Genomic DNA, 94,059 nt, shown 5'->3' on the forward strand with positions numbered 1-94,059 from the left:
GCATGCGACATACCAGGCGTTTTTCGGGTACATGAGTGACCTCTATTCTTGTTGGTGTTATTGGATCCAATGGTTGATTTTTAAACAGCCTAATGTCAATGGCCGTTCAGAAAAATAGTTAACAAAACAAACTGTCCGATCATCGAACGTAATATTCAGGTCAGCCAAGTAGGCCGGGTACCGGGTACCCGGTTTTCGGGCATCGCATCGATTCAGAGCCGTCCAAGGGCTTTTTCAGGCAGTTTCCATGGATTGAGATTTGGATCCATTTCTGCGAGTTTGCTGTTCAGCTGTTCCCCATAAAAATAATCAAGGGTTTGCGCTGATGAACCATCCTTTCTCCTTTCTGGACGTCGCTGCCGTGAGCAGCCTCCGCTCGCCTGCACCCGCACGTCACCCGCTCGCGTTCTCCACCTTCGATGCGGGAGGTGCGCAATGAGCGATCTCAGGCAGGTCGTCGACCAGGGGCCGATGCGCGGCTTTCAGTGGGTCGCCATTGGGGTGTGCATCGTCCTCAACATGATCGATGGCTTCGATGTGCTGGTAATGGCCTTCACGGCGTCGTCGGTGGCGGCGGAGTGGCAGCTCAGTGGTGCCGAGATCGGCCTGCTGCTCAGTGCCGGTCTGCTTGGCATGGCGGCCGGTTCGCTGTTCATCGCGCCCTGGGCGGATCGTATTGGCCGGCGCCCGCTGATCCTGCTGTGTCTGGTGGTTTCCGGCACCGGTATGCTGCTGTCGTCTCTGAGCCAGACGCCCACTCAGCTGGCGCTGCTGCGCGGCCTAACGGGTCTGGGTATCGGCGGCATTCTGGCCAGCAGCAACGTGATCGCCAGCGAGTACGCCTGCAAGCGCTGGCGTGGTCTGGCGGTCAGCCTGCAGTCCACCGGCTATGCGCTGGGCGCCACCCTCGGCGGCCTGCTGGCGGTATGGTTGCTGTCGCAATGGGGCTGGCGTTCGGTGTTCTTCGCGGGTGGCCTGATGACCTTCGCGGCCATTCCGCTGGTGCTGCTGTGGCTGCCCGAATCCCTGGATTTCCTGCTGTCCAAGCGGCCAGCGAAGGCGCTGGTACGGGTCAACGCGCTGGCGGTTCGCCTGGGGCAGCCGAGCCTTGCAGCACTGCCGCCGTTGCCGGCGGGGGAGCAGGGCAGAGGTGGATCATTCGCACGCCTGTTCGACCCCGAGCAGCGTCGCAGTACCTTCCTTATCTGGCTACTGTTCTTCCTGGTGATGTTCGGCTTCTACTTCATCATGAGCTGGACGCCCAAGCTGCTCACCTCTTCCGGCCTGTCGGTGCAGCAGGGCGTAACGGGGGGTGTATTGCTGAGCATCGGCGGGATCTTCGGTGCGGCGCTGCTCGGCCTGCTGTCGGCACGCTTCTCCCTGGCCCGGGTGCTGGCGTCGTTCATGCTCATCACCGCGGTGATGCTGGTGGTGTTCACCAGCATCGGCTCGTCGTTCACGGCCGCTCTGTGCATGGGGCTGCTGATCGGCCTGTTTTCCAACGGCTGCGTGGCCGGCCTGTACGCGCTCTCGCCGCTGATCTATGGCGCTTCGGTGCGCGCCACCGGGGTGGGTTGGGCCATCGGTATCGGGCGAGGTGGCGCGATCCTGTCGCCGACCGTAGCTGGTTTCATGCTCGATGGCGGTTGGCAGCCTCTGCAGCTGTACACCTGGTTCGCGCTGGTGTTCGTGGCGGCTGCACTCCTGTTGCTGACCCTGCTGCCCGCGCAGAAAGCCGGCGGGTTGAAGCCTGCGCAAGCGTGATCATCGTGCAGCGCGAGGCGCATGCCTCGCGCTACCACTTTTATCACCACACCCTCGCTGGCCCGCCTTGGGCCAGGCTTCTCGGCTTTGGCGATGAAGGGGGCTGGTGATTCCGGCCCTCTCTGCCTCGTTTCATCGGCCGACATGCTGGTGTCAGCCAGAAGCGTGCTGCTCGACCGATCGACAGATGAGCTTGCCGTCCGGCATGCGCAGGGCTGCATCATCGATCGGCGCGACGCGAGACCTGTCTGGTCTCATCCTTCTCCATGAGTGGTGAGCCGTGCCGAGCGGATGGGGTGGCCTGCTTTATTTGAATATAATTATTGTAATTTGATAATTTATTTCTAATAATCGGCGCGCACTTACCTCCCCATAAGGAAATACCCGTATGAATACCCACATCACTGGCCTGGCCCGGAAGCGGTTGCGCTGGGTCGGCATACTCGCCGCCATGCTGGCTTGGGGCATGGGCGCGATCGAGTTCATCAGCTATGTCGCCATCTGGGTCAGTGACAGGAATGGAATGCTCACCGTCATCCTCAGCGCCTTCGCCAATGGGGTATCACCGCTGCTCGATCCTTTCACCGACGCTGGCGAGGTATGGATCAATCCCGGGCTGATGCTCTCACCGCTGAGTGCGGCACTGATCATCGTCCTCGATGCCCTGCCTCAGGTGCTGGTGGCCTACATGCTGTGGCTGACCGGAGTGTTTTTCCTGCGCCTGTCGAGAGGCGAAACCTGGACCGACCGCAACGTACGCATGCTCTGGATCATCGGCGTGCTGTGCATCATTTCTCCGGCCACATTCCCCATCGCATTGACCTTGCAGAGCCTGGCGCTGTCCATCGATCTGCCCGCGGGAGAGCGCATCGTTCACGTTTCGGCAGGCATGTCTTCCTACGCGGCTTCCGAGGTGGTCAAGGGCATACTGCTCTGTTCGTTTTCCACTATCATGCGCGACGCCAAAGTGCTCAGCGACGAGCAGAGCCAATACATATAGAACAATGAAATGACCATTATCATTCGTCTTGACGTTGTCATGGCCAAACGCAAAATTCGCTCGAAGGAGCTCGCCAGCACCCTGGGAATCACCGAGGCGAATCTGTCGTTGCTGAAAAATGGCAAGGTCAAGGGAATGAAGATGGAAACGCTGGCCAAGCTTTGCGCCGCGCTGGATTGCCAGCCCGGTGACCTGCTGGAATATCAGAAAGACTGAGCCGCCTCGAATCACGGCGCCCTGCGATGCCGGGGGCCTGACTCACGAGGCACGGCTCTTCGTCGCGCAATGGCACTTACATGAATCGATACAGACTCTTCGCGCTGCTATGTCTGCTCGCGCTGGTCAGCGGCTGCGCCAGCAAAATGGATGTGGCGATCAATGCGACCCCCGACCCCGATTACCCTTTCGACCGAAATGCCGCGGTACTGGTGACCACCGCCGACGGTGACGATGAAAATGCTCTCAATGCCCGCTACTACCTGCATGACATGGTCAGCGCATTGAAGGGGGAGGGCTTTCGCAATGTCTTCACCGATCGCACCCGTCCATCCGTCGACACGGCGGCGGACCTGACCTTCACCCTCGATGTCGGCAGCAAGCGCACCCGCTACCGCTATACCGCCAACGATTACGGGCAGGTCACGACGCATACCTCGACCGTCTGCCGGGAAGACAGGAAGAGCAAGAAGAAGGACAAACGCCTCATCTGTACCCATACACCGCAAAGCCACTACGGCGTGGTGGGAACTTCGGAGCGCACCGGTCAGACCACCCGTTCGACATTCACCCTGACGGCCTGGGACCGGCACCTGCGGCGAATCGTGTATCGGCTGCGGGTTACGGCCTACAACGAGAACTGCCAGAACGGCAAGGTCGAAGCCTTTCTGGTGCAGCAGGGCCTGCAGTACCTGAATTTCCACGAACGTATCGAGCAGAAGCGAACGGTCGCGTTGCCTGAAGGCCGCGGCTGCTAACACAGGCCCACGGTCTCGGATGAGCGCTGCATCCTGCGCATCATTGGTCACCACGGCCAGCGATGCGCGAGCACCGACTGGCCTGGTGATGATGGACTCCAATCATGCCGCGTCGCGGGTAGTTGGCTCTCGCCGAGGCCCGTCACCAGAGCGCCAGGGTGTAGTCGATGTGCAGGCGGGTCTGGTTCTCGTCGCGAAACGATGCGGCAGCGGGGAAATCATTGCGGTAGATCGAGTGACGTGCCTTGAGCCCGACGCCCTTGAAGGTGCCGCTTTGAATCACGTAGCCCACTTCCAGCTGCAGTTCCCGCTCCTTGAGGTCGCTGCCGCCGAGGGCGACCAGTTCGATGTTGTCGCCACGCAGATAGCGCAAGCGGGTCTTCAGGCCTGGAATGCCGGCAGTGGCGAAGTCGTGATCGTAGATCGCCTGCCAGGTGCGTTCTTTCGGATTGACGAAGTCCGAGCTCATCGCCATTTCGCTGATCACCATCGACTCCGTGCCGGAAATGTAGGGTTTGGAGCTGTCGCCGCTCTGGTGCATGTAGCCCAGCGTGAAACGATGGCCGTCGATGGCGTAGGCGAATTGCGCCGCCAGGTTGCGGTTGTCGACCTTGCCGGCCCTGGCGCTGCCGTCCTCGCCGCTGTCGAAAGCGCGTAGATCGGTGCTCAATACGCCGGGGCCAACGGGCAGCTCGTGCAGCAGACCAAGGTATTCCTGGCGATACAGTTCGGCGACTTCGGTGTGGTAGGCACGCAGTTTCAGGCGTTGACTGACTTGATAGTCGCCCCCGAAAAATACCGCGTGCGAGCTTTCGGCTGTCGGGTTGAAGCGTCGGTTCGGCGAGGCGACCGTCATCGCCTGGTAGTTGCTGGAGTCGCGGCGGTTGATGCGATCGAGATAGCCAGCGTGCAGCGTCAGGTCGTCGACGTCCATGGACTGCAGATACGCGCCGCGAAATGACTGCGGTAGCAGCCTGGCCGGACTGGCGACGATAGAGGGCAGGAACGGCGAGACATCGCCCACTTTCAATACGCTCTTGCCGGCGCGTACCTTGGCCGTAGGCGCCAGGCGTGAATATTCGTCCGCCGCGCGGCCCGTGCTGGCCGATACCGGCAGCAGCTCGGTGCCGCTGCGCTCAGGCGAGGAGTCCAGCTTGACGCCCAGCAGGCCGGTAACATCCAGGCCGAAGCCGATCTCGCCAGGTGTGTAGCCCGATTCCATCTTCAGGATGAAGCCCTGGGCCCATTCGCGGGCCGCGGATTTTGCCCCGTCATCCTTGTAGTCCCGGTCCATGTAGTAGTTGCGTGTGGTCAGCTTGGCGGTGCTTTCTTCGATGAACCCTTGCGCCACGGCGTTGCCAGCCAGTGCCCAGGGGGCCAACAGAATGCCCAGTAGAGGGACGCCGTAGCGCCAGTGGATAGAAGGCGGAGTCGTGGTGGTATTCACCCGATGGGTCTGCATGTCATTGTCCTTTTATTCTTGTTGTTGGCGCGTTGTGGCGGCAGCCTCTCGGAGGGGCCTGTGCCGGTGCAGGAATGCGTGCCTGCTGGGTGGCGAGAATGGAAAGGCAATGACGGGCGGTCAATGTGCGGTGATCGATAATCGAACGTTAAAATTGTTAATTATTTTTAGTTTTAATCGTTTCCCTTGGGTAAGTGGCTGATTCCTATCCGGTAATCGCTCGAAGCAGCATTCAATGAAGATTACTTTCGTTATTCATTATCTTTGTTAATCTTTTCATGGGTCTTCAAACGACTACCCGTCACGGGCGGTAATCGGCCGTTTTCGGGGGCGGATACAACAACAATAAAATCGAGGTTTATCCATGGACACGCCATCGCGTCGCTCGACGCTGACCGTCACGCTGTGTTTCATCGTCGCGCTCATCGAAGGGCTAGATCTGCAGTCGGCAGGTATCGCTGCCGCCGGAATTCGCCAGGCCTTCGAGCTCGATCAGAAAATGATGGGCTGGATGTTCAGTGCCAGCATCATCGGCCTGCTGCCCGGCGCCTTCTTCGGGGGCTGGCTGGCCGATCGCATCGGTCGCAAGCGAGTGTTGATCGGTGCAGTGATCATCTTCGGCATCTTTTCCCTGTGGACGGCCTATGTCGGCAGTGTCAATGCGCTGCTGCTGGCGCGCTTCATGACCGGCCTGGGCCTTGGTGCGGCATTGCCCAACCTGATCGCGCTGTGTGCCGAGGCCGTCGACGAGCGGCGTCGCGGTACGGCCATCAGCATCATGTACTGCGGTGTTCCTCTGGGGGGTGCGATCGCGGCGGTGGTCGGCATGCTCGGTGGTGAAAGCTGGCAGGCGGTGTTCATCGTCGGCGGCGTGGCGCCGTTGCTGGTAGCGCCCCTGCTGATGGTGCTGCTGCCCGAGTCCCGGGATTTCCGTGAGCAGCGCAAGAGTGCGGTGCCGGTTCGCGAATCCACCCTGCACGCGCTGTTCGGCGAGAACCGTGCGGGTGCGACGCTGGCCCTGTGGGTCAGCTACTTCTTCACCCTCACCGTGATGTACATGCTGCTCAACTGGCTGCCTTCGCTGCTGCTCGAACAGGGTTTCAGCAAGTCCCAGGCCGGCACCATCCAGATGCTGTTCAACATCGGCGGCGCTATGGGGTCGCTGCTGGGCGGGGTATTGCTGGACCGTCGTGGTCGCACTGGCGTGGTCCTGTTCGTCTATGGCGGCGTGCTGGCATCCCTGGCCGGCCTGGGGCTGGCCTCGGGCATGCTGGCCATGGCGATCGCCGGGTTCGCCGCCGGGCTGTTCGTCATTGCCGCACAACTGGTGCTCTACGCACTGGCTCCGCCCACCTATCCGACCTCGGTGCGCGCTACCGGTGTTGGCGCTGCGGTGGCCATAGGTCGTCTGGGTTCGGTATCCGGGCCGTTGGCTGCCGGGCAGATCCTGGCAGCAGGTGCCGGTACCGCCGGCGTATTGCTGGCCGCCTCGCCCGGGCTGGTGATCGCCGCGCTGGTGGTGCTCGGCATGAGTCGTCGACGAGCTGCCGATGCGCCCGTGGTTTCGCCGACTTCCCACTGAGAGGGCCGTGCCGATGAAAAGACTGACAGCTGTACTGGCAATCATCCTGAGCCTGGCAGGCGGCCTGGCCTGCGCCGATGTGAATGCACCGCCGCCGATAAAACTCGAACCCCTGGCGCGTTTCACCGTGAATCTGGAGGCGCCGGTCTGGGAACTGGGCGCCGTTGGCCCGCAAGGCCAGCGGCGAATCATCCCGATCACCAGTGGTCATTTCGAGGGGCCCGGTTTCAAGGGCAAGATCCTCGACAACGGCGCGGACTGGCAACTGGTCGACAGCAATGGCCTGGCCATCATCGATACCCGTTACCTCCTGCAGACCGATGATGGCGCGCTGCTCTATCTGCAGACCAAAGGCTATCGCCATGGGCCAGCCGAGGTATTGCGCAAGGTCGCCAGGGGCGAGCCGGTGGATCCGTCGCAGTACTACTTCCGGGTGACCCTGCAGTTCGAAACCAGTGATCCTAATTACAGCTGGCTCAACGGCATGGTCGGCGTAGGCAGTGCCATGCGCCTGCAGAAGGCCGTGGTCTATGACGCCTTTCTGGTGAAGTGAGTGAAAGGCGCGGTGGCCCTATGGTCGCCGCACTTTTCCACAGGCAATAAAAAACCCGCCGAAGCGGGCTTTTACTGACCAATGCCAACATCCTGTCGGCGCGCCATCCTGGCTATGGTCATGTCGTCCATGACCCTGAGCACGTCCTGTGCTGCAGGTATGGGCATAGATTACGGCGCCGCCTGGGTTGTCACCAGAGCCAACCGGCGCACTGTCGTGTAAGCCTTTCGCTATACCGAATGTCATGTGAGGCCTGGTCGACGGTTTCTTCAGAGACGGCGTGCGTCCTGAGGCGCAGTCGATTCGCCTGATTCCGGCGTCTGCGCTCTGTCGTTGCTGCGGGCATCGATGCGCGCCACGCCGTAGGCGCAAAGCGCCAGAACGGCCGGGCACAAGGCGAGTACGGCGAAGCTCTTGACCACCGGCAGGCCGCTGTTGAGGACATAGGCGCCAAGCAACGGGCCGAGGATCGAGCCGATCTTGCCCACCGAGGCGGCCCAGCCTGCGCCGTTGGCGCGGATGGCACTCGGGTAGAAGATCCCCGCGATGCTGGTGATCCCATAATGGCTGCCCTTGACGAAAATCGCCCCGATCAGACTGAGCACGATGAAGGCGTCGCCCTGCAGGCCGCCTATCCCCAGTACCAGCAGGAAGGGCAGTGACAGCAAGGGATAGATCATCACCGCGTAGGGCCCCTTGCTGTCGACGAAACGCATCAGCGCCAGGCCGGCCATGGCGCCGCTGAACGAGGCGAAGGAGCTTACCCACGACGCCGTGCTCCGGTCGAAGCCGGCGTAGGTGTAGACCAGCGGGCTCCACGACGCGAGAAAGTACATGGCCATGGAGCTGACCCCGAAGCCGAGCCAGATCATCGGGGTTATCCACTTCAGTTTGCCGATGAACAACTGGCCGACCCGGAACGAGCGCTGGCCCAGGTCGATTTCGTCGGCGAGCACGTAGCGGTCGTCCATGCGCAGGTCGATGCTGGGATCGAGACGCTTGAGGATGGCTGCGACCTTCTCCGGCTGACGCTGCTTGCTGACCAGAAAGCGCACCGACTCGGGCAGGGTGAACAGCAGCAGTACGCTGGATGCCAGCGTGGCGACCCCGCCCAGCACGAACACACTCTGCCAGCCGAACCGTGGCGCCAGCCAGACGCTCAGTGGGCCGGCCATGGCGCCACCCAGGCTGAAGCCGACCATGATCACGGTGACCACCGTGGAGCGGTAGCGCCTGGGCATGAATTCGATGTTCAGTGCCCAGCACAGGGGCAGCATGGCGCCAAGCGCGAAACCATTGAAAAAGCGCAGGATGAGCAACGACTCGTAGCTGCTGGCCAGAGCGAACAGCAGGGTCAGGAAGCCGAAGCAGAACGTCGAGAGGATGATGGTCGGGCGGCGCCCGATGCGATCCCCGAGATAACCGAAGAAGAAACCGCCGAGCATCATGCCGAACAGGCCGATGGAGAACACGTTGCCCAACTGCAGCTTGTCCAGACCGATGTCATCGGCCATGTAGGACGCGGTATGCGACTGCATCAGCAGATCGAAGCCGTCGAGAAAGGTGATCAGTATCGAGACGGCGATCACCACGTAGTTGAAGCGTGTCAGCTTGCGGCCCTCGATCAGGGCAGCGACGTCGATGGTGCGTGGCATTGTCATTGTCGTTCTCCACAGGCGGCTCGTCCTGCATGAGCAGGGCGAGCCGAATGATCACCAGAGTTTCATGGTGTAGCCGACGATCAGACGATTCTCGTCCAGGTCCTGGGTCAGGCCGTTGCCCGAGCGGAAGGTGACGTTGCGCCAGCGCACATTGACGCCCTTGAGCGGCCCGCTCTGGACGATGTAGCCAATGTCGGTGTCGCGTTCCCACTCACGGCCGTCGCGTACCGCGCCGCTGTGGATATCGCTGCCGGCGACATAGCGGGTCATGAATGACAGGCCGGGAATGCCCATGCCGGCGAAGTCGTACTCGTAGCGCAACTGCCAGGATTTTTCGTTGATCTTGGTGAAGGGGTTGAAGGTCACCAGATTGGCCACGTAGGGGGTACCCGTGTCGATCACCGGGAACACGCTGTCTCCCGATAGACGCTGGAAACCGGCTGCGAAACGCTGGAAGCCGACGCTCAGGGTGAACATGCCGTTGAAGTTGCGGTTGTCTATCTTGCCCGCCTTGCTGGCGCCGATGTCGCGGCTGTCGAAGTAGCGCAGATCGGTTTTCAGGCTCACGTCGTCGCTCAGCGGCAAGGTATGCACCAGACCGGCGAACTGCTGGCGGTAGATATCGTCCAGTTCGCCATGGTGATAGCGCAGGGTCAGGTTCTTGTTCAGTTGATAGTCGCCGCCGAGCATGTCCAGATGCGAGCTGCTTTGCCCGGCATAGCTGACGTCATCGTTTCCCGATGAGTCGCGGCCATTGGCGTGGGTCAGGCGACCGGCGGTGAAGGTCAGCTTGTCGATTTCCCGAGAGGTGAGCAGGGCGCCGGTGAAGGTCGATGGCAGCAGGCGGGTGTCGCTGTAGTAAGCCAGCGGCAGCACCGGCATCAGGGTGCCGATGCGCAGTTCGCTGTCCGACAGGCGCATCTTGCCGGTCAGGCCCAGCTCGCTGTAATCGTCGACCGGCTCCTGGCTGCTCGGCCCGAATGGCAGCAATCCGGTGCCGCGCCGTTCGCGGCTGGAGTCGAGCTTGATGCCCAGTTCGGCGAGGGCGTCGACGCCAAAGCCGATGCGCCCCTCGCTATAACCGGAGTTGAATTCGGCGATGAAACCCTGGGTCCATTCTTCGGCCTTGGACTGGGCGGTAGCGCTTTGCCGGAAATCACGGTTCAGGTAGAAGTTGCGGGTAGTCACGCTGGCCGTGCTGTCTTCGATGAAGTCGGCGTTGGCCGCAAGCGTGGTCGCTAGCAGCGTGGCGGTGGCAAGGCACGAGGCTGGGCGTGAAAGCGTCATGTTCCTGATCATTGTTGTTGGTCTCCAGGACATTCATAGGGGACGAATCGCGGGCGTGAGCGCCCCCGGCCGCGCAATCGGGCGCGGTTGGGAGGGCGGTGGCGGGTTGCTGCCGGGTAAGGCCGGCGTCAGCTCAGGTCTGTGAAGCTGCCGACAGCGGGGGAGCGGGTGGTTCCTTGTCGACGATGCGCCCGACGATGAATGCGCACAGCGCCAGTACAGCGGGGCAGATGGCCAGAATCAGGAAGCTCTTGACCACCGGCAGGCCACTATTGAGGACGTAGGCACCCAGCAGCGGGCCAAGGATCGAGCCGATCTTGGCGATCGATGTGGCCCAGCCAGCACCATTGGCGCGGATGGCGCTGGGGTAGAAGATCCCGGCGATGCTGAGGATGCCGTAATGGCTACCCTTGACGAACACCGCACCGACCAAGCTGAGAATCAGGAAGGCGCTGCCCTGCATGCCGGTGATGCCGAGAACCAGCAGGAACGGCAGGGCCAGTAACGGATAGATCATCACCGCGTAGGGGCCGCGGGTATCGACGAAGCGCATCATCGCCAGGCCCGCCATGGCGCCGGCGAACGAGGCGATCGAACTGACCCACGACGCGGTGGCCCGGTCGAAGCCGGCGTAGGTGTAGACCAGCGGGCTCCACGAGGCGAGGAAGTACATGGCCATGGAACTGGCTGAGTAGCCTATCCAGATCATCGGCGTGATCCACTTCAGTTTGCCGATGAACAGCTGGCTGACGCGAAAATTCCTGGTGCCCACGTCGATCTCGTCAAGTAGCACGAAGCGGTCATCGGGGCGCACGTCGAAACCGGGATCCAGGCGTTTGAGAATATGCGCGATCTTTTCCGGCTCGCGACGCTTGGTGGTCAGGAAACGTACCGACTCGGGCAGGGTGAACAGTAGCAACGCGCTGGCCAGCAGCGTCAGCAGGCCGCCGAAGATGAACACGCCCTGCCAGCCAATGTGCGGTGCCAGCCACACGGTCAGCGGGCCTGCCATGGCGCTGCCGAGGCTGAAGCCGACCATGATGATGGTCACTACCGTCGAGCGGTAGCGCTTGGGCACGAACTCGATGTTCAGCGCCCAGCACAGTGGCAGCATCGCGCCCAGGGCGAAACCGTTGCAGAAGCGCAGCACCATCAGTGACTCGTAGCTGTTGGCCAGGGCGAACAGCAGGGTCAGAACGCCGAAGGAAACGGTGGAAAAGATGATGGTCGGGCGGCGGCCGATACGGTCCCCCAGGTAACCGAAGAAGAACCCGCCGAGCATCATGCCGAACAGGCCGACGGAGAAGATCTCGCCAAGCTGGATCTTGTTCAGGCCGACTTCGTCGGCGATGTAGGAGGCGGTGTGCGACAGCACCAGCAGGTCGAAACCGTCGAGAAAGGTGATCAGCACCGATACCGCGATCACCACGTAATTGAAGCGTGTCAGCTTGCGGCCCTCGATCAGGGCGGCGACATCGATTGTGCGTGGTTGTGACATTGTTGTTCTCCACAGCGCTACGATTTTCTTGTTTTAAGGCCCGGCAGCCAGGCCGCCGGGCGTCAGCCGTTACTGCAGGTTGAAACTCAGGCGTTCGCCAAGGGCGGCCGCCGCAACGTCAGCGACCCTGCCCTGTGAGCCCGCCAGGTCAAGGGCATGCGCGGCCGCGGCGCCCATGGCGATGCAGGGCCCCATGACCCGTATGCTCGACAACGCAGCCGCATCGGCGTCCACGCAGCGTCCGGCGACCACCAGGTTGTCGCTGCCTTCCGGCAGCAGGCTGCGCAGCGGCACACTGTGCACATGATCATCGGCGAAGGGCTCCCACTGGTAGCCTTTTGCATCGCCGTGCAGCTCCACCGGCCATGAGGTCAGTGCGACCGCATCGGCAAAGCGCGTCGCCGTCCGTACCTCGTCGGTGGTCAGATGGTGCTGGCCGACTATCCAGCGGGTCTGGCGGATGCCTGGCAGGGCGTAGGCACGAACCCGTGCCTGGCCATACACCTCGGGGTACTCGGTCTTCAGGAAGGCGATCACCTTGTCCACCTGCTGGCGTCCCTCGATGGCCACGTGGGACGCGGCGACGGGGTCCAGGGGCGTCTCGATATGGGTCATGTTGAAGGCTGCGGTGCCGCGTCCGGGGAACTGGAAGAACAGGCCGTCGTCACGCTCGATGCCATAGTCCCTGGCTCGGGTCTTGACTCGCTCGGTGAACGCTTCGCGGCTCGGCAGGTGGGTTTCGTCGATGTGCTCCATGACGAACATCTGCGTGCCGTAGATCGGCGTGTCGGGTTCGCGGCAGGCGAAGCCGGCATTCCAGGTCAGCGCGGCATCGCCACTGGCATCGATGAAGCCGTCTGCATCGACGTGCACATCGCCATAGCGGGTGGCCAGCTGTACCTGGCAGACCCGATTGCCTTCACGCACCACATCGCGCAGCACCGCACCGAGTACCACGGTGATGCCGGCGTCGAGGATCTGCTGGCCGATCCAGCGGCCCAGGGCCACTTCGTCGTAGTAGACGACGGTGGTCAGCGGGCCGACCTTGTGGTGCAGGTCACCGCTGGCACCGAGGTCCTGCAGGATGCCGTCGGCGATGCCGTGGGTCAGCTGTCGGCGGTTCGGGCCGTTCGAGAACAGCCCGCAGAAGGTGCCGATGATCGAGCCGACAGCCTGGCCGCCAAGCATCGGCAGGGCGTCGAACAGCACCACACGCTTGCCCAGGCGGGCCGCTTCGAGGGCGGCCGATACACCGGAAATACCGGCACCGGCGATGCAGATGTCGGCCTTCAGGCGCTGGGCCTGAGGGGCGTTGTCACGGCGAACCGTGCGAATGATATGAGCCATGGATATCTACTCTTGCGCTGAAAGAAGTGCGGCCGAGCCCGTCACCTGGCCAGTGCAGGTGGTGACAAGGGCTGACGGGTGGGGTGGCGGCGGAGCTTCAGGGCTCCGGGCTGGCACCTTGTGGTGCCTGGGGTGTTCGCTGGGGACTGCGCTGGCGCGGGGTGACCTGCACGGTACCGGCGTCGGCATCTACCCGTACCCAGTCGCCGGTGCGGATGCGCCACAGGGGGTCGTCGTCGAATTCGGTCAGTGCCGGTGCGTGTACCACCACGGCGCCGAGGGCCATCTTCGCGGTCATCTCGTTGAACAGCATGGCGCCTGGGGCCACCCCGGCGAGGCGTGCGATATGGAACTGCGACGACCACCCCGAGGAGCCTTTGGCGCCGGGGAACACCAGTACCTTGCCGGCGAAGCTGATACCCCTGAGTTCATGGCGGGTCTCGATCACGGTGCCGCTGCGCGGGTCGATGCCACCCCAGCCGGATATGCGATCACGGGTTACCAGGGCCTCGCCCTCGAAGACCCCGCCGACCACCCTGCGGCCCTTGAGCGTGAAGGAATCGGTCATTGCAGCACTCCTCTCCAGCGGCCTTCGATGGCTGCCTGTACACAGTCGGCCGTGCTGCCGAACCAGGCTTCGATGCCCATGATCGCCGGCAGGTAGTGGGCCTGTTTGGCCGAGTCCACTGCCGCCACTCGGGTACCTTTGGGGATCACCTTGCCGATGGCCGAGCAGGTGTCGGTCATCAGGTGGCCGCCAGCCGCTTCGATGATGCGCGTGTAGCCGGCCTGATCGGCGAGGTGCTTGATCGACGCCGCCGTGAATATCCACAGCTCGGTGTTGGCGCTCAGACGCTGGCCTTCGAGCAACTGGCAGACCTCCCAGATCTGTTCCAGGCTGTAGTGCGGGCAGCCGAGCATGACGAAATCCACCTCGGCGTTGCGCGCGGTGATGTTGACCTGCTCGTAGGCCCAGCGCCGCTCCGCCTCGCCGAAGTGCAGCACGGACCCGATCTGGCTGGTGCCGAAGGCTTCCTCGCGGGTGCGGGCTTCCGGGGTGACGCCGACCAAGTGATACATCTCCACTCCGCCGCTGGAAGCGGCCGCCGCGCCGAAGTGCTTGAGCCGTGCCAGATTGGGCTGGTGGCTCAGGCCCTCGATCACCGGGATACGGTCCTGCACCTGTTCGCCGACCCAGTAGCCGAGCAGGCCCCAGTCGGCAGTGCTGCTGACGTCGATGTCGAGCTGGATCAGGTGGTTGCCACGGCGGTTGTCATCGATATGCAGGCCCCAGTAGGGAATCTTGCCGGTGAGCATGGCCGCCCCGGTGCTTTCTCGGCCCTCGGCGTTGGTGCGCGCGCCGAGCACCGAGTTGATGTAGATCACCGCCGAGGATTCCATCCAGGCGCAGTGCTCGCCCTTCACCGGCACGTTGCCGACCTGATAGGGCGTGCAGGTGTTGAGTGGCTGCACGCCCAGGCCGCTGCTATAGGCCTGGCCCCGTTCGTAGATGCGTACCACATCCTCGCCGACGCCTTGCCGGGCCGCCTGTCTGGGGTCGATGCCCTGCTGCAGGTGGCTGCTGAATACCTTGACCCTGGGTATCTGCACGACCTGCACACTATCCAGATTGAACTCGCTGAACACCGCATCCATGCCGCCGTGACGGTCGCCGTACTGACGCAGGAAGGGCGTCGTGGCGCCGATGGTGCCGGCGACGTTGTGGGTATCCACCAGGCACTCGGCACCCAGGGCTTCGCCGTAGCGCACCAGCAGGTCCATGGCCTTGCTCACCGCCGGACCTTCGGCGCCGTCGAGCATGGCTTTTTCATCGTCGCGCAGTCTCATTGTCCGCCCTCCCGGCGATCGCTGATATCCACAGGCTTGATCAGCACGGCGCCATGTTCCATGCCCTTGACCGCGCCCCGATAGATATCCAGCCAGCCGCCGCCGAACTGCGCCGGCTGGGCCTGCCAGCGTTCGCCGCGGGCCTGCAGCTCGGCGGGTTCGATCCGTGCGTCGAGGCGGTTGTCATCCAGATCGATGTCGATGATGTCGCCATCGATCACCAGTGCCAGGGGGCCGCCGACGGCCGATTCCGGAGCCACTTCGGCCACTACCAGGCCCTTGCAGACCAGGCCGGAGAGGTGCCCGTCGGTAAGCATCGCCACCTTGTCACCGAGACCAGCGCCATCGATGGCGAACACCACCCGTGATGCGCCGCCCCCCATGGCCGGGCCGCCGCGTACTCCGGCACCGCGCATCACCACCACATGGCCGGGCTGGATGCGCCCGTCCTGCAATGCCGCGATGGCATCGGCAGCGCGTTCGAAACAGATGGCCGGACCACTGAAACGCCGCATCTTGCTCGGGTCGATGCCGTATTTGACGATACCGGCCTGGGGCGCGATGTTGCCGCGCAGCATGACGATCGCCGGCTGGGTGGCGAACGGTCGCTGCAGTGGCCGGATAACCTGATCGTCGGCGACGGTCACCTCTCTCAGGTTGTCGCTCAGGGTCTTTCCGGTGACGGTCAAGGCGTTGCCATGCAGCAGCGGCTCGAGGCGCTTGAGCAAGGCGCGGCCACCACCAGCCGCCTCCATCTGTTCGATACTGTGCTCGCCCATGGGCCTCACGCCGACCAGCACCGGTACCCGGTTGCCCAGTTCGCGGAACAGGCCGTAGATGTCGACATCGATGCCTCCCTCCGCGGCCACTGCCTGCAGGTGCTTGATGCAATTCACCGAGCCGCCGGCGGCCAGCACCACGCTGACCGCATTGGCGAAGGCGCCTGGGCTGAGAATGTCGCGCGGCTTGAGGTCCTCTTCGACCATGGCCACGATGCGCTGCCCGGCCTGGCGCACGAAGTCGAACATCTGCGGGCTGTTGGCGGCGATCGGCGAACTGCCCGGCAGAGCCATGCCCAGTGCTTCGCAGACCAGATGCATGGAGTTGGCGGTGCCCATGCCCGAACACACGCCCGGGCCCTTGATGGCATTGCGCGCCATGCCCACCAGTTCCTCCACCGGCAGTTTGCCGGTGACCGCGTGCATGGAACCGATGAAGACGTCTTCGATATCGACGTGGCGGCCGTTGTATTCACCGCTGGGCTGGTAGCCGCAAACCACCACCAGTGTCGGGATGTTCAGGCGAGCGGCGGCCATCAACTGACCGGGCACCGTCTTGTCGCAAGAGGCCAGGCAGATCATGCCGTCGAGCTGGGCACCTTCGACCGCCACCTCGATGTCATTGGTGATCAGATCGCGGGCGGCCAGCATGTAGGCGCCGCCAGCGCCGGCACCGGTGATGAAGTCGCTCGGTGCAGCGGTACGAATCTCGAAGGGCAGGGCGCCCGCGTCGCGGATCGATCGCTTGATCTCGGCGGCGATGCCATCCAGATGGCTGAAGCAGATGGCCAGGTTGGACGAGGAGTTGACGATGGCGATCTTCGGCTTCTCCAGTTCGCTCTCGTCGATCCCCAGGGCCCGCCACTGGGCGGCGCGTACTGCCCACAGATAGGAGCCATAGGGAAAGTTGCTGCGTAGCTTTCTGGGCATTGTGTGCTCCATTTTTTCTTATTGTTGACCGCCAGGCCGTGGTTCACGGGTGTCTTGTGGCGAGTCTAGGGGCGGGCCTAGAATCCGCAAACCTAATTTCGCTTATATGTGAAATCCAAAATATGGATATCAAAGACGTCGACCTCAACCTGCTGAAGATCTTCGATGCCCTGCGCCGCAAGCAGAGCGTGACCCAGGCCGGAGATCTCATGGGGCTCAGCCAGCCGGCCATGAGCTTCGCTCTGTCCAAGCTGCGTATCCTGTTCGACGACCCCCTGTTCGTGCGCACGTCACGGGGCATGCAGCCCACGGCAAGGGCTCTGCAGATCGCCGAGCCGGTGCAGCGCATCCTCGAACTGGTGAGCAGCGAGGTGCTGCCTTCTTCGGGCTTCGTTGCCGAGCATTCCGAGCGCAAGCTGGTGCTGTGCATGTCCGACATCGGCGAAATGGTGTTCCTGCCACGCCTGATGCGGGTGCTCGACGAACGTGCGCCGGGGCTGCGCATCCGGACCCTGGCGCTGTCCTCCGAGCAACTGGAGGAGGGGCTGGACGCTGGCGACGTGGACGCGGCCATCGGCTACTTCCCGCGTCTGCTCAACTCATCGATTCGCAACCGCGCGTTGTACAGCCACAGCTTCGTGTGCATCGTTCGTGAGGATCATCCGCAGATCGGCGAGCGTTTGAGTGCCGAGCAGTATCAGGCTGCCGATCACGTTGCGGTGCAGGCCGACGGCCGTGGCATGGGCGTGCTGGATCGCGAGCTGGCCATGCGTGGGGTGACCCGGCGAGTGCGCTTCAGCCTGCCGCGTTTCATGGGCGTGCCGTTTCTGGTGGCCGAGTCCGACATGATCGCCACGGTGCCCCTGGCCGTGGGTCGACGGTTCGCCGAGATCGCCCGAGTACGCCTGGTGGCGCTGCCCTGGGACATCACCGGCTACGACATCCACCTGCACTGGCACACCCGCTTTCATCACGATCCGGCCAACCGCTGGTTACGCGAAACCCTGGCCGACCTGCTGGCTGACTTCCCGGCACGGAGTCCGCTGCAGCGATTTGATGATCTTGATTAATAGTTAATTGACATAACTATTTTTCAGGGCTAGCTTCTGCTCATCGACAACAGACAACAAGAGAGCAATTCGATGAGCAAGTACGAAGGCCGCTGGCAAACCGTCAAGGTCGATGTCGAAGAAGGCATCGCCTGGGTCACCCTCAATCGTCCTGAAAAACGCAACGCCATGAGCCCGACCCTCAATCGCGAGATGGTCGAGATTCTCGAGGTGCTGGAACAGGATGCCGAGGCTCGCGTGCTGGTGCTTACCGGTGCCGGCGAGTCCTGGACCGCGGGCATGGACCTCAAGGAATACTTCCGCGAAGTGGACGCTGGCCCGGAAATCCTTCAGGAGAAGATCCGTCGCGAAGCCTCGCAATGGCAATGGCGCCTGCTGCGCTTTTACGCCAAGCCGACCATCGCCATGGTCAATGGCTGGTGCTTCGGAGGCGGTTTCAGCCCGCTGGTGGCCTGTGACCTGGCGATCTGCGCCGACGAAGCCACCTTCGGTCTGTCGGAGATCAACTGGGGCATCCCGCCGGGCAATCTGGTGAGCAAGGCGATGGCCGACACCGTGGGCCATCGTCAGTCGCTGTACTACATCATGACCGGCAAGACCTTCGGTGGTCAGAAAGCCGCCGAGATGGGGCTGGTCAACGAGAGCGTGCCTCTGGCGCAACTGCGTGAAACCACCCTGGAGCTGGCGCGCAACCTGCTGGAGAAGAACCCGGTGGTGCTGCGCGCGGCCAAGCATGGCTTCAAGCGCTGCCGCGAGCTGACCTGGGAGCAGAACGAAGATTACCTGTACGCCAAGCTCGATCAGTCGCGTCTGCTCGACGAGGAGGGTGGCCGCGAGCAGGGCATGAAGCAGTTCCTCGACGACAAGAGCATCAAGCCCGGCCTGCAGGCCTACAAGCGCTGATCGCTGTGCCTTGCTTCAGGTGGCGCTGGCGACAGCGCCGCAGTGTTGCCGACACAGGCAGCTCCCGATAAAGACAATAAGAGGAATCATCATGCTGGACGTGCCCCTGCTGATCGGCGGCCAATCGTGCCCCGCCGGTGATGGACGAACCTTCGAGCGCCGCAACCCGGTGACCGGTGGCGTGGTTTCGCGTGTCGCTGCCGCCACGCTGGAGGATGCCGACGCGGCGGTTGCCGCGGCCCAGGCTGCCTTTCCCGCCTGGGCTGCGCTGGCCCCCAACGAGCGGCGTACACGCCTGCTCAAGGCGGCCGAGCAGATGCAGGCACGGGCCGGCGAGTTCATCGCCGCCGCCGGGGAAACCGGGGCGATGGCCAACTGGTACGGTTTCAACGTGCACCTGGCGTCCAACATGCTGCGCGAGGCGGCGTCGCTGACCACGCAGATCAACGGCGAGGTGATTCCCTCCGACGTCCCCGGCAGTTTCGCCATGGCCTTGCGGCAACCCTGTGGCGTGGTGCTTGGCATCGCGCCCTGGAACGCGCCGGTGATTCTCGCCACCCGCGCCATCGCCATGCCGCTGGCTTGCGGCAATACCGTGGTGCTCAAGGCATCCGAGCTGAGCCCGGCGGTGCATCGGCTGATCGGCCAGGTGCTGCAGGATGCCGGCCTGGGTGATGGCGTGGTCAACGTGATCAGCAACGCGCCGGCCGATGCCGCGGCGATCGTCGAGCGGCTGATCGCCAACCCGGCGGTGCGACGGGTCAACTTCACCGGCTCGACCAAGGTCGGGCGCATCGTCGGTGAGCTCTCGGCACGTCACCTCAAGCCGGCACTGCTGGAGCTCGGTGGCAAGGCTCCCTTGCTGGTGCTCGATGACGCCGATCTGGATGCCGCCGTCGACGCCGCGGCGTTCGGTGCCTACTTCAACCAGGGGCAGATCTGCATGTCCACCGAACGGCTGCTGGTGGATGCCCGGGTTGCCGATGCCTTCGTGGCCAAGCTGGCCGAGAAGATCGCCACCTTGCGGGCCGGTGACCCGGCCGACAGCGCTTCGGTGCTGGGTTCGCTGGTCGACGTGTCGGCAGGCGAGCGTATCAAGGCATTGGTCGACGATGCCGTCAGCAAGGGCGCGCGCCTGGTCGCGGGCGGTCAGGTCGAAGGCAGCATCATGCAGGCCACGCTGCTCGACGGGGTGACCCCGGCGATGCGTCTGTATGCCGAAGAGTCCTTTGGCCCGGTTGCCGTGGTGCTACGCGGTGACGGCGACGAGGATCTGCTGCGCCTGGCCAACGACTCCGAGTTCGGGCTGTCGGCGGCGATCTTCAGCCGTGACACCAGCCGAGCGCTGGCGCTGGCGCAGCGCGTCGAGTCGGGCATCTGCCATATCAATGGGCCGACCGTGCACGACGAGGCGCAAATGCCCTTCGGTGGCGTCAAGTCCAGCGGCTACGGCAGCTTCGGCGGCAGATCGGCGATCGAGCAGTTCACCCAACTGCGCTGGGTCACCCTGCAGAACGGCCCGCGGCACTATCCCATTTAGCCGCGGCCGGTCCAATACCGTACCTGCCTGGCTGCGTCTGCCTGCCGTCCTTTCAGCGGGGCGGCGGCGCGACAGAAGAAAACAAGAACAACAGTGGCGGACCGATCCGCCCGAATGGAGAAACGCAAGGTGAACTCCGATATCAGACCGCGTTATCGCCAGGTTTCCATCGGCCATCCGGCCGTGGAAGTCAGTGAGCGCAAGGGCATTCTCCACATGCGTTCGCTGGAGCCGTTGGCGCCGCTACCCGAGCGCCTGCTCGATCGTCTGCTGCACTGGGCCGAGGTGCGCCCGCAGCAGACCTTCCTGGCCGTGCGCGACAGTGCGGGTGCCTGGCAGCACACCAGCTATGCACAGATGCTCGGCCAGGTGCGCGCCATCGCGCAAAGCCTGCTGGGCTTCGGCCTGAGCGCCGAACGGCCGCTGGCGATCCTCTCCGGCAATGGCCTGGAACATCTGCAGATCGCCCTCGGCGCGATGTACGCGGGCATCCCCTATTGCCCGGTATCGCCGGCCTACTCGCTGCTCTCCCAGGACTACGCCAAGCTGCGCCACGTCTGCGATCTGCTGCGCCCCGGGCTGGTGTTCATCGCCGATAGCCAGCCGTTCCAGCGCGCCATCGAAGCGGTGATCCCAGGCGATGTGCCGGTGATTGCCGTACGCGGTGAAGTCCACGGCCGGCATTGCCTCCGCTTCGCCAGCCTGCTGGAACAGCCAGGTGGTGCCGAAGCCGAGGCGGCATTCGCGGCCACCGGGCCGGACAGCATCGCCAAGTTTCTCTTCACCTCCGGTTCGACCAAGCTGCCCAAGGCGGTGGTCACCACCCAGCGCATGCTCTGCGCCAATCAGCAGATGCTCCTGCAGACCTTTCCGGTGTTCGGCGAAGAGCCACCGATACTGGTCGACTGGCTACCCTGGAACCACACCTTCGGTGGCAGCCATAACCTGGGTATCGTGCTCTACAACGGCGGCACCTTCTACCTCGACGAAGGCAAGCCCACGCCCCAGGGCATGGCCGAAACCCTGCGCAACCTGCGAGAGATTTCGCCCACTGCCTACCTCACCGTACCCAAGGGCTGGGAAGAGCTGGTCAGTGCACTGGAACAGGACGCCGCCCTGCGCGAGACCTTCTTCGCCCGCATCAAACTGTTCTTCTTCGCCGCTGCCGGGCTGTCGCAGAGTGTCTGGGACCGCCTCGATCGGGTCGCCGAGCAGCACTGTGGCGAACGTATCCGCATGATGGCCGGGCTGGGCATGACCGAGGCCGCGCCGTCCTGCACCTTCACCACCGGACCGCTGTCCATGGCCGGCTACATCGGCCTGCCGGCGCCGGGCTGTGAAGTGCGTCTGGTACCGGCTGACGGCAAGCTGGAAGGTCGTTTCCGCGGGCCGCACATCATGCCCGGCTACTGGCGTGCTCCGCAGCAGAGCGAGGAGGTGTTCGACGAGGAAGGGTTCTACTGTTCCGGTGACGCCCTCAAGCTGGCCGATCCGGCAGATCCGCAGCTCGGCCTGATGTTCGACGGGCGTATCGCCGAAGACTTCAAGCTGTCTTCCGGGGTGTTCGTCAGCGTCGGCCCGTTGCGTAACCGCGCGGTGCTCGAAGGCTCGCCCTACGTGCAGGACGTGGTGGTCGCCGCGCCGGATCGCGAATGCCTGGGGCTGCTGGTGTTCCCGCGCCTGCACGAGTGCCGGCAGCTGGCCGGGCTGGATGCCGCTGCCAGCGATGCCGAGGTGCTGGCCAGTGCCGGGGTGCGCGACTGGTTCGCCGGCTGGCTGCAGCGTCTCAACCGTGAAGCGACCGGTAATGCCACGCGTCTGGAGTGGCTCGCGCTGATGGACCAGGCGCCTTCCATCGACCGTGGCGAGATCACCGACAAGGGCTCGCTCAACCAACGTGCCGTATTGCAGTGGCGTGCCGATAAGGTCGAAGCGCTGTATCGCGGGCAGGACGATTCGATCCTGCGGGCCGAGACGGGTTCGTGAACGGCGGGCAGTTCACCGGCTTCGACGATGTCGCGATCATCGAGGCGGTGCGCACGCCCTGGGTCGACCTCAATGGGGCGCTGGCCCAGGTCTCGCCCATCGATCTGGGCATCAAGGTCGGGCGCGCCGTGCTGGCACGAGCAGGTCTCGAGCCAGGCGCGGTAGACAGCGTGCTGGCCGGCTGCATGGCCCAGGCCAGTTTCGACGCCTACCTGCTGCCAAGGCATGTCGGGCTCTACAGTGGCGTGCCACGACAGGTGCCCGCTCTGGCCGTGCAGCGGATCTGCGGCACCGGCCTGGAGCTGTTGCGCCAGGCCGGCACGCAGTTGCGTGACGGCGTGCAACTGGCACTGTGCGTGGGCGCCGAGTCCATGTCGCGCAACCCCATCGTCGCCTATGCACACCGCGCAGGGTTTCGCCTTGGCGCAGCGGTGGAGTTCAAGGATTTCCTCTGGGAGGCCCTTTACGACCCGGCCCCGGGCGTGGACATGATCGCCACCGCAGAACGCCTGGCCCATGACTATGGCATCAGCCGCGAGCAGGTGGATGCCTATGCGCTGAGCAGTCACCAGCGAGCCCTGCAGGCTCGCGACGGTGGCTGGCTGGCCGAAGAGATCGTCGCCGTCGGCAATGAGCGCTTTGAACTGGATGGCTATCAGACGCGCGGCATTCAACTGCCCAGGCGGGTTGCCGACGTGGCGCAGGATAGTCATCCACGGCCTACCGATGCCGAGGCGCTGGCCCGCTTGAACGCCATTCATCCCAACGGTGTGCAGACCGCTGGCAACAGCTGCGCGGTGGTCGATGGCGCGGCGGCGGCCCTGGTCGGCCGCGCGTGCGACTGCACGCGCTCGCCTCTGGCGCTGCTGCGCGCTGCCAGCGTGATCGGCGTGGCGCCGGAGAGCATGGGCATCGGCCCCGCGCCCGCCATCCAGCTATTGCTGAAGCGCAGCGGCCTGAGGCTCGATGAGATCGGTATGCTGGAAATCAACGAGGCTCAGGGCGCCCAGGTACTAGCGGTCAGTCAGGTGCTGGAGCTGGATCCTTCGCGTCTGAATCAACGCGGCGGCTCCATCGCTCTTGGCCACCCACTGGCCGCTACCGGCCTGCGTTTGGTGATGACCCTGGCACGGCAGTTGCGCGACGCCAATCTACGTTACGGCATCGCCGCTGCCTGCATTGGTGGTGGACAGGGCATGGCGCTGCTGATCGAGAACCCAGGCTATCGGCCTTGAGGTTTCAACCGGTACTTTGCGAGGTGCTTCATGTGGCATTACCAAGCGCCTCTGCGCGATATGCAATTCGTTCTCGAACACTGGCTGCAGGCACCTGCGGCCTGGGCCGAGCTGCCGTCTTTCGCTGACGTCGATCTGCCGTTGGCGCTGCAGGTGCTGGAGGAAGCCGGGCGCTTCAGTTCAGGCGTGCTGGCGCCCCTGAACGGCAGCGGTGATCGTCAGGGTTGCCGCTGGCACGATGGCGAGGTGAGCACGCCCGAGGGATTCGCAGACGCCTACCGCGCATTCGTGGAGGGCGGTTGGCCGGCGCTGGCCTGTGCCCCCGCCCATGGTGGCCAGGGCTTGCCGCAGTTGCTCGACGCAGCGCTGCAGGAAATGCTCTACGCCAGCAACCACGCCTGGGCCATGTACACCGGCATCGCCCATGGTGCCTACCTGTGTCTGCAGGCCCACGCGCCGGAGGGCATCAAGGCACGCTATCTGGAAGCCATCGTATCCGGGCAGGCGCTGCCGACCATGTGCCTGACCGAGCCGCAGGCCGGCAGTGATGTCGGCTTGCTGCGTTGCCGAGCCGAAGCCCATGCGGATGGCAGTTACCGGATCACCGGCAGCAAGCTGTTCATCTCCGGCGGCGAGCACGACCTGACCGACGATATCCTGCATCTGGTGCTGGCCCGGCTGCCGGATGCGTCAGCCGGCAGCCGAGGCATTTCGCTGTTTCTGGTGCCCAAGTACCTGGAGGATGGCCAGCGCAATGCCCTGCGTTGTGACGGCATCGAGCACAAGATGGGCATCAAGGGCAGCGCCACCTGTTCGCTGAATTTCGACGGCGCCCAGGGGTGGTTGATCGGTGAGGCGCATCGCGGGCTGGCGGCGATCTTCGTGATGATGAACTCGGCGCGCCTGCACGTCGGTCTGCAGGGCCTTGGGCATGCCGAGGCCGCCTGGCAGAACGCCGCGGATTACGCCCGTCAGCGTCAGCAGATGCGGGCACCGGCGCGCCCTGCCGGGGTGGCTGCTGCTGGCGCCGACCCGATCCATTACCACCCGGCCATGCGTCTGGCCCTGCTGCGCCTGCGCACGGTCAGCCAGGGTCTGCGGGTCATCGGTTACTGGGGGGCGCATCTGCTGGACCAGGCCGAGCACGCCGTCGCCGAGCCGACGCGCCAGCAGGCTCAGCGCCTGGCGGGTCTGCTGACGCCAGTCATCAAGGCATTCTTCACCGATCAGGGCTTTCACCTGGCCAGCGAGGCGCTGCAGGTCTTCGGTGGTTACGGCTACATCGGCGAGTACGCCGTCGAGCAGACCCTGCGCGATAGCCGTATCGCCATGATCTACGAAGGCAGCAACGAGATTCAGGCCAACGATCTGCTGCTGCGCAAGGTGCTCGCCGATCAGGGCCTGGCCTTCACCGAACTGCTCGCGCTGTTCGACGAGGAGAGTGCCGCTGGCGGTGCGTACGCCGGGCTGTTGAGTGACCTGTGCAGCACGCTGCGCGGGGTCTTGCTACGGATCCGTGAAGGCGTCGAGGGCGACGCTGAATATCCCTACCGGATCGCCGGTGACTTTCTCCATCTGATGGGCTGGGCACTGCTGGCCCATGCCTGGGCGCGTTCGGCACGCCTGGCGCGCACGCTGCTGACGGAGGATGCCGGGTATCAGGAAAAGCTCGATAGCGCGGCGTTCTTCTTCAGCTATCTGTTGCCGGAAATCGACCTGCGTATCGCGCGAATCGAGGCCGCCCGTGCGCCGTTGGCCTTTCTGCACTGAGCCAGGTGCAAGCACCTGCAGCGTGTCGACAGGCAACGCGAGCCTTGCCGCTCGACGCTGCGCTTAGCCATTGACCTTGCGCAGCAGGTGCAGCAATTGCACGCGCTCATCTTCGTCGAGGGCGGCGGTGGCGGCATCGTCGCTGGCCACGGCGACGGCCTTGAGCTGCTCCAGCAGGGTCAGCCCGGCCTTGGTGAGGAACACCCCGTAGGCGCGCTTGTCCTGCACGCCCCTTACGCGCTGCGCCAGGCCGCGGGTTTCCAGCTTGTTGAGCAGAGGCACCAGTTGCGGCGGTTCGATGGCAAGCTGGCGGGCCAGATCCGCCTGCATGAGGCCGGGCTCGTTGTCGATGATCACCATGGCGGTGAATTGTGCAGGGCGCAGGTCATGTTCGGCGAGATTGCCCACCAGATGCTGGAACACTTTCAACTGGGCGCGGCGCAGGGCGTAGCCGACCAGCGTGTCCAGCCAGTTGTCGCTGAGGGCATCGGCCCCGTGCGAGGTGCCTGGAGCGGTATCGATCTGACTGGAGGGGCTGCTCATGGGGGCTCTTCTTCGGTTAAGCGTGTTAAGCATTTTGCATGCTCGTGCTGCAGCTGGCCAGTGGCGCGGTTCTGCACATTCGTTAAGCGCTGCTCAACAAGCTTTAACAACCTTTAACAACACCGCTCGGTCATCCCTCCCTAGTCTTCGAGTCGTTGCAGGAAAGCCCGCTCACTGAGGTGGTTTTCCTGAAACCGGCCATCACCGCTGGTGGTGCCGCCAATTACCCTTAGAACCGTTCGGAGATATCCCATGGCTGAGACTCCTGCAGTAAACAGTGGCAACTCAGACGCCGCCATCGACAAGATGTCCGCAGTATTCGATATGGCGATCGAGAAGTCCGCCAAGATCACCGAGATCACCACGGCCAAGAAAGCCGAGCTCGACGCGACCAAGCAGCGTCCGCAGAACTGACCCGGGCTGCAGGCGGCGCTCGGCGTCGCCTGCAACCTGTGTCTGCGCCGTTATCGGCATCTTTTCCATCGAGTGCGTGGTCGAGCCGTTCTGGCCCGATGCGTCGTTCGATAGTGCAATCCCTGAGCCCAGGCGCGAGCCGCGAACCCGGTGAGTCATATGACTGCGATAGCCTCTAGTTCCGTCCTGCCGAACAGCGGCGACCTGCCCCGTCTGGATGTGACCGCCGGCATCCACCGTGGCGTTTCTCTGCCGCTCGATGAGGCGGTGTACAGCATCGGCAGTGGCGCTGCGGCGAACCTGATGCTGCGTGACGCCGGGGTTGCGGAGCGTCACCTGACCCTGCGCTTCAGTGCCCGCCACGTCGGCGTGGAGGCCACCGGCGGCGACGTACGGGTGATCCGCGGCGGGCGTGAAACCATGATCGCGCGCGGGCACGGCTACCGCGGTCGACTGCCTGTGGATATCCGCGTCGGCGACGCCACCCTGCGTCTCGCCATGCCGCAGCGTGGCACGGCTGCCAACCCCGTGTGGTACGGCAAGGCGCAATGGGCCATCGCCGCGCTGTTCATGTTCATCTGCGCGGGCGCCCTGGCGATGCTGCGCGACTCCCCGATGTACGCCGCGGAACCCGAGTCGCTGCAGCGGCTGACGATCGCCGAGGAGCAGCCAGCGCAAGTGCCCAGGGCCGCGTCATTGCAACTGGCCCGCGCCGATCTGGCCAGCCAGGCCAAGGCCGCCGGGCTGAACAACCTCAAACTGGACGCCAGTGCCGGGCAGTTGCGCGTCAGCGGCACCGTGGAGCCTGGCCAGGAGCAGGACTGGCTGGCCCTGCAGCAGTACTTCGATGGCCGTTACGGGCGCCAATACGTACTGCGCGGTGATGTCAGCGTGCGCGAAAACGCCGCCCGCCCCCGGGTCAATTTTCAGGCCGTGTGGTTCGGCGACAACCCCTACGTGATCAACGCATCAGGTGCGCGCCTGTACCCCGGTGCCCCCCTCGAAGGTGGCTGGAAGCTCGAGCGTATCGAGGATGGCCAGGTGGTGCTGGCGCTCGGTGACGAGCGTTTCGCCCTCACGCTCGGACCTTCGCCAGTGCCTGAGGGCTAGCATGAAGATCGATTCACGCGCCCCGTTAGCTCCAGCGGACGCAGCGTCGGATGTTCGTACGCGTCCGAGCGAGCTGTCCCCCGCATCACCCACGCCGCCACCGGCCGTCCGCCAGCCCAGCCTGCCGCGCACGCCACCTCTGCCATCGGTACAGGATGACCTGCAGGCGCTGGAGCTGGCCGCTGGTGTGGAACCGGGGCTGTTCGCCGGTTCGCGGCCCGCGGAAATTCTCGAGGACATTCTCGAACGCATCCTGCCGACGCTGCCGCTCGACGGCGAAACCAGAACGCTGGCCATGGCCCTCGTCCGTGAAGAGCTCGACACCCGTCAGGCACTGGACCGGCAGCGGGTCGAAACCGAGACGGGGGAATGATGCAGCGCGACGATCATGATGCCGCCAAGCTGTTGCAAGGCCTGGGCGATCTCTATCTGCGGGTTGGTCAGGGGCAGCGCGCGCTGGTGCTGTTGCTGCTGGCCGTGCAACTGAACCCTGACGACCAGGTGTTGCTGGCCCGCCTGGCTGCGGCCTTCACCGCCATCGGCGATGGCGAGCGGGCGCTGCGCACTCTGGATCGCCTGCATGCGCTGCAGGGCGAGTCGGCAGCCTGGCAGCTATTGCGCAGCCGTGCCCTGTGGAGCTGCGGCCAGTACACCGAGGCCCGCGCCTGTTTCACTCGCTACCGGCAACTGCGCCAGGAGCGTGACGCATGATGGCGCGTCTCAGCGCCCTGGCGGGCATGGCCGCGCAACGTACCGAGGTGGTGATCGTCGCCTTCATGATGATGGCCATCGTGATGATGATCATCCCGCTGCCGACCTACCTGGTCGACACCCTGATCGGCATCAGCATCGCCCTCAGCATCCTCGTGCTGATCGTCGCGTTCTACATCAGCAAGCCGCTGGAGCTGTCTGCGCTGCCAGCGCTGATCCTGCTCAGCACCCTGTTCCGGCTGGCTCTGTCGATCAGCACCACGCGGCTGATTCTGCTGCACGGCGATGCCGGGCACATCATCGAAGCCTTCGGCAAATTCGTCATCGCCGGCGAAGTGGTGGTCGGTCTGGTGATCTTCCTGATCATCACCGTGGCGCAGTTCGTGGTGATCACCAAAGGCGCCGAGCGGGTCGCCGAGGTGGCGGCGCGTTTCAGCCTGGATGCCATGCCTGGCAAGCAGATGAGCATCGACAACGACCTGCGCAACGGCGATATCGATGCCGGCGAGGCCCGTCGTCGACGTTCCGATCTGCAGCGCGAGAGCCAGCTGTTCGGCGCCATGGACGGCTCGATGAAGTTCGTCAAAGGCGACGCCATCGCCGGCCTGGTGATTCTCTTCGTCAACCTGATTGGCGGCCTGCTGATCGGCATGCTGTCGCGTGGCATGTCCTTCGCCGAGGCCGGGCACACCTACTCGCTGCTCACCGTGGGCGACGGGCTGATCGCGCAGATCCCGGCCCTGCTGATCGCCGTGGCGGCCGGTACCGTGGTTACCCGGGTCAACAACGAGGCCGAGCAGGCCGACCTGGGTACCGAGATCATCCGCCAGATGGGCAATAGCCAGCGGGCCCTTACGCTCACGGCGCTGATCCTGGCTGCCGTCGCCTTCATCCCTGGCTTCCCGGCGCCGGTTTTTCTCGGCCTGTCGGCGGTGCTGGGGCTGTGCGCCTGGATGCTGATGCGTCGCCAGCGCCGCGAGCAGGAAGCCGAGGCGTGCGCGGCCGAGGTGGTCGAAGCGGCTGCTGTGGAGGTCGAGCCCGAAGGCGAAGCCGAGGCCTCTCCCGCCACCGCCGACTCCCGCGTGCTGCTGTCCATCGGTCCGGGGCTGGCCGAGGTGGTGCCTCTGCAGCCCTTCAAGCAGCGCCTCGAGGTGCTCTGCCACGATCTGCACAACGAGCTGGGCATTGAATTTCCGATGCCGTCGGTGCGGGTCGACATGGCCGCTGCAACGGGCAGCTACCGGGTCGAGCTGGAGGGTGTGCCGGTGGATCAGGGCGACCTGAATCCTGCCCAGGTACTGCTGCGCGACGACCCCGTGCACCTGCAACTGCTCGACATTCAGGGCGAGGAGCGCGCCTCGCCGCTGAGCAGCCGCCCGGGCCTGTGGATCCCTGGCGAGCACCAGGCCGAGCTGAGCGATGCGGGCATCGTCTACCTGCGCCCGGATGAAATTCTTCGCGATGTGATGGCGCGCACCCTGCGCCGCTACGCCGGGGACTTTCTCGGTATCCAGGAAACCCGTCAGTTGCTCGCCCATCTGGAGGAGAGCCATGGCGAACTGGTCAAGGAAGCCCTGCGTGCCGTGCCCCTGCAGCGTGTCGCCGATGCCCTGCGTCGGCTGGTCGCCGAAGGGGTATCGATCCGCAATCGCCGTGCGCTGCTCGAAGCGATGGTCGAGTGGGGCGGCCGCGAAGGTGACGTCGGGCGTTTCAGCGACCACCTGCGTACCGCGCTGGCCCGCCAGATCAGCCATCAGCATGCCGATGAAAAGCGGGTGATCGCCGCCTTCGTGCTGGGCTCGGCCCTCGAGGCTCAGTTGCTGGAGGCGGCGCGCCAGCAAGACACCGGCCGCGGTGAAATCCGTGCCCGGGAGGCCACCCGCGGTCTGCTCAAGGCACTGCGTCAGCAGTGTGCGCAACTCCCCGAACAGATCAAACCGACCCTGGTGGTACACCCCGAGCTACGCCGCCGGATCCTGCGCCTGTGCATTCGTGACGAACTGGAGATGGCCGTGCTGTCCTTTACCGAACTGGCTCCGGAATACAGCCTGCAGGCGATCAAGGTGATCGGCTCACCGGCCACCTCGCGGGCGGAAAGAAACGAGCCCGCACCTGCTGCTCTGGCAGGTGCCACATGATGCGCGGGCTATTGCTGATGCTCTGCTGCATGCCGTTGCTGGCCGTGGCGCAGTCACCGTCAGGAGGCAGCATCGACCTGGCGACGGGGGAGGGGCGCATCATGCGCTTCGCCGAGCCGGTGGATGCGGTGATGGTCGCCGAGCCTGGCGTCGCCGACCTGCAGGTGGTGTCGCCTGGCGTCATCTACCTGTTCGGCAAGCGTGCCGGGCACACCACGCTGGTGGCCCTGGGCAGCGACGAGCGAGAGATCGCCTCGCTGCAGATCAACGTCGGCAGCAATGGTCGACCGATCAGCAGCGCGCTGCGCAGCCGCCATCCGCAAAGCGCTACCGAAGTGAAAGGCGTGGGCAACCGCCTGGCGGCCCGCGGCCAGGTCAGCAGCGTCGGCGAGGCGCTGGACCTCAATGCCATGCTCGACCCTACCGGGCAGGAATGGCAGGGCGCGGTGAATACCGCGACCTACCCGGGGTCGGCGCAGGTGAACATTCGCGTACGCTTCGCCGAAGTGTCCCGCGAAGAGCTGCTGCGTTACGGGGTGAGCTGGAACGCGCTGTTCAACAACGGCACCTTCTCGTTCGGCCTGCTCACCGGAGGCAATCTGGCGGCGGAGGCTGCCGCGGGCGCCTCCAACCTGATCGGCGTAGGCCTGGACAGCGGCAACTTCAATATCGATACCGTGCTTGAGGCGCTGCAGAGCAACGGCGTGCTGGAGATTCTCGCCGAGCCCAACATCACCGCCATGACCGGTGAAACGGCGAGCTTCCTGGCGGGCGGCGAAGTGCCGGTGCCGGTGCCGGTGAACAGCGATCTGGTGGGCGTCGAGTACAAATCCTACGGTGTGTCGCTGCTGTTCAGCCCGACACTATTGCCCAATGACCGTATCGGCCTGCAGGTGCGTCCGGAGGTCAGCAGCCTGATGGGCGGCAGCACGCTGGAGGTGTCCGGGTTCCGCGTGCCGTCGTTCCGTGTGCGCCGCGCCGATACCCGTGTTGAGGTGGGCAGCGGGCAAACCTTCGCCATCGCCGGCCTGTTCCAGCGGGAGAACGCTCAGGATCTGGAGAAAGTCCCGCTGCTCGGTGACATGCCGATCCTCGGCAACCTGTTCCGCTCCAAGCGCTTCCAGCAGAACGAAACCGAGCTGGTGATCCTGATCACGCCCTATCTGGTCGAGCCGGTGCAGACCCAAGCCATGCTCACGCCCCTCGATCGCACCCTCGGGGCACGTGCCGATGCACCGGCGCGCAGCAGCTCCTTCGGGTTCCACGTGCAATGAACGGGGGTATCGCGATGACGCGTCTGAGCGTGCTGTCCACCTGCCTGCTGCTTGGCGCCTGCCAGACGGAACTGCAGGCGCCGAGCTATTCCCACGGCTACCAGACCCTCGTCGACGCCAACGGCCAGACCTTGCTGGTGCCGGATGCCTGCCGTCGCGTCAGTGAGGAGGGTCAGCCGGTCGACGAGCGTGAGATGCTGCCACTGCCGCCTGGCTGCGCCAACAACGCCAATCTGCTGCAGATGGTCGAGCGCCGCGGTGATCTGCTGCGCGGCAGACAGACGGGGCCGACGCTGGCCGCGCCGGTGGGCCGGGCAGCTCAGTCGTATCTGGAAGGCTTCGAAACCGACGAGAAGCGCCGTCGCCGACAGGAGCAGGCGGCGCAGAGCGATACCGGGGGTGGGCAATGAGCCAGGCGATCACGCGGTCGCCACTTTTATCTCCCAGCGCTCAGCCCCAGGGCCCGTGCCCGTTCGGCGGGGTCACTGATGGCAGCGATGCGCCGGGCTTCGGCGATCAGCGCCTGGCGCTTGGCCGCGCTGGTGTCGTCGAGCTGCACGCTGGCCGGTTTGCCACGCTCGCCAGCCAGCACCTGGACCAGCAGCGCGTTGCGCTGATGGCGCAACTGAGCGGTTGGCGCGCGATCGATGCCGTCGATCTCGCGCAGCGCACTGGCACTGTCACCATTGAGGGCATAGGCCAGCGCCAGGTTGCTGCGCGCATCGAGATCGCCGGGAGCCAGCTTGCGCGCGGTGGCGAAGGCACGCTGCATGGCGGCGATATTGCCCAGTTGCGCTTCGGCGGCACCCAGGCGGGCGAAGGCCTGGGCATCGTTGGGCAATTGCTCGGCGGCACTGGCGAGCAGGGGCTGGGCGCGCTCCGGGTAACCCAGGCGCAGCTGCGCGGTGCCCAGGCCGAGCAGGCCCACTGGGTTGTCCGGCTCCAGCGCGACGGCTTTCTGGTACGCCTCTTCAGCACCCCGGGTATTGCCGCTGTCCAGCCGCGCGCGGCCCAGTCGCTGCCAGGCCTCGAAACCGGCGCCGGGTCGTTCGGCGGCACGCTGATACAGCGTTGCGGCGGTACCACGGTCACCACGCGCCTCGACGTCATTGGCCAATTTCATCAGGCGTTGGTAGGCGTCATCGCTCGCTGGCGCGGACGGATTGCTGGGCGCGTTGCTGCTGCAGGCGCCCAGCAGGGCGAAGCTGGCGAGCAGCACGAAGTGGCGGGGGGAAATCGACGGCAAAGGCGCTGCTCCTGGGTTGATCCGGCACGTGCTGGGCATTCTATAGAGCCATCTTCGGCGGGGTATGTGAAGCGGCTGCGAAATCTTGTGATTGTTGCCGGCCGGCGGTTGTTTCATCGCCCTGCCTGCGCCGATAGTGGCTCCGTCAGGCGCGGCCTGGCGCTGTCGCTGCTGTTGCTGGCGGGCAGTGCGGGGCTGGCGCGCGCCGAGGCGATGCCGCAGTGGTACGAGCAGTCCTATGCCTACGTGGTGATCAATCAGGATCTGCGCAGTGCGCTGGAGGCCTTCGGGCGCAACCTCGGTCTGCCGATGGCGATTTCCAACCGGGTCAAGGGGCGTGCACAGAGCAACCTGCGTGCTTCCAGCGCTGGCGAGTTTCTCGACGCGCTGTGTGGCAACAGCGGCCTGACCTGGTTCTTCGACGGCAACATGCTGCACGTGAACAGTGAGGAAGAGATCGAGATTCGCCAGTTCGAACCCAGCGGTTTTCAGCTCGACGAGTTGCAGAGCTCCCTGGACGAGCTGGGCGTGGCAGGCAAGCACCTGTCTCTGCGCAGCAGTTTTCACGGTGACGGCATGCTGATTTCCGGGCCGCCGCCCTACATGGCGCTGGTTCAGCAACGTATCGATCAGCTGCAGAGCCCGGTGGTGGCGGAGCCCGAGGTGGTTCGCGAGCGGGGGGTGCGGGTGTTTCGCGGTAGTGCCGGCATCCAGGTGGTCAAGGGTGCGGACCAATAGCAGGTAGCTTTTCAACATCCAGGTGAAAGGAGAGATTCCATGGCAGTCAGCTCGGTAGATGGCAACACCGCGGTAGAGAACACCCCCGAGGCCGAATTCGACCAGGCGTTGGAAAACGCCCAGGCCGAGGACGAACTCACCAACGACATGATCACCCAGGCGGTCATCCTCGGTGGTCAGTTCATCGTCATGCCGCGGGCTCAGGAGATCCTCAAGGAAGCCACCGCGGACGACGAAGAATAATCACGGGGATCGGCCATGACAGTCAGCGCAGCAGTCGCCACAGCGGCCCCCTCGGCCGCTGGTCAGGATGTCGCCCAGGTCTCGCAGAACCTGTTCGAGCACATGGCCAACCAGGCCAAGGGCATGCCGCAGGGCGCCAGCCCGAACCAGATTGGTGAGAACCTGATGGAGCGCCTCAACGGTTTCATCGACCGCTCACGGGGTTTCTCCGACGCAGCGGCAGTGGAGCGCACGCCCTACGTCAGCAGCTCGCCGGTGGACAAGGGCGCTGGTGTCGAGCCGGGCAAGGTCAACGAACAGCAGATCGACCGGCTGGTCGGCTCCCTCAGCCGGGTCTTCGATTACTCCATCGAAACCCAGATGGTGGTGCGTGGCGCCACGCAGATTTCCGGCTCTGCCAACACCCTGCTAAGGGGCCAGTGACCATGCGCGGGCATCCCTTTCGGCTGGTCGCGCTATTGCTGTTGACGCTGCTGTTGCAGGCCTGTGACGGCATGGTGCTGTACAGCAACCTGGGCGAGCGTGAAGCCAACAGCATGGTCGCTGCCCTACTGCGTGAGGGCATCGCCGCCCAGCGCCAGGTGCAGGAGGATGGCCGCATCACCGTCAGCGTGCCCCAGGAGCGGCTCTCCGATGCCGTGGCCCTGCTCGACGAGGCCGGCCTGCCGCAGCAGCAATTTTCCAACATGGGCGAGGTGTTCAAGAACAACGGCCTGGTGTCCTCACCGGTGCAGGAGCGGGCGCAGATGGTTTACGCCCTCAGCGAGGAGTTGTCGCACACCGTGTCGCAGATCGATGGCGTGCTGTCGGCGCGCGTGCACGTGGTGCTGCCCGACAACGACCTGCTCAAGCGGGTGATCTCGCCGTCTTCGGCATCGGTGCTGATCCGCTATGAGCCGGATACCGATGTCGATCAGTTGATTCCGCAAATCAAGACCCTGGTTGCCAACAGCATTTCCGGGCTGAACTACGACGGCGTTTCGGTCACCGCGATCAAGGCGGCGATGCGCAATCTGCGTGACGATGCCCGGCCGCCGCTGAGTTCCTTCCTGGGCATCTGGATGCTCGATGAAAGCGTGTCGCGGGCGCGCACCCTGTTCTTCGCCGGGCTGCTCCTGGTGCTCGGCATGGCCGGGGCCATCGCCTGGTACCTGTGGCGCGAGCGCCAGGGTCAGGGTACCTACGTACTGAGGGAAAGCGAGTGAGCCAGGCGTTGCGCGACGCCTGGCGCGCGCTGCTGGCTCGACCGATGCAGTTCGTCGCCGAGGACTGCCTGGAGGCCGCGCTGCTTGGCGCGGTGTCCCGCGAGCGGGTGACCGATCTGGCCACACAGCCGCGCTTCGAGAGGCGCATTGGCGGCTTGCTCGCGTCCTATTACGGGCTCGAGCCACTGGCGAGCGTCGGCCAGATCGCCGATGACGACCTGCCGGTGGTACTGCTGTCCCGGCAGCGGTTCGCCCGTCTCGCCCCGATCTGTGGCGCCTGCCAGCATGCCGCCTCTCTGGCGCGGGAAATTCGCGGTCCGCTGGTGCAGACGTTGCGCGAGCAGCTTGGTGACGATGCCTACGACCTGGCCGTGAGCTGGCGCGAGCCGCCAGTCGGCAAGCCGGCGATCCTCGCGGGCGATGCGCTGCTCGCCGCCATCGACCAGGATGGTCAGCGCGGCGTGGATGCCTGGCTGGGCGCCCAGCCGGTCCCGCTGCAGGCCTGGCTGCGCCTGCGCTTCGGGCTGGCTGCGCCGCTGTCGACAGGCAGCGCCGATGACATCCAGCGGGTACGCCAGGTGGCCGGTGCCCTGACCTCCCGCGAAGAGCGGGGTGCGGCATGAGTGGCCTGCCAAGCAAACCGGGCCAGCGCATTCTGCGTGGCGAACAGGCCGCGCAATGGATCGACGGCTACGCCTTTCTGCAGGCGGCCCGCGACGAAGCCACAAGAACCCACGACGACATGCAGCGACTGCGCGATCAGGCGCGAGACGAGGGCCTGGCGGCCGGGCGTGCCGAGGGGCAACGCGAGGCTGCGGAGCTGCTTGCGCGCACGGCGCTGCAGGTCGATGACTACCTGGCCGGGCTGGAAGCGCAGATGACCGATCTGGCCCTGGGTATCGCCCGCCAGGTGATCGGTGAACTGGATGACGGCACGCGTCTGGCACTGTGCACGCGCCGGGCATTGTCGGCGTTCCGTGAGGGGCAGCGGCTGCGTCTGCACGTCCGCCCCGATCAGCTCGACGCGGTGCGCGGGCAACTGGCCGATCTCGGCGAGCGTCTGCAGGTGGAGGCGGCTGATGGCCTCGCCGCTGGCCATGCTCGTCTGAGCAGCCCCCAGGCCAGTGTCGAGCTGGATTTGCATACCCAGCTGCAGGGAGTGCGCCAGGCGCTGTTGCCCGGCGTGCTGGAGGGCGGTGCATGAATGCGCCCCTGAACGACCTGTTGCCAACCCTTAGCGCCCGCCTGGACGATGCCCAACCGCGGCCGTTGCGCGGGCGAATCCGCAGTATCCGCGGCACCCTGATCCAGGCCAGCGTACCGGACGTCGGCATCGGCGAACTGTGCCGTCTCAGCGATCCCGCCAGTGGCCGCGTGCTGACTGCCGAGGTGGTGGGGTTCGAAGGCGATGAGGCGATTCTCTCGCCGGTCGGTTCTCTGGAAGGCCTGTCGACCCGAACCGAAATCGTCGCCACGGGCGAGAACCAGAGCGTGCTGGTGGGCGACGCGCTGCTTGGCCGGGTGATCGGGCCGCTGGGCGACTGCCTCGATGGCGGCCCGCCAGCCAGTGGCCTGGTGCGCTATCCGTTGCAGGCCGAGCCGCCTGCGCCGTTTTCCCGGCAATTGATCGAACAGCCGATGCCGCTCGGTATCCGTGCCATCGATGGCCTGCTCACGGTCGCCCGCGGCCAGCGCATGGGGATTTTCGGCGAGCCCGGCGTGGGCAAGTCGTCGCTGCTGGCGAGCATCGTACGGCGCAGCGAGGCTGAGGTGATCGTCATTGGCCTGATTGGCGAGCGTGGACGTGAAGTGCGCGAGCTGCTCGACGTCCATCTGGGGGCAGAGGCCCGTGCCCGCACCGTCGCGGTGGTCGCTACCTCGGATCGCCCGGCCACCGAGCGGGTCAAGGCCGCTCTGGTGGCTACCGCCCATGCCGAGTACCACCGTGATCAGGGCCGCCATGTGCTATTGCTGCTCGACAGCCTGACCCGCTTCGCCCGTGCCCAGCGCGAGATCGGCCTGGCCATCGGCGAGCCGCCGACCCGCCGTGGCTACCCACCGTCACTGTTTTCCGCCCTGCCACGCCTGCTGGAACGCTCCGGGCCCGCAGCCACCGGGAGCATCACGGCGCTGTATACGGTGCTCACCGAAGGCGATGCGTCCCTCGACCCGGTAGCCGAGGAAGTGCGCTCGATTCTCGATGGTCATCTGGTGCTCAGTGCCGAGTTGGCCCAACGCAACCATTTTCCGGCCATCGATGTGCTGCAGAGCCGCAGCCGCCTGATGGATCGCGTGGTCGAGCCCGAGCAGCGGCAGCTCGCCGCTCACCTGCGTGCACTGATGGCGAGGCATGCCGATATCGAACTGTTGGTGCGTACGGGGGACTACGTGCCCGGCAGCGATCCGCTGGCCGACGAGGCCATCGCCCGGCAGGCTGCCATCGAACGGTTCCTGCGCCAGGATGCCGCCGAACCGAGCAGCCTCGACGACACGCTGCGCGCGCTGCGCAAGGTGCTGGCATGAGCAGCGCCCACGCCGTGCAGCAACTGGACGAGCTGCGTCGCCTGCGCGAGCGTCGTGCCGAGGCGCAACTGGCCAGCTGGCGCGTGCGTTGCCAGGAGGCGGCCCAGCGGCTGGCCGCAGCGCAAGCCGAGGTTCGCGAGGCACTGACGTTGCTCGAACAGGAAGCCATGCAGCTGCAGACCCTGCTCAGCGAAGGTGCGCTGCCGGTGGGGCAGTACCGCAGCGCCCTGGACCTGCTCGACGCGCTGGAGGCGCAGCGCGGGCATTTGGCGGAGCAGGCCAGCGAGGCGTCTCGGCACCTGGCCGAAGTACAGGCCAGTCGTGATCAGGCTCACCAGCTCTGGTTGCGACGCCAGTTGCAATGCGAGGCACTGGAGCCCTTGTTGCAACGCCATTACCGCATTCAGCAGCGGGCCGCCGAGGCGGTCGAGGAAAGCCTGGCCGAAGACCGTCCCCATGGAGCCACACGTCGATGAATTGCCATCAGTCGTCGCTGCCCGCGCCTCTGCTACCGTCGCTGCCGCAGCTCGATGTCGCCCGGCAGGCGCTGCACAATCGTCTGTTGCGGCGCCGCCAGCCCTGGCAGGGGCACGTGGCTGGCGAGCGGCTCGAGGTCGCCGTCAACGGCCAGCCAGCAGCATTGGACGCGGCCATCGTGCTGCCTGCACGGCTTGGCGACGCAGCGCTGCAAGTGCATCTGGATGCGCCCCTGCTCGCACACCTGCTGGCACCCCTCGATCTGCAGCGGGATTTTCACAGCCTGCCGCAGCCCCTGCAGAGCGTGCTGCTCGAACAGGCACTGTTGCCCTGGATCGAAGCGCTGGAACAGGAACTGGGCGAGACGCTGACGCTGGATGCCGAGGCGCAGCCATGGGATTTCATGCTGACCCTGCAACTGAGTATCGCGGGCGCGCGGGGCGGCGTTCTTGGCTTGGGGCTGAGCGCTGCTGTGGGCGAAGCGGTGGCCGGTTTGCTGGATCGCCATTTGCAGCCGGCGCGCCGTGCTCTGCCCGGGTTGCAACTGGGCCTGGCGCTGCAGCGCGGTTGGCAGACCCTGAGCCTGGCCGAACTGCGCAGCCTGCAGCCGGGCGATGTGCTGATGCTCGATTGTCCGCCGGGTGCAGATGGTCTGCTGGTACTCGCCAATGGCCATCGGCAGGCCCGTTTCAAACGCCAGCAGTCCGGTCTGGAACTGCTCGAAGCCTTGCAACCGATCAACCCGAATACGGAGAACGCCATGGGGCAAGACGCCGATGATGCGCAACTGGACGATGTGCCGCTGACGGTGATCTGTCAGATCGGCAGCCTGGAGCTACCGCTGGGGCAACTGCGTGCACTGGGCGAGGGCAGTGTGCTGGCCCTGCCGGATGGCGATGCGCAGCGGGTCGAGCTGATGGTCAATGGGCGCTGCGTGGGGCGCGGCGAGCTGGTCGCCATCGGTGATGGGCTCGGTGTGCGCCTGACCCGGTTCGCCAGCCTATGACGGATTACCAACCGAACCTGCTGGAAATCATTCTGGTCGTCACCACGATCGGTCTGATTCCCCTGGCGGTGGTGACCCTGACCGGCTTTCTGAAAATCTCCGTGGTGCTGTTCCTGATTCGTAACGCCCTGGGCGTGCAGCAGACGCCGCCGAACCTGGTGCTCTACGGTATCGCCCTGATTCTCGCCGTGTACGTGACCACGCCGCTGATCGGCGAAATGTACCGCGAGGTGGAAGGCCGCTCGATCAGCTTGCAGAACGCCGAGGAACTGCGCGAGCTCGGGGACGCCCTGCATGCTCCCTTGCAGACTCACCTGTCACGTTTTGCCAACCCGTCCGAACGGGCGTTCTTCGTGCAGGCCACGGAGACGGTGTGGTCCGAGGAAGCTCGCGCCGATCTGCGCGACGATGATCTGGTGGTGCTGATTCCGGCCTTCGTCAGTTCCGAGCTGACCCGTGCCTTCGAGATTGGCTTTCTGCTCTACATTCCGTTTCTGGTGATCGACCTGCTGGTGGCCAACGTGCTGATGGCCATGGGCATGATGATGGTGTCGCCTACGCTGATCTCGATCCCCTTGAAGATCTTTCTGTTCGTCGCCGTCAGCGGCTGGTCACGGCTGATGCACGGCCTGATCCTCAGTTACGGAGGAGGGTGAAGCATGGGCCAGGACGTATTTCTCTCGTTGATGAAGCAGGCGCTGATGACCGTGCTGCTGCTCAGCGCACCCGCGCTCGGCGTGGCCATCCTCATCGGCCTGGGGGTTGGCCTGTTGCAGGCGCTGACGCAGATCCAGGACCAGACCCTGCCACAGGCGGTGAAACTGGTGGCGGTGCTGCTGGTGCTGGTGCTGATCGGCCCGTTGCTGGCGACCCAGGTGGCGGCGCTGGCGAGCCATGTGCTGGACAATTTCCCCGCCTGGACACGCTAGGGCATGGATGCCGACATCGGCCTGGGCATCGCCGAGATCGCCTACCCGGTGATCAGTGCGGCGGCCCTCGCGGTCTGCAGAGCGCTGGGTCTGGTGTTCATCACCCCGGCATTCAACCGCCTGGGGCTGACCGGGATGATCCGCAGTTGCGTGGCGGTAGCGATCTCCGCGCCGATGTTCCTGCCGGCCTTCTCCGCGCTGACCGCACTGGAGGATTACGGCAGCTTCTTTCTCGCCGGTCTGATGGTCAAGGAGTTCCTCATCGGGGTGACCGTGGGGCTGCTGTTCGGCATTCCGTTCTGGGCCGCCGAGGTGGCGGGCGAGCTGGTCGACCTGCAGCGCGGCTCGACCATGGCACAGCTGGTGGATCCCTCCGGCGCCGGCGAGTCGGGGGTTACCGCGACCCTGCTCAGCGTCACGCTGATCACCCTGTTCTTCATGTCCGGTGGCTTCATTCTGATGGTCGACGGCTTCTACCACAGCTACCAGCTATGGCCCGTCACCGCGTTCACCCCGGTCATCGCCAGCTCGGCGCTGGAGGCGGTGCTGGCCATTCTCGACCAGGTGATGCGCATCGGCGTGCTGATGGTGGCGCCGCTGATCATCGCCCTGCTGGTGGCCGACATGATGCTCGCTTACCTGTCGCGCATGGCGCCGCAGATGAATATCTTCGATCTCTCGCTATCGGTGAAGAACCTGATCTTCACCTTCCTGATGGTGCTCTACTGCGGCTTCCTGATCCCGCTGATGCTCGAGCAGTTGGCCGAGTTCCGCGGTACCGTCGAGGTGCTCAAGACGCTCTCCGGCGCAGGTGAGCCTTAGTGGCGGGTAACAGCGGCAGCGAGGAAAAATCCCAGCCGGCCTCCGACAAGAAGCTGCGCGAGGCCCGCCAGAAGGGCCAGGTCTCGAAGAGCCAGGACATGGTCTCGGCTGCGGTACTGCTTGGCTGTACGGTATGCATCGCCTTTCTTGCCGGGGTCGCCGAGTCACGGGTGCGGGGTTTGCTCGACTTGGCCGCGACCATCTACGTCGAGCCCTTCGCCACGGTCTGGCCGCGCTTGCTGGAAAGCGCTCAGCAGGTGTTGCTGCGTACCGCCTTGCCGATCCTCGGGGTAACCGTGCTGTGCGTGGTGCTCACCAATATCGTGACCATGCGCGGCGTGCTGTTCTCCGGCGAGCCGATCAAGCCGGATATCGCGCGTATCAACCCGGTCGAAGGGGCCAAGCGCATCTTCTCGATGCGCAACGTCATCGAGTTTCTCAAGAGCCTGTTCAAGGTGCTGGTGCTGTCGATCGCCTTTTACGTGGTCGGGCGTATCGCCTTGCAGGCATTGATGGAATCGTCGCGCTGCGGCGCCGGGTGCATCGAATCGGTGTTCTTCCTGTTGCTCAAGCCGCTGGTGGCCACGGTCATCGTCACTTACCTGGTCATCGGCGTCGTCGACGTGCTGCTGCAACGCTGGCTGTTCCAGCGTGAAATGCGCATGACCCGCAGCGAACAGAAACGCGAGCGCAAGGACATGGACGGTGATCCACTGATCAAGCGCGAACGTCAGCGTCAGCGCCGCGAGATGCAGGCCCTGAGCAGCCGCAAGGTAGGTATCGCTCATGCCACGCTGATGATCGGCAGCGAAGACGGCTGGTTGGTAGGCGTGCGCTACGTTCGTGGCGAGACACCGGTGCCGGTGCTGGTGTGCATCGCCTCGGCCCAGGACGCGAAAGCCTTGCTGGCCCAGTCGGCGAGCCTGGGCTTGCCATGCAGCGCCGACGCCAAGCTGGCTGCCGAGATCGCCAAGCGTGCGGTGAAGGGCGAGCCGATCCCGGCCAATACCTTCCAACCGGTGGCCGATGCGCTGGTCGCGGCGCGATTGATCTGACGGCCAGGCGTGACGTTGCAGCCGGATTCGTTGTGGGTCTGTAGATCAGATGGTTCCCGACGCTCCGCGTGGGATCCATCGATATTCGCCCTGGTGGGCTGAAGCCCACCCTACGGGTTGCTGGTTGTAGATACCGTCTCGCCTATTACCTCGCAAGCGCTAATTCGGCATCAAAAGGCATCCCCGATGTCAGGCCGTAGGGTGGACAACGCTCTTTTTGTCCACCGTTGCATTCGGGTTGGTGGACTGAGGCCCATCCTACGCAGGGGCTGGTTGTAGGGTGGGCTTCAGCCCACCAACTGATCCCCTCGCCAGCCGTCCCGAATGCTTATAGCGCACTGTCGCTCAACCAGCCCTCCGCCGTTCTGCCGGCTGATGTTGCTGCTGCTCCACGCGAGGCCGCGACGAGCGATCCCTGTAGGGGCCAAGGCCGAGTGCCGCCAGAGTCAGTTCCAGGCCCAGCGACTGGTTGCCGTCGGTGGAGCAGGCCCAGGTCAGGGCCGAGCGGATGGTGTCGCTTTCCGCGCCGTAGAGGTTCTTCCAGGCTTCCGGCACCACGGTTTCCAGTTGGCTCGCGGCTTTCTTCACCACGGCCAGCGCATAGGCGGCGTGGCGGGCGACGATCCGTTGGGTGTTGCCGGTCTGGTCGAGTTTTTCCAGGGCATAGAGACGCTCGGTCTTGGGCATCTGGTAGAACTTCAGGGTGTCGTCGCGGTGAGCGATCAGCAGGGACTTGTCCACCAGACTTTCGATCAACGGCAGCGGATCGCCCGATAGCAATTCGTCGCCCTCGACGATGGCGCGCACTGCATTGAGGGTGAAGGTGCCGTTGAAGATCGCCACCAGGCGCAGCATCGCCTGCTCGGCAGGTGCCAGCGTCCGGTACGACCAATCCAGTGTGGCGCGCAGCGAGCGATGACGCGGCGGGGCGGTACGGCGACCTTCCATCTGCAGGCGGAATTCACCGTCCAGCAGCTCGGCGAGCTGCGCCAGACCGAAGGCGCTGGCGCGGGTCGCGGCGATTTCGATGTCCAGAGGAATGCCGTCGAGCTTGCGGCAGATGCTGATCACGTCCGCCACGTTGCCGTCGTTGAGGGTGAAGGCGGTGTCGCTGGCCTGCACCCGGTCGACGAACAATTCGATGGCCGGGTAGGCCAGCGCCTGCTCGCCGTTCGGGTGTTCACAGGCCGCCGGCAATTGCAGGGGCAGCAGGCGTTCGACCTGCTCGCCCGCAGTGCGCAATGGCTCGCGGCTGGTGGTGAGAATGGCGCAGTCGGGGGTCCACTTGAGCAGGGTTTCCACCACCAGAGCGGTGCCATCCAGAGCCTGTTCGCAGTTATCGAGAATCAGCAACTGGCGGCGTTGCTGCAGGTGTTGCACCACGTCACGCAGAGGGTCGCTGCCCGCCTGCAGACCCAGTGCTTCGGCAAGGGCGTGGGGGATACGGCTGTCGTCATCGACTTCGCTGAGGTCGACGAAGCAGGTACCGTGGGACATCTCGCCGGCGAGTTGATTTCCCAGCGCCAGGGCTACGGTGCTCTTGCCGATGCCGCCCGGGCCGACCAGGGAGATCAGGCGAGTCTGCAACAATTGCTCGCTCAGGCGCTGCAGCACCGTATCGCGGCCCAGTGGCCGGCTGATCAGGCTGGGCAGCGACTGCAGGCGCTCTGCCACGGCAGGCTCGCTGGACGCTTCATAACGCTCGGTACGGGCCACGAAGCGGTAGCCGCGACCTGGAACGGTGACGATGTATTCGAAGCCACTTTCATCTTCACCGAGTACCCGGCGCAGTGCGACGATCTGCGCGCGCAGGTTGCACTCTTCGACGATGACCTTCGGCCATGCACAGGCGATCAGTTCGGCTTTCTCCAGCAGCTCACCCGAGCGCGAGGCCATCGCGATGAGCAGGTCCAGCGCACGGCTGCCGAGGCTGACGGGCTCGCCGTTCTTCAGTAGCAGATGCTGGCGTGGATAGAGGATGAAGGCGCCGAACCGCAAGGCGCCTTCGCTGCTGAATGGTGCATGGTCATAAGGCGTCTCGGTCGGCGTGGTGGTGCCGAGAGTGGTCGAATACATGCCTATAGTCCCTCGAGGATTATGGTTGTTGTACGCACTGGCGACGGTTGCGCGCAAACGCACCCAGTCATGCTCGGGATCGGCTCGTGTGGCGGCCCGACGAGACGGGTGCAGATGAAACGTGCCAGTGCGGCAGTTTGAATAGGCAAGAAGAAATCCCCCCAAACGTCGTTTGTTTTTGTATATCACCGCATCGCTACAACACGGTGTCGATCAGAGGCAGGAGTACTCATCGCAATTTACGTGCCGCGCCGAGGCGTGACGCGATGGTCGCTAACTGATTGATTGTGAATGGCCGGTACGGTTCACCAATGAGCGTGCGTTCGGGAAATCGGATAACGGCCGAAAACGCGTTCGGAAATCCGTCCGCGGCGAGGTCGATCGAGCACGAATGAGCTGGCATGTCGCGGTACTCCTGACAGTCCGTTCAGCGCCGCCCCTGCATCCTGTTAAGGGCCATGTGGTGCTGTGAAAAGCTGCGAAATCCGTCGCGATCAGGTTGTTACATCAATGTGACGATTGCTTGAATGAGGGAGCCGCAGGTCCTGACTTTTTGCGTGCGCCGTTCTCGTTTTCGTCATTTCGCGAGTCGTCACGCACAGCTCTGCGCCGTTCAACAAGTGCCACAGGCACTCTCTTTTGCACAAGGATCGCCATCCGGTTTTGCGACCTTGTCCACTTATCGAGCTGGAGCGCAGACGCCGATGAGCACCATCGATACAACACGACCAGAAGGAGTGACCGGGCAAACCGGTGACAGTGATTTCGATGACAAGCTGCGCGAGGCGCAGAACAAGGGCGGGCAGCTCGATAAGGAAGGCATCGAGGCTTACAAGGAGCACCGTGGCCCCTACCTGGACGGCAAGCCGCCGTTGGCCGAGAGCAACCACCAGTGGAAGGAAGAAGACATCGCCAACGTCGAGAGCGAATGGCTGTCTTCCAGCGGCCATCGCCTGATGTTATGGGACGACCTGCTGCTGGTGACCATGAAAAATGGCGATCAGGTGCTGGTGCACGCGGGCGTCAATCCGCGCCTGCATGAGGTCGCCAAGGAAAAGATGGACGCTGGCGACGTCAAGGGCCCCCCGGCCTGGACGGAGAAAGGGCTGTCCGACGAGCACGAAATCTGGCTGGGCCAGCGCGAAGCCGGCGGTTTCGAAGTGGTCACCTCGGGCGAGCAGATTCCCGAGCTGGGCGATCTGCGCTTCATCGAAGACGGCTACATGGACATGAGTGCCTCGGTGTATCACCCCGGCAACGGCTTTCAACTGACCGTCGACGACAGCGGTGCCTATGGCGCGAACGACACCGCACTCTTCACCACCGCAGATGGCAAGAAGTACGCGGTATCCAAGGAGGTATCCCCCGAGGCCTACAAGAGGGTGAAGGAGCTCGCCGAGGTACGTGACAAGATCGAGAACAAGATCGACGACGAAGGCTACAAGGTGATGAGCGCCCGGGACGACATTCCAGTGCTCACCGACGATACCAAGGTGGAGTCCCTGGCTCCTGGCGTACTCGCCGTCGAAACGCCCCGGCGTGGCAAGTTCATCGTCATCGAAAGTGTCACCCCCGAGCACTTCGCCAATCTGGAAGGTTCACAGGTAGAGAAGCAGCAGGGGGCCGTGGACAAGGCCTTCGAGGATCGCGATCTACCACCGGCCAAGGACACCGACCTGATGCTGGCCGAGACCAGCGAGAAAAAGGATGGCAAGCCGAAAACCGTCGGCGAGCTGTATTACGAGAAGCTCAAGGAGCAATACAAGGACAAGCCGGACGACTCCAAGGAAGCCAAGTATCTGCGCCTGCTGGAGGCGCGGGCCATGCTCAACGGCGGTTTCCAGTTCCTGCCTTATGTCACCGAGGATGGCGCCTTCGCCGGCACCACCAACACCAGCTATGGCAAGGACCCCAAGGAAATGAGCGCGGCTGAAATGCGCGGCCTGGTCGACGAGGGCAAGCTGGGCGAAGAGCTGCTGGCGTTGATGACCGACCCGGACATCGCCGCCGACAACGACCGCCTGCTCAAGGAGGCCATCGACAAGGTCGAGGACAAGGACGGCTTCAAGGACAAGTTGGCCGACAGCTTGCGCGATCCCGAGTACAAGAAGGCCATGGAAGCGCTGGCGAAGGACAACCCCGAAGGTGCGGCAGCCCGCTATTCATCGGACATGCAGTCGCTGAGCCTTCTGGATCCCGAACTGGCAGCGCAGATCGACACCGAATACAAGTTCGGTATTCCCATCGAACAGCTCAACGAACTGTACAAGGACGGCCTGGAGGGGGTCGGCGAAGAGAACGTCGACAAGGCCACCAGCGACATGGTGTCCACCCTGCTGACCACCCTGATGACGTCGGTGCTGGGGACCAAACGCGGTACCGATATCTACAACTACTTCTTTGGCGGCGGCAAGGAGAGCGGCCAGGCCAAGCCCGAGTTGAATGCCGAGGAGCAGAAGCTCGTCACCTCGGTGGAGAGCTCCCGCGGGCCGCTGACCCAATTGCTCAAGGACAGCGCCAAGGCGAGCATCGCCGATCCTTCCGGGCAGTCCGGCGCCATCACTGCCGAGAAAATCGAAAAGGCTGTCGAGAAGGTTCCGCTGGCCGAACGCGACGGTGCCGCCGGCGTGCTCGGAAAGCTCGGCAAGACGGGCGTGCTGAGCTCCAGCGCCGGGCTGATCTCGATGGTCGCGGGTATCTACAAACTCGCCGATGGCGGCCTGAATTTCGGCGAGACACCGGCCGAGCGCATCGAGGCGGCGAAGAACTTCGTCACCACCATCAGCATGATCTCGCCAATGGCCACCATGGTCACCGGCGCGTATGAAGAGCTGTTCCGCAAACCGGGAGCCGCCGATTCTCTCGGGCTCGGCAAGAGCCTCAAAGAAACCGTCTGGGACAAGCATTTCAAGCCGAAGGATGCCCCCGAATCGGAGGCCATTGAGCTCAAGGAAATCCAGAAAAAACTCGATAAATTGCCGGAAATCGATTTTGGCGACAAGTTCACGCCGGAATCTTTCTGGAAGGACTTCGACGCCCATACGCGCGATTCTCGCCCATCGATCGAAGACATCATCGAGCAATTGCCTGCCGAGCAGCAGGAAGAGGTGAAAAAGAACATCACCAACATTGGCAGCAGCAATCCGAATACGAAGGACATTCCGGAGGCCGACCGCTTACGTTGGGTCGGTGGTGCGTTGTCGACCGTTGGCGGTATCGCCGATGTAGCTGGCGGGGTGCTCGACCTGGTACTCGGTGGCATGGGCATCGACAAGCTGCGCAAGGAAGGCGGCACGCCCGAGGAGTTCGCGGCCAAGAGTCTGCAACTGGTTGGCGGTACGGCCGGCCTGGTCATGGGCGGCGCCGGGCTTGCCGCCGCCATTGGCGTTGGCTCAGGGGCCGTTGCCGGTGTCGTCGCTGCCGCTGCCGGAGGTGTGGGGGCCGTGCTCGGCTTCATCGGCGCCATTATCGGTGGGGTGGTTGCACTGAAGAAAAGCGAAGAGACGGTCGAGAAGGTGCGCGACTACTTCCGCGAACTGGACAAGGATGGCGTGCTCGAGAAGGAGTGGGGCGACAAGCTCAATTATCTTGTTCACATGAGCTACGAATACAAGTACTACGAGGGCAAGTACGAGGACCGTTTCGACGCCTGGTACCCCGAGGACATCCCGGTGTGGGAAGCCCAGCCCGAGCACTTCAAGGCGTTCACCGAGAAGGTCGAGGAGAAAGGGCGTATCGGCAATGACTGGTTCCGCGACAGCATGCCGGATCTGGTGACCTACAGCGGCAAGTTCGACGCCGAGTTCTATCGCGAGAACAAGGACAAGATCGACCGCATCGTCGACAACTGGGAGCAATGGCAAGGCAGCGACGATATCGTCAGCGACAAGGACTTCAACAAGCTGCTCAAGGGCGACGACCGCTTCGACAACTCCAGGGAAGACATCGAGGCCGTGCAGTTCCTGATGGATAACAAGGAATTCTTCGAATTCCTCGACACCATCCGTTTCCATCCCAACAACGTCAAAGCCGACGGCAAGATCAGCCGCAAGGACGTCGACAAGTGGCTGGAACAGGTCAGCTGATAACGCGCTAACGGCCCGCACGCTGGAGCGTGCGGGCCATTAAGATGACTGTTTCAAGGCGATAGAGGTCATCGGTGCAGTACCTGTGGGAGCGGGCCATGCCCGCGATTTTTTCGCGGGCATGGCCCGCTCCCACAGAATGTAGACCGAGCTTCTACTCCCACCATTCAGCTGTAGGGTGGGCTTTAGCCCACCAAATCGAAGGTCCGCTATCGCCTTAACGACGACGAACCAGCAGCACCCCTGATTCCATGTGGTGGGTATAGGGGAACTGGTCGAACAGCGCGCAGCGCTCGATGCGGTGGGTGTCGTGCAACTGGGCGATGTTCTGCGCCAGGGTTTCCGGGTTGCAAGAGATGTACAGGATGCGCTCGAAGCGGCGGGTCAGCTCGCAGGTGTCGGTGTCCATGCCGGCACGGGGTGGGTCGACGAACACGCTGCCGAAGTCATAGCTCTTCAGGTCGATCTCGGCCAGGCGACGGAACGGGCGAACCTCGTTGAGCGCTTCGGTCAACTCCTCGGCGGAGAGTCGCACCAGGGTGACGTTGTCGATCGCGTTGTCGGCCAGGTTGGCCAGTGCCGCATTGACCGACGTCTTGCTGATCTCGGTGGCCAGCACCTTGCGCACGCGGGTAGCCAGCGGCAGGGTGAAGTTGCCGTTGCCGCAATACAGTTCCAGCAGATCGTCTTCGCGTTCGCCGAGTACGTCGTAGGCCCAGCCCAGCATCTTCTGGCACACCTCGCCATTGGGCTGGGTGAAGGCTCCCTCTGGCTGGCGGTAGCGGAAGGTACGGCCAGCCACGTCCAGTCGTTCTTCCACATAGGGGCGTCCAACCACGATGCGTTTGCCCCGCGAACGGCCGACGATGCTCACATCCAGCTCGTCGGCGAGCACTTTGGCGGCAGCCTCCCAGGCATCGTCCAGAGGGCGGTGGTAGCAGAGGGTGATCAGCGCATCGCCGGTCAGGGTGGTGAGGAACTCCACCTGGAACAGCTTGAAGCCCAGCGTCTGGCTGGCCTGCCAGGCGGCCTTGAGGCGCGGCATCAGCGCATTGATGCGCAGGCTGGCGATGGGGAAGTCTTCGAAGAAGATCGGACTGTGCTTGTCACCGGCTTCGAACATCGCGTAGTGACGATTCTCGCTGCCGGCTTCGCGCCACAGGCGGAATTCGGTACGCAGGCGGTAGTACTCGCGCGGCGATTCGAACACCTCGGGCTCCGGGGCGGCGAAGGGCGCCAGCAGCTCCACCAGGCGAGCCTTTTTCTCGGCGAGTTGGGCGTCGTAGGCGGCGGGGTCGAATGCGGGACGGCTCATCGGTCACTCGTGCGGCAGGAAAACGGGGCGCCATTGTAGCGATTCCGCTGCCGGCGTGCCGTCACCGTCGATCATCTGCGCTGCGTGACGCGGAGCGTCGGGGGAGGCATTCCCACGCAGAGCGTGGGAACGATCGATGCATTACCTGTGGGAGCTACATGACCGATCGGGTGGCAGTGAGCTGCGTAGGGTGGGCTTCAGCCCACCGATGAGCGAATGCCTGATCGGAGGCGAAATCTCAGAACAACGCCAGCTTGATCACGCAGAAGATAGCCAGCGCCACCAACATGCCATTGAGTTCACGGAAACGCCCGGCCAGGGTCTTGGCGGCGACCCAGGTGATGAAGCCGAAGGCGATGCCGGTAGCGATCGAGTAGGTCAGCGGCATCGCCAGGGCAGTGACTACCACGGGGGCGGCCACGGTGATGTCGCTCCATTCGATCTCGGCCATGCCGGAAGCCATCAGCACGGCGACGAACAGCAGCGCTGGCGCGGTGGCGAAGGCTGGCACGCTGCCGGCCAGCGGGGCGAAGAACAGGGCGAACAGGAACAGAATGGCGACCACGATGGCGGTCAGCCCGGTGCGCCCGCCAGCGCTGACGCCAGCCGCCGATTCGATGTAGCTGGTGGTGGTCGAGGTACCCAGCAGCGAGCCGCCCAGGGCTGCAGTGCTGTCGGCGATCAGGGCGCGGCCCATCTTCGGCAGGTGACCGTCCTTGCGCATCAGCCCGGCTTTCTTGGCCACGGCGATCAGGGTGCCGGAGTTGTCGAACAGGTCGACGAACAGGAAGGCGAAGATCACGCTGATCAGGCCGACATCCAGCGCCCCGGCAATATCCAGCTGCATGAAGGTCGGTGCCAGGGAGGGCGGCATCGACACCAGGCCGCCGAACTCGCTGACCCCGAGCAGAATGCTCAGCCCGGTGACCACCAGGATGCTGATCAGCACCGCGCCGGTGATGCGCAGCGCCTCCATGCCGATGATCAGAAAGAAACCGAGAATCGCCAGCAGTGCCGCGGGCGAGCCCAGATCGCCGAGACCGACCATGGTCGCAGGGTTGGCGGCGACGATGCCGGCGTTCTGCAGGGCGATCAGTGCCAGGAACAGGCCGATGCCAGCGGCAATGGCGGAACGCAGCTCCAGCGGAATGCTGTTGATGATCCATTCGCGGATCTTGAAGATCGACAGCAGAAAGAACAGGCACGCCGACAGGAACACCGCACCCAGTGCGACCTGCCAGGTGTGGCCCATGCCCATCACCACGGTATAGGTGAAGAAGGCGTTGAGGCCCATGCCCGGTGCCAGCGCGATCGGGTAATTGGCGATCAGGCCCATCACCGCGGAACCGAAAGCGGCCGCCAGGCAGGTGGCGACGAACACCGCGCCCTTGTCCATGCCCGTTTCGCCGAGGATGCTCGGGTTGACGAACAGGATGTAGGCCATGGTCAGGAAGGTCGTGACCCCCGCGAGTATTTCGGTGCGCACGTTGGTGTTGTGCGCTTTGAGTTGGAACAGTCTTTCCAGCATGAGGGGCTCCGAGGGGCAGCGGACGCGTGTTGATAGGTGCAGAACCCAGGCGAAGCACTTCACATGCCAAGGATTGCCGGTTCTCGAAAGCGCGGCATCATAGCAGTTCGTTTGCAGGCTGGAATCATGCCCGAACGGACAGATTCGTCCGATTGGTAGCGGCAAACGTGTGGTGATACCGGCCGTTGGTCTCGCTGCCTGTGGGAGCGCGCCACGCGCGCGAAAAGTCATGGGCATGGAGGACCGGGCGTCCCCGCCCACTCCCACATTGTCACCGGCCGGCCGCTCTTGCCGTTCTACCGCCCTTGCGGTTTTTCGTCACCCACCAGCGGATCATGGATACGGTCGCGGCTCGACAGCGCCGGGAACAGTTTGATCCACAACACGCTGATGGCGATGGCGCCGACGCCGCCCATCAGCACGGCCGGTACGGTGCCGAACCAGGCGGCGCTGACGCCGGCGCGGAAGTCGCCGAGCTGGTTGGAGGCGCCGATGAACAGGCTGTTCACCGCGCCAACCCGGCCGCGCATCTCGTCCGGCGTTTGCAGTTGCACGAAGGCACCGCGGATCACCATGCTGACCATATCCGCCGCGCCGAGCAGCACCAGGGTCGCCAGGCTGAACCACAGCGAGGTGGACAGCCCGAAACCGATGGTCGCCACGCCGAAAATCGCCACCGAACCGAGAATCACCGGGCCGACCCGCCGCTCGATGGGATGGCGCGCCAGGTAGATCGACATCAACAGTGCACCTACGGCCGGCGCCGACCGCAGCAGGCCGAGGCCCCAGGGGCCGGTGAGCAGGATGTCCTTGGCGAACACCGGCAGCAGCGCGGTGGCGCCGCCGAGCAGCACGGCGAACATGTCCATGGAGATGGCGCCGAACACTTCCGGGCGGCTGCGGATGAAGCGGAAGCCGGCCAGCAGCGATTCCACCGAGATCTTCTGCTTCAGCGGCTTCTGCTGCGACGGCAGGCTGAGCATCAGGGCCATGGCGATCATGTACAGCACCAGCGCGGGGCCGTATACCCAGGCCGGTGCCACCGCGTAGAGCACGCCGCCGAGGGCGGGGGAGACGATGGTCGCGGTCTGCATCGCCGAGCTGGAGGCGGCCACGGCGGCAGGGAACAGGCCGGGCGGCACGATGTTCGGCAGCAGTGCCTGGGTGGTGGGCATCTCGAAGGCCCGTGCCGTGCCCATCATGAAGGCGATGAGGAAGATCATCTCGCGGGTCAGGCTGCTCGTGCTGCTGCCGATCAGCAGGGTGATGGCGACTGCAGCCTGGCCGCACTGGCACAGCGCCGCGACCTTGCGACGGTCGAAACGGTCGGCGACGTGGCCGGTCAGCAGGATGAAGAGGATCTTCGGCAGGAACTCCACCAAACCGACCAGGCCCAGATCGAGCACGTTGCCGGTGAGGCTGTACATTTGCCAGCCGATGGCCACGGTGAGCATCTGAAAGCCGCTGGCGGTGAACACCCGCGCCAGCCAGAAGCGAATGAAGGGCGTGTGATGACGCAGCAGCAACTGACCATGAACGGACATTGGAATACTTAGGCGGCTAACGGTGGCCGCCCAGACTAGCACGTCCTCTGTAACATTTGGATGCAAGAAGCTTCAGGCCGCGACGAGGAGCAACTGGCCGCGGGGCATCCCGCCCAGGACGGGATGTTTCGAGGCTCTAGCGAATCAGACCGCTGAGTAGCCACAAACCGAGGAACAGCCAGATCAGCCCGGCGATCACCGAGCCGCGCATGAACGAGCGTACGGCGCTGTAGAGCAGGATCAGGCCGATCAGCAGCACGCCGATGCTGAGCAGCGACGGGGTCACGCCCAGCGCCCCGGACATACCATCGATGAAGCTCGCCACCGCGCCACCCAGCAGGGCGATCACGCCACTCAGGGCATCGACGATGAAGCGGATGAACGAACCGAACGCCTCACCGAGGGATTCGAAAAAGCCTTCTACGCGCATGGACAGATTCCTGGAAAACAGAGGAGACGGTCAGAAATGGCCGGGAGCGATTGCCGACGTCGCTTGCGGCGGGGCAACCAGGGAGGGGCCACAAAACCGCCGTGCTGGCATATTGGGCTGCCTGCCGGTGGTGGAGTTCCCGGAGTTTGCAGATGGCGTATTGGCCCGATCGCCTGCGCCGCGCCCTGGTGCTGAAGATCAGCCCTCGAGCATCGTCTTGATCTTGCTCGCCAAGGCCTCGAACGAGAACGGCTTGGCGATCATCTCCATGCCGCTGCTCAGGTAGCCGTCGCGCACCTCGGCACCCTCGGCGTAGCCGGTGGCGAACAGCACCTTGAGGTTCGGCTGTCGATAGCGTGCGGCGTCGGCGAGCTGACGGCCGTTCATGCCGGGCAGGCCGACATCGGTGAGCAGCAGGTCGAGCGGCCAGTGCTGTTCCAAGAGGCTCAAAGCGCTCTGCGCGTCGCCAGCCTGAATCAGCTGGTAGCCGAGCTCTTCGAGTACCTCGACGATCAGCATGCGCACCACCTTGTCATCCTCCACCACCAGAATCCGCTCGCCGGTGCCCCGTGGCGCTGGCAGCGGTGCGGTGTGGGTCGGCTCGGCCGGCGCGATGTGCAGGCGTGGCAGGTAGAGGTTCAGGGTGGTGCCGCGGTCGACCTGGCTTTCCAGTTGCAGGTAGCCGCCGGTCTGTTTCACGAAGCCATAGACCATCGACAGACCCAGGCCGGTGCCCTGGCCGATCGGTTTGGTGGTGAAGAATGGCTCGAAGGCGTGGCGAATGATCTCCTGGGACATGCCGCAGCCGGTGTCGCTGACCGCCAGCAGCAGGTAGTCGCCAGCCGGCACCTGGTGGTTCTTCGCGTCCGCCTCGCTGAGCTGCGTATTGCGGGTCTCGACGCGCAGCGTGCCGCCGTCGGGCATGGCGTCACGGGCGTTGATGGCCAGGTTGATCAGCGCATTTTCCAGTTGATGACCATCGCTGCGGGTCGGCCACAGGTCTTCGGCCAGCTGGATTTCCAGTTTGATCTGCTCACCCAGGGTTCGGGTCAGCAGTTCCTTGATGGCCTGCACCAGGGCATTGACCTCCACCGGACGCATGTCCAGCGACTGACGGCGGGCGAAGGCCAGCAGGCGGTGGGTCAGTGAGGCGCCGCGGTTGGCCGAGGCGATGGCAGCCTCGACGAACCTCATCAGTATTGGGTTTTCAGCGGCCGGCAGTTTGCGCTGGATCAGCTCCAGGCTGCCGAGAATACCTGCCAGCAGGTTGTTGAAGTCGTGGGCGATACCGCCCGTGAGCTGACCGATGGCTTCCATCTTCTGCGCCTGGCGCAGCAGTTCCTCGGCCTGGGTGCGCTGCAGCACCGCTTCGCTGACACGCTCTTCGAGGTTCTGGGTCAACTGGCGCAGGGCCAATTCGGTCTGCTTGTGCTTTTCGATATCGATCAGCACGCCGGGGAAACGCAGGGGTGTGCCATCCGCCGCCAGTTCGCAGTGGCCGTTCGCTTCGGTCCAGCGGTAACTGCCGTCTGGCTGCAGCAGGCGGTATTCGGCACGGTAGTCGCCGCCCGTCTGCATGGTCCGCGCGATCAAGGCTTCAACCCTGGAGCGGTCGTCTGGGTGGATGGCCGGCGTAACGCGTTCCAGCTTCATGCCCTGGCGGGCTTCCTGCGGGTCGATGGAGAAGACCCGGGCGAATCGCTCATCGCCGCTGACGCTGTCGTTGGGAACGTCCCATACCCAGGTGCCAAGCACTGCGCCGGCATTCAGCGCCAGTTCGATACGCTCGTTGGCCGTGCGCAACTCGGCTTCGGCCTGGGCCCGTTGCTGGGTGGCGACCATCTGTTGGGTGGTTTCCACCGCGATGCACATCATGCCGTGCGAGTTGCCCTGGGCATCGAGCAGCGGGTTGAAGTACAGGTTCATCCAGGCATCGTCCTGCAGGCCCGGGCGGCGCAGCGGCAGGTAGAGGTTTTCCTGGGATATCGATTTGCCCGCCAGGCCCGTGGCGATCACGTGTCGGTTCCAATCGGCGATCTCCGGCCAGGCCTCTTCGGCGGGCACACCGAAGATTTCCGGGTGGCGCAGGCCCGCGAAGGTCGCGTAGGCGTCGTTGTAGATCAGCACGCCACTCGGCCCGCACAGCAGCACGATGGGCGTTGGCGAGGAGAGGATCAGGCGCGTGCTGCTGACCAGCACGTCCGGCCACTGGTTGATCGGGCCGAGCGAAGTGGCGGCCCAATCGAAGCGTCGGATGATGTCGACGGTGTCACCGGACTGGCCGGCAAATAGGCAGGATTCTGAGGGCATGATCTAGGTCGCGAGCAGTGGTCGGGACAGGCTAGCGCAACGGCGCCACCCGTGCATGGAGCGCCGTTGCGCCGTGACCGATGGCAAGGGCTTGCCACCAGTCGCAGGCTGCGTATTCAGCTGGACTTGCAGCTGGCGAAGGCATACTGGAGCTTTTCCGCCAGTTCTTCGCTGCGGTAAGGCTTCTGCACGATGAAGGCTTCATCGGCGTCAAGCCCGCCCAGTTCGGCATAGCCGGTAACGAACACCACCGGCAATGCCGGGTAACGCTGGCGAGCGATCTGCGCCAGTTCGGCGCCGTTCATGCCAGGCATGGCGAAGTCTGCCAGCAGCAGGTCGATTTCGCCGTCGAGCTTGCTCAGGGCCTGCGCACCGCTTTCCGCTTCGCGTACCTGATAGCCCAGGGCGTCCAGCGTCAGTGCGGTAACTTCGCGTACGCGTGGATCGTCATCGACGAGCAGAATCGTCCGTTGTGCACCATGTTCGGCAACCGGTAGCGGTTGGCTGGAGATGGCATCATCGGGCTGTATGACATTGCGCAGGCCCGGCAGGTATACCTTGACCGTGGTGCCAACGCCCATTTCCGTGAGGATGCGGGCGCCCCCACCCGACTGTTTGGCAAAACCGAACACCTGGGCCAGGCCAAGACCCGAGCCCTTGCCGATCTCCTTGGTGGTGAAGAAGGGTTCGAAGGCTTTGGCCAGCACCGCCTCGCTCATGCCGCTACCGGAATCCTGGACCGACAGCACCACGTAGTCGCCGGGCTCCGGGTCTTCCGGGCGGCGTGGCGTCTCGGTGATGACCTCGTTGCTGGTGCCCAGGCGCAGCGTGCCGCCTATCACCATGGCATCACGGGCATTGATCGCCAGATTGAGGATGATCAGTTCGATCTGCGTCGGGTCGACCCGTGCGTGCCACAGTCCGGGTTCGGTCGTGGTTTCGATCAGTACGCTGCCGCCCAGGGTGCTCTTGAGCAGTTCCAGCATGCCGAGCACGGTTTCGCCCAGGTTGACCGCTTCCGGCACCAGGCGCTGGCGCCGCGAGAAGGCCAGCAACTGGCCGGTGAGCTTGGCGCCGCGCTCGCCGGCATCGGTGATGTTCTGCAGACGGTTGCGGGCCTTGTCCAGGTTGCCCTTTTCCAGGTCGCGGATCAGGAAGCTGGTGCTGGTCAGCACCACCGTCAGCAGGTTGTTGAAGTCGTGGGCAACGCCGGCGGTGAGCTGGCCGACCGCCTCGAGGCGCTGCATCTGTTGCAGGGTCGCCTCGACGCGTTCGCGTTCGGCGATCTGTTCGCGCAGCTGCTGGTTGGTCGCGGCCAGCTCTTCCACTACCGCCCGTTCATGGGTGATGTCGCGCACCGCGGCGTAGAGCAGGTCGTCGTCGCGCACCAGAATCCAGGACAGCCAGTGGTAGTCGCCATTGGCATGGCGCACGCGGTTGACGAAGCGTACCGATACGTTCTCCGAGGTCACTTGCTCGATCTGTTGCAACGTGTCGGTGAGGTCTTCGGGATGCACCAACTCCCAGAGCGGCCCCTGGATCAGCTCCTGACGCGACCAGCCGAGGGTTTGTTCCCAGGCCGGGTTGAGCGCGCTGGGATGCATGTCAAAGCGCAGCACCGCGAGCAGGTCACGAGACAGCTCCCAGTTGCGGTCACGCTCGCGGGTACGCTTCTCGACGCGCTCACCGAGCATGTCGTTGAGGCGCAGCAGGGCTTCGTTGGCCTGCTTCTGTTCGGTGATGTCATGCAGCACACCGAGGAAGCGCGTGCAGGTTCCCTGGTCGAAAAAAGCCTGACCGCGGGCGGAAATCCAGCGTTCGCTGCCATTGCTCAAGGGCAGGCGGAATTCGGCCTGGAACTCGTTGCCGGTGTCTTTGGACAGCGCTTCGGCAACCTGTTTGCGCAACTGCAGGCGATCATCGGGGTGGCAGCGCTCGTAGAAGACCGCCATGCCGACGTCATCGTCCGCATCCAGCTCATAGAGCGCCCTGCAGCGTTCGTCCCAGATCATGCTGTCGGTCGCTGGCACGTAATCCCACATGCCCATGCGTGCTGCACCAATGGCCATTCGGGCGCGGGCTTCGACCGCTTGCAGGGTATCTTCAACGCGCCTGCGTTCATGGCGCTCGTTGACCTCGGCCATGGCCCGGTCGATGGCCTTGGGCAGGAATGGCAGATTCTGCTTGAGCACGTAATCGACGGCACCGAGGCGCATCATCTCCACGGCGTGTTCTTCACCGAACATACCGGACAGGAAAATGAAGGGCGTTTGTGGTGCCAGGCGGCGCGCCACTTCCAGTGCCTGAGCCCCTGACGATCCCGGCAGCAGGTAGTCGGAAAGAATCAGGTCGAAGCTGTCTTTCTGCAGTGCGAGTTCGGCCGCCTGATGGTCATAGACCAAAGTGCTGTCGACCAACAGTCCATTGCGTTCCAGCGCTAGCAGGGCCAGTTCCGCATCACGCGGACTGTCTTCGATGAACAGCAGTTTCAGGGGCTCGAGCGGCATGGAATGGGTCGTCAGTTACTGTCTGGAGTAGGCCCGCGCTTCAAGCGAAAGCGTATTGATCGTCAGTCGCCGTCGGATTCCGACTCGGTCTCTGAACTGCGTCGGTGCAGACGCAGCGAGCCAGGAGGCGGCTCGTTGAGCACCGCCCAGAATACACCGAGATCGGAAATCGCAGACACGAAGGCCTTGAATTCGACCGGCTTGACCACGTAAGCGTTCACATTCAATTCGTAGGCACGCTGCAAGTCAGGGCCTTCACGCGAGGAGGTGAGCATGACGATGGGAATGCTGCGCAATTCAGACGATTCGCGAACCGTCTCCAGCACTTGCAAGCCGTCCACCTTGGGCAGCTTGAGGTCGAGCATCATGATCGCCGGGTTGCCGGGCAGGCGGTCGGCATGGGCGCCGCGACGAAACAGATAATCCAGCGCCTCGGCGCCGTCACGCATGACGATCACGTCATTGGCCAGTTGACTACGCTCCAGCGCGATCAGCGTCAGTTCCAGATCGTGGGGGTTGTCTTCGACCAACAAAATCGGTTTGAGCATTCAAGTCCTCTTCCCGTCAAGAAAGCGCGGGGTGGTGGCGTTTGGGTAACGCGAAGTAAAAGGTGGCGCCCTGGTCAATTGTGCCCTCTGCCCAGACTCTACCATCGTGGCGCTCGATTATACGTCGTACGCTGGCCAGGCCTATGCCTGTGCCTTCGAATTCTTCCATGCGGTGCAGGCGCTGGAAAACCCCGAACAGTTTGTCGGCGTACTCCATATTGAAGCCGACGCCATTGTCGCGTACGAACACCACGACCTCGTCATCGTCCTCCTGGGCGCCGATGACGATCACCGCCGGATTGCGATCGCGACTGTACTTGATGGCGTTGGCCAGCAGATTGCGCAGCGCCAGGTGCAGAAACACAGCGTCGGCGATCACCATCGGTAGTGGTCGCACGTGCCATTCCAGGTTGCGTCCTTGGTAGTCTGGCTTCATCTCCTCGCGAATCGAGTCGACCAGAGCCTGCAGGTTGACGTCGGAGAAGCGCAACGCCGAGCGGCCCATCTGCGAGAAGCTCAGCAGGTTGTCCACCAGGGTGCCGGCAAACCGAGCCGACTCGCTGATGTGATCGAGGAAGCGCACGCCGCGCTCCGACAGGTTGCTACCTTCGAAATCACCGAGCAGCTCCGCATAACCGGCGATATGCCGCAGTGGCGCGCGCAGGTCGTGGGAGACGCTGTAGGAAAAGGCCTCCAGTTCCTTGTTGGATTTCTTCAGGTCGCTGGCCAGTTGGGCCATTTCCTCGGCTTTGCGCAGTACGATGCCAAGCACCGCGTTGCGCAGCTCCAGCGCGCTTTCCGGTTCCTGTGCGTGCCAGGGGGTGGAAAAACCACCGATGTCTTCCTGCCAGCGCGCAAAGCTGTTGCGCGGGTTGAGCACGCCGCTGGAGCTGATCGACTTCTCTGGCTTGCCAGCCCAGGTGACGATGCGCGTCTGCTCCGGCTTGAACCAGATCAGGTAATGCGAGTGCAGCTCGGAGATGGCGACGGCCAGCAGGCCGCCGACATGTTTGGCGAGCCCAGGCAGCTCCGGAATGTCGCGACTGACGTTGTCGGTCTGGAACAGGTCTTCGCCGGTTCGTGCACCTAACCAGTGCACCAGCGCGTTGACCTGGTCGCGTGGCGGCGTTTGCCCAAGCAGGTCGCAACGCGACGCGGAAATGATCGCTCCCCCACTGGCCTGGGCGAAGTTCAAGAAGGTATCGGGCAGTGACAGCAACCCGTCGCTGATACTGTCGCGGTCGGCCATGGCAGAGAGCATCTGCACGATCTGCTGGCGCAACTGCAGCAGATGCTGGGTGCGCGCCTGAGCGATCTTCGCTTCGACCTGCAGCGACAACATGCGCCCCAGCAGCTCACAGGCGGTGCGGGTCTGGAAACCCACCGAGCGGGCTTCGGCATGGTGGCAGGAGATCAACCCCCAGAGCTGCCCTTCGACCACGATGGAAATCGACATCGAAGCGATGGTCTGCATGTTGCGCATGTACTGCAGGTGCACCGGCGACACGCTGCGCAGCGCGGCGTAGCTCAGATCCAGTGGTTTGCCGGTCAGCGGGTTGAGCGCCGGGCGCAGTGGCGACGGCTGGTAGTTGGCATCCTCGATCACCCGAATGCGGTTGCCGACGTACAGGGCGCGCGCCTGGGGCGGAATGTCTGCGGCAGGAAAGCTCAGGCCGAGGTAGCTCGGATAACCCGGGTCGACACGTTCGGCGAGCACCAGGCCATTGCCCTCGGCATCGAAGCTGTAGGCCTTGACCCGGCCGAAACCGGTGATGCGTTTGACTTCGTCGACCGACAGGCGGCACAGCTCGTCGACATCGTCAGCGTCCTGCAAATGGCCGATGAAGGTGCGCACCACCGGATAGAGGTTGTTGTAGGCCGCGATCACGTTGCTGGTCGGCTCGAACTCGGCGATCAGCACGCCGTCGTAGCGGTGCACCATCATGGCGATCAACTGGCCGTTGCGACTGCCCTCACGGAACCGCACGTCGCCGACGTGGAATGGCGTGGTTTCATCGTGAGACAGCTGCTCCAGACGCTCGGCGAGCATGGCGCTGTCTTCGAGCAATGCGTCCAGATGCCGGCCCAGCAACTGATCGGGATCCACGCCCAGCCATTCGGCGACGTTCTCGCTCACTTGCAGTACCGTCAGCGCCTGCTCGTGGAACACCATCAGAAATCCCTGGGGCTGGATGCTGCCGGGAATATGGATGGGTTCCTTGGCGCAGTTGGCGATGGCGCTGCTCAATGAAGTGATGGTTTCGCTGGACGCCAAGATGTTCTCCTTCGGTTCCAGGCCGGTCTGCATGAGCGGTCTCGAGGGCGGATGCGTTGGGAGGCAGGGACGCCGCGGTCGCCAGGGGCAATGGCGCCATGAAGTTCTCTGCACGTATGTAGTTCCCTGCACAGTCAGTCTGCACGGTCTCGCAGGCCGGGTAAACCGTAATGCGGGGGAGCGCGGGTTGCGTCACTGCGCGCAGAATGCCGGGCGGCGAGGAACTTTGCATGCGCGCGTGCCTCTCAAAGCGGTCCCCGTCTTATCGACGGACTGCAACATTCTCCAGGCAGACTGCCTGCATCCGTGAACTCGAGAATCGCCATGATATCTGCTGCCAAGCGGGCCTTTTCCCGTCTGCCCGTCCTGCGCCCGTGGGCGTGGCTGCTGTTGTTGATCCTGCTCGTTGCCGGCTATCAGATGCGCGCTCTGCACCTGGACGACCGCCTCTATTACTGGCTGACCACCCCAGCGATCTCGCAATGGGCACCGAACAGCCTGCTTTCCCACAGGTACAAGGTCCAGATCGACGCCAAGGTGGTCGGTGGCGTCAGCGATAACCTCTCGGCCCTGAGCTACGACGACCAGCGCGACCAGTTGTGGGCGGTGCTCAACAACCCCGAAGAACTGTTGGCCATGAGCAAGGATGGCGAAGTGCTCGCGCGTTACCCGCTGAGTGGCTTCAGCGATGTCGAGGGCGTGACCTACCTGGGCGATGGCATGCTGCTGCTCGCCGAAGAACGCGAGCATGCGCTGGTGGTGGTGCCTGTACCGGAACGCGCCGGGGCGCTGTTTCGCGAGGACTATCGCGCCCTGACGCTGGGCATCCAGCGTGACGGCAATCAGGGCTTCGAAGGGGTGGGTTACGACCGGGCGCGGGATCGGCTGTTCGTGGTCAAGGAGCATTCGCCCATGAAGCTCTACGAAATCCGCGGTTTCAAAAGCAGCGTGAAGGGTAATTTCGGCCTTGAAATCATCGATCACGACGACTGGATCCGCGATTCGGTATTCGCGTCCGATCTGTCGTCCGTTCACTTCGACGAACACACCGGCAACCTGGCGCTGCTCAGCGACGAGTCGAAGCGGATCATGGAGCTGGATGGCGAAAGTGGTGAACTGATCGGTTTCCGTACCCTGGACAGCGACTTCGCCGGCCTCGGAAAGGCCGTGCCTCAGGGCGAAGGCATGACCTTCGACGATCAAGGCAACCTCTATATCGTCAGCGAACCCAACCTGTTCTACCGTTTCGGGCGCGGTTAGCCCGGCAAGGACATTTCAGCGCAGGCGCCGCGCCCCCGGGCGAAGGGAGCGGGTGGCGCCAACTGGATACTGCCTCGGCGGCCCTAGCGCGGTGGATACTGGCTCAGCACCCGGCCCACGGTTTCACGGATCACCGTCTCGCGCTGGGCGGGGTTGCCCTCGTCATTGCGCATGATGCGCTCGTCGCTGCCGCGCCAGACCAGTTTGCCGTCCTTGGCATCGAACAGGTCGATCTGCACCGTCGCGACCTTGTAATCGACGGTACGGGTTTCATTGTAGGCGGGGCCGCCCCAGTAATTACCCCAGTAGCCGCCGAAGCCGCCACCAAATCCGGTGCTGACCTGCTGCTGGCGTTGATCGACGATCAACCACACCTGTACATGCAGATCGCCCGAGGCCCCGGCCGCAGCAGGACGCAGGCCGCGCTGGTCGAGCTGCCCGCTCACTGCGCTGCGCAGACGCTGCTCGGTCAGGTCGCTGCGAACACGCGGATCATCGGGTTTGTACTGCACGGCCGGCTCCTGCCAGCTCCAGCTGCGGTAGCCGGCGAAGTCGCGGCTGGCATCGAAGTCACGGTTGATCTGCTGGTTCTGGCAGGCGCCCAGCAGCAACAGGACGGGGATCAACAGCAAAGGCAGGCGGCGCATAAGAGTTCTCCTGAATCGGTCAGAAAGCGGGGGTCATGCTGGGGGGTATTCGCCAAGAGCGTCGCTGACCGCCTTGCGCAGGGCCTCGGCGCGTTCGGATTGGCTGCCGCTGCTGCGCATTTCCGCCTGCCCGCTCCACACCTGTTCCCCGCTGCGGCCGTCGAAGAAGTCGATACGCACCACCACGATTTCTTCTTCATAGGTTCTGGTCAGCGGTACGCGGGCGCCCACACCGACACCGTTGCCGTAATAGCCGCGGTTGCCGTAACTGCCATAACCGCCTCCATAGTAGGGGTCGTAGCTATCGGCGACCTGGCGTACGCGGCGCTCGAGGCGAGTGTCCGTGCGCACCTTGAGGTCGGCCGCAGCGTTGCCCTGGGCGGGGCGCAGGCCGCGCTGATCGAGGGCATTGTTGAGCGCATCCTGGACCAGGTCCGCGCTGGCCCAAGCGCTGCCGGCCGGACGCTGCTGCCAGGCCCAGCTACGGTAGGCCGCATAGTCACGGGGCGCGGCGGGGTAGGCACTGCGGTCGAAGTGTTGGGCTGCACCTGGCGGGGCCGGTGGCATCGGCACGGAGTCCGTGGTGTACGGGTTCTGGCTCTGGCAGGCCGCCAGGGCAGTGGTGAGCAGCAATAACGCGATGCGTTTCATGGCGGTTCTCCTGGCAGAGCAGGCGTTCAGCGTGGCCGACAGATCCAGTGCAGGTAGCGTCCGAGTCCGGCGAAGGCCGGGTGACGACGGTGTGCCAGTTCCATTTCCAGCAGGTCGGCGAGTGCCGCCCTGGCCTGGAATTCCCGTGGCATGTAATCGTGGAAGACTCTCACCCCGCTCTCCACTTCGACCCGCCAGTGAGCGGCAAGTTGCGACTTCAGTTCGCGTGGATCGAGGGGCCGCTGTGGCGTCAGGCTCTGCTTTTCGCCAGCGAACTCTTCCTTGCGCAACTTGCGCAGGTGGCCCTTGAGCAGGTTGCGGTAGATCAGCGCATCCTTGTTGTAAAAGGCCAGCGAAAGCCAGCCATCCGGCGCGGTCAGGTCATGCAGCGTCGGGAGAATGGCGGCCGGTTCGGCCAGCCATTCGAGCACTGCATGGCAGATGACCAGGTCGAAGGGCGCCGCGAAGCGCCCCGGCAGTTCCTGCCACGGCGCGTGAAGGAAGGTTGCCTCGACACCCGCCTCGGCGAAGCGCTCGCGGGCGCCAGCCAGCATGGGCTCGGCGGGCTCGGCCAGGGTTACCTGATGGCCGCGCTCGGCCAGCCACAGGGCCATGTGGCCAAGCCCGGCTCCGACGTCGAGCACCCGCAGTGGGCGCTCGGGCAGCGCCTCGCTGAGGTCGGCCTGCAGCACGGCGAGGCGGATAGCGCCCTTGGCGCCGCCATAGATCTTTTCGGCGAAGCGGGTCGCCAGCTCGTCGAAGTGACGGTCACTCATCAGCTGAACCGCCGTTCGCTGTCGGCCAGCTTGGCGCGGACCACCTGTTCCATGTCCAGGCCCAGCTCGCTGCACAGCAGGAGCAGATAAAGCACCACGTCACCGACTTCCTGCCCGGCATGCTCGAGCTTGTCGGCCGGCAGGCTGCGCGACTGATCCTCGCTGAGCCACTGGAATATCTCCACCAGCTCGGCCATTTCCACGCTGGCCGCCATGGCCAGGTTCTTCGGCGCGTGGAACTGGCGCCAGTCGTTGCGATCACGGATGGCGTGCAGGCGAGCGGTGAGTTCAGCGATATTCATGCGGTGCCCCCAGGCGATAGCCGCACATTCTTTCACGACGCTTATATGACCTGCCAGTACCCGGCCAAATGCGGCACATCCTCTTTGCCGAGCAGGTCGAACTGGCCTTCGGCCGCGGGCAGGCTGGCGCGCATGCGGATGCTGCTCGGCAGCAGCACCGGTTTCTGGAAGCGCACTTCGACGCTGTACCCCGAGGCCGGCAGGTGCGCCTGCAGCGCCGCCAGGGCCCGCGCCTTGTTCCAGAGACCGTGGGCGATGGCGCGTGGGAAGCCAAAGGGTTTGGCGGTCAGTGCCGACAGGTGGATGGGGTTGTAGTCGCCGGAGATTCGCGCATAGCGGCGGCCGATGTTGGCAGGCGCCTGCCATTGAGTCAGCTCGTCCATCGGCAGGCTGGCAGGGTCGCTGCGCCCGACCGTCTGGCCGTCCAGTTTCATGCCTCGGCAGAGCAGGCGGCTGTCACCTTCCCAGAGCAGCCCGAGCTGGTCCTCGAGGCGGGTGATGACACTGAATACCGCACCCTTGTCATGGGGCGCCAGGTTGCTGGTCTCCACGCTCAGGGTAAAAGGGCCCAGCCCGGCGAGCTGGCGAATCACCCTGATACGATTTTCCAGGTGCACCAGGCCGAGCAGGGGAAAGGGAAAGTCGGCTTCGGTGAGCAGCTTCATCTGCAGCGCGAAAGCCAGCACGTGGGGGTAGGTGGCAGGCAGCCGGGCATCGTCGGCAAATCCGCACAACTGGCGATAGCGGGCCAGGTGGCTGGGGTCGACACTGACCTGGCAGCGCAGCCCTCGATGCGGCAGCACCTTGCCGGTGATACCACGACGCATCGCCGCGCGCAGGAGCAGGCCAGGCAGAGCCGGCGGGGTGTGCAGATCGAGCCATTCGGTTGCCATCGTGCGCTCCGGTGCAAAGTGGAATTCAGCGTACTTTCGCCGAGATTTAGGACAGTAGCCAGCCTGTATTGGTGCCCGCCGCGCTTGGGCCGGGCGCAAATCTTCAAAGCCGCCTACGCTTGTCGTCATTCAGCCAGGCAAGGAAGACGCCAGCATGCATGAAATTACCCGGCGGGCTGCGCCCTGATGCGGTCGATCACCGATACGCCGCAGCTCTCATACCTGCTCAATCCGCTGCTGCGACGCTCGTTGGGCGAAGCGCGCCTGGACCTGGTCAGCCAGGTGCATGAGCTGATCGATCAGTTACTCGCCGAAGGTGCCACCCTCGAGCAGGTCGCCACGCGCCTGCAGATGCCCGCCCGACGGCTTCGTGAGCAACTGTCGCAGGCCAATGTGCGCTTCAACGACATGGTCAACGATCGTCGTAGCCAGTTGGCCAAACGCCTGTTGCTGGAGACCGACGAGCGCATCGAGCTGATCGCCGAACGCACCGGGTTTTCCGAGCCCAGCACCTTCTACCGCGCGTTCAAGCGCTGGGTCGGCGAAACGCCGGTGGAGTTTCGCCGCCGCGGCCGGCTGCAGGCAGCCGGCCGCGGCCCAGTCTGATCAGGCACCCAGCAGGCTCTGCCCGCATACCCGCAACACCTGACCACTGACCGCGCCGGAACCGGGCTGGGCGAACCAGGCCACGGCTTCGGCGACATCCTGAGGCAGGCCGCCCTGATTCATGGCGTTCATGCGCCGGCCGGCCTCGCGGATGGTGAAGGGGATGGCGGCGGTCATGCTCGTTTCGATGAAGCCCGGGGCCACGGCGTTGATGCTGATGCCACGTTCGGCCAGCGTCGGCGCCCAGCTTTGCGCCAGGCCGATCAGCCCGGCCTTGCTGGTTGCATAGTTGGTCTGCCCGACGTTACCGGCGATGCCGCTCAGCGATGCGATCAGCACCACTCGGCCGTTATCGCGCAGGGTACCGGCTTGCAGCAGGGCATCGGTGAGCTGCTGCGGTGCGCGCAGGTTGACGTCGATCACCGACTCCCAGAGCCCCTCGCTCATCTTCGCCAGGGTCTTGTCACGGGTGATACCTGCGTTGTGCACGACGATATCCACCCCGTGCGGCAGGGCCTCGACCAGTTTCGCGGGCGCGTCGTCGGCGCATATATCCAGCGCCAGGCTGCGTCCGCCGAGGCGCGAGGCCAGGGCATCGAGGGCATCCTTGGCCTGGGGTACGTCCAGCAGCAAAACTTCGGCGCCGTCGCGCGCCAGGGTTTCGGCGATGGCGGCGCCGATACCACGGCTGGCGCCAGTGACCAGTGCGGTGTTGCCGGCCAGTGGGCGGGTCCAGTCGTTGACCTGCTGCGCGTAGGGCTGAAGGCGCAGTACCTGGGCCGACACATAGGCGCTCTTGGGCGAAAGCAGGAAGCGCAGGGCGCCCTCCAGCTGATCTTGCGCACCCTGATCGACGTGCAGCAGTTGCACGGTGCCGCCACGGCGGATCTCCTTGGCCAGGGAGCGGGTGAAGCCCTCCAGGGCACGCTGCACGCTGGACGCCTGAGGATCGTCGAGCGTCTGCGGGGCGCGACCGAGCACCACCACGTGTGGGCAGCGACCGAGGTTCTTCAGGGCAGGCTGGAAGAACTGACGCAGGGCATCGAGCTCCTCGAAGCGGCTCAGGCCACTGGCATCGAACACCAGCCCCTTGAGCTTCGGGCCATGCTCGGCGGTCCAGCGCGGCAGGCCGTACTGGTCATCGAGAGCGGCGAAGGTTTCGTCGGTCAGGCGGCTGGCGAAGGCTGCCACCGCAGCGCCCAGGTCGCCGTTACCGCCGATCAGCAACGCACCTTCCAGAGGCCTGTTGCGGCCCGCCACCCAGCGTTCCAGAGGCAGCGGAGCGGGCAGCCCGAGCGCGCCGACCAGGCGGCGTCCGGTAGGCGTATTGGCGAAGTTGAGGTAGCGATCGGACATGGAACAGACTCCAGGGCAGAAACTCAAAGAGGTTGACCACTGTACGCCATCACTCGTTTCATGCATCGACAGCAGCCCAATAACCGGCCACCGTGTCGGTGAATCGGCACCCTAAAGTGCCGCAGAATATTACCCGCAAGGAGCCGTACATGAGCCTGCCGCGCCGGGTCGCCATCGTTGGTGGCAACCGTATTCCCTTCGCCCGCTCCAATACCGCCTACGCCACGGCCAGCAACCAGGCCATGCTCACCAGCGCGCTGGAGGGCCTGATCGAGCGCTACAACCTGCACGGCGAGCGCCTTGGCGAAGTGGTCGCAGGGGCGGTGCTCAAGCACTCGCGGGACTTCAACCTGACCCGCGAATGCGTACTCGGCTCGCGCCTGGCCCCCGAAACCCCGGCCTACGACCTGCAACAGGCCTGCGGCACCGGGCTCGAAGCCGCGCTGCTGGTGGCCAACAAGATTGCCCTGGGGCAGATCGAAAGCGGTATCGCCGGTGGCGTGGACACCACCTCGGATGCGCCCATCGGCGTCAACGAAGGCCTGCGCAAGATCCTGTTACAAGCCAATCGCGGCAAGAGCACCGGCGACAAGATCAAGGCGCTGCTGCAGCTGCGTCCACGGCACCTGGCGCCCTCGCTACCGCGCAATGGCGAGCCGCGCACCGGCTTGTCCATGGGCCAGCATTGCGAGCTGATGGCGCAGCACTGGGCCATCCCGCGTGACGAGCAGGATCAGTTGGCCGTGGAGAGCCACCGCAAGCTCGCTGCCGCCTACGCCGAAGGCTGGCAGGACGATTTGCTGACGCCGTTTCTCGGCCTGACCCGTGACCAGAACCTGCGCCCCGATATCGACCTGGCCAAGCTGGCCACCCTCAAGCCCGTGTTCGAGCGTGGCCAGCGCGGCACCCTGACCGCAGCCAACTCGACACCGCTGACCGATGGTGCGTCGTTGGTCCTGCTGGCCAGCGAAGAATGGGCCAAGGCCCGTGGTCTGCCGATTCTTGCCTACTGGCGCGATGGCGAGGCGGCGGCGGTGGATTTCGTCAAAGGCAACGAGGGGCTGTTGATGGCGCCGGTGTATGCGGTGCCGCGCTTGCTGGCGCGCAATGGCCTCACGCTGCAGGATTTCGACTACTACGAAATCCACGAAGCCTTCGCCGCTCAGGTGCTGTGCACGCTCAAGGCCTGGGAGGACGCCGACTATTGCCGCAGCAAGCTGGGTCTGCAACAGCCGCTGGGCGGCATCGACCGTGCGAAGCTCAACATCAAGGGCAGCTCCCTGGCGGCTGGCCACCCGTTCGCAGCGACGGGTGGGCGCATCGTCGCCAACCTGGCCAAGCTGCTATCGGTGGCCGGCGAAGGCCGTGGCCTGATCTCCATTTGCGCCGCCGGTGGCCAGGGCGTTACCGCGATTCTGGAGCGCTGAGTCGGCCGACCAGGGCGACCGGCTGGCCGATCAATCCTCGCGCCGCGTCGTCTTGGCTTCGGCCTCGAGCAAGGCGGCCTTGCGTGCCACGCCCCAGCGGTAGCCGCCGAGGCTGCCATCGGCTGCGGTGACGCGGTGGCAGGGCACCAGCAGGCCCAGCGGATTGCTGGAGCAGGCTCGGGCGATGGCCCGTGGGTGGCTGCCCAGGTTGGCGGCCAGTTGTCCGTAGGTTCGCGTCTGACCCATTGGGATGGCCCGCAGGGCCTGCCATACCTGCTGCTGAAACGCCGTGCCTTGCAGATCCAGCGGCAGGCAGGCAGCGCGTGCCGGTTCCTCGAGCTGCATCAGCACCGCGTTCAGCCACTCCTCCAGTGCCTTGTCGTCACGCTGCAGCGTTGCCGCAGGAAAGCGCTGACGCAGCTCCGCCTCCACCGCGTTCGCGGATTCGCCGAACAACAGGGCGCAGAGGCCAGTGTCGCTGCTCGCCACCAGCAGGTAGCCCAGTGGGCAGGGCGCCACTGCCAGGCGCAGCGATTCCCCGGCGGCACCTTTGCGTCGGCTGGCCGCGCTCACCCCATCGGCCCGCTCGTAGAGTGCGCGGGTACTGGAGTAACCGCTGTTCAGCGCAGCATCGAGCAGCGAACCGGCCTGGGGCAGTTCGAGCGCCAGGCGCTCACGCTGGCGGGCGCTGCCCCAGGCCTTGGGTGTCATCCCGGTACGTGCCTTGAAGGCTCTGGCCAGGTGCGACGGTGACAGGCCGATGCGCGCGGCAAGTGCTTGCAGAGTCGGTGGTCTTTCCGCTTCGTCGAGCAGGCGGCAGGCTGCAGTCACCAGCGCGTCGAGCTGCTCGGCCAGGCTGCTGCCCCGGGGCGAGCAGCGTTTACAGGGCCGATACCCCGCCGCCTCGGCGTGTGCGGGCGTGGCATGGAAACTGACGTTCTCGCGCCTTGGCCGGCGTGCCGGACAGCTGGGGCGGCAGTAGATGCCGGTCGAGCGCACGGCGAAGACGAATTCACCGTCCTGCGTGGCATCGCGTTCGCATACGGCTTGCCAGTGGCGTTCTTCCGACATGTTCATCTCCTGTAACAGACACTGGATTGTCGGTATCGACCAGATTACGCGCCAGTGCCAATCACGCTTTCAAAGTGTATGAGTCGGCACATTTTCCATAGAGACTGTGCGCTGCCCGAGGATTGCCGTATAAAAGGGCCGCATAGCCCATTGAGGACCCTAATAAAAGCTGATGAAGACGCCAAAACGCATTGAGCCCCTGGTCGAAGACGGCCTGGTGGACGAGGTGATTCGCCCTTTGATGAGCGGCAAGGAAGCAGCGGTCTATGTTGTGCGTTGCGGTACCGAGTTGCGTTGCGCCAAGGTCTACAAGGAAGCCAACAAGCGGGGTTTCCGCCAGGCCGCCGAGTATCAGGAAGGTCGCAAGGTACGCAACAGCCGTGACGCGCGGGCTATGGCCAAGGGCTCCAAGTATGGTCGCAAGGGGCAGGAAGACGCCTGGCAGAACGCCGAGGTGGCAGCCCTGTTTCGTCTGGCCAGCGCCGGGGTCCGGGTGCCGAAACCCTATGACTTTCTCGAGGGTGTGCTGCTCATGGAACTGGTCGGGGACGGCGAGGGTGGCGTAGCGCCGCGCCTCAACGACGTCGACCTGCACCCCGAAGACGCCCGTGAATTCCACGCTTTCATGATCGAAGAAATCGTCAAGATGCTCTGCGCCGGCTTGGTGCATGGCGACTTGTCCGAATTCAACGTGCTGCTTGGCCCTGAAGGCCCGGTGATCATCGACCTGCCCCAGGCGGTGGATGCGGCCGGCAACAACCACGCCTTCAAGATGCTCGAGCGTGACGTCGGCAACATGGCCGCCTATTTCGGCCAGTTCGCACCGGAGCTCAAGTTCACCAAGTACGCCAAGGAAATGTGGGCGCTCTACGAAGACGGCAAGCTGACGCCGGATAGCGTGCTGACCGGGGAGTTCGATGACCCCGAGGACGAGGCCGACGTCGACGCCGTGTTGCGTGAAATCAAGGCCGCCCTGGCCGATGAGGCACGCCGTCAGGCCGCGCTCAACGCCGAGGACGAGCCCAAGGACCAGGAGCCGCCTCCGCCCTGGGAGCGGTGATTGAGCTTGATGCAGTGGTGGGCTGAAGCGGATCGCCGCCCGGCCCACCCTGTACGGCTGCGATCCACCGCGGGCGCGGGCCGTGCCCGCGATTTCGCGCGCATGGCGCGCTCCCACAAGTTGGTGCGCTGAAGGGCGGTCCGCCTGATGGATCAACATCGACCCTGCGCCCGCTGACCTATCTGAAGAATCGCAGGGAACGACCGTTTTGCAATCCACTGTGGGAGCGGGCCATGCCCGCGATTTCGCGCGCATGGCGCGCTCCCACAAGTTGGTGCGCTGAAGGGCAGCTCGCGGGATGAGTGAACATCCATCCTGCGCCCGCGAACCGGCCTGAAGAATCGCAGGGACCGGCGGTTCCGCGATCCACTGTGGGAGCGGGCCGCGCCCGCGATTTCGCGCGCATGGCGCGCTTCCACAGGTACTGCGCCGAAGGGCAGCTCGCAGGATGGGTGAACATCCATCATGCGCCCGCGAACCTGCCTGAAGAATCGCAGGAAACGGCGGTTCCGCGATCCACTGTGGGAGCGGGCCGCGCCCGCGATTTCGCGCGCATGGCGCGCTCCCACAAGTTGATGCGCTGAAGGGCAGCTCGCGGGATGAGTGAACATCCATCCTGCGCCCGCGAACCGGCCTGAAGAATCGCAGGGAACGGCGGTTCCGCGATCCACCGCGGGCGCGGGCCGCGCCCGCGATTTCGCGCGCATGGCGCGCTCCCACAAGGTACTGCGCTGAAGGGCAGCTCGCAGGATGAGTGAACATCCATCCTGCGCCCTAGGACCGGCCTGGAGAATCGCAGGGAACGGCGGTTCCGCGATCCACTGTGGGAGCGGGCCGCGCCCGCGATTTCGCGCGCATGGCGCGCTCCCACAAGGTAGTGCGCTGAAGGGCGGTCTGCCTGATGGATGAACATCGACCCTGCGCCCGCTGACCTGTCTGGAGAACCGCAGGGAACGGCCGTTTTGCAATCCACTGTGGGAGCGGGCCGCGCCCGCGATTTCGCGCGCATGGCGCGCTCCCACAAGTTGGTGCGCTGAAGGGCGATCCGCCTGATGGATGAACATCGACCCTGCGCCCGCTGACCTATCTGAAGAATCGCAGGGAACGGCGGTTCTGCGATCCACTGTGGGAGCGGGCCATGCCCGCGATTTCGCGCGCATGGCGCGCTCCCACAAGTTGGTGCGCTGAAGGGCGGTCCGCCTGATGGATGAACATCTACCCTGCGCCCGCTGACCTATCTGAAGAATCGCAGGGAACGGCGGTTCCGCGATCCACTGTGGGAGCGGGCCATGCCCGCGATTTCGCGCGCATGGCGCGCTCCCACAGGCACTGCGCCGGCAGGTAGCGCTTACCCGACCTGCGCCCACGAATCCGCTTGGGCTGCCCCGAAATGGTGAGTTTCAGGATCGCCTGCTTCATCTTGGTTCGTATCCTGCGCCAGTCGCGCCGATCTGCAGGAGCCTGCCAAGCCCTTTGCCATGGGCCTTCCCGGCTTTTTCAAGGCCTTGGCATGCAACCTGCTATCAAACCTGTGCACCCATCATCGATGGGGCCGGTGAACAGGCCATGACCTGATACTCACCCCACATAACTGAATCCAAGGCAAAGACGCCTGAAGCTGACAACAGCTCCAGGCGTCTTTTTTTTGCGTTGCAGAAAACCGTGATACCGCAGCAGACAGAGGGCAGGCTATGAATTCCATCGTCACATCGATCAAGCGCGAGAACCTGATCGTCATCGGCAACGGCATGGTCGGCCACCACTGTGTGGAGCAGCTGATCGCCAGCGGCGCCCTGCATCGCTATCAGGTGCACGTGTATGGCGAAGAGCGCCAGCGCGCCTACGACCGTGTGCACCTGTCCGAGTATTTCTCCGGCAAGGATGCCGAAGCCCTGGCCCTGGGCGAGCCTGATCTGTACGCCCGCAACGGCGTGCATCTGCACCTCGGCGAGCAGGTGCTGGAGATCGACCGCGAGAACCGCGAAGTCGTCACCACCAACGGCCGTCGCGGCTACGACCGGCTGGTGCTGGCCACCGGTTCCTATCCGTTCGTACCGCCGATTCCGGGCGCCGAGGGCAATTCGCGCCTGGTCTACCGCACCTTGGACGACCTCGACGGCATCCGCGCTGCCGCGGCCAGCGCCCGCCGTGGCGTGGTGGTGGGCGGCGGTCTGCTCGGTCTCGAGGCGGCCAATGCCCTCAAGTCCCTTGGCCTGGAAGCTCATGTGGTGGAGTTCGCGCCACGCCTGATGCCGGTGCAGCTGGATAACGACGGTGGCGACGCATTGCGGGCGCGCATCGAGGCCCTGGGTGTGGGTGTGCATCTATCGCGCGCCACCCAGGAGATCGTCATCGGTGAGGAATACGCCTACCGCATGAAGTTCAATGATGGCGAATTCCTTGAGACCGACCTGATCGTGTTTTCCGCCGGTATTCGTCCGCAGGACGCCCTGGGCCGTGCCGCCGGGCTCGACATCGCGACCCGCGGGGGCGTGGTGGTCGACAACGACTGCCGCACCAGCGACCCGGCGATTTTCGCCATCGGCGAATGCGCGTCCTGGAATGGCATGGTCTTCGGCCTGGTCGCGCCGGGCTATTCGATGGCCCGCAATGTCGCCGCACAGCTGGCTGGCGCGCCCCACGAACTATTCACCGGCGCCGACATGTCGACCAAGCTCAAGCTGCTTGGCGTCGACGTCGGCTCCATCGGCGATGCTCACGCCGCCACGCCGGGCGCCAAGAGCTACCGCTATATCGACGAAGCCAATGCCAGCTACCGCCGTCTGGTGGTCTCGCCGGATGGTCAGCACGTCATCGGCGCCGTGCTGGTCGGCGACAACAGTTATTACGACACCCTGCTGCAGTACGCCCAGAACGGCATCAAGCTGCCGGCCGATCCGTCCAGCCTGATTCTGCCGCTGTCCGAAGGCGCGCCGACCCTGGGCGCCGATGCGCTGCCGGATACCGCGACCATCTGCTCCTGCCACAACGTCAGCAAGGGCGCGGTGTGCTGCCAGGTCGACGCCGGCATCACCGACCTCGGCGAGCTGAAGGCCATCACCAAGGCCGGCAGCGGTTGCGGTGGTTGCAGCGCCTTGCTCAAACAGGTCTTCGAGCATGAGTTGAGCGCCCGCGGCGTGGCGGTGGACAAGAGCCTCTGCGAGCACTTCGCCCATACCCGTCAGGAGCTGTACGCCATCGTCCGGGTGGAAGGTGTGCTCAGTTTCGAAGAACTGCTGGCCAAGCATGGCCGCGGCCACACCGGCTGCGATATCTGCAAGCCAGCGGTCGGCTCGATCCTCGCGTCGTGCTGGAACCAGCCGATCACCGACCCGCTGCTGATCCCGCTGCAGGACACCAACGACACCTTCATGGCCAACATGCAGAAGAACGGCACCTACTCGGTGGTGCCGCGTATTCCCGGTGGCGAGATCACCCCGGACGGGTTGATCGCCATCGGCGCCGTGGCGAAGAAATACGACCTCTACACCAAGATCACCGGCGGGCAGCGCATCGACCTGTTCGGCGCTCAACTGCACGAGCTGCCGGAAATCTGGGGCGAGCTGATCGCCGCCGGCTTCGAGACCGGGCATGCCTACGGCAAGTCGCTGCGTACCGTGAAGTCCTGCGTGGGCAGCACCTGGTGCCGCTATGGCGTGCAGGACAGCGTCGGCATGGCGCTGCGCCTTGAGGATCGCTACAAGGGCCTGCGCTCGCCGCACAAGATCAAGTTCGCGGTCAGTGGCTGCACCCGTGAGTGCGCCGAAGCGCAGAGCAAGGACATCGGCGTGATCGCCACCGACAAGGGCTGGAACCTCTACGTGTGCGGCAACGGCGGCATGCGCCCGCGGCACGCCGAGCTGTTCGCCACCGACCTGGATGACGAAGCGCTGATCCGCACCATCGACCGCGTGCTGATGTTCTACGTGCGCACTGCCGACAAGCTGCAGCGCACCTCGGTATGGCGCGAATCGCTGGAAGGCGGCCTGGATTACCTCAAGGCGGTGATTCTCGACGACAGCCTGGGCCTTGGCGCCGAGCTGGAAGCGCAGATGCAGCTGGTGGTCGACCGTTATGAATGCGAATGGGCCGGTGCCCTCAAGGACCCGGAGAAGCTCAAGCGCTTCCGCACCTTCGTCAACGACAAGCGCGGCGATCCGGACATTCACTTCGTCAAGGAGCGTGGCCAGCGCCGACCCATGACCGCCAGCGAGTTACATCTGATTCCCGTTACCGAGGAGGTGCTCTGATGAGCCAGTCCAATGCCGTGCGCGCCCAATCGCTTCCCGCCACCGAATGGCAACCGCTGTGCAGCAGCCAGGATCTGGTCGCCAACTCCGGTGTGGTGGCCTGGCTCGAGGGTGACCAGATCGCCCTGTTCCATCTGCCCCACAGCGAGGCCGGCGAGCAACTGTTCGCGGTGGAAAACCGCGATCCGAAATCCGGCGCCAACGTCATCGGTCGCGGCCTGATCGGCCAGATCAAGGGTGACCTGGTGATCGCTTCGCCGCTCTACAAACAGCATTTCCGCCTGGTCGACGGCACCTGCCTCGAGTACCCGGAGCAGCGCCTGCGCGTATGGCCGGTGCGGCTCAATGGCGACACCGTGGAAATCGGCCTGGCGAGCTGAATGCTCGACGACTTACCGCGAAGGCCGGAGAAGAACGCCAAGCAGGCGCCCCGGCCCATTCGCCCCCTCATTCCTGTTTGCACACCTGAAAAGAGAGCATCTCCATGTCCTACCTGGTTCCTGCCGAATTCGTCACAAAGATGGTGGATACCGGCGAGTCGAAGATCTTCATGTCGACCCGCGATACCCTGATCCGCGCCTTCATGGCCGGTGCGATTCTGGCCCTGGCGGCGGTGTTCGCCATCACCATCACTGTCCAGACTGGTTCGCCGCTGCTTGGCGCAGCGTTCTTCCCGGTCGGTTTCATCATGCTGTACCTGATGGGCTTCGACTTGCTCACCGGGGTATTCGTCCTCGCTCCGCTGGCGCTGCTCGACAAGCGCCCGGGGGTCACCGTCGGTGGCGTGCTGCGCAACTGGGGGCTGGTGTTCATCGGCAACTTCGCCGGAGCACTGACGGTCGCCGTGATGATGGCTTTCGTCTTCACCTATGGCTTCTCGACCAGCGCGGGTGAGATCGGCGAGAAGATTTCGCACATCGGCGAGTCACGCACTCTGGGCTACGCCGAGTTCGGCACGGCCGGCTGGCTGACCATTTTCCTGCGCGGCATGCTGTGCAACTGGATGGTGTCCATGGGTGTGGTCGGCGCGATGATCTCCACCACCGTCAGCGGCAAGACCATCGCCATGTGGATGCCGGTCATGCTGTTCTTCTACATGGGCTTCGAACACTCGGTGGTGAACATGTTTCTGTTCCCCTTCGGGATGATCATGGGCGGCGATTTCTCGGTGATGGACTACATGATCTGGAACGAAATCCCCACCGCACTGGGCAACCTGGTTGGCGGCCTGGCCTTCACCGGCCTGACCCTCTACACCACGCACGTCAAGACCGCACCCAAGCGCTCCTACAACTGAGTACCGTCGATGGCCGCTGCTGAAAACCTGCGCACGGGCAGGAAGAGCCAACTGCAGGTCAGCATCGGTCAGTGCTCGGACAAGGGCCGCAAGGCACGCAATCAGGACTTCCATGGCCTCTGCGTGCCCCATGAGCCGCAACTGAGCAGCAAAGGCATCGCCATCGCCCTGGCTGACGGCATCAGCAGCAGTGACGTCAGCCATATCGCCAGTGAAACGGCGGTGGCGGCGTTTCTCTCCGACTATCTCAGCACCAGCGAAGCCTGGTCCGTGAAGACCTCGGTGACTCGCGTGCTCAGCGCCACCAACGCCTGGCTGCACGCCCAGACGCGGCGCGGCCAGCATCGCTACGACATGGACCGCGGCTACGTGTGCACCTTCAGCGCTCTGGTGCTGAAGTCGACCACCGCGCACCTGTTCCATGTCGGCGATACCCGCATCTACCGCCTGCGCGACGGCTCCCTGGAGCCGCTTACCCGCGATCACCGCGTCTGGGTCGGCCAGGACAAGAGCTACCTGAGCCGTGCCCTGGGCATCCAGCCGCAATTGGAGATCGACTATCAGGCACTGGCGCTGGAGAGCGGCGACCTGTTCCTGCTGGCCACCGACGGCGTGTACGAGTTCGTCGATTCGCGCTTCATGATCGAGTGCATCGCCGCACACGCCGACGACCTGCAACGGGCCGCCCAGCATATCGTCGACCAGGCCCTGGCCAATGGCAGCGACGACAACCTGACCCTGCAACTGGTGCGCGTCGACAGCCTGCCGCGTGCCGAGGTCGATGAGTTGCAGCACAAGCTCGGCGAGCTGCCGTGCCCGCCGATTCTGGAAGCGCGCATGCCCTTCGACGGTTACCGCATCGTCCGCCCGCTGCACGCCAGCGCCCGCAGCCACGTGTACCTGGCCACCGATGAAGACAGCGCTGCCACCGTGGTGATCAAGACGCCCTCCCAGGACTTGCAGCACGACGCCGCTTACCTCGAGCGCTTTCTCATGGAGGAGTGGATCGCCCGGCGCATCGACAGCCCCCACGTGCTCAAGGCTTGTGCACCGACCCGCAAGCGCAATTTCCTGTATGGCGTCAGCGAGTTCATCGAGGGCCGGACCCTGGCGCAGTGGATGATCGATCACCCGAGCCCGGATCTGGAAACCGTGCGTAGCATCGTCGAGCAGATCGCCCGCGGCCTGCGTGCCTTCCACCGTCTGGAAATGCTGCATCAGGACCTGCGTCCCGCCAACCTGATGATCGATGCAACCGGTACGGTGAAGATCATCGATTTTGGCGCCACCCGGGTGGCAGGGCTGCAGGAGATCGCCAGCCGCCAGGCGGACGACCCGATACTCGGCACCGCGCAGTACAGCGCCCCTGAATACTGGCTCGGTGAGCCCGGCACGGTACGCTCGGACGTGTTTTCCCTGGCGGTGATCGCCTACCAGATGCTCACCGCTCGGCTGCCTTACGGGGCCAGCATGGCACGGGCGCGAACCCGCGCGGCCCAGGCGCGGTTGCGTTACGCACCGCTCGGCCAAGGGCGCGAGCTGCCTTCGTGGCTCGACGACGTGCTGCGCAAGGCCTGCCACCCGGACCCGCTGAAGCGCTATGCCGACCCGGACGAATTCGCCCACGCGCTGCGTCATCCCGGTCAGGCGTTGCTGCGCCGTGGCCGGGTACCGTTGCTGGAGCGCAATCCGCTGTTGTTCTGGCAGGTCAGTTGTTTGGCGCTGGCGTTGACGGTGGTGGTATTGCTGGCGCGCTAGCGGTTGCCAAGGGCGCTTTACTGCCGGGTGTTTCCGAGGGGTTGCATGGCTGGCCGGCACGTTGCTCGAGCGCTTCGTATCGCGCTTCGCGTGAAAACCGTGCAGGCCCCGCCAGTGCACGGTTTCAGGGCGTAGATGGAAAGGTAACTTAATGAAATAATTTGTCGCAAATTGTCATATTTGTTCTCTCGGCAACAAGACAGAATGCGGCTTCTGTTCAGCCATAAAGTGCGTGATCGTGGACTATCTCCTGCAACTAGCTAGCGACCCAACTGCCTGGGTCGCCCTTGCCACTCTGGTGGTAATGGAAGTGGTACTCGGCATCGACAACCTGATCTTCATCTCCATCCTCACCAACAAGCTGCCCGAGCATCAGCGTGAAAAAGCGCGGCGCCTGGGTATTGGTGCGGCGCTGGTTCTGCGTCTGGGCCTATTGGGCACCGTGGCGTGGATCGTCCAACTGGTGGAACCGGTGATCGAGCTGTTCGGCCAGGCGTTCTCCTGGAAGGACATCATCCTCATCGCCGGTGGCCTGTTCCTGCTCTGGAAGGCGACCAAGGAAATCCATCACTCCATGGACCCGGAGCCGGAAGGCGACATGTTCGTCGGCCGTACCGCTACCCTGGGTTTCAGCGCCGCCATCGTGCAGATCCTGCTGCTCGACCTGGTGTTCTCGGTCGACAGCATCATCACCGCCGTGGGCATGACGCCGCACGTGCCGATCATGGTCATCGCCGTGGTCGCCGCCGTTACCGTGATGCTGGTCGCTGCCAACCCGCTGGCGCGCTTCATCGCCAACAACCCGACCGTGGTGATGCTGGCCCTGGGCTTCCTCATCATGATCGGCATGACGCTGATCGCCGAAGGCTTCGGCGCTCACGTGCCGAAGGGCTACATCTACGCCGCGATGGCATTCTCCGCCATCATCGAGGGGCTCAACATGTTGTCTCGCCGGGCGCGCCGCAAGGCGGCTGCCGAGGCCAACAAGGCACCTTGACGCCGCGCACCTCCCCCTGCCACAGCGGGGGGAGGTGGCTGCATTTCCTCCGCTCCGCGCCACTTCCCTCCCGGCAAAGACTGACCGTTCAGTCATATTTTGCTGGCACGGTGCCATCTTGCACGGCAGAATCTCCCTCATGACCAGTGAGTGGGCGAGCCGGCATGCCTGTTTTCGCCAAGCTGAAAGCCGTCCGTAACGCCCATCCGCTCCTGCAACTACACTCAATGCCATGACCAGAACCGATCTGCCTGGGGCCTAATCGTCCACGAGTGCAACGGTGCACTGGGGTGGCCTTCCAGTGAGCCGGGATAACAGGCTCCTTGATCGATCGAGTGACCTTTTCGCGCACGACTCCTCTGGCCCGACCCGCCGAGGATCGCGCTGTTACGGATTCTCAGGACCGCCACCATGCTCCCCACTCATCCCAATGCCGACGTGATGTATCGCCTGTTGGTGCAGAGCGTGGTGGACTATGCCATCTACATGCTCAGTCCCGAAGGCGTGGTAACCAACTGGAATGCTGGCGCCCAGCGCGCCAAGGGTTACCTGGCGGCGGAGATCGTCGGCCAGCATTTCTCGGTGTTCTACGGCGAGGCGGAGCGCGCCGCTGGCGTGCCCGAACGTGGCCTGCAGCAGGCTCGCGACACCGGGCGTTTCGAGGCCCAGGGCTGGCGCCTGCGCAAGGACGGTACGTCGTTCTGGGCCCATGTGGTGATCGATGCCGTACACGATGACGATGGCCAACTGATCGGCTTCGCCAAGATCACCCGTGACTGCACCGAGCAGCGTCAGTTGCAGATCGAGCAGCGCGAGCAGGAGCAGCGTTTTCGCCTGCTGGTGCAGGGCGTCACCGACTACGCCATCTACATGCTCGATCCCCAGGGCCATGTGGAAAACTGGAACGCCGGCGCCGAGCGTGCCAAGGGCTACAAGGCCGAAGAGATCGTCGGTCAGCACTTTTCGGTGTTCTATACCCCCGAGGACCGTGAGGCCGGCCTGCCCGCCAAGGGCCTGGAAACCGCTCGTAGTGAAGGGCGCTTCGAAGCCGAGGGCGTGCGCCTGCGCAAGGACGGTTCGCCGTTCTGGACCAGCGTGGTGATCGACGCCATCTACGATGACGACCGCCAACTGATCGGTTTCGCCAAGATCACCCGTGACATCACCGAGCGCCGCCAGAACGAACTGGAACTGCTCAAGGCCAAGGATCTGGCGGAGAGCTACAGCGAAGAGATGGCCTCGCTGTCCCGCTTCCTCGACTCGGTAATCTCCAACATTCCGGCCAGCGTCATCGTGCAGGACTCCACCAGCCGAGAAATCCTGCTGGCCAACCCGCGGGCGGAAAAGCTGTTCGGCTGCAGCACCAGCGAGATGCTCGGGCGCCGTGCGGAGCAGTGCCTGGCGCCGGCGATCGTCGATTACATCGCCGAGCAGACCGAGCAGTGCATCCGCAGTGGGGCCCCGCATCTTTCCGAGGATTGCCTGGACACCCAGCAGGGCCCGCGCATGCTGCGTACCCGTGTGCTGCAGAGCAGTGGCGTCGAGCAACAGAGCAGCTACCTGCTGATGATCGCCGAGGATGTCACCGACGAGCTCGCCGCCCACGCACAGATCCACCACATGGCCCACCACGATGCACTGACCGGGCTGCCCAACCGCACGCTGTTCGGTGAGCGCCTCGACGAGGCGCTGCGTGAGGGGGAGGAAAAACAGCGACTGACCGCGGTGCTCTGCCTGGACCTGGACAACTTCAAGAACATCAACGACGCCCTCGGCCATGCCTTCGGTGACCGCCTGCTGCGCTCCCTGGGCCAACGCCTCAAGGGTGTGCTGCGCGAGCGCGACACCCTGGCACGGCTGGGGGGTGACGAATTCGCGGTGGTGCTCAACGGCCTGGAGAGCGCCGAGGATGCCCAGCGCACCGCCAAACGGCTGATCGCCGCCGTGGCGCCCGTGTTCCTGATCGACGGCCACAGCTTCTCGGTCGGAGTGAGCATCGGCGTCGCCCTTTCGCCGGACGATCACCAGCAGGCCGATCAACTGATGCGCTACGCCGACCTGGCGCTCTACGAAGCCAAGCGTAACGGGCGCAACCGCTACGAATGCTTCCACCCGGAGCTGGATGTTGCCGCGCGGCGCCGTCGTACCATGGAGATGGACCTGCGCACGGCCCTGCACCTCGGGCAGTTGCAGCTTTACTACCAGCCCATCGTCGATAACGGCAGCAACCTGATATCCGGCTACGAAGCGTTGATGCGCTGGCAGCACCCGAGTAACGGTCTGGTCATGCCGATGGACTTCATCCCCATCGCCGAGGAAACCGGGCTGATCCACGATGTAGGCGCCCGCGCGCTCAACCTCGCCTGCCAGGAGGCGGCGAGCTGGTCAGGCAAGCAGACGGTGGCGGTCAATCTGTCGCCCGTGCAGTTCAAGAACGCCGATCTGGTCAAGGTCGTCGGTCTGGCCCTGGCCGACTCGGGGCTGGAGCCCGAGCGCCTGGAACTGGAGATCACCGAGTCGGTATTGCTGGAGAACAGCGAAGGCAACATCGACACCCTCAAGGCGCTCAAGGCACTTGGCGTGAACATTGCGCTCGACGACTTCGGTACCGGCTATTCTTCATTGGGCTACCTGCGATCCTTCTCCTTCGACCGGATCAAGATCGACAAGTCCTTCGTTCAGGACATGGGTGAGAGCCGCGAGTCGCTGTCCATCGTGCGGGCCATCACCGGCATGAGTGGCAGCCTGCTGATCAAGACGACCGCCGAGGGCGTGGAAACCGATGCACAGTTCGAGCAGTTGAAAGCGGAGGGCTGCTCGCACTTCCAGGGGTACCTGTTCGGCCGTCCGCAGCCGGCCAGCGAGCGCATCGAGGTGCTGGAATAGGGCAGGCGGGAGCCGGCCAGTGTGACGGGCGTCACCAATCTCCATGTTCGCCCGCCGGATGGTGATCTATCGCAGATCGGCAACACGTCAACGACGGGCGTATGAACTAGAATCCAACAATCGCTGGCGTCGGAATGTTGGCAGCCCTTGCTGCCTCCGCGCTCCAGTATTAACTCAGGTCGACCGGCAACGCCCATCCCGTTCTTCACGGCAGTGGCTACAGGGCTGGGGCGACCTTTTAGCGCGCACGAGGATATCGAGTTGATTAAACGTTGCATGGGAACGCTCCTGCTGGGTCTCAGCCTGATCAGCTTCGCCAGTTGGGCCGAAATGAAACCGCTGGAGGCGATGAACATGGCGGGTCTGCAGCGCAGTCTCGGCCAGATCATGGCCAAGGATTATTTGATGATCGGCTCCGACGTGAAGGTCGATGACGCCACCAAACAGCTCAACACCAGCATCGCGCTGTTCGAGGATCATCACGCCCAGCTCAAGGCTCATCCCACCAATGATGAAGTCCGCGCAGCCCTGGCCCAGGTCGAGGTGATCTGGACGGCCTATCGCGCCATGATCACCGCCACGCCGGACAAGGCCCAGGCCCCCGCCATGCTCGCCAAGGCCGAAGAGCTGGTGAAGCAGTGCCAGCACGTTACCGACCTGTTCGAGAAGCACAACGGCGACGCCGCCTCGCATTCGATCAACCGAAGTGGCTGGAACCGTGTGCTCACCCAGCGCACCGCGATGTTCTACATGGCGCGTGCCTGGGGGGTGCAGGCGCCCAATCTGGATGCCAACTTCGACGCCTCGGTGAAGGAATTCGACAGCATCATGAAGGAGCTGCAGGCCAACGGTGCGCCGAATGAAGCGATCGCCGCGGCGCTGCGCAAGACCGACGCGCGCTGGCAGTTCGCGACCAAGGCCTTTGCCTCCAAGGACTTCGTGCCGACCATCGTCGCCGTGAATGCCGAGTCGATGTTCCGCCAACTGAACGAAATGACCCGCCTCTACGCCGGCCTGCAGGGCGACCAGCTCTGACCCGTTGGTGCTCATCCCGCCCTGGATGAGCACCCGCTCGTACCTCGACCCGCTACGCCCTCAGAACGAATCGATGATTCGCCCCAGCGTCGCCATGGCCTGCTCGCTCTGCGTGCTCCACGGGTGGCCGTGGTTGAGCCGAGCACAATGGCCGAAGCCGCGGGTTGCCGAGAAGATCGGCCCCGGCGCCAGGCTGATGCCCTGGGCCAACGCCAGCCGGAACAGCTGCAGCGCATCCACCCGTTCGGCGAATTCGAACCACAGAAAATAGCCACCGCTCGGCCGGGTTACCCGTGTGTCCGCCGGAAAGTGCCGCGCTGCCGAGGCCAGCATCGATGCCTGCTGGGTTTCCAGTTGATGGCGCAGCTTGCGCAGGTGGCGGTCGTAGCCGCCGTGCTGCAGGTAGTCGGCGAGGGCCGCCTGGGCAGGTACCGAGGGTGAGATGGTGGTCATCAGCTTGAGCCGCGCGATGCGCTGGGCATAGCGGCCACCGGCGACCCAACCGACCCGGTAACCCGGCGCCAGGCATTTGGAAAACGAGCCGCAATGCATCACCAGGCCCTCGCGGTCGAAGCTTTTTACCGGCTTGGGCGGCTGGGTGCCGTAGTACAGCTCGGCATACACGTCGTCTTCGATCAGTGGCACCTGATGGCGTTGCAGCAGCGCGTAGAGACCGCGTTTCTTGTCGTCGCTCATGCTCGCGCCGAGTGGGTTCTGCAGGCTGCTCATGAACCAGCAGGCCTTGATCGGCAGCTGCTCCAGGCTGCTCGCCAGGCTGTCCAGGTCGATGCCTTCGCGTGGATGCACGGGAATTTCCACCGCCTTGAGCTTGAGTCGCTCCAGCACCTGCAGGGTGGCGTAGAACGCCGGGCTCTCGATAGCCACCAGATCGCCCGGCTCGGTCACCGACTGCAGGCACAGGTTGAGTGCCTCCATGGCGCCGGTGGTGATCACCAGCTCTTCCAGCGGCAGCCGCACGCCGCTGACCATGTAGCGCAGAGCGATCTGCCGGCGCAGGTCCGGGTTGCCCTCGGTCATGTCAGCGATCACCGCGTGGCTGGGCATGTCGCGCACGCTCTGCGCCATGGAGCGGGCCAGGCGCGGCAGCGGGAAGAGGTCCGGGCTGGGAAAGGCCGAGCCGAAGGGCACGGTGTGCGGGTCCTTCAGCGAACCCAGCACTGAGAACACCAGTTCGCTGACATCGACATCGGTGGTCTGCGCCGTGCCCGCGCGCACTTCCGGCTCGTGCAGCGGGCGCCGGGCGTGCTCGCGGACGAAGTAGCCGGAGCGCGCCCGAGCGTGGATAAGCCCTCGGTCTTCGAGCAGGTAGTAGGCCTGGAACACGGTCGAAGGGCTTACCCCGTAGGTGCGGCTGGCGTGGCGCACCGAAGGCACCTTTTCGCCAGGCGCGAGCACGCCGGTGCGGATCAGCCCGGCTATTTCATCGGCGAATTTTTCGTAGCGTTTCATGCTGTCCTGACTTGGCGGTTGGGAGGCGGGCAGCGCCGCTGTTCGTCATCGTGTGGGCGCGGAGGGTGGCTCGCCGACGATTTTGGTAACAGATAAAGAAATCTCCATGAAATACGGATCAGGCCTGAAGGGACCTCTGCCATATGGGTTTTTCAGGATGCAAAAGGTAGCAGTTTCTGCTTCTGATATGGTTTTTTCAGTTTTATCTGCGTCTGTTTCGAAATGCACCTCTTGTCCATAGTGCTGGCCTGTATGCCGTGTGTGCCGGCAATGAGGGCCTTGCATGTATCACTACGACGAGTACGACCACGCGCTGGTGCGCGAGCGCGTTGCGCAGTTTCGCGATCAGGTGCAGCGGCGTCTCAGCGGCGAGCTCAGCGAAGAGGAGTTTCTCCCGCTGCGCCTGCAGAACGGTCTGTACATGCAGAAGCACGCCTACATGCTGCGCGTGGCGATTCCCTACGGCACCCTGTCGGCGCGGCAATTGCGCACCCTGGCGACCATCGCGCGGGATCACGACCGCGATTACGGGCACTTCACCACACGGCAGAACATCCAGTTCAACTGGATCGAGCTGGAGCAGGTGCCGGACATCCTCGAGCGCCTGGCCGAGGTGGAGATGCACGCCATCCAGACCTCGGGCAACTGCGTGCGCAACATCACCACCGAAGCCTTCGCCGGGGTGGCGGCCGACGAGTTGCTCGACCCCCGCCCGCTGGCCGAGATCCTGCGCCAGTGGTCGACGGTCAACCCGGAATTCCTGTTTCTGCCGCGCAAGTTCAAGATCGCCCTGTGCGCGGCCGAACAGGATCGCGCCGCGGTGCCCATGCACGACGTTGGCCTGTACCTGTATCGCGATGCGGCCGGTGAGCTGCTGGTACGGGTGCTGGTCGGCGGCGGCCTGGGGCGTACGCCGATCCTCGGCCAGGTCATTCGTGACGGTCTGCCGTGGCGGCATCTGCTGTCCTACGTCGAGGCGATCCTGCGCGTGTACAACCGCCATGGTCGGCGCGACAACAAGTACAAGGCGCGCATCAAGATTCTGGTCAAGGCGCTGGGCATCGACGCCTTCGCCAGGGAAGTCGAAGCCGAATGGCAGCACATCAAGGACGGCCCCGCCGAGCTGACCGCCGCCGAGTATCAGCGCGTCGCCGCAGCCTTCGCGCCGCCAGCCTATGCTGCGCTTTCCCATGCCGACCTGGACTTCGGCACCGCCCTGGCCGCCGATGCCGCCTTCGCCCGCTGGGTGTCGCGTAACGTGCAGCCGCACAGGGTGCCGGGCTACGCCAGCGTGGTGCTGTCCACCAAGCCGGGTGCCAGCCTGCCGCCAGGCGACGTGACCGCCGGGCAGATGGACGCCGTTGCCGAGCTGGCCGAGCGCTACGGCTTCGGTGAGGTTCGCGTGGCCCACGAACAGAATCTGGTGCTGCCCGATGTGCGCAAGGCCGACCTGTACGCACTCTGGCAGCGGGCCGTGAGCATTGGCCTGGGTAGCGCCAATATCGGTCTGCTCAGCGACGTGATCGCCTGCCCGGGTGGGGATTACTGTTCCCTGGCCAACGCCAAGTCGATTCCCATCGCCCAGGCCATCCAGCAACGTTTCGAAGATGCCGAAGCACTGCACGCGCTCGGCGACATCAGCCTGAACATTTCCGGCTGCATGAATGCCTGCGGCCACCACCACATCGGCAATATCGGCATCCTCGGCGTCGACAAGAATGGCAGCGAGTGGTACCAGGTGACCATCGGCGGCGCCCAGGGCAAGGCCAGTGCGCTGGGCAAGGTGATCGGCCCGTCGTTCAGCGCCGCCGAAGTGCCGGACGTGATCGAGCGTCTGGTCGAGACCTTCGATGAGCAGCGCGAAGGCGACGAACGCTTCATCGACACCGTGCAGCGTGTCGGCATCGAGCCCTTCAAGGCGCGGGTCTACCGCAAGGCGGGGGAGCCGGCATGAACAACCTGATCACCCTGCGCGATGGTGCGGCACAGGTCGTCACCGACGATCCCTGGATGCTTTTGCGCAGAGACGATGCGCCCGCAGAAAGCCCGCTGATTCTGCCCCTGATGCGCTGGCGCGAACGGCAGAGCGAGGCCGTGCTGCAGGCCACCGAGGCCAGCCGCGACGGCCTGTGCCTGAGCCCCGACGACGACCCCGTCGAGCTGCAGCCCTGGCTCGCCGTGCTGCCGCTGATCGCCATCGATTTCCCCAGCTTTCGCGACGGCCGCGGCTACAGCCAGGCCTACCTGTTGCGCACCCGCCTGGGCTGGCGTGGCGAATTGCGCGCGGTGGGTGACGTACTGCGTGACCAGCTCAGCCATATGCGCCAGTGCGGCTTCGACAGCTTTGCCGTACGCGAAGACAAATCCGTGCACGACGCCCTCAAGGGCCTCGCCGGCATGAGCGTGCAGTACGGCCGCTCGGCCATCGAGCCCAGGCCGCTGTTCAGACGCCGCTCTGCCACCTGATTCCCACTGACCCAAGGAGCCCGTGCGCCGCCAGCCGGCGCCGATTCGACACATGCTCGGAAAACTGACCCTCGACGCGATACCCCTGCACGAGCCCATTCTCGTCGTCACCATGATCGCCGTGGCGCTCGGCGGCCTGGGCCTGTTCGCTGCGCTGACCTACTTCAGGAAGTGGGGCTGGCTGTGGCGCGAATGGCTGACCTCGGTCGACCACAAGAAGATCGGCGTGATGTACATTCTCGTCGCCCTGATCATGCTGCTGCGCGGCTTCGCCGACGCCATCATGATGCGCACCCAGCTGGCCGTGGCCACCGGTGGTGACGGCGGCTACCTGCCGCCCCATCACTACGACCAGATCTTCACCGCCCATGGCGTGATCATGATCTTCTTCGTCGCCACGCCATTGGTGGTCGGCCTGATGAACATCGTCACGCCGCTGCAGATCGGCGCCCGTGACGTCGCCTATCCGCTGCTCAACTCCCTGAGTTTCTGGCTGTTCGTCGGTGGCGTGCTGCTGACCAACATCTCGTTGTTCGTCGGTGAATTCGCCATGACCGGCTGGGTGGCCTATCCGCCGCTCTCGGGCATCGAGTACAGCCCCGGGGTCGGGGTCGACTACTACATCTGGAGTTTGCAGCTCTCCGGGCTGGGCACGCTGCTCACCGGGGTCAACTTCCTGGTCACCATCCTCAAGATGCGCGCGCCGGGCATGACCCTGTTCAAGATGCCGATCTTCACCTGGACGATCTTCTGCACCAGCGTGATCATCGTCGCCGCCTTCCCGATCCTCACCGCCGCCCTGGCGATGCTGACCCTGGACCGCTATCTGGACTTCCACCTGTTCACCAGCACCGGCGGCGGCAGCCCGATGATGTACGTGAACCTGGTCTGGGCCTGGGGCCACCCGGAGGTGTACATCCTCATCCTGCCGGCCTTCGGGGTGTTTTCCGAAGTGACCGCGGTGTTCGCCCGCAAGCGCCTGTTCGGGTATGTCTCGATGGTCTGGGCGACCATCGCCATCACCTTCCTGTCGTTCGTGGTCTGGCTGCACCACTTCTTCACCATGGGCTCGGGGGCCAGCGTCAACGCCTTCTTCGGCATCGCCACGATGATCATCGCCATCCCGACCGGGGTGAAGATCTTCACCTGGCTGTTCACCATGTACCGCGGCCGCCTGGAATTCACCACGCCGATCCTGTGGACCCTGGGCTTCATCGTCACCTTCTCCATCGGCGGCATGACCGGCGTGCTGCTGGCGGTGCCGGGCGCCGACTTCCTGCTGCACAACAGCCTGTTCCTGGTCGCCCATTTCCATAACGTGATCATTGGCGGCGCCGTGTTCGGCTACATGGCCGGCATCACCTTCTGGTTCCCGAAAGTGTTCGGCTTCAGGCTCCACGAAGGTTGGGGCAAGGCATCGTTCTGGTTCTGGTTGACCGGCTTCTACCTGGCGTTCATGCCGCTCTACATCCTGGGCTTCATGGGCATGACCCGGCGCCTCAACAGCACCACCAACCCGGAATGGGAGCCCTACCTGAACGTGGCCGTGGTCGGTGCCGTGCTGATCGGCCTGGGCATCGCCTGCACGCTGATCCAGTTCGCCGTATCGATCATCAAGCGCAAGGAACTGGCCGACCACACCGGCGACCCCTGGAATGCCCGTACCCTGGAATGGTCGACCTCGTCACCACCACCGTTCTACAACTTCGCGGTCACCCCGCGTGGCGACCGCATCGACGAATTCCACGAGATGAAACGCGACGGTCTCAAGCCCGCGCCGACCACCTTCCGGCCCATCCATATGCCGCGCAACACCGGTATCGGCCTGATCGCCGCAGCCTTCATGACCCTGATGTGCTTCGCCTTGATCTGGCACATCTGGTGGCTGGTGGGCGCCAGCTTCGTGGCCAGCATCGCCTGCTTCATCGTGCGCAGTTATGACGAAGACACCGACTACTACGTGCAACCCGACGAGATCGCGCGGATCGAGGCGGCGGGGCGGGGGTGACGCGCAGGCAGCAGCACTGACTCAGCGATGGCAACGCATGAGGGCGGATTCTGAATTCGCCCTCGACCTAGGCCCCATCGCTCCATGCCCCCAGCGTTGACTCCGGGCAGACAGTGCGCTTTATCATGACCCCCCGCACACAACCTCCGGAGGTTCGGATGGCGCTCGTACTCCGACCAGGCCGCATCACCGACCTTCCTCTGGTTTATCGCGGAGAGGAGGCCTACATCCGGACTTGGGAGCCAGCCCATGAAGATGCCTGGCGGCTTCAGATGGAGCGGCATCTCACCAGTTGGGTGGAGAACATCGACCGCCTCACGGTCGCCGAGGTGGACGGCATGTTCGCTGGCTATTCGTTGTGGATGCCGGAGCAGGACCATGCCGAGCTCTGCACGATCAGCGTCAGCGATGCTTACCGACGAAACGGTATCGGCCGGGCACTGCTCGAGGCGTATATGGCTTCGGCAGCGGCGCAGGGGTTCACCCGGTTGGGCCTGCATGTGCGCCCAGACAACCCCGCAGTGATCCTGTACGAGCACGCGGGCTTCGTTCATGCCGGAGCCAGCGCTCAGGGCTACCTTCGCTATCAGCGGTCGTGTTGATCGGGCCTCGACGTATTCACGGAAATCGAGAGCTGCTACTCAAGAATGGCAACTCATCGCTTTTGCGATGAATTGCCATTTACAAATCTAACTCGTTTACATAGTCTCGCGCGGTTTTTGCCGATGTCATCCCGATATCGGTGCATGCCCAGCGTGAGCTTGATCGTTCCGGTACGGATAGCAGACCGGATGCGGCGATGCCTGCCCGGACGAATCCGTCTGCTTGCACATCCCGCACGTGTTTCAGGGAAGAGAGCGGTGACGCCCGAAGCGCTATTGTCGGAGCCTCTCATGTCCCATAACAAAACCTCTCGTCAGCAGGATGCCGGTGCCAGCGCTTCGTGCATGAATCTCTGCTCCCTCGCGCTGGCCGTGCGCCTCGTGGCTGCCGGTGCGCTGCTCGGCGCTCCCCTCGTGCATGCCCAGCAGGCCGAGCAGGGCGCACCACTGGAGCTCGGTGCGACCGCCATCACTGATACCGTCACTCCCGCTGATGATGCCGTGACCGAAGGTACCCAGTCCTACACCAGCCGTGCTGCGCGTACCGCCACACCGCTGAACATGTCGCTGCGTGAAACGCCGCAGTCGGTGAGTGTGGTTACCCGTCAGCGTATGGAAGACCAGGATCTGCGTACCATCAACGACGTGGTCAACAATACCGTTGGCGTGTCCATGAATCGCTATGAGACGGATCGTGGGCAGATCAACGCCCGTGGTTTCAAGCTCAACTCGTTGATGATCGATGGTGTGCCAACCATCTGGGAACAGCCTTGGAGTTCGGGCGAGATTTTCGGCAGCCTGGCCATGTATGACCGAGTTGAGGTGGTGCGGGGTGCCAATGGCTTGATGACGGGGGCAGGCGATCCCTCTGCCTCGCTGAACATGGTGCGCAAGCGAGCCAGCAGTCGCGAATTGACCGGTTTGATCGAGGGCAGCGCGGGTAGTTGGGACACCTACCGAACCCTGGGCGACATTTCCATGCCGCTCAACGAAGCGGGTACCGTGCGTGGCCGCCTGGTGGGTGAAGTCGAGGATGGCAACAGCTGGATCGATATGAAGGGTAACAATCGCCAGACCTTCTACGCCACCATGGACGTCGACCTTACGCCGGACACTACTTTGTGGTTCGGCCTTAGCCAGCAGGATAACAAGGCTAAGTCGCCGGCCTGGGGGTTGCTGCCAGTGTGGTACTCCGATGGTGGCCGCACTAACTGGAGCCGCTCCAAGTCCATTTCGACGGACTGGAGTAAGTGGGACACCAGCACCGATACCTATTTCGCCAACCTGGAACACACCTTCGCTAACGACTGGCACGCCAAGATCGGCTACAGCTACAGCGAGCGCAATGCCGACTCCTACTTGATGTATCCCAGTGGCTTCCCAAACCGTGCCACGGGTGCGTTGGAGGGCTCGTTTGCTGGCTACAACGGCGGTGCGTACAAAGTGAAAACCACCCAGTACGACTACTTCGCCCAGGTCGATGGTCCGTTCCAGGCCTTGGGTCGCAGCCATGACCTGGCCTTCGGCTACAGCTACAGCAAACAGAAATTCGACGCTGATACCCGAGGCTATATCGGGCTGGGCGCTGGCTTCGACTTCAACAGCGATTTCGGCCATTCGATTCCCGAGCCAGACTGGGGCGGCTTGACCGACAGCGACGCCAGTACCACCACTCAGGAAGGTGTCTATGCGGCAACCCGGCTGAACGTGGCCGATGACCTGAAAGTGATCCTCGGCGCACGCAACAGCAACTACAAGAAGGATCGGGTGGGCTCCAAGCTGGAGGCCAAAAATGAAGTCACGCCCTATGCCGGTGTTGTTTATGACCTTACCGACAACCTGTCCGCCTACGTCAGCTACACGGAAATTTTCCTGCCACAATCGGAGCGTGACTTGAGCCGCAAGCAGCTCGAGCCCATTGTGGGCGAAAGCTACGAAACCGGTTTGAAAGCCGAGTTTCTTGACGGTCGCCTGAACACCTCGGCAGCGATCTTCAGGATCAAGCAGGATAATCTGGCGCAAAGCACAGGCGTCTATATTCCAGGCGTAACTCCGCAGGAATTCGGGTATGAAGGAACGGACGTGACCAGTGAAGGCTTCGAGCTGGAGGTGTCCGGCGAACTGGCCGAAGGCTGGAACGCTTCGGCCGGGTACACCCAGTTCAAGGTGCGCGACGCCGACGGTCATGCGGCCAACACGATTTACCCGACCAAGCTGCTGCGCACCTTCACCACCTACCGCCTGCCGGGCGCGCTCAACAAGCTGACCATTGGTGGCGGGGTGAATTGGCAGGATTCGATCTACACCTATGCCATCAACCCACAGGGCGGCACCGAGAAGGTCAGCCAGGATGCCTACACCCTGGTTAACCTGATGGCACGCTACGACATCACCGATAACCTGTCGGCACAACTCAACGCCAACAACGTGACCAATGAGAAGTACTTCGATATGTCCGATTCGTTTGGTGGCGTCACCTACGGCGCTCCACGCAGCCTGACCGCATCGGCCAAGTACCGCTTCTGATGCGTTTCACTCCGCGACCGTGCAGGTCGCGGAGTTCTCTTCTCGTCGGCCGTTCGGCCCATCGCCGATGCACGCTTCGTGCAACGCCTCGCAAGCCTCAGCCGAGGCCTGAAGGCATCGGCACGCTCATTTGCGCCCTCGATTGGCGATTGCTAGGGTAATCACTCTCATGGAAGGGAGTGTTCGTTATGAAAGGGATGTCATTCGTGTCGTTATCGCTAATCGCATTGGGTTCGGCTGCCGCAGGTGCGGCGACCGAGCAGGTCTCCATTCACGCGCTACCTCAGGGCGAGATCGCCTACCTGTACGAAAGCGTGGGCGGGGCTGGCGCTAGAGAGCGCGCCGCGATGATCGACTTCATCGTCACTCAGGCAAGGCAGCCGAAGAGCACGATGGTTGCGGATGCGGACCTGAAGAGTCGGCTCAGCGAAATCTCGGAACTGCAGGCACGCTCGACGGCGCGCGAGCCATCAGTGCCTGCCGGCCGCGCCGAACCTACTCTGCCGCCTGCGCAAGTCGCCCCTTCGGCCTTCGTGAAGTGCACGCTCCAGAACCCTGGTATGGGCGTTCTGCATACCAGCAAAAAGGAAGTGATAAGCGCGTATTACTACAGCTGCCCGGACGGCGATGTTTTCATCCGTGCCCTGTCGTTGTCTCGCACCCAGCACCGCACCATCAAAGAGCTCTCGAACGTCAAGGTAGGCGATGCCTACGGCTATCTGTACGAATCGAGAGACGACAAGGGCAACGTATTCACGCGGCTCACCTGGGCGACGAGCGACACGCACTTCCTGGTCGACAAGGCCGGCCGTTCTTCGGACGTACACGATTGGCTGGTCGATTATGCACAGGCCACAGTCAGGTAATTTCCCGCTCATGACTGGTCGCTGAATGCCGCTGCCAAGGGGCGACCACTACGACCGCGGCTCGTAGGCTCCAGCCCCCCACAAACATGAAAATTCCAGCCCGTAGGAGCCCGCTTGCGGGCGATACGATGGCGGCCTTACCACTGAATCTGCGTTGACCCGATGATTCGCCCGCAAGCGGGCTCCTACGGTGGTGATGGTGTTTACAAAATGGATGCTCGACACCCGCGAAGTAGGCGCGCCGACCTGCGATTCCTACATAGCATGGAGATTCCGGCCCGTAGGAGCCCGCTTGCGGGCGATACGATGGCGGCCATACCGCTGAATCTGCGGTGGCCCGATGATTCGCCCGCAAGCGGGCTCCTACGGTGGTGGTGGCGTTTACAAAATGGATGTTCGACACCCGTGAAGTAGGCGCGCCGACCTGCGATTCCTACAAAAGCATGAAGATTCCGGCCCGTAGGAGCCCGCTTGCGGGCGATACGATGGCGGCCTTCCCGCTGAATCTGCGTTGACCCGATGATTCGCCCGCAAGCAGGCTCCTACGATGGTGGTGGCGTTTACAAAATGGATGTTCGACACCCGCGAAGTAGGCGCGCCGACCTGCAATTCTTACAAAAGCATAAAGATTCCGACCTGTAGGAGCCCGCTTGCGGGCGATACGATGGCGGCCATACCGCTGAATCTGCGGAGGCCCGGTGATCGCCCGCAAGCGGGCTCCTACGGTGGTGGTGGCGTTTACAAAATGGATGTTCGACACCCGCGAAATAGGCGCGTCGACCCGCGACTCCTACAAAAGCATGAAGATTCCGACCTGTAGGAGCCCGCTTGCGGGCGATGCGATGGCGGCCTTCCCGCTGAATCTGCGTCGGCCCGGTGATCGCCCGCAAGCGGGCTCCTACGGTGGTGATGGTGTTTGCAGAATGGATGTTCGACACCCGCGAAATAGGCGCATCGACCTGCGATTCCTACATAGCATGGAGATTCCGACCTGTAGGAACCCGCTTGCGGGCGATACGATGGCGGCCATACCGCTGAATCTGCGTTGGCCCGGTGATTCGCCCCCAAGCGGGCTCCTACGATGGTGGTGGCGTTTACAAAATGGATGTTCGACACCCGCGAAGTAGGCGCGCCTACCTGCGATTCCTACAAAAGCATGAAGATTCCGACCCGTAGGAGCCCGCTTGCGGGCGATACGATGGCGGCCTTACCGCTGAATCTGCGTTGGGCCCGATGATTCGCCCGCAAGCGGGCTCCTACGGTCGTGGTGGCGTTTACAAAATGGATGTTCGACACCCGCGAAGTAGGCGCGCCGACCTGCGATTCCTAAAAAAGTGTGAATATTCCGGCCCGTAGGAGCCCGCTTGCGGGCGATACGATGGCGGCCTTACCGCTAAATCTGCGGTGACCCGATGATTCGCCCGCAAGCGGGCTCCTACGGTGGTGATGGTGTCTGCAACATGGATGCTCCACACCCGCGAAATAGGCGCGCCGACCTGCGATTCCTACAAAAGCATGAAGATTCCGACCTGTAGGAGCCCGCTTGCGGGCGATACGATGGCGGCCTTACCGCTAAATCTGCGGTGACCCGATGATTCGCCCGCAAGC

Annotated in this window: 77 protein-coding genes and 1 pseudogene (1 of these 78 cut by a window edge); 50 read left to right on the forward strand and 28 right to left on the reverse strand. The window is 64.1% G+C overall.

What is annotated here, in order from left to right:
- A protein-coding gene (locus tag ACT9T4_RS11975) for a Rieske 2Fe-2S domain-containing protein (protein ID WP_499117107.1) crosses the window boundary here: on the reverse strand, positions 1 to 33 show its beginning. It extends 1,032 nt beyond the left edge of the window; the window shows 33 of its 1,065 coding nt (coding positions 1-33); its start codon is at positions 31 to 33; its stop codon lies beyond the left edge, outside the window.
- A 402-nt stretch (positions 34 to 435) separates the two neighbouring features.
- Between ACT9T4_RS11975 and ACT9T4_RS11980 the strand changes: the two genes are divergently transcribed.
- The 4 genes from ACT9T4_RS11980 to ACT9T4_RS11995 all read left to right on the forward strand — a co-directional run bounded on the left by ACT9T4_RS11980 (position 436) and on the right by ACT9T4_RS11995 (position 3,738).
- Positions 436 to 1,764 (forward strand): MFS transporter, encoded by a 1,329-nt coding sequence (locus tag ACT9T4_RS11980; protein ID WP_499117109.1) that lies wholly within the window; start codon positions 436 to 438, stop codon positions 1,762 to 1,764.
- A 388-nt stretch (positions 1,765 to 2,152) separates the two neighbouring features.
- Positions 2,153 to 2,764 (forward strand): hypothetical protein, encoded by a 612-nt coding sequence (locus ACT9T4_RS11985; protein WP_042556755.1) that lies wholly within the window; start codon positions 2,153 to 2,155, stop codon positions 2,762 to 2,764.
- Positions 2,765 to 2,773: 9 nt separating this feature from the next.
- Complete coding sequence (locus ACT9T4_RS11990; protein ID WP_042556756.1) at positions 2,774 to 2,980, forward strand: helix-turn-helix domain-containing protein; 207 nt, start codon at positions 2,774 to 2,776, stop codon at positions 2,978 to 2,980.
- 80 nt (positions 2,981 to 3,060) lie between these two features.
- A complete protein-coding gene (locus ACT9T4_RS11995) occupies positions 3,061 to 3,738 on the forward strand; it encodes a hypothetical protein (protein WP_042556757.1) in 678 nt (225 codons plus the stop codon).
- Between the two features lie 142 nt (positions 3,739 to 3,880).
- On the opposite strand, the gene ACT9T4_RS12000 is transcribed toward ACT9T4_RS11995, so the two are convergent.
- Entirely contained in the window at positions 3,881 to 5,200 is a 1,320-nt protein-coding gene (locus ACT9T4_RS12000; protein WP_499117112.1) for an OprD family porin, read from the reverse strand.
- A gap of 364 nt (positions 5,201 to 5,564) precedes the next feature.
- Here ACT9T4_RS12000 and mhpT point away from each other — a divergent pair, with 364 nt between their 5' ends.
- Positions 5,565 to 6,782 (forward strand): 3-(3-hydroxy-phenyl)propionate transporter MhpT, encoded by a 1,218-nt coding sequence (gene mhpT, locus ACT9T4_RS12005; RefSeq protein ID WP_499117114.1) that lies wholly within the window; start codon positions 5,565 to 5,567, stop codon positions 6,780 to 6,782.
- 13 nt (positions 6,783 to 6,795) lie between these two features.
- Entirely contained in the window at positions 6,796 to 7,335 is a 540-nt protein-coding gene (locus tag ACT9T4_RS12010) for a DUF3237 domain-containing protein (protein ID WP_042556759.1), read from the forward strand.
- 269 nt (positions 7,336 to 7,604) lie between these two features.
- Here ACT9T4_RS12010 and ACT9T4_RS12015 read toward each other — a convergent pair whose 3' ends face one another.
- From ACT9T4_RS12015 to ilvD, 7 genes are all read right to left on the reverse strand, one after another.
- Positions 7,605 to 8,996 (reverse strand): MFS transporter, encoded by a 1,392-nt coding sequence (locus ACT9T4_RS12015; protein ID WP_499117116.1) that lies wholly within the window; start codon positions 8,994 to 8,996, stop codon positions 7,605 to 7,607.
- 51 nt (positions 8,997 to 9,047) lie between these two features.
- On the reverse strand, positions 9,048 to 10,283 hold the full coding sequence (locus ACT9T4_RS12020; RefSeq protein ID WP_499117118.1) for an OprD family porin: 1,236 nt from the start codon (positions 10,281 to 10,283) through the stop codon (positions 9,048 to 9,050).
- Positions 10,284 to 10,416: 133 nt separating this feature from the next.
- Entirely contained in the window at positions 10,417 to 11,781 is a 1,365-nt protein-coding gene (locus tag ACT9T4_RS12025; protein ID WP_499117120.1) for an MFS transporter, read from the reverse strand.
- A 69-nt stretch (positions 11,782 to 11,850) separates the two neighbouring features.
- Entirely contained in the window at positions 11,851 to 13,128 is a 1,278-nt protein-coding gene (locus ACT9T4_RS12030) for an FAD-dependent oxidoreductase (RefSeq protein ID WP_499117122.1), read from the reverse strand.
- Between the two features lie 97 nt (positions 13,129 to 13,225).
- Positions 13,226 to 13,696, reverse strand: coding sequence for an aconitase X swivel domain-containing protein (locus ACT9T4_RS12035; RefSeq protein ID WP_499117124.1), 471 nt, complete (start codon positions 13,694 to 13,696; stop codon positions 13,226 to 13,228).
- Positions 13,693 to 14,976: an aconitase X gene (locus tag ACT9T4_RS12040; protein WP_499117126.1), complete on the reverse strand. Its 1,284-nt coding sequence runs from the start codon at positions 14,974 to 14,976 to the stop codon at positions 13,693 to 13,695. Before ACT9T4_RS12040 ends, ACT9T4_RS12035 begins: the two co-directional genes overlap by 4 nt.
- Positions 14,973 to 16,685 carry a dihydroxy-acid dehydratase gene (gene ilvD, locus ACT9T4_RS12045; protein ID WP_499117128.1) on the reverse strand — a complete coding sequence of 571 codons (1,713 nt, stop codon included), beginning with the start codon at positions 16,683 to 16,685 and terminating at the stop codon, positions 14,973 to 14,975. Before ilvD ends, ACT9T4_RS12040 begins: the two co-directional genes overlap by 4 nt.
- Before the next feature lie 122 nt (positions 16,686 to 16,807).
- Between ilvD and ACT9T4_RS12050 the strand changes: the two genes are divergently transcribed.
- The 6 genes from ACT9T4_RS12050 (at position 16,808) to ACT9T4_RS12075 (ending at position 25,189) form a co-directional block, all read left to right on the forward strand.
- Positions 16,808 to 17,755, forward strand: a complete 948-nt coding sequence (locus ACT9T4_RS12050) for a LysR family transcriptional regulator (protein WP_499117130.1) — start codon at positions 16,808 to 16,810, stop codon at positions 17,753 to 17,755.
- A gap of 72 nt (positions 17,756 to 17,827) precedes the next feature.
- Complete coding sequence (locus tag ACT9T4_RS12055) at positions 17,828 to 18,658, forward strand: p-hydroxycinnamoyl CoA hydratase/lyase (RefSeq protein ID WP_042556760.1); 831 nt, start codon at positions 17,828 to 17,830, stop codon at positions 18,656 to 18,658.
- 91 nt (positions 18,659 to 18,749) lie between these two features.
- Positions 18,750 to 20,198 carry an aldehyde dehydrogenase gene (locus tag ACT9T4_RS12060; protein ID WP_499117132.1) on the forward strand — a complete coding sequence of 483 codons (1,449 nt, stop codon included), beginning with the start codon at positions 18,750 to 18,752 and terminating at the stop codon, positions 20,196 to 20,198.
- 114 nt (positions 20,199 to 20,312) lie between these two features.
- The gene (locus ACT9T4_RS12065; RefSeq protein WP_499117134.1) at positions 20,313 to 22,184 is read left to right on the forward strand and encodes a feruloyl-CoA synthase; all 1,872 of its coding nucleotides are present in this window, start codon (positions 20,313 to 20,315) and stop codon (positions 22,182 to 22,184) included.
- On the forward strand, positions 22,181 to 23,419 hold the full coding sequence (locus ACT9T4_RS12070) for a thiolase family protein (protein ID WP_499117136.1): 1,239 nt from the start codon (positions 22,181 to 22,183) through the stop codon (positions 23,417 to 23,419). Before ACT9T4_RS12065 ends, ACT9T4_RS12070 begins: the two co-directional genes overlap by 4 nt.
- 30 nt (positions 23,420 to 23,449) lie before the next feature.
- Positions 23,450 to 25,189 carry an acyl-CoA dehydrogenase gene (locus ACT9T4_RS12075; protein ID WP_499117138.1) on the forward strand — a complete coding sequence of 580 codons (1,740 nt, stop codon included), beginning with the start codon at positions 23,450 to 23,452 and terminating at the stop codon, positions 25,187 to 25,189.
- A 63-nt stretch (positions 25,190 to 25,252) separates the two neighbouring features.
- Here ACT9T4_RS12075 and ACT9T4_RS12080 read toward each other — a convergent pair whose 3' ends face one another.
- Positions 25,253 to 25,732: a MarR family winged helix-turn-helix transcriptional regulator gene (locus ACT9T4_RS12080; RefSeq protein WP_042556765.1), complete on the reverse strand. Its 480-nt coding sequence runs from the start codon at positions 25,730 to 25,732 to the stop codon at positions 25,253 to 25,255.
- A 252-nt stretch (positions 25,733 to 25,984) separates the two neighbouring features.
- Here ACT9T4_RS12080 and ACT9T4_RS12085 point away from each other — a divergent pair, with 252 nt between their 5' ends.
- From ACT9T4_RS12085 to ACT9T4_RS12115, 7 genes are all read left to right on the forward strand, one after another.
- Positions 25,985 to 26,146, forward strand: a complete 162-nt coding sequence (locus ACT9T4_RS12085; protein ID WP_179539244.1) for a hypothetical protein — start codon at positions 25,985 to 25,987, stop codon at positions 26,144 to 26,146.
- 159 nt (positions 26,147 to 26,305) lie between these two features.
- Entirely contained in the window at positions 26,306 to 27,256 is a 951-nt protein-coding gene (locus tag ACT9T4_RS12090; protein WP_179539243.1) for a SctD/MshK family protein, read from the forward strand.
- Between the two features lies 1 nt (position 27,257).
- Complete coding sequence (locus ACT9T4_RS12095) at positions 27,258 to 27,629, forward strand: hypothetical protein (protein ID WP_042556767.1); 372 nt, start codon at positions 27,258 to 27,260, stop codon at positions 27,627 to 27,629.
- The gene (locus tag ACT9T4_RS12100; protein WP_499117141.1) at positions 27,626 to 27,967 is read left to right on the forward strand and encodes a tetratricopeptide repeat protein; all 342 of its coding nucleotides are present in this window, start codon (positions 27,626 to 27,628) and stop codon (positions 27,965 to 27,967) included. The genes ACT9T4_RS12095 and ACT9T4_RS12100 overlap by 4 nt, the downstream gene beginning before the upstream one ends.
- On the forward strand, positions 27,964 to 30,105 hold the full coding sequence (gene sctV / locus ACT9T4_RS12105; RefSeq protein WP_042556769.1) for a type III secretion system export apparatus subunit SctV: 2,142 nt from the start codon (positions 27,964 to 27,966) through the stop codon (positions 30,103 to 30,105). Before ACT9T4_RS12100 ends, sctV begins: the two co-directional genes overlap by 4 nt.
- A gap of 17 nt (positions 30,106 to 30,122) precedes the next feature.
- On the forward strand, positions 30,123 to 31,379 hold the full coding sequence (locus ACT9T4_RS12110; protein WP_499117194.1) for a type II and III secretion system protein family protein: 1,257 nt from the start codon (positions 30,123 to 30,125) through the stop codon (positions 31,377 to 31,379).
- Between the two features lie 14 nt (positions 31,380 to 31,393).
- Positions 31,394 to 31,789, forward strand: a complete 396-nt coding sequence (locus ACT9T4_RS12115) for a hypothetical protein (RefSeq protein WP_499117143.1) — start codon at positions 31,394 to 31,396, stop codon at positions 31,787 to 31,789.
- A 26-nt stretch (positions 31,790 to 31,815) separates the two neighbouring features.
- Here ACT9T4_RS12115 and ACT9T4_RS12120 read toward each other — a convergent pair whose 3' ends face one another.
- A complete protein-coding gene (locus ACT9T4_RS12120) occupies positions 31,816 to 32,625 on the reverse strand; it encodes a tetratricopeptide repeat protein (protein WP_499117145.1) in 810 nt (269 codons plus the stop codon).
- 108 nt (positions 32,626 to 32,733) lie between these two features.
- Between ACT9T4_RS12120 and ACT9T4_RS12125 the strand changes: the two genes are divergently transcribed.
- From ACT9T4_RS12125 to ACT9T4_RS12185, 13 genes are all read left to right on the forward strand, one after another.
- Positions 32,734 to 33,363, forward strand: a complete 630-nt coding sequence (locus ACT9T4_RS12125; protein ID WP_499117147.1) for a type III secretion protein — start codon at positions 32,734 to 32,736, stop codon at positions 33,361 to 33,363.
- Between the two features lie 39 nt (positions 33,364 to 33,402).
- Complete coding sequence (locus ACT9T4_RS12130) at positions 33,403 to 33,606, forward strand: hypothetical protein (protein WP_042556771.1); 204 nt, start codon at positions 33,403 to 33,405, stop codon at positions 33,604 to 33,606.
- A 102-nt stretch (positions 33,607 to 33,708) separates the two neighbouring features.
- A complete protein-coding gene (locus tag ACT9T4_RS12135) occupies positions 33,709 to 34,029 on the forward strand; it encodes a hypothetical protein (RefSeq protein WP_373565160.1) in 321 nt (106 codons plus the stop codon).
- 2 nt (positions 34,030 to 34,031) lie between these two features.
- Positions 34,032 to 34,811, forward strand: coding sequence for a type III secretion system inner membrane ring lipoprotein SctJ (sctJ, locus tag ACT9T4_RS12140; protein ID WP_042556773.1), 780 nt, complete (start codon positions 34,032 to 34,034; stop codon positions 34,809 to 34,811).
- Complete coding sequence (locus tag ACT9T4_RS12145) at positions 34,808 to 35,434, forward strand: type III secretion protein (RefSeq protein WP_499117149.1); 627 nt, start codon at positions 34,808 to 34,810, stop codon at positions 35,432 to 35,434. Before sctJ ends, ACT9T4_RS12145 begins: the two co-directional genes overlap by 4 nt.
- Positions 35,431 to 36,015, forward strand: coding sequence for a FliH/SctL family protein (locus tag ACT9T4_RS12150; RefSeq protein ID WP_499117151.1), 585 nt, complete (start codon positions 35,431 to 35,433; stop codon positions 36,013 to 36,015). Before ACT9T4_RS12145 ends, ACT9T4_RS12150 begins: the two co-directional genes overlap by 4 nt.
- Positions 36,012 to 37,334, forward strand: a complete 1,323-nt coding sequence (locus ACT9T4_RS12155; RefSeq protein WP_042556775.1) for a FliI/YscN family ATPase — start codon at positions 36,012 to 36,014, stop codon at positions 37,332 to 37,334. Before ACT9T4_RS12150 ends, ACT9T4_RS12155 begins: the two co-directional genes overlap by 4 nt.
- Entirely contained in the window at positions 37,331 to 37,810 is a 480-nt protein-coding gene (locus ACT9T4_RS12160; RefSeq protein ID WP_042556776.1) for a hypothetical protein, read from the forward strand. The genes ACT9T4_RS12155 and ACT9T4_RS12160 overlap by 4 nt, the downstream gene beginning before the upstream one ends.
- Entirely contained in the window at positions 37,807 to 38,817 is a 1,011-nt protein-coding gene (sctQ, locus tag ACT9T4_RS12165) for a type III secretion system cytoplasmic ring protein SctQ (protein ID WP_499117153.1), read from the forward strand. Before ACT9T4_RS12160 ends, sctQ begins: the two co-directional genes overlap by 4 nt.
- Complete coding sequence (gene sctR / locus ACT9T4_RS12170) at positions 38,814 to 39,473, forward strand: type III secretion system export apparatus subunit SctR (RefSeq protein ID WP_042556778.1); 660 nt, start codon at positions 38,814 to 38,816, stop codon at positions 39,471 to 39,473. The genes sctQ and sctR overlap by 4 nt, the downstream gene beginning before the upstream one ends.
- Before the next feature lie 3 nt (positions 39,474 to 39,476).
- The gene (locus tag ACT9T4_RS12175) at positions 39,477 to 39,746 is read left to right on the forward strand and encodes an EscS/YscS/HrcS family type III secretion system export apparatus protein (RefSeq protein ID WP_042556779.1); all 270 of its coding nucleotides are present in this window, start codon (positions 39,477 to 39,479) and stop codon (positions 39,744 to 39,746) included.
- Positions 39,747 to 39,749: 3 nt separating this feature from the next.
- Positions 39,750 to 40,568, forward strand: a complete 819-nt coding sequence (sctT, locus tag ACT9T4_RS12180; protein ID WP_042556780.1) for a type III secretion system export apparatus subunit SctT — start codon at positions 39,750 to 39,752, stop codon at positions 40,566 to 40,568.
- Entirely contained in the window at positions 40,568 to 41,623 is a 1,056-nt protein-coding gene (locus tag ACT9T4_RS12185) for an EscU/YscU/HrcU family type III secretion system export apparatus switch protein (RefSeq protein WP_042556781.1), read from the forward strand. Before sctT ends, ACT9T4_RS12185 begins: the two co-directional genes overlap by 1 nt.
- A gap of 345 nt (positions 41,624 to 41,968) precedes the next feature.
- Here ACT9T4_RS12185 and ACT9T4_RS12190 read toward each other — a convergent pair whose 3' ends face one another.
- Positions 41,969 to 43,699, reverse strand: coding sequence for an ATP-binding protein (locus ACT9T4_RS12190; RefSeq protein ID WP_499117154.1), 1,731 nt, complete (start codon positions 43,697 to 43,699; stop codon positions 41,969 to 41,971).
- 704 nt (positions 43,700 to 44,403) lie between these two features.
- On the opposite strand from ACT9T4_RS12190, the gene ACT9T4_RS12195 reads away from it, so the two are divergent.
- On the forward strand, positions 44,404 to 47,784 hold the full coding sequence (locus tag ACT9T4_RS12195; RefSeq protein WP_499117156.1) for a hypothetical protein: 3,381 nt from the start codon (positions 44,404 to 44,406) through the stop codon (positions 47,782 to 47,784).
- 217 nt (positions 47,785 to 48,001) lie between these two features.
- On the opposite strand, the gene trmA is transcribed toward ACT9T4_RS12195, so the two are convergent.
- From trmA to ACT9T4_RS12235, 8 genes are all read right to left on the reverse strand, one after another.
- On the reverse strand, positions 48,002 to 49,099 hold the full coding sequence (trmA, locus tag ACT9T4_RS12200) for a tRNA (uridine(54)-C5)-methyltransferase TrmA (protein ID WP_042556783.1): 1,098 nt from the start codon (positions 49,097 to 49,099) through the stop codon (positions 48,002 to 48,004).
- Between the two features lie 238 nt (positions 49,100 to 49,337).
- A complete protein-coding gene (locus tag ACT9T4_RS12205) occupies positions 49,338 to 50,627 on the reverse strand; it encodes an NCS2 family permease (protein WP_042556784.1) in 1,290 nt (429 codons plus the stop codon).
- 296 nt (positions 50,628 to 50,923) lie between these two features.
- The gene (locus ACT9T4_RS12210) at positions 50,924 to 52,171 is read right to left on the reverse strand and encodes an MFS transporter (RefSeq protein ID WP_042556785.1); all 1,248 of its coding nucleotides are present in this window, start codon (positions 52,169 to 52,171) and stop codon (positions 50,924 to 50,926) included.
- A 136-nt stretch (positions 52,172 to 52,307) separates the two neighbouring features.
- Positions 52,308 to 52,601, reverse strand: a complete 294-nt coding sequence (locus tag ACT9T4_RS12215) for a hypothetical protein (protein WP_042556786.1) — start codon at positions 52,599 to 52,601, stop codon at positions 52,308 to 52,310.
- Positions 52,602 to 52,799: 198 nt separating this feature from the next.
- A complete protein-coding gene (locus ACT9T4_RS12220; RefSeq protein WP_499117159.1) occupies positions 52,800 to 54,911 on the reverse strand; it encodes an ATP-binding protein in 2,112 nt (703 codons plus the stop codon).
- A gap of 116 nt (positions 54,912 to 55,027) precedes the next feature.
- Positions 55,028 to 57,418, reverse strand: a complete 2,391-nt coding sequence (locus tag ACT9T4_RS12225; RefSeq protein ID WP_042556788.1) for a PAS domain-containing hybrid sensor histidine kinase/response regulator — start codon at positions 57,416 to 57,418, stop codon at positions 55,028 to 55,030.
- A gap of 62 nt (positions 57,419 to 57,480) precedes the next feature.
- The gene (locus tag ACT9T4_RS12230) at positions 57,481 to 57,966 is read right to left on the reverse strand and encodes a response regulator (RefSeq protein ID WP_042556789.1); all 486 of its coding nucleotides are present in this window, start codon (positions 57,964 to 57,966) and stop codon (positions 57,481 to 57,483) included.
- Positions 57,967 to 57,982: 16 nt separating this feature from the next.
- On the reverse strand, positions 57,983 to 60,241 hold the full coding sequence (locus ACT9T4_RS12235) for an ATP-binding protein (protein ID WP_042556820.1): 2,259 nt from the start codon (positions 60,239 to 60,241) through the stop codon (positions 57,983 to 57,985).
- 324 nt (positions 60,242 to 60,565) lie between these two features.
- On the opposite strand from ACT9T4_RS12235, the gene ACT9T4_RS12240 reads away from it, so the two are divergent.
- Positions 60,566 to 61,501, forward strand: a complete 936-nt coding sequence (locus tag ACT9T4_RS12240) for an SdiA-regulated domain-containing protein (protein ID WP_042556790.1) — start codon at positions 60,566 to 60,568, stop codon at positions 61,499 to 61,501.
- A gap of 83 nt (positions 61,502 to 61,584) precedes the next feature.
- Here ACT9T4_RS12240 and ACT9T4_RS12245 read toward each other — a convergent pair whose 3' ends face one another.
- Genes ACT9T4_RS12245 through ACT9T4_RS12265 form a run of 5 tightly spaced genes read right to left on the reverse strand, consistent with a single transcriptional unit; the run spans position 61,585 to position 64,770 of the window.
- A complete protein-coding gene (locus tag ACT9T4_RS12245) occupies positions 61,585 to 62,148 on the reverse strand; it encodes a DUF4136 domain-containing protein (protein ID WP_499117163.1) in 564 nt (187 codons plus the stop codon).
- Positions 62,149 to 62,181: 33 nt separating this feature from the next.
- Entirely contained in the window at positions 62,182 to 62,799 is a 618-nt protein-coding gene (locus ACT9T4_RS12250) for a DUF4136 domain-containing protein (protein ID WP_042556792.1), read from the reverse strand.
- A gap of 26 nt (positions 62,800 to 62,825) precedes the next feature.
- Positions 62,826 to 63,575, reverse strand: a complete 750-nt coding sequence (locus tag ACT9T4_RS12255; RefSeq protein ID WP_499117165.1) for a methyltransferase domain-containing protein — start codon at positions 63,573 to 63,575, stop codon at positions 62,826 to 62,828.
- On the reverse strand, positions 63,575 to 63,877 hold the full coding sequence (locus ACT9T4_RS12260; RefSeq protein ID WP_042556794.1) for a MazG-like family protein: 303 nt from the start codon (positions 63,875 to 63,877) through the stop codon (positions 63,575 to 63,577). Before ACT9T4_RS12260 ends, ACT9T4_RS12255 begins: the two co-directional genes overlap by 1 nt.
- A gap of 41 nt (positions 63,878 to 63,918) precedes the next feature.
- Positions 63,919 to 64,770: a MaoC family dehydratase gene (locus tag ACT9T4_RS12265; RefSeq protein ID WP_042556795.1), complete on the reverse strand. Its 852-nt coding sequence runs from the start codon at positions 64,768 to 64,770 to the stop codon at positions 63,919 to 63,921.
- 207 nt (positions 64,771 to 64,977) lie between these two features.
- Here ACT9T4_RS12265 and ACT9T4_RS12270 point away from each other — a divergent pair.
- Positions 64,978 to 65,376: pseudogene (locus tag ACT9T4_RS12270) on the forward strand (helix-turn-helix transcriptional regulator); the annotation flags it as partial.
- On the opposite strand, the gene ACT9T4_RS12275 reads toward ACT9T4_RS12270, so the two are convergent.
- Positions 65,377 to 66,732, reverse strand: coding sequence for a 3-oxoacyl-ACP reductase (locus tag ACT9T4_RS12275; protein ID WP_042556796.1), 1,356 nt, complete (start codon positions 66,730 to 66,732; stop codon positions 65,377 to 65,379).
- A gap of 149 nt (positions 66,733 to 66,881) precedes the next feature.
- Between ACT9T4_RS12275 and ACT9T4_RS12280 the strand changes: the two genes are divergently transcribed.
- Complete coding sequence (locus tag ACT9T4_RS12280) at positions 66,882 to 68,159, forward strand: acetyl-CoA C-acetyltransferase (RefSeq protein WP_042556797.1); 1,278 nt, start codon at positions 66,882 to 66,884, stop codon at positions 68,157 to 68,159.
- 30 nt (positions 68,160 to 68,189) lie between these two features.
- Here ACT9T4_RS12280 and ada read toward each other — a convergent pair whose 3' ends face one another.
- Positions 68,190 to 69,230, reverse strand: a complete 1,041-nt coding sequence (gene ada, locus ACT9T4_RS12285) for a bifunctional DNA-binding transcriptional regulator/O6-methylguanine-DNA methyltransferase Ada (protein WP_499117168.1) — start codon at positions 69,228 to 69,230, stop codon at positions 68,190 to 68,192.
- A gap of 172 nt (positions 69,231 to 69,402) precedes the next feature.
- On the opposite strand from ada, the gene ACT9T4_RS12290 reads away from it, so the two are divergent.
- The 8 genes from ACT9T4_RS12290 (at position 69,403) to ACT9T4_RS12325 (ending at position 82,513) form a co-directional block, all read left to right on the forward strand.
- The gene (locus tag ACT9T4_RS12290) at positions 69,403 to 70,290 is read left to right on the forward strand and encodes a PA4780 family RIO1-like protein kinase (protein ID WP_042556799.1); all 888 of its coding nucleotides are present in this window, start codon (positions 69,403 to 69,405) and stop codon (positions 70,288 to 70,290) included.
- A 1,691-nt stretch (positions 70,291 to 71,981) separates the two neighbouring features.
- Positions 71,982 to 74,540 (forward strand): nitrite reductase large subunit NirB, encoded by a 2,559-nt coding sequence (nirB, locus tag ACT9T4_RS12295; RefSeq protein WP_499117170.1) that lies wholly within the window; start codon positions 71,982 to 71,984, stop codon positions 74,538 to 74,540.
- Positions 74,540 to 74,920 carry a nitrite reductase small subunit NirD gene (gene nirD, locus ACT9T4_RS12300; protein ID WP_042556801.1) on the forward strand — a complete coding sequence of 127 codons (381 nt, stop codon included), beginning with the start codon at positions 74,540 to 74,542 and terminating at the stop codon, positions 74,918 to 74,920. The genes nirB and nirD overlap by 1 nt, the downstream gene beginning before the upstream one ends.
- Positions 74,921 to 75,024: 104 nt before the next feature.
- Positions 75,025 to 75,837 (forward strand): formate/nitrite transporter family protein, encoded by an 813-nt coding sequence (locus ACT9T4_RS12305; RefSeq protein WP_499117172.1) that lies wholly within the window; start codon positions 75,025 to 75,027, stop codon positions 75,835 to 75,837.
- Between the two features lie 9 nt (positions 75,838 to 75,846).
- The gene (locus ACT9T4_RS12310) at positions 75,847 to 77,595 is read left to right on the forward strand and encodes a bifunctional protein-serine/threonine kinase/phosphatase (protein WP_499117175.1); all 1,749 of its coding nucleotides are present in this window, start codon (positions 75,847 to 75,849) and stop codon (positions 77,593 to 77,595) included.
- Between the two features lie 238 nt (positions 77,596 to 77,833).
- Positions 77,834 to 78,592 carry a TerC family protein gene (locus ACT9T4_RS12315; RefSeq protein WP_082045938.1) on the forward strand — a complete coding sequence of 253 codons (759 nt, stop codon included), beginning with the start codon at positions 77,834 to 77,836 and terminating at the stop codon, positions 78,590 to 78,592.
- Positions 78,593 to 79,003: 411 nt separating this feature from the next.
- Positions 79,004 to 81,478 (forward strand): sensor domain-containing protein, encoded by a 2,475-nt coding sequence (locus ACT9T4_RS12320; protein WP_499117179.1) that lies wholly within the window; start codon positions 79,004 to 79,006, stop codon positions 81,476 to 81,478.
- A 276-nt stretch (positions 81,479 to 81,754) separates the two neighbouring features.
- Positions 81,755 to 82,513 (forward strand): type IV pili methyl-accepting chemotaxis transducer N-terminal domain-containing protein, encoded by a 759-nt coding sequence (locus tag ACT9T4_RS12325; protein WP_231570255.1) that lies wholly within the window; start codon positions 81,755 to 81,757, stop codon positions 82,511 to 82,513.
- 60 nt (positions 82,514 to 82,573) lie between these two features.
- Here the strand turns inward: ACT9T4_RS12325 and mapR are convergent, their stop codons facing one another.
- Positions 82,574 to 83,983 carry a GntR family transcriptional regulator MpaR gene (gene mapR, locus ACT9T4_RS12330; protein ID WP_042556805.1) on the reverse strand — a complete coding sequence of 470 codons (1,410 nt, stop codon included), beginning with the start codon at positions 83,981 to 83,983 and terminating at the stop codon, positions 82,574 to 82,576.
- 283 nt (positions 83,984 to 84,266) lie between these two features.
- Between mapR and ACT9T4_RS12335 the strand changes: the two genes are divergently transcribed.
- From ACT9T4_RS12335 to ACT9T4_RS12360, 6 genes are all read left to right on the forward strand, one after another.
- Positions 84,267 to 85,937, forward strand: coding sequence for a nitrite/sulfite reductase (locus ACT9T4_RS12335; protein ID WP_499117182.1), 1,671 nt, complete (start codon positions 84,267 to 84,269; stop codon positions 85,935 to 85,937).
- Positions 85,934 to 86,449: a DUF934 domain-containing protein gene (locus ACT9T4_RS12340; RefSeq protein ID WP_042556807.1), complete on the forward strand. Its 516-nt coding sequence runs from the start codon at positions 85,934 to 85,936 to the stop codon at positions 86,447 to 86,449. The genes ACT9T4_RS12335 and ACT9T4_RS12340 overlap by 4 nt, the downstream gene beginning before the upstream one ends.
- Before the next feature lie 52 nt (positions 86,450 to 86,501).
- Positions 86,502 to 88,457: a cytochrome o ubiquinol oxidase subunit I gene (cyoB, locus tag ACT9T4_RS12345; RefSeq protein ID WP_499117184.1), complete on the forward strand. Its 1,956-nt coding sequence runs from the start codon at positions 86,502 to 86,504 to the stop codon at positions 88,455 to 88,457.
- A 158-nt stretch (positions 88,458 to 88,615) separates the two neighbouring features.
- The gene (locus tag ACT9T4_RS12350; protein WP_499117186.1) at positions 88,616 to 89,059 is read left to right on the forward strand and encodes a GNAT family N-acetyltransferase; all 444 of its coding nucleotides are present in this window, start codon (positions 88,616 to 88,618) and stop codon (positions 89,057 to 89,059) included.
- A gap of 291 nt (positions 89,060 to 89,350) precedes the next feature.
- A complete protein-coding gene (locus ACT9T4_RS12355; RefSeq protein ID WP_499117188.1) occupies positions 89,351 to 91,585 on the forward strand; it encodes a TonB-dependent siderophore receptor in 2,235 nt (744 codons plus the stop codon).
- Between the two features lie 188 nt (positions 91,586 to 91,773).
- Positions 91,774 to 92,451, forward strand: a complete 678-nt coding sequence (locus tag ACT9T4_RS12360) for a hypothetical protein (RefSeq protein WP_499117190.1) — start codon at positions 91,774 to 91,776, stop codon at positions 92,449 to 92,451.
- The last annotated feature ends 1,608 nt before the right edge of the window (positions 92,452 to 94,059 follow it).

This window comes from Pseudomonas sp. SZ40 (assembly GCF_052958135.1).

Bases quoted from the DNA above. Each gene is read 5' to 3' on its own strand.
- ACT9T4_RS12240 (WP_042556790.1), top strand. From the start codon at position 60,566: ATGATATCTGCTGCCAAGCGGGCCTTTTCCCGTCTGCCCGTCCTGCGC.
- ACT9T4_RS12310 (WP_499117175.1), top strand. From the start codon at position 75,847: ATGGCCGCTGCTGAAAACCTGCGCACGGGCAGGAAGAGCCAACTGCAG.
- ACT9T4_RS12135 (WP_373565160.1), top strand. From the start codon at position 33,709: ATGGCCAACCAGGCCAAGGGCATGCCGCAGGGCGCCAGCCCGAACCAG.
- ACT9T4_RS12010 (WP_042556759.1), top strand. From the start codon at position 6,796: ATGAAAAGACTGACAGCTGTACTGGCAATCATCCTGAGCCTGGCAGGC.
- ACT9T4_RS12220 (WP_499117159.1), bottom strand. From the start codon at position 54,911: ATGCCCTCAGAATCCTGCCTATTTGCCGGCCAGTCCGGTGACACCGTC.
- ACT9T4_RS12290 (WP_042556799.1), top strand. From the start codon at position 69,403: ATGAAGACGCCAAAACGCATTGAGCCCCTGGTCGAAGACGGCCTGGTG.
- ACT9T4_RS12080 (WP_042556765.1), bottom strand. From the start codon at position 25,732: ATGAGCAGCCCCTCCAGTCAGATCGATACCGCTCCAGGCACCTCGCAC.
- ACT9T4_RS12325 (WP_231570255.1), top strand. From the start codon at position 81,755: ATGGGAACGCTCCTGCTGGGTCTCAGCCTGATCAGCTTCGCCAGTTGG.
- mapR (WP_042556805.1), bottom strand. From the start codon at position 83,983: ATGAAACGCTACGAAAAATTCGCCGATGAAATAGCCGGGCTGATCCGC.
- ACT9T4_RS12065 (WP_499117134.1), top strand. From the start codon at position 20,313: ATGGAGAAACGCAAGGTGAACTCCGATATCAGACCGCGTTATCGCCAG.
- ACT9T4_RS12075 (WP_499117138.1), top strand. From the start codon at position 23,450: ATGTGGCATTACCAAGCGCCTCTGCGCGATATGCAATTCGTTCTCGAA.
- ACT9T4_RS12035 (WP_499117124.1), bottom strand. From the start codon at position 13,696: ATGACCGATTCCTTCACGCTCAAGGGCCGCAGGGTGGTCGGCGGGGTC.
- ACT9T4_RS12230 (WP_042556789.1), bottom strand. From the start codon at position 57,966: ATGCTCAAACCGATTTTGTTGGTCGAAGACAACCCCCACGATCTGGAA.
- ACT9T4_RS12210 (WP_042556785.1), bottom strand. From the start codon at position 52,171: ATGTCCGTTCATGGTCAGTTGCTGCTGCGTCATCACACGCCCTTCATT.
- ACT9T4_RS12150 (WP_499117151.1), top strand. From the start codon at position 35,431: ATGAGTGGCCTGCCAAGCAAACCGGGCCAGCGCATTCTGCGTGGCGAA.
- ACT9T4_RS12350 (WP_499117186.1), top strand. From the start codon at position 88,616: ATGGCGCTCGTACTCCGACCAGGCCGCATCACCGACCTTCCTCTGGTT.
- ACT9T4_RS12020 (WP_499117118.1), bottom strand. From the start codon at position 10,283: ATGACGCTTTCACGCCCAGCCTCGTGCCTTGCCACCGCCACGCTGCTA.
- ACT9T4_RS12245 (WP_499117163.1), bottom strand. From the start codon at position 62,148: ATGCGCCGCCTGCCTTTGCTGTTGATCCCCGTCCTGTTGCTGCTGGGC.
- ACT9T4_RS12095 (WP_042556767.1), top strand. From the start codon at position 27,258: ATGAAGATCGATTCACGCGCCCCGTTAGCTCCAGCGGACGCAGCGTCG.
- ACT9T4_RS12205 (WP_042556784.1), bottom strand. From the start codon at position 50,627: ATGCTGGAAAGACTGTTCCAACTCAAAGCGCACAACACCAACGTGCGC.
- ACT9T4_RS12360 (WP_499117190.1), top strand. From the start codon at position 91,774: ATGAAAGGGATGTCATTCGTGTCGTTATCGCTAATCGCATTGGGTTCG.
- ACT9T4_RS12305 (WP_499117172.1), top strand. From the start codon at position 75,025: ATGTCCTACCTGGTTCCTGCCGAATTCGTCACAAAGATGGTGGATACC.
- ACT9T4_RS12055 (WP_042556760.1), top strand. From the start codon at position 17,828: ATGAGCAAGTACGAAGGCCGCTGGCAAACCGTCAAGGTCGATGTCGAA.
- ACT9T4_RS11990 (WP_042556756.1), top strand. From the start codon at position 2,774: ATGACCATTATCATTCGTCTTGACGTTGTCATGGCCAAACGCAAAATT.
- ACT9T4_RS12190 (WP_499117154.1), bottom strand. From the start codon at position 43,699: ATGTATTCGACCACTCTCGGCACCACCACGCCGACCGAGACGCCTTAT.
- sctJ (WP_042556773.1), top strand. From the start codon at position 34,032: ATGCGCGGGCATCCCTTTCGGCTGGTCGCGCTATTGCTGTTGACGCTG.
- ACT9T4_RS12040 (WP_499117126.1), bottom strand. From the start codon at position 14,976: ATGAGACTGCGCGACGATGAAAAAGCCATGCTCGACGGCGCCGAAGGT.
- ACT9T4_RS12015 (WP_499117116.1), bottom strand. From the start codon at position 8,996: ATGACAATGCCACGCACCATCGACGTCGCTGCCCTGATCGAGGGCCGC.
- ACT9T4_RS12030 (WP_499117122.1), bottom strand. From the start codon at position 13,128: ATGGCTCATATCATTCGCACGGTTCGCCGTGACAACGCCCCTCAGGCC.
- ACT9T4_RS12085 (WP_179539244.1), top strand. From the start codon at position 25,985: ATGGCTGAGACTCCTGCAGTAAACAGTGGCAACTCAGACGCCGCCATC.
- trmA (WP_042556783.1), bottom strand. From the start codon at position 49,099: ATGAGCCGTCCCGCATTCGACCCCGCCGCCTACGACGCCCAACTCGCC.
- cyoB (WP_499117184.1), top strand. From the start codon at position 86,502: ATGCTCGGAAAACTGACCCTCGACGCGATACCCCTGCACGAGCCCATT.
- ACT9T4_RS12275 (WP_042556796.1), bottom strand. From the start codon at position 66,732: ATGTCCGATCGCTACCTCAACTTCGCCAATACGCCTACCGGACGCCGC.
- sctR (WP_042556778.1), top strand. From the start codon at position 38,814: ATGACGGATTACCAACCGAACCTGCTGGAAATCATTCTGGTCGTCACC.
- ACT9T4_RS12130 (WP_042556771.1), top strand. From the start codon at position 33,403: ATGGCAGTCAGCTCGGTAGATGGCAACACCGCGGTAGAGAACACCCCC.
- ACT9T4_RS12175 (WP_042556779.1), top strand. From the start codon at position 39,477: ATGGGCCAGGACGTATTTCTCTCGTTGATGAAGCAGGCGCTGATGACC.
- ACT9T4_RS12340 (WP_042556807.1), top strand. From the start codon at position 85,934: ATGAACAACCTGATCACCCTGCGCGATGGTGCGGCACAGGTCGTCACC.
- sctQ (WP_499117153.1), top strand. From the start codon at position 37,807: ATGAATTGCCATCAGTCGTCGCTGCCCGCGCCTCTGCTACCGTCGCTG.
- ACT9T4_RS12110 (WP_499117194.1), top strand. From the start codon at position 30,123: ATGCTCTGCTGCATGCCGTTGCTGGCCGTGGCGCAGTCACCGTCAGGA.
- ACT9T4_RS12155 (WP_042556775.1), top strand. From the start codon at position 36,012: ATGAATGCGCCCCTGAACGACCTGTTGCCAACCCTTAGCGCCCGCCTG.
- ACT9T4_RS12320 (WP_499117179.1), top strand. From the start codon at position 79,004: ATGCTCCCCACTCATCCCAATGCCGACGTGATGTATCGCCTGTTGGTG.
- nirD (WP_042556801.1), top strand. From the start codon at position 74,540: ATGAGCCAGTCCAATGCCGTGCGCGCCCAATCGCTTCCCGCCACCGAA.
- ilvD (WP_499117128.1), bottom strand. From the start codon at position 16,685: ATGCCCAGAAAGCTACGCAGCAACTTTCCCTATGGCTCCTATCTGTGG.
- ACT9T4_RS12115 (WP_499117143.1), top strand. From the start codon at position 31,394: ATGACGCGTCTGAGCGTGCTGTCCACCTGCCTGCTGCTTGGCGCCTGC.
- ACT9T4_RS11980 (WP_499117109.1), top strand. From the start codon at position 436: ATGAGCGATCTCAGGCAGGTCGTCGACCAGGGGCCGATGCGCGGCTTT.
- ACT9T4_RS12060 (WP_499117132.1), top strand. From the start codon at position 18,750: ATGCTGGACGTGCCCCTGCTGATCGGCGGCCAATCGTGCCCCGCCGGT.
- ACT9T4_RS12100 (WP_499117141.1), top strand. From the start codon at position 27,626: ATGATGCAGCGCGACGATCATGATGCCGCCAAGCTGTTGCAAGGCCTG.
- ACT9T4_RS12255 (WP_499117165.1), bottom strand. From the start codon at position 63,575: ATGAGTGACCGTCACTTCGACGAGCTGGCGACCCGCTTCGCCGAAAAG.
- ACT9T4_RS12335 (WP_499117182.1), top strand. From the start codon at position 84,267: ATGTATCACTACGACGAGTACGACCACGCGCTGGTGCGCGAGCGCGTT.
- ACT9T4_RS12000 (WP_499117112.1), bottom strand. From the start codon at position 5,200: ATGCAGACCCATCGGGTGAATACCACCACGACTCCGCCTTCTATCCAC.
- ACT9T4_RS12265 (WP_042556795.1), bottom strand. From the start codon at position 64,770: ATGGCAACCGAATGGCTCGATCTGCACACCCCGCCGGCTCTGCCTGGC.
- sctT (WP_042556780.1), top strand. From the start codon at position 39,750: ATGGATGCCGACATCGGCCTGGGCATCGCCGAGATCGCCTACCCGGTG.
- ACT9T4_RS12250 (WP_042556792.1), bottom strand. From the start codon at position 62,799: ATGAAACGCATCGCGTTATTGCTGCTCACCACTGCCCTGGCGGCCTGC.
- ACT9T4_RS12160 (WP_042556776.1), top strand. From the start codon at position 37,331: ATGAGCAGCGCCCACGCCGTGCAGCAACTGGACGAGCTGCGTCGCCTG.
- ACT9T4_RS11985 (WP_042556755.1), top strand. From the start codon at position 2,153: ATGAATACCCACATCACTGGCCTGGCCCGGAAGCGGTTGCGCTGGGTC.
- nirB (WP_499117170.1), top strand. From the start codon at position 71,982: ATGAATTCCATCGTCACATCGATCAAGCGCGAGAACCTGATCGTCATC.
- ACT9T4_RS12050 (WP_499117130.1), top strand. From the start codon at position 16,808: ATGGATATCAAAGACGTCGACCTCAACCTGCTGAAGATCTTCGATGCC.
- ACT9T4_RS12280 (WP_042556797.1), top strand. From the start codon at position 66,882: ATGAGCCTGCCGCGCCGGGTCGCCATCGTTGGTGGCAACCGTATTCCC.
- ACT9T4_RS12090 (WP_179539243.1), top strand. From the start codon at position 26,306: ATGACTGCGATAGCCTCTAGTTCCGTCCTGCCGAACAGCGGCGACCTG.
- ACT9T4_RS12355 (WP_499117188.1), top strand. From the start codon at position 89,351: ATGTCCCATAACAAAACCTCTCGTCAGCAGGATGCCGGTGCCAGCGCT.
- ACT9T4_RS12195 (WP_499117156.1), top strand. From the start codon at position 44,404: ATGAGCACCATCGATACAACACGACCAGAAGGAGTGACCGGGCAAACC.
- ACT9T4_RS12025 (WP_499117120.1), bottom strand. From the start codon at position 11,781: ATGTCACAACCACGCACAATCGATGTCGCCGCCCTGATCGAGGGCCGC.
- ACT9T4_RS12260 (WP_042556794.1), bottom strand. From the start codon at position 63,877: ATGAATATCGCTGAACTCACCGCTCGCCTGCACGCCATCCGTGATCGC.
- mhpT (WP_499117114.1), top strand. From the start codon at position 5,565: ATGGACACGCCATCGCGTCGCTCGACGCTGACCGTCACGCTGTGTTTC.
- ACT9T4_RS11995 (WP_042556757.1), top strand. From the start codon at position 3,061: ATGAATCGATACAGACTCTTCGCGCTGCTATGTCTGCTCGCGCTGGTC.
- ACT9T4_RS12215 (WP_042556786.1), bottom strand. From the start codon at position 52,601: ATGCGCGTAGAAGGCTTTTTCGAATCCCTCGGTGAGGCGTTCGGTTCG.
- ACT9T4_RS12225 (WP_042556788.1), bottom strand. From the start codon at position 57,418: ATGCCGCTCGAGCCCCTGAAACTGCTGTTCATCGAAGACAGTCCGCGT.
- sctV (WP_042556769.1), top strand. From the start codon at position 27,964: ATGATGGCGCGTCTCAGCGCCCTGGCGGGCATGGCCGCGCAACGTACC.
- ada (WP_499117168.1), bottom strand. From the start codon at position 69,230: ATGTCGGAAGAACGCCACTGGCAAGCCGTATGCGAACGCGATGCCACG.